Annotated in this window: 89 protein-coding genes; 85 read left to right on the forward strand and 4 right to left on the reverse strand. The window is 36.8% G+C overall.

Translation table 11 applies throughout. From position 1 onward, the window contains the following. The 6 genes from WMO38_RS09985 to hemW all read left to right on the forward strand — a co-directional run. Positions 1-794: hypothetical protein (locus WMO38_RS09985; protein ID WP_349162512.1), on the forward strand; the 794-nt coding region annotated here is incomplete at its 5' end. 196 nt (positions 795-990) lie between these two features. Continuing rightward, positions 991-1,914, forward strand: coding sequence for a sigma-E processing peptidase SpoIIGA (locus tag WMO38_RS09990; protein WP_349162514.1), 924 nt, complete (start codon positions 991-993; stop codon positions 1,912-1,914). Then, on the forward strand, positions 1,886-2,626 hold the full coding sequence (gene sigE / locus WMO38_RS09995; protein WP_021866112.1) for an RNA polymerase sporulation sigma factor SigE: 741 nt from the start codon (positions 1,886-1,888) through the stop codon (positions 2,624-2,626). Before WMO38_RS09990 ends, sigE begins: the two co-directional genes overlap by 29 nt. Before the next feature lie 139 nt (positions 2,627-2,765). Next, positions 2,766-3,581 carry an N-acetylmuramoyl-L-alanine amidase family protein gene (locus tag WMO38_RS10000; RefSeq protein ID WP_349162515.1) on the forward strand — a complete coding sequence of 272 codons (816 nt, stop codon included), beginning with the start codon at positions 2,766-2,768 and terminating at the stop codon, positions 3,579-3,581. 16 nt (positions 3,582-3,597) lie between these two features. After that, entirely contained in the window at positions 3,598-5,409 is a 1,812-nt protein-coding gene (lepA, locus tag WMO38_RS10005) for a translation elongation factor 4 (RefSeq protein WP_186837093.1), read from the forward strand. After that, positions 5,399-6,565: a radical SAM family heme chaperone HemW gene (hemW, locus tag WMO38_RS10010; protein WP_349162517.1), complete on the forward strand. Its 1,167-nt coding sequence runs from the start codon at positions 5,399-5,401 to the stop codon at positions 6,563-6,565. Before lepA ends, hemW begins: the two co-directional genes overlap by 11 nt. Here the strand turns inward: hemW and WMO38_RS10015 are convergent. Then, complete coding sequence (locus WMO38_RS10015) at positions 6,555-7,316, reverse strand: helix-turn-helix domain-containing protein (protein ID WP_349162519.1); 762 nt, start codon at positions 7,314-7,316, stop codon at positions 6,555-6,557. The two genes, hemW and WMO38_RS10015, sit on opposite strands and share 11 nt — an antisense overlap. Before the next feature lie 290 nt (positions 7,317-7,606). Here WMO38_RS10015 and WMO38_RS10020 point away from each other — a divergent pair, with 290 nt between their 5' ends. The 3 genes from WMO38_RS10020 (at position 7,607) to nifJ (ending at position 14,436) form a co-directional block, all read left to right on the forward strand. After that, positions 7,607-9,346 (forward strand): ammonium transporter, encoded by a 1,740-nt coding sequence (locus WMO38_RS10020; protein WP_349162521.1) that lies wholly within the window; start codon positions 7,607-7,609, stop codon positions 9,344-9,346. Between the two features lie 193 nt (positions 9,347-9,539). Beyond that, positions 9,540-10,736 (forward strand): FprA family A-type flavoprotein, encoded by a 1,197-nt coding sequence (locus WMO38_RS10025; protein ID WP_349162522.1) that lies wholly within the window; start codon positions 9,540-9,542, stop codon positions 10,734-10,736. A gap of 175 nt (positions 10,737-10,911) precedes the next feature. Then, the gene (gene nifJ / locus WMO38_RS10030) at positions 10,912-14,436 is read left to right on the forward strand and encodes a pyruvate:ferredoxin (flavodoxin) oxidoreductase (RefSeq protein WP_349162523.1); all 3,525 of its coding nucleotides are present in this window, start codon (positions 10,912-10,914) and stop codon (positions 14,434-14,436) included. A 185-nt stretch (positions 14,437-14,621) separates the two neighbouring features. Here nifJ and WMO38_RS10035 read toward each other — a convergent pair whose 3' ends face one another. From WMO38_RS10035 to WMO38_RS10045, 3 genes are read right to left on the reverse strand one after another with little or no spacing between them, the layout of a single operon-like run. Beyond that, the gene (locus WMO38_RS10035; RefSeq protein WP_349162524.1) at positions 14,622-15,503 is read right to left on the reverse strand and encodes a DUF4097 family beta strand repeat-containing protein; all 882 of its coding nucleotides are present in this window, start codon (positions 15,501-15,503) and stop codon (positions 14,622-14,624) included. Continuing rightward, a complete protein-coding gene (locus WMO38_RS10040) occupies positions 15,500-16,117 on the reverse strand; it encodes a DUF1700 domain-containing protein (RefSeq protein WP_349162525.1) in 618 nt (205 codons plus the stop codon). Before WMO38_RS10040 ends, WMO38_RS10035 begins: the two co-directional genes overlap by 4 nt. Continuing rightward, positions 16,114-16,434, reverse strand: coding sequence for a PadR family transcriptional regulator (locus WMO38_RS10045; protein ID WP_021866102.1), 321 nt, complete (start codon positions 16,432-16,434; stop codon positions 16,114-16,116). The genes WMO38_RS10040 and WMO38_RS10045 overlap by 4 nt, the downstream gene beginning before the upstream one ends. 218 nt (positions 16,435-16,652) lie before the next feature. Here WMO38_RS10045 and WMO38_RS10050 point away from each other — a divergent pair, with 218 nt between their 5' ends. From WMO38_RS10050 to WMO38_RS10425, 76 genes are all read left to right on the forward strand, one after another. Continuing rightward, complete coding sequence (locus WMO38_RS10050; RefSeq protein WP_349162527.1) at positions 16,653-17,414, forward strand: adenosylcobinamide-GDP ribazoletransferase; 762 nt, start codon at positions 16,653-16,655, stop codon at positions 17,412-17,414. A gap of 17 nt (positions 17,415-17,431) precedes the next feature. Beyond that, positions 17,432-17,809: a bifunctional adenosylcobinamide kinase/adenosylcobinamide-phosphate guanylyltransferase gene (locus WMO38_RS10055; protein ID WP_021866100.1), complete on the forward strand. Its 378-nt coding sequence runs from the start codon at positions 17,432-17,434 to the stop codon at positions 17,807-17,809. Beyond that, positions 17,806-18,414: a histidine phosphatase family protein gene (locus WMO38_RS10060; RefSeq protein WP_349162528.1), complete on the forward strand. Its 609-nt coding sequence runs from the start codon at positions 17,806-17,808 to the stop codon at positions 18,412-18,414. The genes WMO38_RS10055 and WMO38_RS10060 overlap by 4 nt, the downstream gene beginning before the upstream one ends. Next, positions 18,371-19,366, forward strand: coding sequence for an adenosylcobinamide-phosphate synthase CbiB (gene cbiB / locus WMO38_RS10065; protein ID WP_349162581.1), 996 nt, complete (start codon positions 18,371-18,373; stop codon positions 19,364-19,366). The genes WMO38_RS10060 and cbiB overlap by 44 nt, the downstream gene beginning before the upstream one ends. Continuing rightward, positions 19,366-20,928 (forward strand): cobyric acid synthase, encoded by a 1,563-nt coding sequence (locus WMO38_RS10070; protein WP_349162529.1) that lies wholly within the window; start codon positions 19,366-19,368, stop codon positions 20,926-20,928. The genes cbiB and WMO38_RS10070 overlap by 1 nt, the downstream gene beginning before the upstream one ends. Positions 20,929-20,948: 20 nt before the next feature. After that, positions 20,949-21,518, forward strand: a complete 570-nt coding sequence (locus WMO38_RS10075) for a cob(I)yrinic acid a,c-diamide adenosyltransferase (RefSeq protein ID WP_349162530.1) — start codon at positions 20,949-20,951, stop codon at positions 21,516-21,518. Positions 21,519-21,651: 133 nt separating this feature from the next. Then, positions 21,652-22,737, forward strand: a complete 1,086-nt coding sequence (gene leuB / locus WMO38_RS10080; RefSeq protein ID WP_021866095.1) for a 3-isopropylmalate dehydrogenase — start codon at positions 21,652-21,654, stop codon at positions 22,735-22,737. Positions 22,738-22,841: 104 nt separating this feature from the next. After that, entirely contained in the window at positions 22,842-24,512 is a 1,671-nt protein-coding gene (gene ilvD, locus WMO38_RS10085) for a dihydroxy-acid dehydratase (protein ID WP_349162531.1), read from the forward strand. Positions 24,513-24,548: 36 nt separating this feature from the next. Then, on the forward strand, positions 24,549-26,240 hold the full coding sequence (gene ilvB, locus WMO38_RS10090) for a biosynthetic-type acetolactate synthase large subunit (RefSeq protein ID WP_349162533.1): 1,692 nt from the start codon (positions 24,549-24,551) through the stop codon (positions 26,238-26,240). 181 nt (positions 26,241-26,421) lie between these two features. Continuing rightward, a complete protein-coding gene (serC, locus tag WMO38_RS10095; RefSeq protein ID WP_349162535.1) occupies positions 26,422-27,507 on the forward strand; it encodes a 3-phosphoserine/phosphohydroxythreonine transaminase in 1,086 nt (361 codons plus the stop codon). Continuing rightward, positions 27,507-28,670: a phosphoglycerate dehydrogenase gene (locus tag WMO38_RS10100; RefSeq protein WP_349162537.1), complete on the forward strand. Its 1,164-nt coding sequence runs from the start codon at positions 27,507-27,509 to the stop codon at positions 28,668-28,670. Before serC ends, WMO38_RS10100 begins: the two co-directional genes overlap by 1 nt. 143 nt (positions 28,671-28,813) lie before the next feature. Beyond that, a complete protein-coding gene (locus tag WMO38_RS10105; RefSeq protein WP_349162539.1) occupies positions 28,814-30,388 on the forward strand; it encodes a methyl-accepting chemotaxis protein in 1,575 nt (524 codons plus the stop codon). 43 nt (positions 30,389-30,431) lie between these two features. After that, positions 30,432-31,664: a DUF1015 domain-containing protein gene (locus tag WMO38_RS10110; protein ID WP_349162540.1), complete on the forward strand. Its 1,233-nt coding sequence runs from the start codon at positions 30,432-30,434 to the stop codon at positions 31,662-31,664. An 18-nt stretch (positions 31,665-31,682) separates the two neighbouring features. Continuing rightward, positions 31,683-32,531 carry an alpha/beta hydrolase gene (locus tag WMO38_RS10115; protein ID WP_349162542.1) on the forward strand — a complete coding sequence of 283 codons (849 nt, stop codon included), beginning with the start codon at positions 31,683-31,685 and terminating at the stop codon, positions 32,529-32,531. 11 nt (positions 32,532-32,542) lie between these two features. Further along, positions 32,543-34,915, forward strand: a complete 2,373-nt coding sequence (locus tag WMO38_RS10120; RefSeq protein ID WP_349162543.1) for a GlgB N-terminal domain-containing protein — start codon at positions 32,543-32,545, stop codon at positions 34,913-34,915. Then, positions 34,916-35,812: a mechanosensitive ion channel family protein gene (locus WMO38_RS10125; protein ID WP_186837015.1), complete on the forward strand. Its 897-nt coding sequence runs from the start codon at positions 34,916-34,918 to the stop codon at positions 35,810-35,812. A gap of 178 nt (positions 35,813-35,990) precedes the next feature. Further along, positions 35,991-36,800, forward strand: a complete 810-nt coding sequence (locus WMO38_RS10130; protein ID WP_349162544.1) for a polyphosphate polymerase domain-containing protein — start codon at positions 35,991-35,993, stop codon at positions 36,798-36,800. Beyond that, positions 36,737-37,426, forward strand: coding sequence for a DUF4956 domain-containing protein (locus WMO38_RS10135; protein ID WP_349162545.1), 690 nt, complete (start codon positions 36,737-36,739; stop codon positions 37,424-37,426). The genes WMO38_RS10130 and WMO38_RS10135 overlap by 64 nt, the downstream gene beginning before the upstream one ends. 162 nt (positions 37,427-37,588) lie before the next feature. Continuing rightward, entirely contained in the window at positions 37,589-37,846 is a 258-nt protein-coding gene (locus WMO38_RS10140) for an IreB family regulatory phosphoprotein (protein WP_021866083.1), read from the forward strand. 1 nt (position 37,847) lies between these two features. Beyond that, positions 37,848-38,288: a Holliday junction resolvase RuvX gene (gene ruvX / locus WMO38_RS10145; RefSeq protein WP_021866082.1), complete on the forward strand. Its 441-nt coding sequence runs from the start codon at positions 37,848-37,850 to the stop codon at positions 38,286-38,288. A 47-nt stretch (positions 38,289-38,335) separates the two neighbouring features. Next, positions 38,336-38,599, forward strand: a complete 264-nt coding sequence (locus tag WMO38_RS10150) for a DUF1292 domain-containing protein (protein WP_021866081.1) — start codon at positions 38,336-38,338, stop codon at positions 38,597-38,599. A gap of 90 nt (positions 38,600-38,689) precedes the next feature. Beyond that, a complete protein-coding gene (locus WMO38_RS10155; RefSeq protein WP_021866080.1) occupies positions 38,690-40,360 on the forward strand; it encodes a ribonuclease J in 1,671 nt (556 codons plus the stop codon). A gap of 26 nt (positions 40,361-40,386) precedes the next feature. After that, on the forward strand, positions 40,387-40,728 hold the full coding sequence (locus tag WMO38_RS10160) for a YlbF/YmcA family competence regulator (RefSeq protein WP_349162547.1): 342 nt from the start codon (positions 40,387-40,389) through the stop codon (positions 40,726-40,728). Between the two features lie 46 nt (positions 40,729-40,774). Further along, positions 40,775-41,152 (forward strand): hypothetical protein, encoded by a 378-nt coding sequence (locus WMO38_RS10165; RefSeq protein WP_021866078.1) that lies wholly within the window; start codon positions 40,775-40,777, stop codon positions 41,150-41,152. A 3-nt stretch (positions 41,153-41,155) separates the two neighbouring features. After that, complete coding sequence (locus WMO38_RS10170) at positions 41,156-41,797, forward strand: O-methyltransferase (protein WP_349162548.1); 642 nt, start codon at positions 41,156-41,158, stop codon at positions 41,795-41,797. An 18-nt stretch (positions 41,798-41,815) separates the two neighbouring features. Beyond that, a complete protein-coding gene (locus WMO38_RS10175; RefSeq protein WP_021866076.1) occupies positions 41,816-43,063 on the forward strand; it encodes a peptidase U32 family protein in 1,248 nt (415 codons plus the stop codon). 63 nt (positions 43,064-43,126) lie between these two features. Continuing rightward, positions 43,127-43,759 carry an RNA polymerase sporulation sigma factor SigK gene (gene sigK / locus WMO38_RS10180; protein WP_243204326.1) on the forward strand — a complete coding sequence of 211 codons (633 nt, stop codon included), beginning with the start codon at positions 43,127-43,129 and terminating at the stop codon, positions 43,757-43,759. Between the two features lie 54 nt (positions 43,760-43,813). Then, the gene (locus tag WMO38_RS10185) at positions 43,814-45,616 is read left to right on the forward strand and encodes an aminopeptidase P family protein (protein WP_349162549.1); all 1,803 of its coding nucleotides are present in this window, start codon (positions 43,814-43,816) and stop codon (positions 45,614-45,616) included. Further along, on the forward strand, positions 45,613-46,767 hold the full coding sequence (locus WMO38_RS10190) for a DUF4843 domain-containing protein (protein ID WP_349162550.1): 1,155 nt from the start codon (positions 45,613-45,615) through the stop codon (positions 46,765-46,767). The genes WMO38_RS10185 and WMO38_RS10190 overlap by 4 nt, the downstream gene beginning before the upstream one ends. Before the next feature lie 80 nt (positions 46,768-46,847). Beyond that, a complete protein-coding gene (locus WMO38_RS10195; protein WP_349162551.1) occupies positions 46,848-48,389 on the forward strand; it encodes a YifB family Mg chelatase-like AAA ATPase in 1,542 nt (513 codons plus the stop codon). Positions 48,390-48,409: 20 nt separating this feature from the next. Next, complete coding sequence (gene dprA, locus WMO38_RS10200) at positions 48,410-49,576, forward strand: DNA-processing protein DprA (RefSeq protein WP_349162553.1); 1,167 nt, start codon at positions 48,410-48,412, stop codon at positions 49,574-49,576. Between the two features lie 25 nt (positions 49,577-49,601). Further along, positions 49,602-51,680 carry a type I DNA topoisomerase gene (gene topA, locus WMO38_RS10205; protein WP_349162555.1) on the forward strand — a complete coding sequence of 693 codons (2,079 nt, stop codon included), beginning with the start codon at positions 49,602-49,604 and terminating at the stop codon, positions 51,678-51,680. 111 nt (positions 51,681-51,791) lie between these two features. Continuing rightward, on the forward strand, positions 51,792-52,562 hold the full coding sequence (gene codY / locus WMO38_RS10210) for a GTP-sensing pleiotropic transcriptional regulator CodY (RefSeq protein WP_021866069.1): 771 nt from the start codon (positions 51,792-51,794) through the stop codon (positions 52,560-52,562). Between the two features lie 235 nt (positions 52,563-52,797). Continuing rightward, entirely contained in the window at positions 52,798-53,190 is a 393-nt protein-coding gene (flgB, locus tag WMO38_RS10215; RefSeq protein ID WP_021866068.1) for a flagellar basal body rod protein FlgB, read from the forward strand. Positions 53,191-53,207: 17 nt separating this feature from the next. After that, positions 53,208-53,690: a flagellar basal body rod protein FlgC gene (gene flgC / locus WMO38_RS10220; protein ID WP_021866067.1), complete on the forward strand. Its 483-nt coding sequence runs from the start codon at positions 53,208-53,210 to the stop codon at positions 53,688-53,690. 47 nt (positions 53,691-53,737) lie between these two features. After that, entirely contained in the window at positions 53,738-54,076 is a 339-nt protein-coding gene (gene fliE, locus WMO38_RS10225; RefSeq protein ID WP_349162557.1) for a flagellar hook-basal body complex protein FliE, read from the forward strand. A gap of 22 nt (positions 54,077-54,098) precedes the next feature. Further along, on the forward strand, positions 54,099-55,715 hold the full coding sequence (locus WMO38_RS10230) for a flagellar M-ring protein FliF C-terminal domain-containing protein (protein ID WP_021866065.1): 1,617 nt from the start codon (positions 54,099-54,101) through the stop codon (positions 55,713-55,715). Positions 55,716-55,755: 40 nt separating this feature from the next. Next, positions 55,756-56,784, forward strand: coding sequence for a flagellar motor switch protein FliG (fliG, locus tag WMO38_RS10235; RefSeq protein ID WP_021866064.1), 1,029 nt, complete (start codon positions 55,756-55,758; stop codon positions 56,782-56,784). Next, complete coding sequence (locus WMO38_RS10240; RefSeq protein WP_021866063.1) at positions 56,777-57,610, forward strand: FliH/SctL family protein; 834 nt, start codon at positions 56,777-56,779, stop codon at positions 57,608-57,610. Before fliG ends, WMO38_RS10240 begins: the two co-directional genes overlap by 8 nt. A gap of 11 nt (positions 57,611-57,621) precedes the next feature. Beyond that, positions 57,622-58,956 (forward strand): flagellar protein export ATPase FliI, encoded by a 1,335-nt coding sequence (gene fliI / locus WMO38_RS10245; RefSeq protein WP_349162558.1) that lies wholly within the window; start codon positions 57,622-57,624, stop codon positions 58,954-58,956. A gap of 2 nt (positions 58,957-58,958) precedes the next feature. Then, entirely contained in the window at positions 58,959-59,411 is a 453-nt protein-coding gene (gene fliJ / locus WMO38_RS10250) for a flagellar export protein FliJ (protein WP_021866061.1), read from the forward strand. 32 nt (positions 59,412-59,443) lie between these two features. Further along, positions 59,444-60,205: a MotE family protein gene (locus WMO38_RS10255; protein ID WP_186837026.1), complete on the forward strand. Its 762-nt coding sequence runs from the start codon at positions 59,444-59,446 to the stop codon at positions 60,203-60,205. A gap of 120 nt (positions 60,206-60,325) precedes the next feature. Further along, on the forward strand, positions 60,326-61,678 hold the full coding sequence (locus WMO38_RS10260) for a flagellar hook-length control protein FliK (protein WP_349162559.1): 1,353 nt from the start codon (positions 60,326-60,328) through the stop codon (positions 61,676-61,678). Between the two features lie 26 nt (positions 61,679-61,704). Further along, positions 61,705-62,241, forward strand: coding sequence for a flagellar hook assembly protein FlgD (locus WMO38_RS10265; RefSeq protein WP_349162560.1), 537 nt, complete (start codon positions 61,705-61,707; stop codon positions 62,239-62,241). Positions 62,242-62,263: 22 nt separating this feature from the next. Beyond that, positions 62,264-62,686 (forward strand): TIGR02530 family flagellar biosynthesis protein, encoded by a 423-nt coding sequence (locus WMO38_RS10270; RefSeq protein WP_186837029.1) that lies wholly within the window; start codon positions 62,264-62,266, stop codon positions 62,684-62,686. Between the two features lie 96 nt (positions 62,687-62,782). Further along, positions 62,783-64,105 carry a flagellar hook protein FlgE gene (locus WMO38_RS10275; protein ID WP_349162561.1) on the forward strand — a complete coding sequence of 441 codons (1,323 nt, stop codon included), beginning with the start codon at positions 62,783-62,785 and terminating at the stop codon, positions 64,103-64,105. A 225-nt stretch (positions 64,106-64,330) separates the two neighbouring features. After that, positions 64,331-64,546 (forward strand): flagellar FlbD family protein, encoded by a 216-nt coding sequence (locus tag WMO38_RS10280; protein ID WP_021866055.1) that lies wholly within the window; start codon positions 64,331-64,333, stop codon positions 64,544-64,546. Between the two features lie 30 nt (positions 64,547-64,576). Then, positions 64,577-65,374 carry a motility protein A gene (locus WMO38_RS10285; RefSeq protein ID WP_186837031.1) on the forward strand — a complete coding sequence of 266 codons (798 nt, stop codon included), beginning with the start codon at positions 64,577-64,579 and terminating at the stop codon, positions 65,372-65,374. Further along, positions 65,374-66,180: an OmpA family protein gene (locus WMO38_RS10290; protein ID WP_349162562.1), complete on the forward strand. Its 807-nt coding sequence runs from the start codon at positions 65,374-65,376 to the stop codon at positions 66,178-66,180. Before WMO38_RS10285 ends, WMO38_RS10290 begins: the two co-directional genes overlap by 1 nt. A gap of 31 nt (positions 66,181-66,211) precedes the next feature. Further along, positions 66,212-66,739, forward strand: a complete 528-nt coding sequence (locus tag WMO38_RS10295; protein WP_021866052.1) for a flagellar basal body-associated FliL family protein — start codon at positions 66,212-66,214, stop codon at positions 66,737-66,739. Between the two features lie 61 nt (positions 66,740-66,800). Then, entirely contained in the window at positions 66,801-67,784 is a 984-nt protein-coding gene (gene fliM / locus WMO38_RS10300) for a flagellar motor switch protein FliM (protein WP_021866051.1), read from the forward strand. A 2-nt stretch (positions 67,785-67,786) separates the two neighbouring features. Beyond that, on the forward strand, positions 67,787-69,109 hold the full coding sequence (gene fliY / locus WMO38_RS10305) for a flagellar motor switch phosphatase FliY (RefSeq protein WP_349162563.1): 1,323 nt from the start codon (positions 67,787-67,789) through the stop codon (positions 69,107-69,109). Between the two features lie 123 nt (positions 69,110-69,232). Beyond that, positions 69,233-69,595 (forward strand): response regulator, encoded by a 363-nt coding sequence (locus WMO38_RS10310; protein ID WP_021866048.1) that lies wholly within the window; start codon positions 69,233-69,235, stop codon positions 69,593-69,595. Beyond that, positions 69,595-69,969 carry a flagellar biosynthetic protein FliO gene (locus WMO38_RS10315; protein WP_021866047.1) on the forward strand — a complete coding sequence of 125 codons (375 nt, stop codon included), beginning with the start codon at positions 69,595-69,597 and terminating at the stop codon, positions 69,967-69,969. The genes WMO38_RS10310 and WMO38_RS10315 overlap by 1 nt, the downstream gene beginning before the upstream one ends. A gap of 15 nt (positions 69,970-69,984) precedes the next feature. Further along, complete coding sequence (fliP, locus tag WMO38_RS10320; RefSeq protein ID WP_021866046.1) at positions 69,985-70,782, forward strand: flagellar type III secretion system pore protein FliP; 798 nt, start codon at positions 69,985-69,987, stop codon at positions 70,780-70,782. Between the two features lie 167 nt (positions 70,783-70,949). Then, on the forward strand, positions 70,950-71,219 hold the full coding sequence (gene fliQ, locus WMO38_RS10325) for a flagellar biosynthesis protein FliQ (RefSeq protein ID WP_349162566.1): 270 nt from the start codon (positions 70,950-70,952) through the stop codon (positions 71,217-71,219). Between the two features lie 43 nt (positions 71,220-71,262). Further along, positions 71,263-72,042: a flagellar biosynthetic protein FliR gene (gene fliR / locus WMO38_RS10330; protein ID WP_349162567.1), complete on the forward strand. Its 780-nt coding sequence runs from the start codon at positions 71,263-71,265 to the stop codon at positions 72,040-72,042. After that, positions 72,039-73,163: a flagellar biosynthesis protein FlhB gene (gene flhB, locus WMO38_RS10335; protein WP_349162568.1), complete on the forward strand. Its 1,125-nt coding sequence runs from the start codon at positions 72,039-72,041 to the stop codon at positions 73,161-73,163. Before fliR ends, flhB begins: the two co-directional genes overlap by 4 nt. Positions 73,164-73,249: 86 nt before the next feature. Beyond that, positions 73,250-75,289 carry a flagellar biosynthesis protein FlhA gene (gene flhA / locus WMO38_RS10340; RefSeq protein WP_186837036.1) on the forward strand — a complete coding sequence of 680 codons (2,040 nt, stop codon included), beginning with the start codon at positions 73,250-73,252 and terminating at the stop codon, positions 75,287-75,289. Position 75,290: 1 nt separating this feature from the next. Continuing rightward, positions 75,291-76,592 (forward strand): flagellar biosynthesis GTPase FlhF, encoded by a 1,302-nt coding sequence (flhF, locus tag WMO38_RS10345; RefSeq protein ID WP_021866041.1) that lies wholly within the window; start codon positions 75,291-75,293, stop codon positions 76,590-76,592. Beyond that, positions 76,592-77,476: a MinD/ParA family protein gene (locus WMO38_RS10350; RefSeq protein WP_021866040.1), complete on the forward strand. Its 885-nt coding sequence runs from the start codon at positions 76,592-76,594 to the stop codon at positions 77,474-77,476. The genes flhF and WMO38_RS10350 overlap by 1 nt, the downstream gene beginning before the upstream one ends. A gap of 1 nt (position 77,477) precedes the next feature. After that, positions 77,478-78,212, forward strand: a complete 735-nt coding sequence (locus WMO38_RS10355; RefSeq protein ID WP_349162570.1) for a flagellar brake protein — start codon at positions 77,478-77,480, stop codon at positions 78,210-78,212. Further along, positions 78,187-79,305 (forward strand): protein-glutamate methylesterase/protein-glutamine glutaminase, encoded by a 1,119-nt coding sequence (locus WMO38_RS10360; RefSeq protein ID WP_349162571.1) that lies wholly within the window; start codon positions 78,187-78,189, stop codon positions 79,303-79,305. Before WMO38_RS10355 ends, WMO38_RS10360 begins: the two co-directional genes overlap by 26 nt. Before the next feature lies 1 nt (position 79,306). Next, positions 79,307-81,418 (forward strand): chemotaxis protein CheW, encoded by a 2,112-nt coding sequence (locus WMO38_RS10365; RefSeq protein ID WP_349162582.1) that lies wholly within the window; start codon positions 79,307-79,309, stop codon positions 81,416-81,418. Positions 81,419-81,448: 30 nt separating this feature from the next. After that, entirely contained in the window at positions 81,449-81,916 is a 468-nt protein-coding gene (locus WMO38_RS10370) for a chemotaxis protein CheW (RefSeq protein WP_021866036.1), read from the forward strand. 22 nt (positions 81,917-81,938) lie between these two features. Beyond that, positions 81,939-82,565, forward strand: coding sequence for a chemotaxis protein CheC (locus WMO38_RS10375; protein WP_021866035.1), 627 nt, complete (start codon positions 81,939-81,941; stop codon positions 82,563-82,565). Positions 82,566-82,604: 39 nt separating this feature from the next. Next, positions 82,605-83,090 (forward strand): chemotaxis protein CheD, encoded by a 486-nt coding sequence (locus tag WMO38_RS10380; protein ID WP_021866034.1) that lies wholly within the window; start codon positions 82,605-82,607, stop codon positions 83,088-83,090. Positions 83,091-83,109: 19 nt separating this feature from the next. Then, a complete protein-coding gene (locus WMO38_RS10385) occupies positions 83,110-83,406 on the forward strand; it encodes a hypothetical protein (RefSeq protein WP_349162572.1) in 297 nt (98 codons plus the stop codon). A 28-nt stretch (positions 83,407-83,434) separates the two neighbouring features. Continuing rightward, positions 83,435-84,196, forward strand: coding sequence for a FliA/WhiG family RNA polymerase sigma factor (locus tag WMO38_RS10390; RefSeq protein WP_021866032.1), 762 nt, complete (start codon positions 83,435-83,437; stop codon positions 84,194-84,196). A gap of 21 nt (positions 84,197-84,217) precedes the next feature. After that, the gene (locus tag WMO38_RS10395; RefSeq protein WP_349162574.1) at positions 84,218-85,825 is read left to right on the forward strand and encodes a flagellar assembly protein A; all 1,608 of its coding nucleotides are present in this window, start codon (positions 84,218-84,220) and stop codon (positions 85,823-85,825) included. Positions 85,826-85,837: 12 nt separating this feature from the next. Then, on the forward strand, positions 85,838-86,155 hold the full coding sequence (locus WMO38_RS10400; protein ID WP_349162575.1) for a hypothetical protein: 318 nt from the start codon (positions 85,838-85,840) through the stop codon (positions 86,153-86,155). Positions 86,156-86,178: 23 nt separating this feature from the next. After that, complete coding sequence (locus WMO38_RS10405) at positions 86,179-86,898, forward strand: DUF6115 domain-containing protein (protein ID WP_186837041.1); 720 nt, start codon at positions 86,179-86,181, stop codon at positions 86,896-86,898. Between the two features lie 23 nt (positions 86,899-86,921). After that, positions 86,922-87,407: a hypothetical protein gene (locus WMO38_RS10410; protein ID WP_349162576.1), complete on the forward strand. Its 486-nt coding sequence runs from the start codon at positions 86,922-86,924 to the stop codon at positions 87,405-87,407. 180 nt (positions 87,408-87,587) lie between these two features. Beyond that, the gene (gene rpsB, locus WMO38_RS10415; RefSeq protein WP_349162578.1) at positions 87,588-88,316 is read left to right on the forward strand and encodes a 30S ribosomal protein S2; all 729 of its coding nucleotides are present in this window, start codon (positions 87,588-87,590) and stop codon (positions 88,314-88,316) included. A gap of 98 nt (positions 88,317-88,414) precedes the next feature. Further along, entirely contained in the window at positions 88,415-89,500 is a 1,086-nt protein-coding gene (tsf, locus tag WMO38_RS10420) for a translation elongation factor Ts (RefSeq protein ID WP_349162579.1), read from the forward strand. A gap of 352 nt (positions 89,501-89,852) precedes the next feature. Beyond that, positions 89,853-91,550, forward strand: coding sequence for a methyl-accepting chemotaxis protein (locus tag WMO38_RS10425; RefSeq protein WP_349162580.1), 1,698 nt, complete (start codon positions 89,853-89,855; stop codon positions 91,548-91,550). Positions 91,551-91,696: the final 146 nt, after the last annotated feature.

The following is a 91,696-nucleotide window of genomic DNA, read 5'->3' on the forward strand; positions in this document are numbered from 1 at the left end:
CACCAGACCCGACACCAGACCCGACACCAGACCCAACACCGACGCCAGACCCTAAGCCGGAAAATCCGGGTTCTACGGTTGTTGATGATGTGATTGAAAAAACAGAAGGTGTTGACAAGGCTGTTGTAAAGGTTTCATCAGATGCAGTTAAAGTTACAGAGGAAGAAAAAGCACTTATTGAATCAGGAAAAGATTTACACATATCTGCTGAGATAAAGAATGCAAAAGACACAGTAACCAAAAAACAAAAAGAACTTATTGATTCTGAAGTAAAGAAATATGCCGAAAACGGTATCACAGGACTTTATCTTGACATTAAGATGACAAAGAAAATCGGTGATGACTACAAGGCAGCAGTGTCTGAATTAAGCACACCTGCAACATTCAGTGTTAAGATTGCAGATGAACTTAAAAATACTGATTCTTCAAAGGAAAGAACATACAGTGTTGTAAGAATTCATGGTGAAAAAGCTGAAGTTATAGACAGTACATTCGACGAGGCTTCATCAACACTTACATTCGCAACAGATAGATTTTCTGTATATGCTGTTGTTTATGAAGATAAGACAAAATCATTAGAAATTACTAAACCTGATAATGAAAATACAGATAACAATGTAGACAAACCTTCATCATCAGAGACAGTTACTCCTGATGACAGCCAGAATACAAATGCAGCACCTGAAACAGGTGATTCATTTGGAAAAGATATTATGGCAGCATCATTTGCTATGATAATCTGTGCTATGGGAGCAGCATATGTTTTAATGACAAGGAAGAGAAGACAGTTTTAATCAGCTATTCCTAATAATTTTAATATATGTTTAAGGCCGGGGCTGCACTTTAACGATTGAAAGTCGTTAAGGTGCAGCCCCCTTGCTTTGCATAATGAGATAAATTGTCGAAACACGTAATTTAAAGTTTAGTAATATACTACCAGATTTGACAAATTATGCATGTATACAGTCCTATAATATTTCCTGTCAGGAGGTGATAAAAAGGAAAGTAATTTATCTTGATGAATTTTTCGTAATCAATTTTATTATGGATTTTATAGTGCTTTGTATAACAAAAAAAATCTGTAAATTTGCTGCTACATATTTACAGATATTATTATCTGCCACTTTTGGGGCATTATGGTCTGTAATTGCGTTGATTGTACCGGAAAATATCAAAGGAGCGGTTAATATATGTACATATATTTTAATCAGTGCATTAATGATTAGAATATGTGCCGGAAAATGTAATTTTAAAGAATTAATAAGAGGTACTGCAATTCTTTTTGGAGTGACATTCTGCATGGCAGGAAGTATATACATGATTTATTACTATACATATGCCGGTTACTGGATTCGCATGAATCTTCTTAGTGACACAGAGCTGCTTATGTTTACAGCGTTATCGGTTGTAATTGTGGGGATGATTATAAAACAGATAATGGTGCGTATTGTATATGGTGAAAGTGAATGTCTTGTTAAAATAATATTTAATGACAAATGTTTTGATTTAAAGGGATATATAGATACGGGAAATGTACTAAAAGACCCATATTTCAAAAAGAGTGTATCAATAGTGGATTTGGAGTCGCTGAATTTTGGTGGTGACAGTATCAGACAGTTAATTCTAGATGATATAGAGCTTAATACAAAAGTGAAATACCATATGATTCCCTACAATTCGCTGGGATGTGAGAGCGGAATGTTAGAGGTTATTACAGTGGACAGCATGTACATATACACGAAGAAAAAAATCTATGCACAAAAAAATGCATTGATTGGGCTTAGCACAGTAAAATTATCATCGGATAATGAATTTAATGTACTTGTAAATATAGGAGCTGTGCAGGCAGAAAATTGTATAAAGGAATTAAAATTTGGAGGTTGTTATGGTTTTAAAAGTTGCGGTAGAAGATAGATTTCAATTTAAGGTTGTGCCAAATTTCAGAAATTTTTGTCTGTTAAAACAGTCGGATGTGCATTATATAGGTGGTACGGATGTCCTGCCGGCACCTCTGGCAGCAGATGAGGAGGCGGACGCAATTTCAAAACTTGGCACTCAGGACGAAAAAGGTGCAAAGTCACAGCTGATTGAGCATAATCTTAGACTTGTTGTATACATAGCAAAAAAATTTGACAATACGGGAGTGGGAGTAGAGGATTTAATTTCGATAGGTACGATTGGTCTTATAAAGGCGATTAATTCATATAATCCGGAAAAAAATATTAAGCTTGCAACATATGCTTCAAGATGTATAGAAAATGAAATATTGATGTATCTTAGAAGAAATAATAAGACAAAGGCAGAAGTTTCAATTGATGAACCTCTCAATGTTGACTGGGATGGGAATGAGCTTTTGCTGTCGGATATTCTTGGAACAGATGAAGATATTATATATAAAGATTTGGAAGATGAGGCTGAGAGAAAAATTCTTAGTAAAGCGATAGAAAAACTTTCAGACAGGGAACGTATGATAGTAGATTTAAGATATGGATTAAGTGCTTCGGATGGAATGGAAAAGACCCAGAAAGAAGTGGCAGATATGCTTGGCATATCTCAGTCATATATTTCGAGGCTTGAAAAAAAGATTATAAAGCGTCTGAAAAAAGAAATGATAAAAAATTCGTAAAAATAAGAAGAAAATGCATGACCGTTATCAGGGTTGTGCATTTTTTCTGTTCATTTTTATTGCAAAAAAGCTTGACAATTTGGCGTTACTTAGAGAAAATAAAAAGTGTATGCGTAAATGACGCAGGAATGGATATAAAATGGGTAAAAAGACGCTTAATAGAAATAAGAAAGAGAATCCACCCAAAAGATGGGACAAGATTATCGGTGCAGTTACATTACTGACAATCGTGATATTTGGATTTATTATATATAATGATTATAACGGAAGTTCATCAAAGACTGCAAGTGTAAATGCTGAAAAAAATACAGTTAAGCAGACAGAGTCTGAAAAGGTAACAAAAGCTGAGACTGATACAAAAAAGAATTCCAACAGGACGCAGGTTCAGGGAAATCCGACAGTCTGTATTGATGCAGCTCATGGCGGAAGCAGTACGGGAGGAGCGTCCGGTAATTATACAGAAAAGGCAATAACATTGTCAGTAGCATTAAAAGTGAAGGAATATCTTGAGGAGAGCGGAGTTAATGTCGTTATGACAAGAACTTCTGATAAAGATGTTACTAATGAACAGCGTGTAAAAACATGTAACGATTCCAAAGCATCTGCGATGGTTTCAATCCACATGAATTCAGCTGATAAGACAGTTACTGCAAAAGGGGCAGAGTGCTGGGTGCATACTAAAAAACCGGCAGATTCGCAAAAACTTGCAGAGGATATATTAAAACAGTTAAAGTCAGAGGCAGGATTTAATGACAGAGGCGTCAAGTACGGAACTATCGCTGACAATAAGGAAAATTATTATATTAATTCACATAGCTCATGTGCAAGCATGGTACTCCAGCTTGGTTTTATAACTGACAGCACAGATGTAAAGCTTGTGACAGATAAGCTTGATACTACGGCAACGGCAATAGCAGACGGTATAGTGGAATATCTTAACGGAAAAGCACACTAGCATGTAAGAATGGAGGATAACTTTGAATCAGGAAAATATCAGAAATTTTTGTATAATAGCACATATTGATCATGGCAAATCAACACTTGCTGACAGAATAATTGAAAAAACAGGTCTCCTTACAAGCAGGGAAATGCAGGAACAGGTGCTTGATAATATGGATCTTGAAAGAGAAAGAGGAATTACAATCAAGGCCCAGACTGTAAGAACTGTATATAAAGCAGAGGATGGACAGGAGTATATTTTTAATCTTATTGATACTCCGGGTCATGTTGATTTTAATTATGAAGTTTCAAGAGCACTGGCAGCGTGTGACGGTGCTATACTCGTTGTAGATGCCGCACAGGGAATAGAAGCACAGACGCTTGCAAATGTATATCTTGCACTTGACCATGACCTTGATGTATTTCCTGTTATTAATAAAATTGACCTTCCGAGTGCAGAACCACAGCGTGTAATTGATGAAATTGAGGATGTTATAGGAATTGAAGCACAGGATGCACCACAGATTTCAGCAAAGAATGGTATCAACATTGAAGCCGTTCTTGAACAGATTGTAAAGAAAATTCCGGCACCAAAAGGTGATGCGAAAGCTCCGCTTGCAGCACTTATATTTGACTCGATTTATGATGCTTACAAAGGCGTTATTGTATTCTGCCGTATAAAAGAGGGTACTGTTAAAAAAGGTACAAAGATAAGAATGATGGCAACAGGTGCTGTAGAGGAAGTCGTTGAAGTTGGATATTTCGGTGCAGGACAGTTTATACCTTGTGATGAACTTTCAGCCGGAATGGTTGGATATATAACAGCAAGCATTAAAAATGTATCTGATACACGCGTTGGTGATACTATAACAGATGATGAAAGACCATGCAGTGAACCACTTCCAGGTTACAAGAAAGTTAATCCTATGGTTTATTGTGGACTTTATCCGGCTGATGGTGCAAAGTATCAGGATTTGAGAGATGCACTTGAAAAATTACAGTTAAATGATGCATCGCTTCAGTTTGAACCTGAGACATCAATAGCTCTTGGATTCGGTTTCAGATGTGGGTTCTTAGGACTTCTTCATCTTGAAATTATTCAGGAGAGACTTGAAAGAGAATACAATCTTGACCTTGTAACAACGGCACCGGGCGTTATTTACAAAGTTCATAAGACTAATGGTGAAGTTATTGACCTTACAAATCCGTCAAACATGCCTGACCCGTCAGAGATTGACTATATGGAAGAACCTATGGTAAGTGCAGAGATTATGGTTACTACTGAATTTGTCGGTTCTATCATGAAGCTTTGTCAGGAAAGACGAGGCGTGTATAACGGAATGGAATATATTGAACAGACAAGAGCGTTGTTAAAATATGACCTTCCGCTTAATGAGATAATTTATGATTTCTTTGATGCTTTAAAATCACGTTCGAGAGGATATGCTTCATTTGATTATGAGATGAAAGGTTATGAAAAATCTAATCTTTGCAAACTTGATATTCTTATTAACAAAGAAGAAGTCGATGCACTTTCATTTATTGTATTTGCGGGAAGTGCCGAGGAACGTGGCCGTAAGATGTGTGAAAAACTCAAAGGAGAGATTCCCAGACAGCAGTTTGAGATTCCTATTCAGGCAGCAATCGGAAGCAGGGTAATTGCCAGAGAGACAGTAAAGGCATTAAGAAAAGATGTTCTTGCAAAATGTTATGGCGGTGATATTTCGCGTAAAAAGAAACTTCTTGAAAAACAGAAGGAAGGAAAGAAGCGTATGCGTCAGATAGGAAATGTTGAGATTCCTCAGAAGGCGTTCATGAGCGTATTAAAATTAGATGAAGAATAGGCAGAGACTGGGGATATATATACATATCCCCTTTTGTGTTAAAAAATGTGCATATTGTGATTTTTTATCATTCCCGGCGACAAAAGAAGTGCAGGAAAAGTATATGTCATCACTTGAATCTGATATAAAATATTGCGTTTCAAAGTATGGTGCAAGGTTTGATGATTATATTGTAGATACAGTATTTTTTGGAGGCGGAACACCGTCTTATGTAAGTCCACAGCTTATTGCGGGGATACTTAAAACATTAAAAAGTGAATTTGCATTTGACGAAAATCCCGAAATTTCAATAGAGTGTAATCCGGGGACTATAGATGACGAAAAAATGCGTGTTTATGCTGAAAGCGGATTTAACAGATGCAGTATCGGACTGCAGTCGGTTCAGGATGACCTCTTAAAACAGATAGGAAGAATTCATACATTTAAAGAATTTGAAGAGGGATTTTCTGCGGCAAGAAATGCAGGCTTTAAAAATATTAACATTGATGTAATGTCGGCACTTCCGGGACAGAGCGTTACGGATTATGTGAACGGCCTTAATAAAATTATTGAATATAAACCTGAACATATATCGGCATACAGCCTTATTGTTGAGGAGGGGACGCCGGTTTATGAGCATCCAGAAAGTTTTCTCCCGCTTCCGTCGGAGGACGATGAACGGGAAATGTACTATGAAACTGACAGAATTCTTAAAAAAGCTGGATTTGACAGATATGAGATATCGAATTATTCAAAAAAAGGATTTGAATGCAGGCACAATGTCGGATACTGGGAAAGAAAAGATTATCTTGGATTCGGGCTTGGTGCATCATCGCTTTTTGAAAATGTCCGCATGAAAAATATTTCAGATATGAATAAATATATCGGAAATGCGGGAAAGTCGGATTTGTATGAGGATATTGAAATTCTTACAGCAAATGACTGCATGGAAGAGTTTATGTTTCTGGGGCTGCGTATGATGAAAGGTGTGAGCAGCCGGAGATTTCTTAAATTGTTCAATAAAAATATTAATGATGTATATGCAGAACCTTTGGAAGAAAATATTAAAAATAATCTTCTTTGCAAGTACAGGGATGACAGCGGTGAATCATGGTATTGCCTTACACCGCATGGAATTGACATAAGTAATACTGTTATGGCTGATTTTATGCTGTAAAACTGTTAATAAACTGCTTCGGTGTAATTCCTGTAAATTGTTTGAATTCACGCTGGAAATGTGCCTGGTCTGAATAAGAACTGTTCTGTATAAATTCAGAATTCTGGCGGAAAGGATTTTTAAAGATTTCATCAAGTGCGTATTGAAAACGTACATATCTGCAATAATCTTTCGGTCCGAATCCGTAATAAGATGTAAATATTCTGTTGATATGGCGGCATGAAAATCCTGTCTGTTCTGCAAGCAGTGAGACTGAAATGTCGCCTTTTGAATGGATTATCATTGAACGCATATTTTCAATTTCAACAGGACAATGTGTAATCTGGAAACTGTTTCTAAGAAAAGAGTTAAAATGTTCAACCCGTTTATCATAATTTCCGGTTGTCAGAAGTTTCTGCACGAAATCGTCAGGCTGTGAATCATTATAAGATGGTATATAAAAAGCATTATCATCCATAACAGATATAAAACATCCGCTGATATCTTCAACTGTATCAGCAGGTATTTCGGTTATGTTCCGGCATCTGTCTATGATTGAAAGATTATAGTTGCCTTTTTTGTTGTATAAAATTATGAAAACAGTATATGATGATGGTATTATTTTTATATATGTATGATTTTCTTGGCTTGTTGAAAAGTTTATGTCATCATAAATTTTCATGTATGAAGGGCAAAGCTGTTCAGGTATTTCACAGCTGCCAAAATTTAACTCAATAAATGGCTGGATAAGCCTGTTTTGCGTGAATGTCATGTGCTTTATAATCCTTTATAATTCCTTGTTAAAAGAGGTATTTACTATGCTTTATTAAATAATAATAAACAAAAAATAAAAAAAGTCAATAAACATGTCCGATTTTTTCAATAAATAAAAAATTACATATGTATAATAAAGTTAAATTAAACGAAGCGATACACAAAGGCGTGTAACCAATCAGATGTGGTTACACGCCTTTTTTCTTTTCGTTTGATAAGCCTCGCGGGAGAACAGGATCCACTCTTTAAAGGCAGAATAAGAATATGAATTTAAGGGAGGAAAAAATTATGGAATTTTCACCGGTTAATACCGCGTGGGTGCTTATAGCGGCTGCGTTAGTATTTTTTATGCAGGCTGGTTTCGCAATATTGGAATCAGGTCTTACAAGAGCAAAAAATGCAGGTAACATTATTATGAAGAACCTTATGGACTTTTGTATAGGAACACCAATCTACTGGTTTATCGGATTTGGTATTATGTTTGGTACAGGTTCACTGGTTGGGGGAATCGATTTATTTACAAGAGGAGATTATTCAGCAGTAACTCCTGACGGCGTTCCTTTTTACGCATTCTTTATTTTCCAGACAGTATTCTGTGCAACAGCAGCAACTATTGTTTCAGGTGCTATGGCTGAGAGAACAGATTTTAGGGCTTACTGCATTTACAGTGCAATAATTTCACTTATTGTTTATCCTGTATCAGGTCACTGGATATGGGGCGGCGGCTGGTTAGCTGATATGGGCTTCCATGATTTTGCCGGTTCATGTGCAGTACATATGGTAGGCGGATGTGCAGCACTTGTCGGTGCGATTGTTCTCGGACCTCGTATCGGTAAATATGATAAGAACGGAAAGCCAAGAGCTATTCCGGGTCATAACCTTACAATGGCAGCACTTGGTGTATTTATTCTCTGGTTCTGCTGGTTTGGTTTTAATGGTGGTTCGACAGTTGCAATGGAAGGAACTACAGTTGCAGCAGGCGGTGTAGGAGAGATTACAATGGGGGCTCTTGCAGGTTCGGTCTTCTCAACAACAAACCTTTGTGCAGCAGTTGCTACAATCGTTGCTATGATGTTTACATGGATTAAATATAAGAAACCTGATGTTTCTATGTCACTTAATGGCACACTTGCAGGACTTGTTATGGTAACAGCAAGTACAGACTGTATCGATATGTATGGTGCAGCAATTGAAGGTATCATTGCTGGTATAGCAGTTGTTGTTGGTATTGAATTTATTGATAAAGTATTAAAAGTTGATGACCCGGTAGGTGCTGTAGGTGTTCATGGTGTTAATGGTTTTTTAGGTACACTTTGTGTAGGACTTTTCTCAACAGGCCAGAATGGTGTAGGAAAAGGTCTTTTCTATGGCGGTGGATTCACACAGCTTGGAATTCAGGCACTTGGTATTATCTGCGTTCTTGCATGGGTTGGTGTAATGATGACTATTACATTTACAATATTAAAGCACACAGTTGGTTTAAGGGTTGCACCTGAAATTGAAATTGCCGGTCTTGACCAGGCTGAGCATGGTCTTGCTAGTGCATATGCAGGTTTTGAAATTTCTACATCTGAGCTTACATCTGACAGCGATTATGATGTAATTGGTTCTGAGAAGATGGAAGATTCAGTTCCGGCAGTAGTTAAATCTCTTGATGTTCCTGACGGAAAGAAGATTACAAAAGTTGAGATACTTATGAAGCAGGAAAGATTCGAGAAGTTAAAGAAAGCAATGAACGAAATCGGTGTAACAGGTATGACAGTTACACAGGTTCTTGGATGTGGTACACAGAAAGGTGCACCTGAATATTATCGTGGTGTTCCTGTTGAAATGCAGCTTCTCCCTAAGATTCAGGTTGAGATGGTTATATCAAAAGTTCCTACGATGGATGTTATTAATGCAGCCAGACAGGCACTTTATACAGGACATATTGGTGATGGCAAGATATTTGTATATGATGTCGAAGATGTTGTCAAGGTACGTACCGGTGAATCAGGATATGATGCATTACAGGGTGCGGACGATTAATTAGCTGCTATATTGCGTTACTCCGGCAATATAGAATATATAACACATAATACACAAAGACCGGCTGCAGTTTATCTGTGGCCGGTCTTTGGTTATGTATGATAGGAAATTATGCCTGTAAATACATTACGTTCTTGAACTATTATAAAAATGTATGATAGAATAAATAAAAAATAAGGAGGTTTAATCTAATATGGCATTAAAACGTATTTCCGACAGTATTTTATATGTTGGAGCAGATGATAGAACAATAGATTTATTTGAAAATCAGTATCCTGTAAGCAATGGTGTTACTTATAACTCATATGTCATTAAAGACAGTAAAATTGCTGTTATGGATACAGTGGATGAAAGAGCAACAGACCAGTGGTTTGATAATCTTGAAGAAGCATTTGAGGGAAAGGCACCGGATTATCTTGTAGTGTCACATCTTGAACCTGACCATTCAGGAAATATTGAGCGTTTCTTAAAAAAATACCCGGATACAATTGTTGTTGCGAATGCAAAAACATTTGCAATGCTTCCGCAGTTTATTGATATTGATGTACCGGAAGATAAAAGATTTGTTGCGGCAGAAGGAACAACACTTGCACTTGGAAAGCATGTTCTTACATTTGTGATGGCTCCAATGGTTCACTGGCCTGAAGTTATGGTGGAATATGAAAGTACAGAAAAAGTGCTTTTTTCTGCAGATGGTTTCGGAACATTTGGTGCATTGGGAGACAGGCTTAAAACATCAGAACTTGAAAATATGCCACAGAGCTGGGCAGATGAAGCAAGAAGATATTTTATTAATATTGTTGGAAAGTATGGTCCTTCAGTCCAGGGTCTTTTAAAGAAAGCATCTGCACTTGATATAAGTGTGATAGCACCTCTTCACGGACCTGTGATTGATAAGGATTTTGATTTTTATATTGATAAATATATGAAATGGTCATCATACCAGCCTGAAGAAAAAGGCACTGTGATAGCTTATTCGACACTTCATGGTAATACACGAAAAGCAGCATTAAAACTTGGAGATGATTTGAAAAAATTATCTGATGAACCGGTTGTTGTATACGATTTATCAAGAGATGATTGTGCAAAAGCAGTTGCAGACAGCTTCAGGTTTGATAAACTTGTACTGGCAGGAGTTACTTATGACGGCGGTCTGATGCCTTGCATGGAAGATTTCATTTATCATCTTAAAATGAAAAATTATCAGAACAGAAAGGCAGCCGTAATCGAAAATGGTTCATGGGGACCGGTTGCAGGCAAACTTATGACTGATGCACTTGCATCATTTAAAAATATGAATGTTTGTGAGATAAAAGTAACAATTAAGACAAGGTTGAATGCAAAAAATGAGTCTGAATTATCAGATTTGGCAAAATGGCTGCTGAATTAATTTTAAATTTTATATAAATTGCTAATATTTTAACAAGGCATTATTACTGAATTATGTATTTTAATTGATAATTTGGAATAATGCCTTTACTTTTTAGTTAATTGATACTAAAATAATAAATATCGGAGTGGTATGCACTCCACCAAATTCTTTATACGAAGTGAGGTATAAATTTATGGCAAGAAAAATGAAAACCATGGATGGTAATACAGCTGCTGCACACGTATCTTATGCGTTTACAGAAGTAGCTACAATCTATCCTATTACACCTTCTTCACCTATGGCTGATTATACAGATCAGTGGGCCACACAGGGAAGAAAAAACATTTTTGGCAACACAGTTAAACTTGTAGAACTTGAATCAGAGGGCGGTGCTTCAGGTGCTTTCCACGGTTCACTTGCTGCAGGTGCACTTACAACAACTTATACAGCATCACAGGGTCTTCTTCTTATGATTCCTAACATGTATAAGGTTGCCGGCGAGTTATTACCTGGTGTTATTGATGTTTCTGCAAGAGCATTAGCATCACACGCATTATCAATTTTCGGTGATCATCAGGATATTTATGCCTGTCGTCAGACTGGTTTTGCTATGTTATGTAGCAACAGTGTACAGGAAGTTATGGACTTAGGAGCAGTTGCTCATCTTGCTGCAATTGAAGGCCGTGTACCATTCCTTCATTTCTTTGATGGCTTCCGTACATCTCATGAAATTCAGAAAGTTGAAGTATGGGATTATGAAGACTTAAAGGAAATGTGCGATATGGATGCAGTTGCTGCATTTAAGAAGAGAGCACTTAATCCAGAGCATCCTGTTCTTCATGGTTCAGCTCAGAACCCAGATATTTTCTTCCAGGTAAGAGAAGCTTGTAATCCATATTACGATGCAATACCTGATTTGGTTGAAAAGTACATGAACATGGTTAATGCTAAGATTGGCACAGATTATAAGCCATTTAACTATGTTGGTGCTCCAGATGCAGAAAAAGTTATCATTGCTATGGGTTCTGTATGCGAAACTATCGATGAGACAATTGATTATATGCTTGCTAAGGGCGAAAAAGTCGGTGCTATTAAAGTACGTCTTTACAGACCATTTTCAGCTAAGCATCTCCTTGCAGTTATGCCTAAGTCAGTTAAGACAATCAGCGTAATTGACAGAACAAAGGAGCCTGGTTCAATCGGTGAGCCACTTTACCTTGATGTGGTTGCTGCATTAAAGGGAACAGAATTCGAGAGCGTTAAAGTCCTTAATGGTCGTTATGGTCTTGGTTCTAAGAATACAACTCCTGCTGATATCTTTGCTATTTTTGCAAATGAGGATAAGGCTGGATTTACTGTTGGTATCGTAGATGATGTTACTAATACATCACTTCCTCGTACAGAGACAGCTAACACAGCTCCTGCCGGAACAACTTCATGTAAGTTCTGGGGTCTTGGTGCTGATGGTACTGTAGGTGCTAACAAGAACTCTATTAAGATTATCGGTGATCATACTCCTATGTATGCTCAGGCATATTTTGATTATGATTCAAAGAAGTCAGGTGGTGTTACAACATCTCACCTTCGTTTTGGTAAGACTCCTATTAAGTCTACATACCTTATTGATAAGGCTGATTTTGTTGCATGTCACTGTCCTGCATACATGAATAAATATGACATGGTTCAGGATGTTAAGGATGGCGGTACATTCCTTCTTAACTGTGAATGGTCTCCGGAAGAAGTCGGAAATCATATTCCTGGACAGGCTAAGAGATATATGGCTGAACATAATGTTAAGTTCTATATCATTGATGGTATTAAGCTTGGTAAGGAAATTGGTCTTGGCGGACGTATCAATACTGTACTTCAGTCAGCATTCTTCAAACTTGCCAATATCATTCCTGAGGATGAAGCTATCCAGTATATGAAAGAGAAAGCTCTTGCTTCATATGCTAAGAAGGGTGATGATATTGTTCAGATGAACTATCAGGCAATTGAAAGAGGTGCCAATGAAGTTGTTGAAGTACCAGTTCCGGCAGAATGGAAAGACTGCAAGGACGAGGTTCTTGGCGAACAGGCAGTTTCAGGTAAACCTGAAGTTCTTGATTTCGTAAATAACATTCAGAAGCCAATCAATGCCTGCCAGGGTGATAAACTTCCGGTTTCTACATTTAAGAATGTTATTGATGGTACATTTCCACAGGGAACAGCAGCTTATGAAAAGCGTGGTGTTGCAGTAGATGTTCCATGTTGGAATTCAGAAGGATGTCTTCAGTGTAACCAGTGTGCATATGTATGTCCTCATGCAGTAATCAGACCAGTTGTAATGAATGAGGAAGAAAAGAACAATGCACCTGCAGGCATGAAGGTTACACCTATGACTGGTATGCCTGGATACTACTTTACAATGACTGTATCTGTACTTGACTGTACAGGTTGTGGTTCATGTACAAATGTTTGTCCTGGTAATAACAGAAATGATGTATTAAAGATGGCTTCACTTGAAACTCAGATGGATGAGCAGAAGTTCTTTGAATATGGACTTACTGTTTCAGACAAGCCAGAAGTTCTTGAGAAGTTCAAGAAGGGTACAGTTAAGGGTTCACAGTTCGTTCAGCCATTACTTGAGTTCTCAGGTGCTTGTGCAGGATGTGGTGAGACACCTTATGCTAAGCTCATTACACAGATTTGTGGTGACAGAATGCTTATTGCCAATGCAACAGGTTGTTCATCAATCTGGGCCGGTTCATCTCCATCAACTCCATATACAGTAAATAAGGCTGGTAAGGGACCTGCTTGGGGCAACTCATTATTTGAAGATAATGCTGAGTTTGGTTTTGGTATGAAACTTGCTCAGGATGCTAACAGAGCAGCATTAAAGAATAAGCTCGATGAAATCCTTGCTTCAACAGATAATGCTGATGTTAAGGCAGCTATCGATGAGTACTATGCTACATATGAAGATGGCGAAGCTAATGCAAAGGCTACAGATAAACTCGTTGCAGCACTTGAAGCTTGTGGATGCGATAAGGCTCAGGAAATTCTTAAAGAAAAAGAATTCCTTTCAAAGAAGTCACAGTGGATATTCGGTGGTGACGGATGGGCTTATGATATCGGTTACGGCGGACTTGATCATGTTCTTGCAGCAAATAAGGATGTCAATGTATTCGTCTTCGATACAGAAGTTTATTCTAACACAGGCGGACAGGCTTCTAAGTCTACTAACCTTGGTGCAATCGCTCAGTTCGCAGCAGCAGGTAAGGATGTTAAGAAGAAAGACCTTGCAGCAATTGCTATGAGCTATGGATACATCTATGTAGCACAGGTTGCTATGGGTGCTGATATGAACCAGTGTGTAAAGGCTATTCAGGAAGCTGAAAGCTACAATGGTCCATCACTTGTAATTGGTTATGCTCCATGTATCAACCATGGTATCCGTAAGGGTATGTCTAAAGCTATGGAAGAAGAGAAACTTGCAGTACAGTCAGGTTACTGGCATCTGTTCAGATTCGATCCTAGAAAAGCACTTGAAGGAAAGAATCCATTTACTCTTGATAGCAAGGCACCTACTAAGGAATATCAGGAATTCATCATGGGTGAGAGCCGTTACATCAACTTGAAGAAGCAGAATCCAGAAAGAGCAGCTAAGCTCTTTGGTGAAGCCGAAGCAAATGCAAAGGCTAAGTATGAAGCACTTGTTAAGAGAGCAGAAGACTAATTTATAAACAATTGAAGAGTTGTTAAATTTTAAGAACCCCATAGGCGTAAGCCAATGGGGTTCTTTTAGAATAGAATAAATTTAATATTCCATTTATAGAATGCAAAGGAACTTATATTTATGCAGGCAACAAAATTGAGTCTGCATCCGCATGATAATCGTATGCCTGCCACGTATAGATAGTTTTATCGTGCAAAGTCAAGGTTTATGGCACCATTGCTTGTCTGGGCATTGATAGTGTTTGAAGTTGATGAATAAGATGAGTAATCGGTTGAATGGCTCTCACCGTTTACTTTGACAGAACCGTTGCTCGTTTTTCCGTATATTGAATACTCTGATTCAGGACGGTTTACATCTATGTCAACAGAACCATTAGAAGTTTTTGCTGTGAATGAGTCCTTTATAAGACCGGCAACTTCAATTTTTCCATTGGATGTTTTTAGATTTGAATCTCCGCTGAAATTTCCATTAAGACTGATAAGACCATTTGAAGTCTTTATCTGAGTCTGCTTTGAAACGGAAAGATTATTAAATTTAATAGCACCGTTACTTGTTTCGATATTTAAAATTTCAGTGTTTAATGCACAGTCTGACTTTATGGCACTGTTATCAGTATTTATTTTAATTGAACTGATAAGTGGGGAACCGGCAGGCACATAAATAGTTATTGAATTATCAAGTGGTTTGAATAACAGATTAATGATGCCGACCATTTCCCAGCCTGAATGAGATGCCTGCGTTACTGAGATTTTACCATTTGATGTATTTATTTCAGGTGCATTTTTATAATAATTATATGTTGCAACAATGCCCCATTTATCGTTTTCTGAAGGCACAAATTTGATAGCTGCGTTTGAAACATTGATATCTATTGCATTGATATCTGTTATATCATATGCTTCATAAGTATAGGTATCTTTTTGCGGCACAATTCTGATTCCGTGAGATGTCCAGTCGATAAATATGCCGCTTTTGGCACCGGCAAGAATCCCGGATATGGCAAGGATGGCACCTATAGCAAACATTATGCCTGCTGTTATACATGCGATTTTTGTGAATTTTTTCATTGGATACCTGCCTTTCCGGAATAAGCTTTACGTGTTTTCCTTTTTTTAATAAATTGTTTGATTTTTTTGATTATAAATGAAATAAGATCCTTTGTTCCGAGTATCATCCATATAAGAAGCAAAGAAAATAAAATTCCCATAGCACACAATACGAGTCCGGCTCCGATAAGCATTGTCCCGGTTGGAGCATGTGTAAAAAGCGTAGGAAAGCCAGCTGCAAAAACAAGCAGACCTGCAAATATAAGGCATATTCCTACAACTCCTGCAGCAAATATAAGGCTCAAAATAACCATGAAAAGCGAAAAAACAAGTGATAATATAACAATCCCGGCTGTGAACCATATCGGGCATGTAAGCACAGCAATAATTGCTATAATGACAGCTTTTGATGTGTTATTTTCATTGACAGGCTGCTGATAATTAATTCCATAGCTGCTGCATATCTTGGCTGCCAGCTGTTCGGGTGTTCCCAGCTCTGCCATAACAGATGCAAAGTTTTCTTCTCCTGCATCATCAAAATATTCCCTGTAATATTGCATTGTATTCTGTGCTTCGACAGGTGGAAGCTGCGATATGCAATATTGCAGTCTGGTAAGATATTCTTCCTTGTTCATCCCAAATCCTCCTTGTTTATAAGAATTCCATCGAGTCTTTCTTTATAGGAAATCCATTCGTTACGCAAAAAAATAAGCTGCGATTTTCCGTAATCAGTCAGCACATAATACCGTCGGTTGCGTCCGTTGAATGGCTGGTCGTAGGTTGAAAGAAGCCCGTCTTTAGTTAGTCTTCTAAGAACCGGGTACAGTGTGGATTCTGAGATATCGACAACAGATTTTACTTTCTGCGTGAGTGCATATCCGTACAGTGGTTCTTCTTCCAAAGCTGATAAAACACAGGCATCAAGTAGTGCAGAACCAATCTGAAATACCATAAATATCAAAACTCCTTTCATATAAAAATTTCAACAATATTATATATTATATAGTATTGTTGAGATTATATTATAATATATGGTTTAATATGTCAATATTATTTTTACAACACAGTTGAAGAAATCGTATTTGTACTGTAAAATTAATTTATTGTGATAATATTTTTGGAATCATTAAATATAAAGTAAAAATTTGTGATCAAAGAACAGGAGACTATATGTCAGTAATAAAGTCGTTAATATTAGCATTTTCAATGTATTCAAGAATTCCGGTGCCACATGTGCGGCTTGAAGAAAAGGATATGAAATATACGTTTGGGTTTTTCCCGCTTGTCGGAGTGGTTATTGGTGCACTTTTTTCAGGCTGGCTTATTTTTGCAAGAAAGTTTTGCATTGGAACGATTACATCGATGTGTGTTTCTGGTGTTTTTTTGCTGCTTATAACTGGTGGAATTCATATTGATGGATATATGGATACGATGGATGCTGTCCATTCATATGGAAACCGTGAGAAAAAATTAGAGATTCTTAAAGATTCCCATATTGGAGCATTTGCTGTTATTATGCTTGCTACATATGTACTTGCAGCAGCGGGTGCATTTTCATATATTTTTGAAAATAAAAATACGGATATATATATTATTATGGGGTGTGTTTTTTATCTTTCAAGAATATCAAGTGCATTTGCAGCAGTTAATTTTAAAAGTGCAAGAAATGGCGGAATGCTTAACAGTGTTGTACGGTCTGTGTCCGGAAATGTTGTGAATATAATGATACTTTTAAATTATATTATATGTATTGCAATTATGACTTATGTTAATGCTTTTGCAGCTGCATTGTGCCTTATTGTGCAGGCTGCAGTGCTTGTTTATTACAGGATATGGTCATATAAAATATTTGGCGGTGTGACAGGAGACCTTGCGGGCTGGTTTTTGTGCATGAGTGAATTGTGCTGCATGATAGTGCTTGTATTTGTTTAGAAGGGAGATTTTTGCTTATGAAATTATATGTAGGCGGGGCATGGCAAGGAAAATGTGACTATGTTTCGGGTAAATTTCAAAATAAACCGACAATTGTGCAGGGAGACAGATGTACAAAGGAAGATATGAAAAATGCAGACATAATTAATCATTTTCATGAGTATGTTTACAGATGCGTTCAGAATGGCGATGGCATGGACGATTTTGCGGAATGGATATATGAAGTTAATCCATCAGTCTGCATTATATGTGATGAAGTTGGGAGTGGAATTGTCCCGATTGATAAAAATATGCGTGATTACAGGGAACTTGTAGGAAGAGTATTATGCAGGCTTGCACAAAAATCTGATGAAATGGAGAGGATTACCTGCGGTGTAGGGATGAGAATAAAATGAAAATAGTATTAATCAGACATGGAATGACCGAGGGAAATGTCAGCAGAAGATATATTGGAATCACAGATGAAAATCTTTGTCCCAAAGGGCAGCAAATATTAAATGAAAATATAAAAAGTAGAAAGTATCCAATGGCAGACATTGTGTTTTCAAGTACGATGAAAAGATGTGTCCAGACGGCAAAAATCATTTATCCGGAAAAGGATATTTTAAAAGAAGAACTTCTAAAAGAATGTGATTTTGGAATTTTTGAGGGAAAAAATTATATGGAGCTGTCGGACGAGCCTTTATATCAGCAATGGATTGACAGTGGAGGAAGCAATACATTTCCGGGTGGTGAGAATCCTTATGATTTCAGGAAGCGGAGTGTTGAAGGTTTTTATAAGTGTATGGATTTTGTATACAGGATGAATTGTGAAGATAAGAAAATTGAAACTGTTGCGTTTGTTGTGCATGGGGGGACAATAATGTCAGTTATGAGCAATGCCTTTGGCGGAGATTATTATGATTATTCCTGCATAAATGGCAGTGGATATATATTGGAGTGTAAGTTTGATGAAAATAATTTATTACATTATTCCGGTTATTGCGGGCTGGATTCTTGACCTGATTATAGGAGATCCGCACTGTATTTATCATCCGGTAAGGCTGATAGGATGGCTTATCGGAAAACTTGATAAAATGCTTTATAAGGACACAGACAGCAACCGGAAAAAATATTATAAAGGTATGCTTCTCTGGGTACTTGTGATGCTGGCAACAGGTGGAGTGACAGCGGCTGGTCTTTATATTTTTTATCGTATAAATGTGACAGCAGGGCTTATTGCTGAGTCGGTTATGTGTTATCAGCTTATTGCAGCAAAATCATTAAAAGATGAAAGCATGAAAGTGTATTACAGACTAAAAGAAAATAATATTGAAAAAGCCAGATATGCAGTATCGATGATTGTAGGAAGAGATACAGAAAAACTTGATGAGACAGGAATAACAAAGGCTGCGGTTGAGACAGTTGCGGAAAATACATCTGACGGAATTGCAGCACCATTGTTTTACATTGTATTTTTCGGAGCAGCAGGTGGATTTATGTACAAAGCGGTTAATACAATGGATTCAATGATTGGATATAAAAATGACAAATATATGTATTTTGGAAGATTTGCGGCAAAAGCAGATGATGTTGTCAATTTTATTCCGGCACGGCTTGCATCATGGATTATGATTGCAGCTACGGGGGTTGTGCAGATATTTTCAAAAGATAAAAAATACAACATGAAAGATGCATTAAGAATTTACAGGCGTGACAAACATAATCATTCAAGCCCGAATTCGGCACATACGGAATCAGTCTGTGCCGGTGCATTGGGGGTAAGGCTTGCCGGTGATAATTATTATTTTGGGAAACTTGTGAAAAAGCCGTATATCGGTGATGACAGCCGTCCGGTAGAGATTGAAGATATAAAAAGAGTAAATATTCTTTTGTATGTCACAACATTTTTATGTATTATCATGGCTGCAGCTGTAAGAATTATTATATTTTTGGGAAGGATGTGTGTCTGATGGCAAAAAATCTTATGATACAGGGGACAATGTCCAATGCGGGGAAAAGCATTGTGACAGCCGGGATTTTAAGAGTTCTTAAACAGGATGGCTACAGAGTGGCTCCGTTTAAATCACAGAATATGGCACTCAATTCATATATAACAAAAGATGGGTTTGAGATGGGACGTGCACAGGTTATGCAGGCAGAAGCAGCCGGAACAGAGCCAGCTGTCAGCATGAATCCGATTCTTTTAAAACCTACAAGCGATGTAGGCTCGCAGGTGATTGTAAATGGAATTCCGTTAAAAAATATGCCGGCTTCAGAGTATTTTAAGTATAAGACAAAACTTATTCCTGATATTATGAATGCATATGAGAAACTTGATAAAGCTTATGATGTAGTTGTAATCGAAGGTGCGGGCAGTCCTGCCGAGATAAATCTGAAAAAAAACGACATTGTTAATATGGGCATGGCAAAACTTGTTGATGCACCGGTGCTGCTTGTTGGTGATATAGACCGTGGCGGTGTGTTTGCACAGCTTGTCGGAACGATCATGCTTCTTGAAGAAGAAGAGAAAAGGCGTATTAAAGGTCTTGTTATTAATAAGTTCAGAGGTGACAAAAAGATATTGGAACCGGGACTTGTACAGCTTACAGATATATGCAGAATTCCAGTTGCGGGAGTAATTCCATATATGTATCTTGATATAGATGATGAGGACAGTCTTTCAGAGAGGCTTGATAATGGTGAAAGCTATGATAGCACAGAGGAAGTGCTTGTTGATATTGCGGTTATAAAACTTCCGCATATATCTAATTTTACAGATTTTAACGCACTTGAATCATCGAATGGTGTGCATGTCAGGTATGTAAATGACGTGTTACGTTTTGGAAACCCGGATTTCGTTATTATTCCCGGGACTAAAAATACAATAGGTGATATTAAGTGGTTAAGACAGAGCGGGCTGGAAAACTGCATTTTAAAAGCGGCATCGACAGATATACCGGTTATGGGTGTATGCGGCGGTTTTCAGATGCTTGGAATGTATATAAGTGATGAAGATGGTACTGAGGCAGGCGGGAATATAAGAGGAATCGGACTTCTTCCCGTTGTTACAGAATTTTCATCAAAGAAACACCAGACCAGAACACAGGCGGTTATATGTGCGTCAGAACACGGGATGATGTGGGATGCTGCAGGTATATGGGAAAATCTAAATGGAATTAAAGTATCAGGATATGAAATTCATATGGGTGAGAGCACAATTCTTGATTCGTCAGAGGATGACGGATTTTATGGAATTGTGAGTACCGGCAGGCCGTTTTCTGTTTTATCAGACGAAAAAGAGGATGGCTGTGTGAATGGAAATGTATGTGGTACATATATTCATGGGATTTTTGATAATGAGGAGTTCCTTTTAAAGCTGCTTAAATTACTTTGTGAAAGAAAAGGAATTACATATGAAGCAGATAATGTCATAAGTGTCAAAAAAAGAAAAGAAAAAGAGTATGATAAGCTTGCAGATATGATTCGCACAAATATGGATATTGAAATGGTTTATAAAATAATCGGATTGTAAATGGAGGGAGGAATATAAGCATGATTAAAGATAATGATATGACAGATAAAATCCAGATGAAAAAAGAAACAGGGCTTGTACATATTTATACAGGGGACGGCAAAGGAAAGACTACAGCAGCAGCCGGTCTTGCACTCAGAGCCGCAGGATGCGGGCTAAAGGTCATATTTGCACAGTTTATGAAAGGGAGAGCAAGCGGGGAGGTCGATGCATTTGCACAGGTACCGGACGTAATGGTTTTAAGGGCTTCAAAAGACTATGGATTTTACAGCAGAATGAGTGAATCTGATAGAAATATGCAGAAAAAAGAACATGACAGTATATTGGATACTATTTTTGAACATGTATACAAAAAACATGATGTGAGCGTTGTTGTCCTTGATGAACTTGCATCTGCTTATGAATATAATCAGGTTGACAGGGCAAAAACAGGTTATCTTCTGGAAAACCATGAAGGTGTTGAGATTGTGATTACTGGAAGAAATCCGGATGAATCACTAATAAGGCATGCGGATTATATTACGGAAATGAAAAAGATAAAGCATCCATTTGATTTGGGAATTTCAGCGAGGGAAGGCATAGAATATTAAAATGTTAATGAAAAATACTTCATTAACTTATGCGAAAGCATACATTAAAATAACTTGTAAAAATATAATAAATACGTTATTATAATATGAAAGTTAAAAACTAAGAATATATAGAAAGCTGGGTATAAATGATATGGGTTATAAGATAACATTGATTCCTGGAGATGGAATTGGTCCGGAGATAGTAAGAGAGGCAAGAAAGGTACTTGATGCTGTAGGTAAAAAATATGGTCATGAATTTGATTATACTGAAATCCTTATGGGTGGATGTTCTATAGATGCTTATGGTGTGCCTCTCACAGAAGAAGCAGTTAATACAGCAAAAGCATCAGATGCTGTTTTGCTTGGTGCTGTCGGCGGCAATGTCGGTAATTCAAAGTGGTATGATGTTGCACCTAATTTAAGACCGGAGGCAGGTCTTTTGAAGATAAGAAAAGATCTTGAACTTTTTGCAAACATACGTCCGGCTTATTTATATAGTGAATTAAAGGATGCATGTCCTTTAAAGGATGAGATAATCGGTGACGGATTTGATATGGTTATAATGAGAGAACTTACAGGAGGTCTCTATTTCGGAGAGCGTCACACAGAATCAGTAAACGGTGTGATGACAGCAGTTGATACTCTTACATATAATGAAGAAGAAATCAGAAGAATTGCAATTAAAGGTTTTGAGATTGCAATGAAAAGAAGAAAGAAACTTGTCAGTGTTGATAAAGCAAATGTACTTGATTCTTCAAGATTATGGAGAAAAGTTGTTGCTGAAGTGTCAAAGGATTATCCGGAAGTTGAAGTTACTAATATGCTTGTTGATAACTGTGCAATGCAGCTTGTAATGAATCCTGGCCAGTTTGATGTAATTCTTACTGAAAATATGTTTGGCGATATCTTATCAGACGAAGCAAGCATGATAACAGGTTCTATCGGAATGCTTTCAAGTGCCAGCCTTGGAAAGACAAAACTTGGCCTTTATGAGCCTAGCCATGGCTCAGCACCTGATATTGCAGGAAAGAATATTGCTAATCCTATTGCCACAATTCTTTCAGCTGCAATGATGTTAAGATACTCACTTGATCTTGACAAGGAAGCAGATGCTATTGAGGCAGCTGTTGCACAGGTTTTAAAAGAAAATTACAGAACAGTTGATATTATGTCGGAAGGAATGACACAGTGTACAACTACACAGATGGGCGACCTTATTGCTAATCATCTTGCGTAAATAAGTTTTTTGATATTTCATAGTTTAATGAAAAAAATGATAATCCTGCCGGAGTTTAAACCGGAATTAAATAAAAACAGAATGAGATAAGGAGATTAATTTTTATGAAAAGTGATAACGTAAAAAAAGGCATGCAGCAGGCACCACACCGTTCGCTGTTTAATGCACTTGGCTTTACAAAAGAAGAGATGGATAAGCCATTAGTTGGTATTGTAAGTTCATATAATGAGATTGTTCCGGGACATATGAATCTTGATAAGATTGTTAATGCTGTTAAGCTTGGCGTTGCTGAAGCCGGCGGTGTTCCTGTTGTATTTCCAGCAATCGCAGTATGTGACGGTATTGCAATGGGACATGTAGGAATGAAATATTCTCTTGTTACAAGAGACCTTATTGCAGATTCTACAGAATGTATGGCTACAGCACATCAGTTTGATGCACTTGTTATGGTACCTAACTGCGACAAGAATGTACCTGGACTTCTTATGGCAGCAGCAAGAATTAATGTTCCTACTGTATTTGTCAGTGGCGGTCCAATGCTTGCCGGACATGTAGGTGGCAGAAAGAGAAGTCTTTCGTCAATGTTTGAGGCAGTAGGCTCTTATGCTGCAGGTACAATGACAGAAGAACAGGTAAGAGAATACGAAGAAAAAGTATGTCCTACATGTGGCTCATGTTCAGGCATGTATACAGCAAATTCTATGAACTGCCTTACAGAGGCTCTCGGTATGGGACTTCGCGGCAATGGTACAATACCGGCTGTATATTCTGACAGAATCAGACTTGCAAAACATGCAGGTATGGCAGTTATGGATATGCTTAAAAAAGATATCCGTCCAAGAGATATTATGACAAAAGATGCAATTCTTAATGCTCTTACAGTTGATATGGCACTTGGATGCTCTACAAACAGTATGCTTCATCTTCCAGCTATTGCACATGAAGTGGGCTTTGATTTTGACATTAAGTTCGCAAATGAAATAAGTGAAAAGACACCTAACCTCTGTCACCTTGCACCAGCTGGTCCTACATATATGGAAGACTTAAATGAAGCAGGTGGCGTATATGCAGTTATGAAAGAACTTGCAGATATTGGACTGTTACATACAGACTGCATGACTGTAACAGGTAAGACTGTCGGTGAGAATATTGCAAATGCAGTAAATCTTAATCCGGAAGTTATCCGTACAGTTGATAATCCATACAGTAAGACAGGCGGTCTTGCTGTTCTTTCTGGAAATCTTGCTCCTGACGGAAGTGTTGTTAAGCGTTCCGCAGTAGTAGAAGAGATGATGGTACATGAAGGCCCTGCAAGAGTATTTGACAGCGAAGAAGATGCAATTGCAGCTATTAAGGGTGGAAAGATTGTAGCAGGTGATGTTGTTGTAATCAGATATGAAGGCCCTAAGGGTGGTCCTGGTATGAGAGAAATGCTTAATCCTACATCAGCGATTGCCGGTATGGGGCTTGGTTCAAGCGTTGCTCTTATCACAGACGGAAGATTTTCAGGTGCAAGCCGCGGAGCTTCTATCGGACATGTATCTCCGGAAGCAGCAGTCGGTGGTCCTATTGCACTTGTTGAAGAGGGCGATGTAATAAGCATTAATATTCCGGAAATGAAGCTTGAACTCAAGGTCTCAGATGAGGAGCTTGCAGCAAGAAAAGCTAAATGGCAGCCAAGAGAACCTAAAGTCACAACAGGTTATCTCAGAAGATATGCTTCTATGGTTACATCAGGTAACAGAGGTGCAATTTTACAGACTCCTGATAAATAAAGCGGGTAATATTTTATTGAAAGGATGAACGGCCAAATGAAGTTAAATGGTTCAGAAATAATTGTTGAATGTTTAAAAGAACAGGGTGTAGATACAGTATTCGGTTATCCGGGAGGTGCTATTTTAAATGTATATGATGCACTTTATAAACACTCTGATGAGATTACACATATACTTACATCACATGAGCAGGGTGCTGCACATGCAGCAGACGGATATGCAAGAGCTACAGGCAAAGTAGGTGTATGCTTTGCAACATCAGGTCCCGGTGCAACCAACCTTGTAACAGGTATAGCGACATCTTATATGGATTCAACTCCTGTTGTTGCAATTACATGTAATGTAACGGTTCCTCTTCTTGGAAAAGACAGTTTTCAGGAGGTAGATATCCAGGGTGTTACAATGCCTATTACAAAACATAATTTTATTGTAAAAGATGTAAGCACACTTGCAGATACAATCCGCAAGGCATTCAGAATAGCACAGGAGGGAAGACCGGGTCCCGTACTTATTGATGTAACAAAAGATGCAACTGCAGCGGAGTGTGATTATGTAAAGGAGACACCAAAGCCAATTGAAAGAAAGACAGAGTCAATTCGTGAAGAGGATATTGACACAGTCACAGAGATGATTGCACAGGCAAAGAAACCATTTGTATTTGTCGGAGGAGGTGTTGTACTTTCAGGTGCTTCGGAAGAACTTGCACGCTTTGTACATAAAATAGATGCTCCTGTAGCTGATTCACTTATGGGAAAAGGTGCATTTGATAATTCGGATCCACTCTATACAGGTATGCTTGGCATGCATGGTACAAAGACATCTAACTATGGTGTTTCAGAATGTGACCTCCTTATTGCAATTGGTGCAAGATTTTCGGACAGAGTCACAGGTAATGCATCTAAGTTTGCAAGCAATGCAAAAATTATTCATTTCGATGTTGATGCAGCTGAGATTAATAAAAATATTAAAACAGATGCATGTGTAATAGGAGATGCACTTGAAGTCTTAAAACGTGTTAATTCGAAGATCGGACAGCTTGAGCATCATGAATGGATTGAGCATATCAAAGAACTTAAAGAAAAGTATCCTATGCGTTACAGAAAAGATTGTCTTAATGGACCTTATATTATGGAGACAATCAATGAGATTACAGATAGTAATGCTATTATTGCAACAGATGTAGGACAGCACCAGATGTGGGCTGCACAGCATTATACATACAAACATCCAAGAACACTTATAACATCAGGTGGTCTTGGAACTATGGGATTCGGTCTTGGTGCTGCTATAGGTGCAAAAGTTGGCCGTAAGGATAAAGTTGTAATTAATATTGCAGGTGATGGCTGCTTCAGAATGAATATGAATGAAATAGCAACAGCGACACGTTACAATATTCCTGTTATTGAGATTATATTTAATAATCATGTACTTGGAATGGTTCGTCAGTGGCAGGATTTATTCTATGGAAAGCGTTATTCTTCGACGGTTCTTGATGATACGGTTGATTTTGTGAAAGTTTCTGAAGGCCTTGGTGCGAAAGGTTACAGAGTTTCATCAATTGAAGAATTTAAAGCGGCACTCAAAGAAGCTATAGAATTAAATATACCGTGTGTAATTGACTGTCTTATTGACAGGGAAGACAAGGTATTTCCAATGGTTTCACCTGGAGCTGCAATCTCTGAAGCTTTTGATAGACAGGATTTGGAAAATAAAAACAAAAATAACTAAAGAATATTACGTATATAGAAGAGATTACTAAATAAAAGAACAAAAGAATATTAATAGAGAATGAATTGTTGACATACAATAAAGATTGTCATAAAATGTCTATTAATTATTAAATTAAAAGCTTAGTTGAGACATATTTTATAATAGTGATTTCAACAGGCTGAATAATAGGAGGAAGAAATTGGCAAGAGTTTATAATTTTAGCGCAGGTCCGGCAGTATTACCGGAAGAGGTATTGAAGGAAGCAGCAGCAGAGATGCTTGATTACAAGGGAAGCGGCCAGTCAGTTATGGAGATGAGCCATCGTTCCAAAGTATACGACAATATCATTAAAGAAGCTGAAGCTGATTTAAGAGATTTGTTGAATATTCCGGATAATTACAAGGTATTATTCCTTCAGGGCGGTGCGTCGCAGTTCTTTGCAGAGGTTCCTATGAATCTTATGAAGAATAAGAAAGCAGCATATATTATAACAGGACAGTGGGCTAAGAAAGCATACCAGGAAGCTAAGATTTATGGTGATGCAATTGCCGTTGCTTCTTCAGAAGACAAAACATATTCATATATCCCGGATTGTTCAGATCTTGACATTCCAGAAGATGCAGATTATGTATATATTTGCGAAAATAATACAATTTATGGTACTAAATATAAGAAACTTCCTAATACAAAGGGACATATTCTTGTATCTGATGTTTCATCTTGTTTCTTATCAGAACCTATGGATGTTACAAAGTATGGCGTTGTATATGGCGGCGTTCAGAAAAATATCGGACCAGCAGGTGTTGTTATCGCAATTATAAGAGAGGATTTAATTACAGATGATGTTCTTCCTGGAACTCCTACAATGCTTAAATGGAAGACACAGGCAGATGCTGATTCACTTTATAATACACCTCCATGCTATAATATTTATATCTGTGGCAAGGTATTTAAGTGGATTAAGAAGATGGGTGGACTTTCAGCTATGAAAGAACACAATGAGAAGAAAGCAAAGATTCTTTATGATTTCCTTGATGAGAGCAAGCTTTTCAATGGAACAGTTGTAAAAGAAGATCGTTCACTTATGAATGTTCCTTTTGTAACAGGAGATAAAGAACTTGATGCTAAGTTTGTTGAAGAAGCAACAAAGGCAGGTTTTGTAAATCTTAAAGGACACAGAACTGTTGGCGGTATGAGAGCTTCTATCTACAATGCTATGCCAATTGAAGGTGTAGAGAAACTTGTTGAGTTCATGAAGAAGTTTGAAAAGGAGAATACAAAATAATGGTAAACGTTAATTGCTTAAATAATATTGCGTCAGTTGGTCTTGATTTGTTTTCAGATGATTATAATACAGAAAGCAGTTTTGAAGATGCACAGGCAGTACTTGTAAGAAGTGCTAAAATGCATGATATGGAACTTGGTGATAATCTTCTTGCAATTGCAAGAGCCGGTGCAGGTGTTAATAATATCCCTCTTGATAAATGTGCTGAGTCGGGTATTGTTGTATTTAATACACCGGGTGCTAATGCCAATGCTGTTAAAGAGCAGGTACTTGCAGCAATGCTTCTTGCATCAAGAGATTTAATCGGCGGTAACGAATGGGTTAAAGCAAATAAGGATGATGCTGATATTGCAAAGGCTACAGAGAAAGCCAAGAAGGCATTTGCAGGTCAGGAAATCAAAGGTAAAAAGCTTGGTGTAATCGGACTTGGTGCTATTGGACAGCTTGTTGCCAATGCAGCAATTGCACTTGGTATGGAAGTATACGGATATGATCCATATCTTTCAGTAAATGCAGCATGGAATCTTTCAAGTGAAGTTAAACATATTGTCAATGTTGAAGATATATATAAAGAATGTAATTACATTACAGTTCATGTTCCGGCACTTGACAGTACAAAGGGAATGATTAATAAAGAAGCATTCGATATGATGCAGGACGGAACTATTATTATCAACTGTGCAAGAGATGTACTTGTTGATGAGAAAGCAATCGGTGAAGCATTAAAGTCTGGCAGAGTTAAGAAGTATGTAACAGATTTTCCTAACCCTGTTACAGCTGGAATGGAAGGTGCAATTGTTCTTCCTCATCTTGGTGCTTCAACAGCAGAAGCAGAAGATAATTGTGCAATTATGGCTGTAAAAGAGCTTCGTAACTACATTGAGAATGGTAATATAGTTAATTCTGTAAACTATCCTGCATGTGACATGGGTGTATGCACATCAGCCGGCAGAGTAGCTGTATGCCATAAGAATGTACCTGCTATAATCAGCAAGATTACATCTGTTATGGGTGATGAAAGTATTAACATTGAAGAGATGGCTAATAAGTCAAGAGGTGACTATGCATATTCAATGCTTGATATAAGTGAGTCTGCATCTGAGACAGTAGTTGACAAACTTGCATCTATTGAAGGTGTTATTAAGGTAAGAGTTATAAAGTAATATTTTGCAATTGTTTATTGTAATTAAAAAACGGATGTTTGAAAATTAAAATATTTCTTTCATCCGTTTTTCTTTATTTATAGCGTATTTTGTTGTAAAATATATTTATGTATTTTCTTATGAATAACAAGGAGGAGTTATATATGGGAGCAATAGAGCAAAAAATACAGGATAAATCTCAAAAGCTTAATGCGAAGCATGAACAGATACAGGAAACTGCAAAGAAAGGTTTAGATAAGATTGTAGATAAGATTAAGTCACAGTCTGAGATGGCGAGATGTAACAAAGTCGGAATAGTATGCCATACTATAGTTTCAGCTGCTATAGGTGTTGCATATTTAGCTGAATTTGCAAAAGGAAGCAGGACATTATTATATGTATTGTTTACTATTGTAATAGGAATTGCTTCACCTGTAGCGGAGTGGATTGTATATAAAAAAGATAAGAATTCAACGCATATAAAGCATCTTATAGGATATGGCTTTGCAATATTTTATATTTTCATAATGTTTACCACAAATAATAAACTTGCATTTACATATGTAATTCCAATGCTTATAGCAATCACAGTATATAATGATTATAAATATTCAATTCCTATTAATACAGGTGTTATAATTATTAACATTGCACAGGTTGTAGTATTTCTTGCAAACGGAACATATACAATGAGCGATACTGCATCAATTGAGATACAGGTGCTTGTTATTATATTGATTTCACTTTACTGTATGTATACATCAAAAACACTTGAAATTAATAGCTTAGTAAAATTAAAACAGATTGAGAAACAGAGCCGCGAAACAGAAAGAATACTTAATAATACAATGGAAGTTTCAGGTAAAATGGCTGCTGATATTGAAAATGTAAACAGCAAGATTTTATCACTTGGTGAAGCTATTAATGCGACAAGGGAAGCTATGGCAGAAGTAAATACAGGTTCAACAGATACAGCGGATGCTGTACAGAAACAGCTTGAAATGACTGAAAATATCCAGAATAAAGTTGAAGATGTAAAGAATGGTTCACAAGAAATCACAAATAGCATAAATGATACCAAAAAAGCAGTAGATGCAGGCAATAAGAATGTGGCAATGCTTGTTAATAAAGTTAATGAGTCAGTTGAATCGGGCAATGCTGTAACCAAGCAGCTTTCGCTTCTTAATGACGATATGGCAAAGATGAATTCAATTGTTGATATTATTACTGAGATTACATCACAGACAAGCCTTCTGGCACTTAATGCAAGTATCGAGGCAGCTCGTGCCGGGGAAGCAGGAAGAGGCTTTGCAGTTGTTGCTTCCGAAATTTCAAAAATGGCAGATGAGACACAGAATGCAACTGTAAAAATTACAGACATGATTACAAATATTTCAGATGTAATTAAGAATGTTGTAGATGTTACGGGTCAGATGGTTGAGATGATAAAGGAAGAGGATGCTGCTACAAAAGAAACAGCAGCAAGCTTTTCAATAATTGAAAATAATACAGGAAAAATTCTTATTAATGCCGAATCACTTACAAATATTGTAAATGGACTCAGTGAAGCTAATAAGAAGATTGTTGACAGCGTTTCAACTGTTTCGGCTATCACAGAAGAAGTTGCGGCCCATGCAAGTGATACATTTGCAGTAAGCGAGCAAAACAATGCAACAATAAATGAAATCATATCTATATCTAATGAATTGAAGGTATTGACTGATAAACTTAATGCCTGATTTTTAAAGAAAAATAATTATAAGCAGGAAAAGGAGAAAAGTAATGGCATTAATTAAACCGTTTGAATGTGTAAGACCTAATGAAAAAGATGCAGAAAGAGTAGCAGCACTTCCTTATGATGTATACAACAGACAGGAAGCTGTTTGTGAGGTTAAAAGAGAGCCGTTGTCTTTCCTTAAAATCGACAGAGCAGAGACACAGTTTGATGATTCTACAGATACATATGCTCCTGAAGTTTATGCAAAAGCAAAAGAATTATTTGAAGAAGCTCTGGCTGATAAAACATTTATAACAGATACAGATAAGACATATTATATATATGCACTTACAATGGACAAAAGAACACAGACCGGTATAGTTGCATGTGCATCTATTGATGATTATCTTAATAATGTAATAAAGAAACATGAAAATACAAGAGCTGATAAAGAAGTTGACAGAATAACACATGTTGATACATTAAGTGCCCAGACAGGACCTATTTTCCTGGCGTACAGAGCTGACAGTGTAATAAATGATGCTGTAAAAAAGACTAAGGAGAATAAAGCATTATATGATTTTATATCTCCTGACGGAATACGCCATCAGGTCTGGAAAATGACAGATATAACACTTGTTGAAAATGTTAGAAAGGCATTTGAAGGAATTGATTCTGTTTACATTGCTGACGGACATCACAGAGCAGCTTCTGCAGTAAAAGTAGGATTGAAGAGAAGACAGGAAAATCCGGGATATACAGGTAATGAAGAATTTAATTATTTTCTGTCCGTGCTTTTTCCTGATGAAGAATTGATGATTCTTCCATATAACAGGGTTGTTAAAGATCTGAATGGATATACACAGGAAGAATTTTTAAATAAGATTAAAGAAAAATTTGATATAGCTGAGAGTGATAAGCAGGTATCACCTGATAAAAAAGGAACATTTGGTATGTATCTTGGTGAAAAATGGTACAAGCTTACAGCACATAAAGATATTATGTCAGACGATCCGGTTGATGGACTTGATGTTGCGGTTTTGCAGGACAATCTGCTTGCACCTGTACTTGGAATAGGTGATCCAAAGACAGATAAGAGAATTGATTTTGTCGGTGGAATAAGAGGACTTTCAGAACTTGAGAAAAGATGCAGGGAGGATTGTGTAGTTGCATTTTCTATGTATGCAACATCTATAGCAGAACTTTTTGCCGTTGCTGATGCAGGAAAGTTAATGCCGCCAAAGTCAACATGGTTTGAACCAAAATTAAGAAGTGGATTGTTTATTCACAGGATATAATGAAAGGTGTGCTGTTTTATGATACACGAAAATATTAAAATAGATATTGATTATGAAAAACTTGGTATAAAGCACAAAGGTGCGGACGCTGTTTTTACAACCTATATAAAAGAAATGTATCCGGAGTATCAGAATGTATTTGAAAGGCCGCTTGTTATAATATGTCCGGGCGGTGGATATGAGCATCATTCACCGCGTGAGGGTGAAGCTGTCGCATTAAAAATGCTTGATTTTGGCTATAACGCAGTGGTTTTAAGATACAGCCTTATGCCGGATGAATTCCCATGTGCATTATATGAAGCAGCATATACAATTAATTATGTGAGAAATCATGCAAAAGAATGGGATATAAATCCGGATAAAATTATTATTGCAGGTTTTTCGGCAGGCGGACATGTTGCAGCAAGTCTTGCGACAATGTATGATCAGCCGGAACTTGCAGATTTTATTCAGAATGTACTTCATGTAAGTCCAAAAGAAGTAAGACCGGACGGACTGTTGTTAGGATATCCTGTTATAACATCAGGACCTAAGGCACACAGAAAGTCTTTTGAGAGACTTCTGGGAGACAGATATGATGAACTTGTGAAGTCTGTTTCGCTGGAGGAACGTGTCAGCAGTAATACGCCAAAGACGTTTCTGTGGCATACTTTTTCAGATGGAAACGTACCTGTGGACAATTCACTTCTTTTTGCAGAATCTTTAAAAAAAGCAGAAGTTCCGTTTGAACTTCATATATTCCCTAATGGAAATCATGGACTTGGACTTGGAACGAAAGAGACTGATACAAAGGACGGAAAACATTTTGAGCCGGAAGTATATGTCTGGACAGAACTTTTTAAAACATGGGTTGAAAAAAATATCTGATGGGGTTAAATATGGGGAATAGATTATATGATTTAATGGATTGGCCTTCAATTGAAGGCGTTGTATATTCTGAATGCGATGAGCCGATGGAACTGCTTGGTGGACGTATATGTAAAGATGGATTTCTTATACAGACATTTGCACCTGATGCAGTGGAGATGAATGTAAGAGTTGATGGAAGAAAGAAGCTTTATCCAATGGAAAAAATGGATGAGGCAGGTTTTTTTGCCGTATTGCTTCCAGGTAGAAAAAAAGTTTCATATACATTTGTCAAAGAAGATGTATATGGTAAAAAAACAGAATATAAAGATATATATTCATATGGCAGGCATGAATGTATGCAGGCGTTGCTTAAAATTTCCCAAAATGGCAAGAGTGAATATAATATTAATAAATTTATGACAGGCAATGCACAGGATGCATACAAATACATGGGAAGTCATGAAGCAGTTGTCGATGGAATCAGTGGAATGATTTTTGGAATATGGGCACCTGATGCCAGAAGAGTCAGTGTTATCGGGGCTTTCAACAAGTGGGACGGACGAGTGTTCCAGATGGAAAAGGATTATGATACAGGGGTATTTTTCCTGTTTATACCAGATATGAAGCCCAAAACACCATACTGTTATGAAATAAAGTTAAAAGACGGACAGGTTGTAAAAAAGGCAGACCCATATGCACAGTCCGCTTCTAATGACGTTATTTATGCATCACTGGCAGGAGTTAATCCTGAAGAGAAAAATTTCAAGTGGACTGATGCAGGCTGGAAACAGGAAGATACGAAACATAAACCGCTTAGTATATGTGAGATTGACATTCTTGATTTAAAAGATGATACAATTGAAGACAGAATTGAAGCACTGGGATTTAACTGTGTTGAGATAATGAATGTCTGTGCTGTAAGAAATGGATCATCGGCTGAGACAATAAATTTTTATGCTGTAAATTGTGAGGTTGGAGGCCTTAGGTTAAAGGCATTTATTGATAAGATGCATAAGAAAAATATCAGTGTTATCATAGACTGGAATGGTGCATTTATGAGTCAGGGTGAATATAGTCTTGTATATTTTGACGGAACGCACCTTTATGATACAGGAAAAGCCAATCTTGACAATCATCCGGAATTAAATGTTGCTTCATTTGACTATTCAAAACCACAGGTGAGAAGTTTTCTGATGTCTAATATAAGATACTGGATTGAAGAGTATCATGTTGATGGATTGAAGTTTTCTGAGACTGCGTCTATGCTTTATCTTGATTATGGCAGAAAACCGGGAGAATGGATTCCGAATATTTATGGTGGAAAAGAAAATATTAATGCGGTTGAATTTATTCAGAATGTAAGAAAAATGGTTGATTCACTGCAAAAAAATACAATTCTTGCAGCCGAGGAATCAAGCGGATGGCAATTTGTTACAGGTGATATTGCAGACGGAGGTCTGGGCTTTGATTATAAGTGGAATGATGGCTGGAAAAAAGAGCTTGTGCCATTTATAGAGATGGATCCACTATTTAGAAAAGGAATATATGGCAGACTTACATACAGTATGTTATATCAGTACAGTGATGATTTTATTATAGGATTTTCAAGAAACGGATATGGCTGGGAAAAAGGAATTTTAAAAGATATAGTTCCGGATAATGGTGAAGATGTGCTTAATCATGTAAAAACAGCACTTGGTTACATGTATTTCCATCCGGGGAAAAAGCTTATTAATATAAAAGAATGCAGCGGAGTCGAGAAATTTGTGGCACAGATGAATAATTTATACCGCAATACAAAAGCTCTTTATGAATGTGATGATAATCCGTCAGGTTTTGAATGGGCTGATGATATATCCGCAGAAGAGACGGTTATTGCTGTGTTAAGGCGTGATGAATCGGGACAATCTGTTATCGGAGCTGTTAATTTTACGCCTGTTGAAAGGAAAGAATTCTGCATAGGCGTTGATGAAGCTGGAAAATATACAGATGTTTTGAATGATTCAGTTGTTTATGAGTCGTCTGAACACAATTGGAATTCAAAAGATGAGTCAGTATTTGTTGATTTAAAACCTCTTGGTATTTCACTTTATACTTATGAGCCATATACAGAAATAGAAAAAGAGCGTATTAAGATAGAAAAAGAAACAAAAGAAGCACTTATGCTTGCAAAAAAAGAAGCCGATGAAGCGAAGGCTGTAAAAGATGCTGCGATAGAGCGTGCAAAGCAGGCAAAAGAGGCTGAAATAATTGCACTTGCAGCGGCGAAAGAAGCCGAAAAAGCAGAAAAAGAAGCTGCAAAAAAAGCAGAAGAAGCAAGGATAGCATGCATTAAAATAGATGAAAATGCTAAAAAGAAGCTTGCAGAACTAAAAAAAATGGAAGAAAAACAGGGTGAATAAATGATTAATTTTAATTGTTTTGCATTAAGTGCTGTTGATGATTCGGTAGCAGAGACTACTCAAAAAGCACAGGCATTCTTTTCAAGAGACAATCTTACTGAGCTGTTTAACGAAGCTGTGAAATGGACTGCCGATAAGATTTTCCAGATAATTCTTTCGTTGATTTTGTGGAAAGTCGGCAAACATGTAATGAAATGGCTGCTTAAAATATGTTCAAAGGCACTTGAGAGAGCAGGATTTGAGAATGGTGTGATAAAATTTATCAATTCTGTTTTAAGATTCGTCTGCTATGCTGTTATGGTTATGATGGTACTTGATATTCTGGGCTTCCAGACAGCTTCACTTATAGCTGTGTTCGGTTCGGCGGCACTTGCACTGAGTATGTCTCTTCAGGGAAGTCTTGCAAACTTTGCCGGAGGAATTCTTATTATGATATTTCATCCGTTCAGGGTTGGAGATTACATAGTTTCAGGTGGCTGCGAGGGTACAGTGGTATCAATAGATATGCTGTATACAAAATTAAAGACAATTGATAACAGAGTTGTGATGATGCCAAATGGTGCATTATCAAATTCCAACATAGTAAATGTCGGTGTAGAAGGAATCAGGCGGCTTGATATGCAGATTGGCATAGGATATGGAAGTGATGTTACAAAAGCAAAGAAACTTCTTAGAGAGATTCTTGAAAATTATCCTTCGATAGACAAAGAAAAAGAGATTAATGTAATAGTTAAATCGCTTGATGCAAGCTGTGTTACAATAGAGACACGTGCATGGGTCAGCCAGGACGCTTATTGGGACACAAGGTTTATATTGTTTGAAAGATTCAAACAGGTATTTGATGAAAACGGAATAGAAATTCCATTTAATCAGCTGGATGTTACTCTTAAACAGTAATATCTTGGATAGTAATATAACTAAATAAAAGACAGATCACATGACCGGTATCAGTATAAAAATTGCTGATGCCGGTTCATTTTTTTCATATTCTTTACTTACTTTTTACATAATTTGGACACAAAACCTTTTTACAATTTAATACATAAAAGAAATCCAAACGAAAGGAGAGGAGAATATGGCGATTGAAGTCTTTAACAGATACGAAAAAAAATATATGCTTGATAAAGAACAATATGAGGCGGTAATAAATAAAATGAGCAGCCATATGGAGGTGGATGCTTATAACAAAGATAATAAATTTTATATGATAAGCAATATTTATTATGATACTCCGGATGACAGGCTTATACGTGCTTCGATTGAAAAACCGGCATATAAAGAAAAAATGCGTGTGAGAAGCTATGGGGTTCCTGGAATTGATGACAATGTTTTTGTTGAAATAAAGAAAAAATACAATGGAATTGTCAATAAAAGAAGAACAGGGATTAAGCTTGGTGATGCATATGATTATCTTGATGGGAAAATTACTGCCGGAATGCTTGAGAAAAAGAATGAGAGAATCAACAGACAGGTTTTAGGAGAGATTGATTACTTTAAACATTTTTATAATTTGCAGCCTAAACTGTATCTTTCATATGAAAGAATGGCATATTTTGAAAAAAATGACGGTAGTTTCAGGGTTACATTTGATACTGATATTACAACAAGAAGGCATGATGTAAGGCTGGAACTTGGAAGCTATGGTAAAAAGATTATTCCTGAAAATATGTTCCTGATGGAAATAAAAATTAACAAAGCAGTTCCGATATGGTTCACAAAGATATTGTCGGAATATGATATTTATCCTGTTTCATTTTCAAAATATGGAACGGAATACAAGCAGTATATTATGGAAAATTTAAAAAGAAAGGATGAATTTGTATGTTTGAATCAATTTTTACAGCAACAACAGACAATACAATCAGTATTGGCACATCAATGTTAGGAATAGGAACAGCAGTATTGCTGGGACTGATAATTGGTATTGCATATATGTTTATGTGCAGGAAAGAAAGATATAACAGGGATTTTATAATAGGACTTGTTATTCTTCCGGCAATAGTGGCAGCAGTTATCCTTCTGATAGGAAGCAATGTTGCAAGAGCATTTTCAATGGCAGGAGCATTTGCTCTTGTAAGATTCAGGAGTGTGCCGGGAAGTGCGAAAGATATAGCAATAGTTTTCTTTGCTATGGCATCCGGGCTTGCGTGTGGGCTTGGATATGTTACATTTGCATGTGTATTTGTTGTGATAATGGTAGTTATTCTAATTCTGCTTACAGTATTTAATTTTGCCCAGCCGCATACAGATATAAAGCAGCTGAGGATTACAATTCCTGAATCGCTTAATTACAGCGATGTATTTGATGATGTTATGAATAAATTTACTGAAAAAGCGGAACTTAGGAAAGTCAAGACAACAAATATGGGAACTATGTTTGAACTTTCATATAATGTTGTGGTTAAAGATAGGGTTAATGAAAAAGAATTTATTGATAATCTGAGAATGAGAAATGGAAATCTGAATATAAGTCTTTCTGTAGCAGAAAATGACAATAATAATCTTAATTAAATTCTGTGGCGTGGTGTGTGAGAAATACAGCACGCTTTTTAATATGGAAGGGAAAAGTCCCAGCACAAACATGAGGTTTATAAAAAATTTATCTATAAAATACTTGTCTTATATCAAAAATTAGTATATTATAGATACATATACGAAAGGGACGTGAGGAATATGATAGATAATAATACACAATTTTTTAAAGCACAACCAGAAAAAACAATATCAGTAGAAGGAATCCTGGAGCAGGTTTATCTTGCTTTAAAGGAAAAAGGATATAATCCTGTTAATCAGATTGTGGGATATATTATGTCAGGCGATCCAACATATATTACAAGCCATAATAATGCGAGAAGCCTTATTATGAAAGTTGAGAGAGACGAGCTTGTTGAAGAAGTAATAAGGTATTTTATTGCCGGAAAAGGTCTGTAGAATGAGAATTATCGGATTAGATTATGGAACAAAGACTGTTGGAGTTGCAGTGAGTGATGCACTCGGACTTACAGCACAGGGCGTTGAGACTATTACACGTAAGGAAGAGAATAAGTTAAGACAGACACTGGCAAGAATTGAAGCAATTATAGAAGAGTATGAAGTTACAAAGATAGTCGTCGGTCTTCCGAAGAATATGAATAATACACTTGGAGAAAGAGCAGAGGCCTGTAAGGATTTTGCAGATAAACTTGAAAGAAGAACAGGTATTCCTGTAGTTATGTGGGATGAGAGATTAAGTACCGTTTCGGCAGAACATGTTCTTATTGAAAGTGGTGTCAGAAGAGAGAACAGAAAAGCTGTAATAGATAAAATAGCTGCATGTGTTATTTTGCAGAGCTATCTTGATTATATTGCCAATAATAATGCAGGGGAACAGTAATAGCAGATTCAGACAGGGATTGTTAATAATAAGAAGAGGGATTTTAAATGGAAAAGATTAATTTTGTGACAGATGATAATGAAGAAGTGGAATTCTATATCATTGAAGAGACAAGAGTCAATGGATATAATTATATTTTAGTTACAGATTCACAGGATGAGGATGACGAGGAAGCAGAGGCATACATTTTAAAAGATGTTTCTGACAGTGCTGATCCTGAGGCAGCATATGAATTTGTGGAAGATGATGAAGAACTTGAGGGAGTGAGCAAAATATTTGCTGAGCTTCTTGAAGATATAGATATTGAATAAAACAGCGTGTTAACAGCATGCTGTTAATTAATATGTGAAGAAATTTAGTTTTAGCTGCATATCCGAAATATGCAGTATGGAGGTTATGGAATGAAAAAAGTTAATATTGGTTCTGTCAAGATTATTCCGCTTGGTGGTCTTGAACAGATTGGAATGAATATTACTGCCATCCAGTATGATGACAGTATTATTGTTGTGGACTGCGGTCTGTCATTTCCGGAAGAAGAGATGTTAGGTATTGACCTTGTTATACCTGATGTGACATTTCTAAAGCAGAATCTTGACAAAGTTAAAGGTTTTGTTATTACTCACGGACATGAAGACCATATTGGTGCTATACCATATGTCCTCAAAGATGTTAATGTGCCTATTTATGCAACAAAGCTTACTATGGGACTTATTGAGTCAAAACTCAAAGAACACAGTATGTTAAGAAGCGTTAAAAGAAAAGTTGTCAAGTATGGACAGTCAATAACACTTGGTGATTTCAGGGTTGAATTTATCCGTACAAACCACAGTATTGCAGATGCTGCTGCACTTGCTATATTTTCACCGGCAGGAACAATTATTCATACAGGCGACTTTAAAGTTGATTATACTCCTGTTTACGGAGATCCTATTGATTTACAAAGGCTTGGTGAACTCGGAAAGAAGGGTGTGCTTGCACTTATGTGTGACAGTACCAATGCTCTACGTCCGGGATTTACAATGTCTGAACGCACTGTAGGAGCAACATTTGATAAGATTTTTAATGATAATAAAAACAGCCGTCTTATAATTGCAACATTTGCGTCAAATGTAGACAGAGTGCAGCAGATTATCAATTCAGCTGTTGCATATGGAAGAAAAGTATGTGTTGAAGGCCGAAGCATGGTTAATATAATTGAGGTTGCTGAAAATCTTGATTATTTAAAGATTCCGGAAGGAACACTTATTGATACTGAGGAAATGAAAAATTATCCGCCTGAGCAGATTGTGCTTATTACAACAGGAAGTCAGGGAGAATCTATGGCGGCTCTTTCAAGAATGGCGGCTTCACTTCACAGGAAAGTATCTATCCAGCCGGGTGACTGTGTTGTATTTTCTTCAACACCGATTCCGGGAAATGAAAAATCAGTTGCAAAAGTAATTAATGAACTTGGAATGAAAGGGGCTAAGGTTATTTTCCAGGATACACATGTTTCTGGTCATGCCTGTCAGGAAGAAATCAAGCTTATTTATTCACTTGTAAAACCCAAATATGCAATTCCTGTTCATGGCGAGTACAGACATCTTTGTGCACAAAGAGATGTAGTTATGGCTCTTGGTTATGATAAAGACCATGTATTTATTGCAAAATCAGGTGATGTTATTGAATTGAGTGACGACCACGGTGAAATTGTGGGACAGGTTCCAACAGGAGCAATTCTTGTCGATGGACTTGGAGTTGGTGATGTAGGTAATATTGTTTTAAGAGACAGACAGAATCTTGCAGAAAATGGTATTATTATAGTTGTGCTTACACTTGAAAAATATACAGGAAATCTCGTTGCAGGTCCTGATATTGTAACTCGTGGATTTGTATATGTCAGGGAGGCAGAAGAACTTCTTGATGAGGCAAAAGCTGTTGTTGAAGATTCAGTTCAGGGATGCCTTGATAAACATATATCTGACTGGAGTAAGATTAAAAATATAATTAAGGATGACCTTAGTGAGTACCTTTGGAAGAAGATGAAGAGAAATCCAGTTATTCTTCCAATTATAATGGAAGCACAGATGTAATTGTTTGTTGATTATAGGAGAGGTTTATGAGCAGGGTAGAGGAACTTACAAAGGAGCTGACAGAGGCAATAACAGACTCATGTGAGTATAAAAGGTTCAAAGAATTTGAATCTGAAGTTATGAAAAGACCTGATTTAAAAAGGGCATTGGATGATTTCAGAAGAGAAAATTTCAGAATGCAATATTCTGAAGATACAGGTGATGTCCTGTCAGCAACACAGGAATTAGAGGGACATTTTGCAGATATAAGAAAACAGCCGGAGGTTGAAGGGTATCTTGCTGCTGAGATGGAATTGTGCAGAATGGTTCAGGAAATCTGTATGTCAGTTGTTGAAGCAGTTGACTTTAATATGGATTTCCTGCAATAATAAGGCAGAATAAAAATGTATAGACCATGCAGGATTGGAGAATCAGATGAAAAATAAAAGTGTCAGGGTAATACTCAGTATGTTATTGAACATATGTATTGTGACAGTCGGTGTTTTTATAATTTATGCCGCCGGAAGCAGAGCATATACATTCGGACATAATATTTTTGATGAAGAAGCAATTGATACTACAGAAAATGCGAGACAAGTAGAGATTACTATTTCAGATAATATATCGGCGAAGCAGCTTTCATCTATGTTATACCAAAAAGGACTTTGCAAGGATAAAACAATAATGTATTTTCAGATAATGCTGTCTGATTATAATAAGAAATTTGTAGGCGGAACATATACATTGAATTCAGGAATGAAGCCATCTGATATGTTTAAAGTAATGTGCACGGACAAAGGAGAGGACAATTGAGTTATGATAGTTGAACCACGTGTTGTAGCTTATATTAATTCATTGGATTCCGGTAATTCCAATATTTGTAATCTGATTGAAAAAGAAGCATTAAATGATAATGTTCCTATTATAAGAAAAGAGATGGGTAATCTGTTAAAAGTGCTGATTGCATTAAAACAGCCGGAACGAATTCTGGAGGTTGGCACTGCTGTAGGTTACTCATCTATTCTTATGAGTGAAAATATGCCGGAAAACTGCCATATTACAACAATTGAAAATTATGACAAAAGAATACCGGTAGCGAAAAATAACTTTATCCGTGCGGGTGTTATTGACAAAATAACACTTATTGAGGGTGATGCAGCGGATGTTTTAAAAACACTTGATGGACCATATGATTTTATATTTATGGATGCAGCTAAAGGACAGTATATTAATTATTTTCCTGATATTATGAGAATATTAAAAAAGGGCGGACTTCTTATATCGGATAATGTCCTTCAGGAAGGCGAGATAGTACAGTCAAAGTATGGTGTTACAAGAAGAAACAGGACGATACATGAGAGGATGAGAGAGTATGTATATATGCTTACTCATTCAGATGAGGTTGTAACATCAGTAGTACCTATCGGAGATGGAATTACGCTCAGTGTAAAAAAATAAAAAGAAATGGAGATTAATATGGGCGAACATATTTATAAAGGAAGAAAACTTGAACTTCTTATACCTGCAAGCAGTCTTGAAGTATTAAAGATTGCTGTAATATATGGTGCTGATGCCGTATATATCGGTGGAGAGGCATTTGGACTTCGTGCAAAAGCAAAAAATTTCACTCTTGAAGAGATGAAAGAGGGAATTGAATTTGCACATGCACATGATTGTAAGGTATATGTTACAGCAAATATTCTTGCACATAATTATGATTTGGATGGAGCAAGACAGTATTTTAAAGAATTAAAACAGATAGGACCTGATGCACTTATTATTTCTGACCCGGGAATGTTTACAATTGCAAAAGAAGAACTGCCTGACATAGATATACATATAAGCACACAGGCTAATAATACTAATTATATGACGTATCAGTTCTGGTGGAAGCAGGGGGCAAAGAGAGTTGTTTCAGCTAGAGAATTGTCTCTTAATGAGATAAAACAGATTCGTGAACATATTCCTGATGAGATGGAAATAGAGACATTTATGCATGGTGCGATGTGTATTTCATATTCGGGAAGATGTCTGCTGAGCAGCTTTATGGCAGGAAGAGATGCCAACAGAGGTGCATGTACACATCCGTGCCGTTGGAAATATTCTATTGTTGAAGAATCAAGACCGGGTGAATATATGCCTGTATATGAAAATGAGCGTGGAACATATATATTTAATTCAAAAGATTTATGCATGATTGAACATATTCCTGAGATGCTTAATGCAGGAATAGACAGTTTTAAAATCGAAGGCAGAATGAAAACAGCATTATATGTTGCTACAGTCGCTAGAACATACAGACTTGCAATTGATGAGTTTATACAGGATGAGAATCTTTATAAAAAGAGAATTCCATTTTATAAGTCAGAGATTTCAAAATGCACATACAGACAGTATACAACCGGATTTTTCTTCGGTAAACCGGATGAAAATACACAGATATATGATACAAATACATATATTAAGGAATATACATATCTTGGCATTGTCGGCGAACAGAATGCACAAGGACTTTATCATATAGAACAGCGTAATAAATTCAGTGTAGGCGAGACAATTGAAGTTATGAGACCAAATGGCGATAATATTTTGGTTACAGTAAAACGAATTACTGATGAGCGTGGTGTGGATATGGAAAGTGCACCTCATCCTAAGCAGCAGCTTTATATCGATTTGGGCGTAAAACTTGAACAGTATGATGTTTTGAGAAGAAAAGAAGATTAGGAAAAGCAATAAAAGGCACTCCGGCACATAAAATATATAAATGTGTGTCTGGGGTGCCTTTCTTTGAAAAGTTTTGAAAAGCCATTATCAGCAGAAGAAGAAAAGGAAATTCTTGAGCGTTTGTATAACGGAGATAATAAGGCAAGAGATATTCTTGTTGAAAAGAATATGCGTCTGGTTGCCCATATGACTAAAAAATACAGCACGCCGGACAGAGATGTAAGAGATCTGATATCTGTCGGCACAGTTGGACTTATTAAGGCAATTAATTCATTTAAACCTGATAAGGGAATCAGATTTGCAACATATGCTGCAAAGTGCATAGATAATGAACTGCTTATGATGCTCAGGTCTGAGAAGAAAAAATCACGAGAAGTTTCTATATATGAGCCAATCGGAACAGATAAAGAAGGAAATGAAATAAGCATTATAGAAATTGTCAGCGATGAAGAAAAAGACATAGTTGAAGACTGTATATTTGATGAGAGAATTGCATGTCTTTATAAGAAAATGGGGAGAGTGCTTAATAAGCGGGAGATGACTGTTATTTCAGAAAGATATGGATTGTTTGGAAATGATGAAAAAACACAGTGTGAGCTTGCGAAAGAATTGGGGATAAGCCGGAGTTATGTAAGCAGAATAGAGAAAAAAGCACTTGAAAAATTAAAAAAACTTCTTGAGGATAATCATTTATGAGTTTATATTAAAGTATAGCTTAAAGGACGCTATGAAATCAGGAGGTGCGTTAATATGCCGCGGATTACGGATAATACAATTATAAGAAAAAGAATTGATGAAGTACGAAATATAATGAAAAAAAACAGTACGGATTTGTATATAGTATTTACAGGTGATTATCATCTGTCAGAATATGCGGGTGATTACTTTGGAGAAAGAGAATTCCTGTCAGGGTTTACAGGCTCTGCAGGAACTCTTGTCATAGGAATGGATAAGGCTGCTTTATTTACAGATGGACGATATTTTGTGCAGGCAGAACTTCAGCTTAAAGGTACAGGCATAGAACTTATGAGAATAGGTGTGAAAGATGTTCCGGAACTGACAGAATATTGTATACAGAATACACCTGCAAACGGAAGTATTGCGGTTGACGGAAGAACAATAAATGCTTCTTTTGGCGAAAAATTGGAACATAAAGCTACAAAAAAGAATATTAAACTTGATGTAACGGTTGATTATGCAAAAAGTATATGGAATAACAGACCGGATTTTCCGTATAGCAAAGCGTTTGTATCTGATAACGGGGAGACAGTCAGGGAAAAGCTCATAAGACTGCGTGAAAAAATAAATGAAAAAGAGGCAGAAGGACATATTATAACATCACTTGATGATATATGCTGGTTATTTAATATAAGAGGAAATGATGTTGTATACAATCCCGTGATAATGTCATATGCGTATGTTACAGATAAGTGTGCATATCTATTTGCAGATAAAGACAGATTTTCTGATGAAATTATAGAAAAGCTTCAAAAAGATGGCGTTACATTAAAACCATACGAAGAATTTTATGATTTTCTTGATACGATAGAAGAGAAAGTAATTCTTGTTGATATGAAAAGAATTAATTATTGTGCATATAAGAAAATCTGCAATTGTGGAGTGGAAACAGTAAAAACATTAAGTCCTGTTACGTCAATGAAAGCCGTAAAAAATCCTGTTGAAATCAAAAATCTTTCAGATGTCCATATTGAGGACGGACTTGCACTTACAAGATTCATGTTCTGGGTTAAAGAAAATGCCGGAAAGGGAATTACAGAGAAAGATGCAGCTGATTATCTTGATAATGAGCGTGCAAAAATCAGTGATTTCATAGAACTTAGTTTTGAGACAATCAGTGCATATGGTGCTAATGCAGCAATGATGCATTACAGTGCTACAAAGGATAATTGTGCCATGCTGAAACCAGAAGGTATGCTTTTAGTTGATTCTGGTGGACAGTATATGCGTGGAACTACAGATGTGACAAGAACAATTGTACTTGGACCTGTAAGCGATGAGATAAAAAAAGCATATACGCTTACATTAAAGGGGATGCTTGCACTTGCTGATGCAAGATTTCTTTATGGGTGTACAGGATTTAATCTTGATATTCTTGCGAGAGGTCCGCTCTGGGAAGCCGGTCTTGATTACAGATGTGGAACAGGACATGGTGTCGGATATCTTTTGAATGTGCATGAATCACCAAACGGATTCAGGTGGAAACATATATTGGGACAAAACGATTTGTGTGTCATGGAGCCGGGAATGGTAACATCAGATGAACCGGGCGTTTATGTTGACGGAAAATACGGAATACGTATAGAAAATGAGATAGTATGCGTCAGGGATTATGAAAATGAATATGGAACATTTCTCAAATTTAAAATGCTTACATGTGCACCGATAGACCTTGAAGCTGTTGATGTATCGTACCTAAATGAAAAAGATATAGAAAGAATTAATGATTATCACAGCTGGGTGTATGAACAGCTGAGTCCATATATGTGTGGAGAAGAATTAGAAAAATTGAAGAGGGCAACAGTCAGAATATGAAAGAAATAATAGACAGAACTAAGAATACAGCAGAAAAAATGGTAAAAGACCGTTCATCATATATTGTGGTCGCTGCTGTTATGGTATGCTTTGTTATAGTGCTTGCAGCGTGGATTATGGGAAAAAAGCACATAGATCCGCAGGATTATATAACGGTTACTTATAATGGGATTAATGGATATGCATCAGCAGAATGTAGTGTTGATTCAGAAAAGCTATATAAAACGCTTGCCGGAAAAGAAGTTAATATGGAGAAACTTACAGCTTACAGGAAGTTTGCTGATTCACTTGAGGCACATATTGAAAAAAGTGATATTTCAAACGGAGACAAGCTTACAGTATATGTTGAATATGATACACAGGCTGCGGCTGATTCAGGCGTCATGGTTGCAGGCAGCAGTTATAATATAAGAGCAAAAGGGATAGGAAATGGAACTAAAATAGATTTATTTTCTAATGTTGAAGTTGTATTTGCGGGCATAAGTCCTGAAGCATATGTTGTAATAAATAATAAATGGGATGATGAATATCTGTCAGCACTTGAATTTGTGCCGGACAAGCATACAGGAATAAGCAAAGATGATGTAATCTGTGTTAAATGCAGTGCGGATGAAGCTGAGCTTGGACGCCACGGATATGCTGTTTCATCTATATCAATGTCTTATACGGCTGACAGGCTTGGCTCATATGCTGATGATGTAAATGAACTTGATAAAGATGTGGTAAGACAGATTGATGAGGAATGTAAAAAAACTATTACGAGCCAGACCCAGGATAAAACATTCAGAATGATGTATCGTGCTACATCTGATACATCATATCTTTACAAGGCGAATGATGAAAGAGCTGAAAATATTAATCTTATGGAAATAAAATTCCTTAAAAGAAAGAACAGTCTTGAGGGTGGTAATGAAAATTATATTTATTATTTTTACAGTGCTGATGTTGTAAATGGTGACAGTACGGATACAGTATATTTTGCATTTGTATTTTCACAGGTATATATATCATATGATGGAAAATTTCAGGTTGCTGTTGATGACTATAAGACATCATATACATGCAGTACCGATTATAATAAATTGTATGAGGAATGTATAGGCAGCAGGCAGCAGATGTATGATATATTAAATGTAGAAAAAATAAAATAAAACAATAAAATATATTGACAATATATAAAAAGTATTCTATAGTTATACTATAGAATACTTTTTATATAGGTGGTGTTGATATGTATAGTGAAGTGTATAGCGTTACGCTTGCCGGGCTTGATGCGTGTATTGTAAAGGTAGAGACAGATGCCGGCGACGGACTTCCGTCATTTGAGATGAGTGGCTGTCTTGCAGCACAGGTTACAGAGGCAAGGGAACGAGTGAGAGTTGCAGTTAAGAATTCAGGGATAATACTGCGTCCGCAAAAGATTATGGTTAATATTTCCCCGGCTGATATAAGAAAAGCAGGGAATGGATTTGATCTGCCTGTTGCGGCTGGAATTCTTGCCGCAGATGGCATTATTAAAACAGATATGCTTGAGTCGTCTGTGATTATCGGTGAATTAAGCCTTGATGGAAGTGTTAACGCAGTAAGAGGAATTATTAACTGTGTTGCAAAGGCAGCACAGATGGGATTTAAGAGGTGCATAGTTCCGTCATGTAATATTTGTGAAGGAGAACACATAGAAGGAATAGAAGTTCTTGGCGTTGACAGTTTAAAGCAGCTTATCGGATATTTTAACGGTGAATCAGAACTTATTGATGCAATTGATGCAAAGAAAAGCAGAGAACATGATGTGATTCATATGAAAAATGAAACCTGTCCGGATTTTGCGGATATAACCGGGCAGATTACTGCAAAAAGAGCGTCGCTTATTGCAGCGGCAGGGCATCACAATATCTGCTATATGGGGATTCCGGGGACAGGAAAGACTATGATGGCGAAAAGAATCAGTACAATAATGCTGCCGCTTAATGAGAGTGAGAAGATGGAACTGACGCGTATCTACAGTGCGGCAGGAAAGCTTGAGGGAAGAAGTATTATAGAAGAAAGACCGGTAAGATGCCCCAATTATAATACAACGAAAGCTGTGATGCTGGGAGGCGGTGTTGTTCTGTCTCCCGGTGAGATAACACTTGCAGATAAGGGGATTTTATTTCTGGATGAATTTAATGAATTTGCATCTGCTGTGATAGATTCGTTAAGAACGCCGCTTGAGGAACATATTATAAGAATTGTAAGAGGTTCTAAAGAGTATATTTATCCGGCTGATTTTATGCTTGTTGCAGCAATGAATCCATGCAGATGCGGGTATTATCCTGACCGTAACAGGTGCAGTTGTACAGAACATGATATAAAAAGGTACATGAGCCGTGTAAGCAAGCCTATATGGGACAGGATTGATATATGCACGCATATGGGGATGATAGATGCAAGAAATATTTTGTATGAATCAGATGCGGATAAGAGCAGTGATTTTTATACTACGGCTAATATGAAAAAATGTGTTAAAACGGCGTATGATATTCAAAAAGAAAGATTTAGTAATGAAAATATAGAATTTAATTCGCAGATGAATGAAAAGCATGTGAAAAAATACTGCAGGCTGGGACAGGCAGAAAAGCGGATTATGGAAACTGCATTTGAAAGACTTAATCTTACGGTACGAGGGTATCATAAGGTGTTAAAAACGGCAAGGACAATAGCAGATATAGAAGGGGAAGAATGTATTAATGCCGGGCATTTAAGTGAAGCATTTTCCTATAGAAATCCTTTATAAGATTATATTTGGAACGGAGTGTGAAAAAAATATATAACGAAGACTATTATATGTACCGGCTGTGTAATATTAAAGGTATAGGCAGAGCGTCGGTAAGAAAGCTTGTTGATTTTTTTGGAAGTGCATATAATGTATCAAAAGCAGATATTAATATATTGAAAAAGACAGGAATATTAAATGGCAGGCAGATAGATGAATTTGCTTTTTCGATGAAAAATAAAGATAGCATATATAAGTATGAAGATATGATTAAAAATGGGTGTAACTGGATTAGCATAAACAATAATAATTATCCTGAAAGGCTTCATAATATTGATGACGCACCGCTTGGACTTTACTGTCGTGGAAATCTTCCGCCGGATGACAGACTGAGTGTTGCAATTATTGGTTCAAGAAACTGTTCTTCATATGGAAGGCGGATGGCATATAATCTCGCAGAAAGTTTTGCAGCCGATAATATTCAGGTAATAAGCGGCCTTGCAGCGGGAATAGATGCAGCGGCACACAGAGGATGCCTTGCATCGGGGGGATATACATATGCTGTTCTTGGATGTGGAACGGATGTGTGTTATCCATATGAGAATTTAGATATATATAAAAATATAATAAAAACGGGAGGCGTGATTTCTGAATACCCACCGAATACTCGGCCTGATGCATGGCGTTTTCCTGAAAGAAACAGGATAATAAGCGGGCTTGCAGACATCGTAATTGTTGTTGAGGCAGCTCAAAGAAGCGGAGCGATGATAACTGTTGACCAGGCACTTGAACAGAACAGGGAAGTTATGGCGGTTCCGGGAAGAGCTGATGATATTTGCAGTCAGGGGTGTAACGAACTTATAAAAACAGGTGCGATGGTTATAACAAAACCGGAGGATATTTGGCAGTGCAGTGCAGCTGCTTTATGGAAAAATAAAAATAATAAAATAAATAAACATACAAATACAGATATAAAGGCGTTAAATGGTGGAAATGGGAACAAAAAACCAGTATGTCCGACCGTAAATCTGCTTGCAACTGAAAAAAAATTAGTGTATAGTGTTCTCTGTTTACATCCGAAAGACACGGATGAGATTATTAATGAAACAGGATTGAATGTATCCACGGTTATGCAGACGCTTCTTTTATTACAGCTGGAGGGGTGTGTTGAGGAAGTGGCGAAAAACTGTTATATCAGAATAAAGTGACAGATTTAAGGGGAGGATATTACAAATGGCAAAGTATCTTGTTATAGTAGAGTCGCCTGCTAAGGTAAAGACAATTAAGAAGTTTCTGGGCTCTAATTATGAAGTAATGGCATCACAGGGGCATATAAGAGATCTTCCAAAAAGCCAGCTTGGCGTGGATGTTGATAATGATTATGAACCTAAGTATATAACAATAAGGGGAAAAGGCGATATTCTTGCTGCTTTAAGAAAAGAGGCAAAGAAAGCAGACAAAGTATATCTTGCAACCGACCCGGATAGAGAGGGAGAAGCGATTTCATGGCATCTTGCCAAAGCTTTGAAACTTGAAGACAAAGATATATACAGAATTACATTTAACGAGATTACTAAAAATGCTGTAAAGGCATCTATAAAAAATGCCAGAAAAATAGATATGAATCTTGTTGATGCACAGCAGTCAAGACGTGTGCTTGACAGAATGGTAGGCTACAGGATAAGTCCGCTTTTATGGGCTAAGATTAAAAGAGGTCTCAGTGCCGGAAGAGTGCAGTCTGTTGCATTAAGAATCATATGCGACAGAGAAGATGAGATTAATTCATTTATACCTGATGAATATTGGACGATAGATGCAGATGTCAATATAAAAGGTGAAAAGAATACAGTTAAAGCAAAATTTTACGGCGATGAGAATGGTAAAATTGATGTTAAAAACGGCGAACAGGCTGAAAAAATTATAGAAGAAGTTAAAAAGAGTGATTTTAGTGTTGAAAGCGTAAAGCATGGAGAGAAGATTAAAAAAGTACCTCTTGCTTTTACAACAAGTACACTTCAGCAGGAAGCTGCAAAACAGCTGAATTTTGCTACACAGAAAACTATGAGGCTGGCACAACAGCTTTATGAAGGCGTCGATATTGCGGGCAGAGGAACTATAGGTATAATCACATATTTAAGAACTGATTCCACAAGAATTGCTGATGAGGCGGTTGCTGCAGCAACACAGTATATTGGTGAACAGTATGGCGAAGAATATGTTGGAACAGTGCATGATACAAAAGAAAAGAAGAAAATTCAGGATGCACATGAAGCGATAAGACCTACAGATATAAGTCTAAGCCCAGCTATAATAAAGGATTCGCTTTCAAGAGATCAGTTCAGACTTTATCAGCTTATATGGAAAAGATTTACTGCCAGCCAGATGAGTCCTGCTATATACGAAACAGCATCTGTTAAAATTGCGGCAGGAAAATACAGATTCAGTGTTTCTGCTTCTAAGATAAAGTTTGACGGTTTTCTTTCAGTTTATAAAGATGATGACGAAAAATCAGAAAATAAAGCACTTATTCATGGAATAAGTGAAGAATCGCAGGTGAGCCTCGCCGATGTCAAAGGAGAGCAGCATTTTACACAGCCTCCGGCACATTTTACAGAGGCTTCGCTTGTAAAACAGCTTGAAGAACTTGGAATAGGAAGACCAAGTACATACGCTCCGACAATAACAACTATTATTGCCAGACATTATGTTGCAAAAGAAAATAAGAATTTATATGTTACAGAACTTGGTGAAGCTGTCAATAATATAATGAAGAAAGCTTTTCCAACGATAGTAGATGTTAATTTTACAGCTAATATGGAGACTCTTTTAGACAGTGTTGGCGAAGGAAAAGTTAAATGGAAAGAAGTAATAAGAAATTTCTATCCGGACCTTGATGAAGCGGTAAAATTGGCAGAAAAAGAACTTGAAAATGTGAAGATAGAGGATGAAGTTACAGATGTAATATGTGACAAATGCGGAAGAAATATGGTTATAAAATATGGCCCGCATGGCAAATTTCTGGGTTGTCCGGGATTTCCTGAATGTCATAATACAAAACCATATCTTGAAAAAATAGGTGTTACATGTCCAAAATGCGGAAAAGATATTGTGCTTAAAAAGACAAAAAAGGGAAGACGCTATTTTGGATGTGAAAATAATCCGGAATGTGATTTTATGAGCTGGCAGAAACCAGTTTCAAAAAAATGCCCGAAATGCGGCGGCTACATGGTTGAAAAAGGTAATAAGATTGCATGTGCAGATGAAACATGTGGATATATTGAAGCTAAAACAGAAAAAAAGGAAGATAAGTGATATTAAATTGTGCGAAAAATATTGTATTTTTTAGGCAAGTGTGCTAATATTCAATCAGTAATTATAAAATAGGAATGCAAATAATGCGTTTAGAATTATAGGAGGTACAATATGAGCGTTCAACTTCTGGATAAGACTAGGAAAATTAATAAACTGTTGCACAATAACCATTCTCTAAGAGTGGAATTTAGTGATATTTGCGACGTGCTTAGCGGAATACTTGAGTCTAATATTCTTGTTATAAGTAAAAAAGGAAAAGTTCTCGGAACAGGTTTTTATACCGGAGTTGATGTCATTGATGAACTTATATATGATAAAGTTGGTGGATTTGTAGACAACATGTTTAATGAGAGACTGTTAAGTGTGTTATCAACAAAGGAGAATGTTAATCTTGCGACACTTGGCTTTGCTGTTGATAATGTGAAAAAGTTTCAGGCATTGATAGTACCTATAGAGATTGGCGGAGAGAGACTTGGAACATTATTCATGTATAAGAATGATAAGGCCTATGAGATTGATGATATTATATTATGTGAATATGGAACTACTGTAGTAGGGCTTGAGATGATGCGTTCTGTAAATGAAGAAAATGCAGAAGAAGTAAGAAAGAAACAGATAGTAAAATCAGCAATGAGTACGTTGTCAGCATCTGAAGTTGAGGCTATAAAACATGTATTTAAAGAACTTGACGGAACAGAAGGAATTCTTGTTGCAAGCAAGATTGCAGACAGTGTGGGTATTACACGCTCAGTAATTGTCAATGCACTTAGAAAGTTTGAAAGTGCAGGTGTAATTGAGTCTCGTTCATCAGGAATGAAAGGAACATATATCAAAGTTACTAATGAAGTGGTATATGATGAACTTAAAAAACTTGATGATTGATAATTTATAGTACTTTAGGGAAACTTTAAAATAGGAATAAATAGAAAAATAACGGATTTATAAGAAAAATGGATGGAACCTGCATATATATCTTAAAAAAAGATGGTTGCGGTTTCGTCTTTTTTCATTTTTTACTTTATTTTTTCCAAATATTATCATATAATATATTTTAGGCTTATTAGGTTAAGAAGAATTAATTGAAAAACAGCTGCTACGGCAGTGGAATGGAGGGTATATGTCTTCAGGTATATTTGGATATGTTAATGTGCTTAAATCGGCAGCAGATGCAAGCTGGTTAAGAGAAGAGGTCTTATCAAACAATATTGCTAATGTTGATACGCCTAATTACAAAAGACAGGATGTTGAATTTAAGACATATCTTAATTCAGCGATAGAGCAGTCAGGAAAACCAAAGGCTACTTTGACACAGAAGATTAATAATGTTGATTTATCAAATATAAAGACAAGAACTTATACAGATAACTCAGCACTTTCATATAGAATAGACGGCAATAATGTAGATTTGTCTACTGAAAATGTGGAACTTGCAGCAGAACAGATTAATTATAATGCTTTAATTGACAGCATGAATAATGAGTTTTCGAGATTTAAAGCTGTACTTAAATAACAGGGAGGATATATCACATGTCAATGTTTACATCATTTAACATAAGTGCGAGCGGTATGACTGCACAGCAGCTAAGGTCGGACATTATATCTCAGAATATAGCAAATTCAAATACAACAAGAACTTCAGATGGCACTCCTTATGTGAGAAAAGCAGTTGTTTTTACAGAAAAAACATTAACAGGTGCAACAGCAATAAAAGGTGCTAACAGCAATGGCTCTTCTTTTGCAAGTGCTTTAAGAAATGCCAGCGGCGGCAGACTTGGTGATGGCGTAAAAGTTACATCGGTTTATGAAGATACATCAACAGATATGAACATGGTATATGATCCGTCACATCCTGATGCTGATGAGAACGGATATGTAACATATCCTAATGTAAATGTTGTCCAGGAGATGACTGATATGATTGATGCTTCACGTTCTTATGAGGCAAATATATCAGCATTTAATGCAAGCAAATCAATGGCAACAAAAGGTCTTTCAATAGGACAGGCTTAGAAGATTTAATATATAAAGATTTATAAATGACTGGAAAGAGGTAAATCATGGACGTAACATCAGCAATCAATAGTTTAGGAAATGATTATGTGGCTAAAGTCACTGATGCGATGAAACAGTCAGCGTCAGTTAATAATACTAATGGCAGTGCGGCTAATCAGACATTCGATTCCATTTTTAATGCTGTATCAGGACTTGTTAACAGTACAAATGATTATGTACAGCAGGCACAGCAGGCTGAGATAGATTTTGCACTTGGCAAGATGACAAATACACATGAACTTGGAGTTTACCAGCAGCAGGCAAATATTGCATTGCAGTTTACTGTTGCAGTGAGAGATAAAGCATTAGAGGCATATAAAGAGATAATGAATATGCAAATTTAATTAATGGGAGTAATAAAGTACGATGGCTGAACGATTTAGACAAATTGTTGATCGAATAGTAGAAAAATGGAAAAGCTGGTCTGCTAAACAGAAAACAATTATAATCAGCACGGCAGCAGTAATTCTGGTTGCGGTTGCGATTATTGCATTTGCTGTGACAAGACCAAATTACGAAGTGCTTACAACGTGTCAGGATTATACAGAACTTGGAAGCGTTACATCAATTCTTAATGAGAATGGATATAAGTATCAGGTACAGGATAATACATTAGTTGTAAAAGTGGAAAAGAAGAATCTTACAAATGCCAAGATGGCAATTGCATCTGCTGATATCAAGTCTGATGGATATACATTTGATGATGCGATGAAGAGCAGTTTTACAACAACTGAATCTGATAAGACAAAACAGTTTGCACATTATCTTGAAGCAAAATTTGTATCGGACCTTGAATCTATGGATGGAATCAAATCTGCATCTGTATCAGTTGATATACCTGATACAAGCAGTTCATTTTATGCAACAACCGCAGAAAAATCTGTCAGTGTTGTTGTTGATACGAATAAGACAATAAGTGATGATACAGCTGAGAGTATCGCAAATTTCCTTGCAACAGCTGCAGGCAATTCGACAACTAATAATATTACAATTATTGATAATAAAGGAACAACTCTTTTTTCGGGTCTCAGCAATGCGGGAACGGTATCGGGTGTAAGCAATGCCGGAAAACAGAAATATAAAGCACAGATTGAAGCTACTACAATTAATTCATTAAGAAAAGGGCTTCTTTCAACGGGACTTTATGATGATGTCAATCTTACACTTAATTATGTACTTGACTGGGATGCTGTAAATACTATAGCAACTGAGTATTCAACACAGGGCGATGAACAGGCAATATTTGGAGAGTCTTATGAAGAGATATCTACAGGTTCAACAGGTGCGAGCGGAACACCTGGAACAACTTCTAACAGTTCAGACAGTACTACATACAATGTAACTAACGGTACGGGTGATACTTCAACATATCAGCTTAACAAGTATTCGTATATGCCGAATTCATTGGTAACAACAACAAACAAAGAACCTGGTTCTATTGTATATGGTGATTCATCTTTGGCTGTAACATTTATAAAAAATGTTGTATACAATGAGGATGAATGTAAAAAGCTTGGCTATCTTGATAATATGACATGGGAACAGTTCAAGAGCCAGAATACACAGCCTGTTGCACAGACGGTTGACCAGACATGGATTGATTTGATTTCTGCCGGTACAGGTATTGATTCTGCTAATATTTCTGTGCTTGCATACCAGAGACCATGGTTTGAAGATTCTACATCAGGAAGTGTATTTACAAGAGTTACTTTCTGGTTACAGATTGCACTCGCAGCAATTATTCTTGGAATTCTTGTGTTTGTAATTATAAGAAGTGCCAGACCTCTTACAGTTGAAGAGACTGAACCGGAACTTTCAGTGGAACAGATGCTTGCAGCAACAAAGGAGAACCAGCCTGCTGTTGATGATATTGATATGCAGGATAAGTCAGAAACGAGAAAAGCAATTGAGAAGTTTGTGGATGAAAATCCGGAAGCTGTTGCATTACTGCTTCGTAACTGGCTTAATGATGACTGGAGTTAATATAGTTAATAAGTTTATTTAGTATATATGGAGGCAAATGATGGCAAGAACTACATCACCGGGTGGTGAAAGAGAGATGGATGGCGTTGAAAAAGCAGCAACTCTGCTTATCACACTTGGACCTGAAAAATCAGCTAAAATATTTAAACATCTCAAAGAAGAAGAGATTGAACAGCTCACTCTTGAAATTGCAAATACAAGCAGTGTTTCTCCGCAGACAAAGGAAAAAGTTTTGAGCGAGTTCTATGAGATATGTCTTGCACAGCAGTATATTGCTGAAGGCGGTATCGGATATGCAAAAGAGCTGCTTGAAAAAGCACTTGGCGAAGAAAAAGCGAAGGATGTTATCGGAAAGCTTACAGCAAGCCTTCAGGTTCGTCCTTTTGAATTTATCAGAAAGACAGACCCAAGCCAGCTGCTTAACTTTATCCAGGATGAGCATCCTCAGACTATTGCACTTATACTTTCGTATCTTCCTGCCTCACAGGCATCAATGGTTGTGTCATCGCTTCCACCTGAAAAACAGGCAGATGTTGCAAGAAGAATTGCACAGATGGACAGAACATCGCCTGATGTTATCAAGCAGGTTGAAAAAGTACTTGAGCGTAAACTTTCATCACTTGTTAATCAGGATTATACAATTGTCGGTGGTGTGGATGCTATCGTAAGTATCCTCAATTCTGTTGACAGAGGAACAGAAAAACATATCATGGAAACATTGGAGGTTGAAGAGCCGGAACTTGCAGACGAAATCCGCAAGAAGATGTTTGTATTCGAGGATATTCTTTCCCTGGACGACAGAGCTATACAGCGTGTATTGCGTGATGTTGATAATTCAGATCTCGCACTTGCATTGAAGGGTGCAACAGAAGAAGTTCAGAATGTAATACTAAACAACCTTTCAAAACGTCTTGCTGTTATGATAAAGGAAGATATGGAATATATGGGACCTGTTCGTATGAAAGATGTTGAAGAGGCTCAGCAGAAGATTGTTAATATTATCAGAAAACTTGAAGACTCTGCTGAAATTGTTATTGCCCGTGGCGGAGGTGACGAGATAATTGTCTAATTTATTAAAAAAAGGCTCAACAATAACAAAAAGCGAGCGGGTAATAGATTATAATGAAAAAATAAAAGAAAAGCTTCAGGCAGTGATAGATGCAGAATCAGCAGCAGGAGACCAGAGCAGCGATGGATTTGTCAATGGCCTTACAGCAGATGTTGTAGAGAGGCTTACACAGGATGATGATGCAAATGAAGAAACATCGGCAACACAGGAAGAACTTGAGAATCATATAAATGAACTCAGGGAAGAAGCCGAAAGCATTATTGCAGATGCAAATGAGCAGGCACAAAAAATAATTGATGATGCTGATGAACAGGTAAAACGAGCTGCAAAAGAAGCAAAAGATAATGGATATGAGGAAGGACTTGCACAGGCAGATGCTGAATATTCATTGAGAAAAGACGAACTCGAAAAAGAATATGAATCAAGAAAAAAACAGCTTGAGCAGGAATATACAGAAAAAAGAAATAAGATAGAACCTGAACTTATCAATGTTCTTACTGATGTATATAATAAAGTTATTCTTTCAATTGCAGATGAAGACAAAGAAGTTCTTGTACATCTTATTAACGGTGTCTTATCTGATGCGGAAAAAAGTGATGAGTTTGTTATAAAATGCTCACCACAGGATTATTCATATATTTCTGAAAATCAGGGTAAGATTTTCTGCAATATGTCAAAAGATATTACATTAGATATCACAACAGATGAGACACTGGGAAAGAATGACTGCATTATTGAAACTGATGGAGCTGTGTTTGATTGCAGTCTTGACAAAGAACTTGCTAATCTCACAAAGAAAATAAAAATGCTTAGTTGTCTTGACTAGGAGGACGGCAGATGTCATTGATTAATATAGAAAAATATGAACATTTGATGCATGAGCCTTTTTATCAGAAACTTGGCAAGGTGTCAAAAATAGTAGGTCTTACGATTGAGTCAATAGGACCTGATGCAAAACTTAATGATTTATGCAAAATATATTCGCCTGATAAAAGCCAGACGATGTTTGCAGAAGTTGTTGGATTCAAAGATTCGAGAGTCCTTCTTATGCCATTTGAAAATGTTGACGGAATAGGACCGGGATGTATAGTTGAAAATACAGAAAAGCCTCTTGAAGTTAAAGTTGGCAACGGAATACTTGGACATACGCTTGATGGACTTGGCAATCCAATGGAAGGCGATATTGTAGATTTAACAGATACATATCCGGTAGAAGCCGCTCCTCCGGATCCGATGAAGAGAGTGATTATTAATCAGGTGCTTCCGCTTGGCGTCAAAGCGGTTGATGGACTTCTGACAGTCGGAAAAGGTCAGCGTATTGGTATATTTGCAGGAAGTGGTGTGGGTAAAAGTACATTGCTTGGTATGTTTGCAAGAAATACAAAAGCGGACATCAATGTAATTGCTCTTATAGGTGAGCGAGGAAGAGAAGTAAGAGAGTTTATAGAACGAGACTTAGGACCTGAAGGTATGAAGAGAAGCGTACTTGTTGTTGCAACATCTGATAAACCGGCACTTATAAGAAATAAGGCTGCGAAGACAGCGACAGCTATTGCGGAATATTTCAGGGATCAGGGAAAAGATGTTCTGCTTATGATGGACTCTCTGACACGTTTCTCGATGGCACAAAGAGAAATAGGACTTGCGTCAGGAGAACCTCCTGTTACAAGAGGATATCCACCGAGTGTATACAGTGAAATGCCAAAACTTCTTGAAAGAGCCGGAATGGCCGAAAAAGGTTCCATTACAGGATTGTATACAGTGCTTGTTGATGGTGATGATTTTAATGAGCCTATTACTGATACAGCACGAAGTATTCTTGATGGACATATAATACTTTCAAGAAAGTTAGGACATAAAAATCATTATCCAGCTATTGATATCCTGCAAAGCATATCAAGATGCATGAGCCAGATTTCAACTAAAGAACACAAAAAGATGGCTGGACGTCTTAAAAATGTTCTTGCAACATATAATGAGGCGGAAGATTTGATTAATATTGGTGCATATAAAAAAGGAAGCAATAAAAATATTGATTATGCCATTTCAAAGATAGATGCAGTAAATGCTTTTCTTATGCAGCAGACTGACGAGAAATATTCTTTTGAAGAAGAACTAAAAATGCTTTTTGATATTTTCAGCGATTATAATACATTTGAGAAAGCAGAGTAATTATGGCAAAATTTGTATATAAGATGCAAAATATCCTTAATATTAAAATGAGACTTGAGACGCAGGCAAAGACAGAATTCTCGCAGGCAAGTGCAAGACTTGATGAAGAAGAAGATAAACTTCGGAGTCTTATTTTAAGACGAAGAACTTACGAGGATGAGTTGAAAAATGCATCAAATGACAAACTGGATATTAATAAGTTAAAACAGTATAATAACTATATAGCTGTTATAAAAGAACTTATGGAAAAACAGGCATTGCAGGTCAGGGTTGCCCAGAAAAATCTTGATAAAGCCAGAGAAAAACTTAATAAATCAATGCAGGAAAGAAAAATCCATGAAAAACTTAGAGAAAAGGCGTTTGATGAATTTAAGGAAGAACTCAAGGCTGAAGAAAAGAAGGAGATTGACCAATTAGTAAGCTTTACGTATAATGATAGAGGAAAGAAAGCATAACAGATAAATTTTGAGGAAGGAACTTAGATGCCATGGCAAGGAAAAAGAAAAAGTCAGAAGATAATCTTGATACAGATAATGGATTAGAAGAAGAAAAAGGCGGCGGGATAGCCGGAGCTCTTCTTGCTGTAGCAATAATTGTTATATGGCTTGTTATATTTGCACTTCTTATAAAGATGGATGTTGGCGGAGTGGGAAGCATGCTCAGGCCATTCCTTAAAAATGTACCGGTAATTAACAGGATTCTGCCGGATAAGTCTGATGAGGAAGTAATGGAAGAGACTGGATACAAGTATAAAAATCTTGCAGAAGCTGTAGACAGAATAAAAGAACTGGAAGACCAGCTGGCACAGTATCAGAATAATGGTGCTGCTGATTCAGACCAGATAGCACAGCTTAAGGCGGAAGTTGAACGTCTCAAGGTTTATGAAGATAATCAGGAGAATTTTCTGAAACAGAAAGAGGAATTTGACAGGGAAGTCGTATTTACAGATAACGCACCTGACATAGAAGAATATAAAAAATGGTATGAGCAGATAAGCCCGGATAATGCAGCACAGATATATAAAGAAGTGTGTGAAAAGATACAATACTCACAGAAGATTCAGGACTGGGCTACTACATATGCTGCTATGGATGCCGCTGATGCGGCTGCTATTATGCAGGAGATGACAGGCGATACAGATATTGTATCAAAGATTCTTCTTTGCATGAAAGCCAAACAGAGAGCTGCCATATTGGCAGAGATGGACCCTGTATATGCAGGAAAACTCACAAAGATAATGTTTCCTTAACAGTCAGGGATAATTAATGGGTGAATTTATCATTTGGGCAGTCAGCAGTGCGTCTGGCTGCCTGATAGATAATTTTACTATATAGTCTGTATGACAAATAATAAGAAAGGAGGATACAAAGTGGGTACAGTTATTTCAGGAGCGCAGAGTGTTGACAATAATGTTGTTCCGGTTGTTTCATCAGGCAAAAACCAGAGTGTAAACGGTCAGAAGTTTGGTGATATAATGGCAAAATCTGTTGGCAGTAATGCAGGAAAGAAGAATTCTTCTACAGATACATTATCGCAGAATTCAATCAGGACAAATACTTCATCATCTGATAAAAATGATGTGGCAGAGAAAGTATCATCAGCTGATAAAGCTAAGGCAAGTGATACTAATAAGACGCAGAATACAAAAACAGATAATAAAGTGGCTGAAAAAGTTGATAAAGCTGCCAACGAAGTATATGACAAGATAAAGAAAACATTGGGAGTTTCTGATGAAGAAATTCAACATTCAATGGAAAATCTTGGGCTTACAATGGCCGATTTATTAATGCCTGAGAATATTATGCAGCTTGTTATGGATATTACAGGTACACAGGATTCAATGCAGCTTGTTACAGATGATATGTTATCAAATGCAATGAAAGATATAATGGATTTTGTTTCACATACATCGCAGCAGCTTGCAGCAGATTTATCTGTGACACCGGATGATTTAAAAGAAATATTACAAAGTGTTTCTTTTGATGAGAAAGCTGATAAAAATATTCAGACACATGAAGAGAATAGCGATGTAAAAGAAGATGCTGCGGACAGCAATATAAAAGATGCATCGCCGCTCGAACAGGTTATTGCAAAGAAGATTACAACAGGTTCTGATTCATCAAAAAATGATGCAATGTCTGAGAAAGAAAATGGACATGAGCAAAAACAATCAGTGTCTTCAAATGAGAATGTTAATCAGCTGGCATCGGGAACAACAACTACAGTACAAAGTATTGCAGAAGAATTTTCTTCAGTCCTTGAGAACAGAGGTGTTAATGAAACGGATATTCTTGATCAGATTATCAATCAGATAAAATTCACATCTGATGATGCTGTTAAGAGTATGGAAATTCAGCTTACACCGGAAACTCTTGGCAAAGTTAATGTTCTTGTATCGGTGAGAGAAGGCGTTGTTACAGCACAGCTTAATGTTCAGAATGAACAGGTTAAAAAAGCGTTGGAAAATCAGATGATTACATTAAAAGAAAATTTTGAAAATCAGGGCGTTAAAGTTGAATCTGTAGAAATTACAGTTCAGACAAACGCATTTGAAAATAATCAGAATTTTAATAATCAGAATGAGCAGAAAAACAATACATCAAAAAATCGTGCAAAGCTCAATCTTAACGGCTTGAATTTTGATGACGACAATGATGATGAATTGGATGATGAACAGAATTCAATGCTTAATGAAAACAGCAGTGTTGAATACATGGCATAAAAAGTGATTTAAGAAAGGAGTATATAATGGTAACATCAAATGTTATTAACGGTTTGATTGATAATTCAAAAAATGATGGAAATATCAGTTCAACAACAAAAAACGATAAGAGTAATTCAAGTCTTGATGTGAATGACTTTTTACAGCTTCTTGTTGCACAGATGCAGTATCAGGATCCGCTTGAGCCGACAGATAATACACAGTATATTGCACAGATGGCTACATTTACACAGGTTGAAGCTACTACAGAGATGGGCAACAAAGTTGAACAGCAGATGGCATCATCACTTGTAGGTAAATCTGTTATTATGAAGACAAATGAAAGCTCTTCAGGAATGATTGCCGGCAAAGTTAATTATTGGGAAAATATCGATGGTAAGATTTATCTTGGAATCAACGGCAAGCTTTATGATATAGCTGACGTTGATACTGTTCTTGACAATGATTACTATGACAAGCTTGTAAATGGAGATACATCTAAAAAAGATGATACAGCATCTGGAAGCGGCAAGGCTGATGATACATCTAAAAAAGATGATACAGCTGACAGTAAGACAGAATAAGACATAAGACAGGAGGCTGCTTATGAACAGTATTATAACTGGTGGATATTCATCCATAGAGCAGGCTGCGGGCAAATTATCAAATAAAAAGGATACATCGCAGGCGGCAGGCAGTTCCGGTATCTCTTTTCAGGATATTTTAAAACAAAAGAAAAATATTGCAGAAGCTGCAAACGAAGTATCAGGCGGTGAAGGCGTAAAATTTTCAAAGCATGCAGATATGAGACTGAAGCAGAGAGACATAACGCTTACCGATGAACAGCTATCAAGACTGAATGAGGGAACGCAGAAAGCCGGACTTAAAGGAATAAGAGAATCTCTGGTTATCATGGATGATTTAGCGTTTATAGTCAATACAAAGAGTAAAACAGTAGTGACAGCGATGGATCAAAACAATAGTGAAGACAATATATTTACAAATATTGACGGGGCAGTAATTATTTAGCCGGACCTGAATGGAGGCTTTGATTTCCCTGAATGACAGATGGGAAATTGTGCCGGTCATATTAGTCTTCATGGATATTATGGAGGAAATTTTATTATGATGAGATCATTGTTCTCTGCTGTGTCAGGTTTAAAGGCACATCAGACAAAAATGGACGTTATTGGTAATAATATTGCCAACGTCAACACAGTTGCATATAAATCACAGTCAGTAACATTCGGCGATGTTTACTATCAGACAACACAGGTTGCCACAGGACCAAATGAAGCTTCTGGAAAAGGTGGTACTAATGCAAAACAGATAGGTCTTGGTTCTACAGTAGGTGCTATTTCAGTAGATCCTACAGCACAGGGTGCATCTGAGAGAACTGATAATACATGGGATTTAATGATTAGCGGAGATAAATTCTTCGTAGTAAGTAATGCAGGAAATACATATTTTACAAGAGCCGGAGATTTTACAACAGATCTTGATGGTGCTATTGTAACACAGAGCGGTGCTAATGTTATGGGTTGGAAAGCAGATGCTGATGGCAATATTATAAAAGACCGTGTTCAGGCTTTGTATGCAACAAGTCCTGAATATACATATACAGCACCAGCAGCAACAACAGGCGTTACAATTACAGGTAATGTAGATTCAAGAGAGACAGGAGATATTGCTTATACAGTGAATTTCTATGATTCACTTGGCAATGAATATCAGGCAACTCTTAATCTTACATATGACAGTAAAGATGCAGCAGCTGGAACAACAAGTTACAATGTTGTTGGCGGTTCGGTTACAATGAATGGACAGCCTACAGAACTTTCAGTTTCATGTGACAGCCAGGTTGTATTTAATACAAATACAGGTGCTTCGATGGTTGGAAATGCCGGACTTGCACTCACGTTTACTGATAACAGTGCAGATGGTTCAGGAAATATTGCTAATATCGGTACTAATAATGGAAATACATCAACAATTAATCTTGATGCTTCAGGACTTACAATGTATGCAGCAGCTTCAAATATTAATGCTACAATGGGAATAAATGGCACAGGAGCAGGTAAAGCAGTAGGTAAAATGACATCAGTAGGTGTTAATGAGTCTGGTCAGATTGTTGCAAGCTACAGCAATGGTGATACAAAGAAGATTGGTCAGATTGCAGTTGCATCATTTACTAACCCATCAGGTCTTGAAAAAGTTGGTGATAATCTTTATGCAGCAACACTTAACTCTGGTTCATTTGATGGAATTGGTGAAGATATATCAGAGTCAAGCGGCAAGATTACATCTGGATATCTTGAAATGTCAAATGTAGATCTTGCAGATCAGTTTACAAACATGATTACAACACAGAGAGGTTATCAGGCAAATTCAAGAATTATTACTGTATCAGATACAATGCTTGAAGAGCTTATTAATCTTAAAAGATAATTGATTTTTATTGGCTGTGGGCAACTATCATGTGTCCGCAGCCATATTTATGGTATCAGACATTTTTAATGGGAAAAATTGTTTAAATTTAGCATGATTTGTTGCAATAAATGCAAAAAAGTGTTTTAATATACATAGTGCATATATCAGGTACCTGTCGGTTTTTGGTACTAAAATATGACTTCACGAAACAATGAGAAATGTATATTATTTATGGGAGGGTCTATGATAAGTGTGACAAGATTTAATGATTCCACGCTGATTATTAATGCTGATTTGATACAGACAGTGGAAGAGACACCGGATACGGTGATAACGCTTACGACCGGCACAAAGTTTATTGTAAAGGAAAAGAGCAAAGAGATTGTAGATAAAGTAGTAGAATATAAAAGAAGAATTTTTGTTAATTCTCCTGTTAATTATAGAGAACAAACATATTGATAAATTTTTAAGAACGGATGGTGTTACATAGTGGATTTAGCTACACTCGTTGGTATTGTTTTAGGTCTTGTAATGGTAGTGTTCGGTATTATATCAAGTGCGGATATCAGTGCTATTACTAAGAGCTTTTTGGATTTGCCTTCATTTATTATTACATTTGGTGGTTCGATTGCTGGTATGATTGGTTCATACACATTTAAGGAACTTATCACATGTCTTAAAGGTATTACGATTGCATTTAAGGATCCTAAGCTTGATTATGGCGGGCTTATTGGAAAGATTATTGAACTTTCCAATGTTGCCAGAAAAGAAGGATTGCTTGCATTGGAAGAAGTTGCAGGTAATCTTGATGATGAGTTTATGAAAAAAGGTATTCTTCTTATTGTAGATGGTACAGAACCTGAACTTGTAAGAGGTATTCTTGAAACAGAACTTGATAATATGGATGCAAGACATAAAAAGATTGCAGGCTTTTATGATAACTGGGCTGCATTAGGTCCTGCATGGGGTATGATTGGTACTCTGGTTGGTCTTATTAACATGCTTGCAGACTTAAATGATATGGCATCTGTAGGACCTAACATGGCGGTGGCTCTTGTCACAACGCTGTATGGTTCGTTGATTGCTAACTGGCTTTGTGTTCCTATTGCAAATAAACTGAAACTTATTAATAATAATGAGTATCAGATGAAAGAGATTATTATAGAAGGTCTTCTTTCAATTCAGGCAGGTGAAAACCCACGAGTTATTGAAGAAAAGCTCAAATCATTCCTTTCACCTGACGCAAGAGGCAATGTGTCAGATTCGGAGGCTGGAGGTGAAGCATAATGAAGAAAAGAGCAGATCCTGAAAAGCCTGCACAGCTCTGGCTTAACACATTTTCGGATTTGATGAATCTGCTGTTGTGCTTCTTCGTACTCCTGTTTGCAATGTCTAATGTTGACCAGGAAAAGTTTCAGGAATTGTCGGCCTCTCTTTCGGCTGCATTTAATGTGCTTCCTAGTGGCGGTTCAGCTATCAATAATGATGGTATACTTGTCGGAAGTGGTGCAAGCCAGCTTAATGCGATAGCAGAACAGTATAATAATATGGGGCTTAATTCTGATGGTGATTATTCACAGGAGCAGGAAGAATCAAAGGATGCATTTGAAGAAGTTGAAAAAGCAGGACTTGAGGAGTCTGAAAAGATGGCAGATGCCATAGAAGATGCATTGAAAGAAGCCAATGTTCTGGATGAAGTCGAGATTACAGCAACAAGCAAGTATGTAGAACTTAATCTTGGAAGTGGTATTTTGTTTGATTCAGGAAGAGCTGAATTAAAATCAGAAGCTGTTAATCTGATTGAAAAAGTTGCAGATGCAATTTATCAGTATAATGATAATCTGATTATAATTGAAGGACATACGGATAATGTTCCAATCAATACGGCAGAGTTCCCGGATAACATGATGTTGTCACAGAAAAGAGCATATTCCGTTTTCAAATATCTTGTTAATAATAAAGGATTTGACCCGGCAACGATGATGTCATCGGGACGAGGTGAATCAGTCCCTATTGCTTCTAATTCTACTGCTGATGGCAGGGCACAGAACAGAAGAGTAGAGATAAAAATATATAATACATATAACAGTTAGAAAACTGTAAAATTTGCGGAGGAACGTTTTTATGAAAAAAAGTATGCTGAATGTCATTACTCTTGCACTTGTTCTTATTAATCTTGTGCTGACTGTTCTTTTGACATTTTCATTGGTCTCAACTAACAACAGGACAAATAATCTGATTAAAAAAGTTGGTGAGATTATTGATCTAGATGCGGCAGGGAATGCAGCCAATGGCTCACAGACAGGAAGTGCTGTTAATATTGACGATATTGAATATGTTGAAGTTAAAAGCGGTGACAGCACCAATATAACAGTGTCTTATACAGACAGTGGTAAGACACATTATGTTGTATTTAAAGTTACACTTGGACTTAATAAGAAAGCAAAAGATTATTCTACAAAGTCAACAAGCATTAATAATGGCATGAAGCTTATTGTAAGCCAGATAACAAATGAGGCTTTAAAGTATTCATATAATACAGTAACTACTAATAAGACAACAATTGAGAAAAATCTGTTGTCTACATTACAGGATCAGTTTGAGACAGAAGCAATCTGTTCAGTAACACTTTCTGAAATTCTTGTACAGTAATTACATAATTAAAAAATCAGATGAATTTTAAGCTTATGAATTGTACAAGGAGGTGAGGAAGTTGGGTGAGGTTCTTTCACAAAGTGAGATTGATAACCTCTTGAAGGCTTTAAACAGTGGCGAGCTTGATATTGACGAAGCAAAAAACACGGAAGAAAAACAGGTGAAAAATTATGATTTTGCAAGACCTGCTAAGTTTTCTAAAGAACATTTAAGAACACTGGAAATTATATACGAACATTTTGCCAGACTTATGTCAACCAATCTTCCGGCATATCTGCGAAAGTCTGTAACGGTAGATGTTGTGAATTCGGAAGTGGTTATTTATTCGGAATTTTCTAATGCATTGTCTAATCCGGTACTGCTCGGTGTTATAAGCATGAGTCCTTTGTCAGGAAATGTAATCATGGAGATGGCATCAAATCTTGGATTTGCTATTGTAGACAGGCTCCTTGGAGGAGTCGGTCAGGCACTTGATAAAGAGAGAGATTTTTCGGAAATAGAGTTGTCAATATTGGAAAGAATATTTTCAATATGTGTTAATCTTTTCCATGAACCATGGGAGAATGTAGTAAGTATATCTCCACGTCTGGAAAGAATTGAGACAAACTCCCAGTTTGCCCAGATTATTTCTCCAAGTGAGACAATTGCGATTGTGACACTTAATATTAAAATTGGAGATGTGGAAGGACTTATGAATATATGTCTTCCATTTGATACACTTGAACCGGTTATTGATAAACTTAATACTAAATACTGGTTCTCAACGATGAAAGAAAAAGATGAACATTCATACGAGGATACAATTGAAACTGCCATCAGCAGAGCAATGATTCCTATAAAAGCTGTGCTTGGAAATAGCACAATTAATGTGTCAGATTTTGCAAACCTTCAGGTTGGAGATATAATAAAAATCAATCGTAAGGTTGATGAAGAGCTTGAGGTGTTTGTTGGTAATATCCGTAAATTTAAGGCATTGCCGGGATATTCTGATGATAAATATGCAGTTAGGGTAACAGAGGTTATCAGAGAGGAGAGTGAATAAGGATGGATGGAATGCTGTCACAGGAAGAGATAAATGCATTACTTGCAGGAGCATCAGGCAGCGGTGATTCTTCAACAACCGATAGCAGTGCAGATAATAATGCACAGAATGCGGCTGGTCAGGAGGATAATAACAATACACCGTCAGCACAGAATGAACAGCAGTTTGTTCTCTCTGATTCCGAAAAGGATGCGGTTGGTGAAATATCCAATATCAGTATGGGAACAGCGGCAACGACACTTAGTTCTTTACTTAATCAGAAAGTGAATATCACAACACCTACAGTTGAGGTATCTACATGGGATGAACTGTCTGTTAAATATGACAGACCATGTGTTATGTTGCAGATTTCATATAAAGAAGGAATAGATGGTAATAATGTTCTTATTTTAAAAGAACGTGATGTTAAAATTATTACAGATTTGATGATGGGTGGCACAGGTCAGGTTGATGATGATGAACCATTATCAGAATTGCATCTTAGTGCTATTGGTGAAGCAATGAATCAGATGATGGGTTCAGCAGCAACATCAATGTCATCAATGTTTAACAGAAAAATAGATATTAGCCCACCAATTGCAAATATGGTGGAAACTTATAGTGATTCAATAGATGACCTTCCTCCGTTTTTAAAAGGTCAGTTTGTTATGGTTGCATTCAAGATGCAGATTGGCGACCTGATTGATAGTGAGATTATGCAGCTCTATCCGATAGAGTTTGCAAAAGAGCTTCTCAATCTTTTTTCACCGGAATTAAATGGCAGTTCATCAGCTAATGTTGAATCACAGCCTGCACAGCCAGAACCGGTACCACAGCCAACACCAGCCCCACAGCCAACACCGGCCCCACAGCCAGCACCAGCACCTGCTGCACCACAGCCTGATATGTCAGCACAGGCACCACAGGGAATGCCTTATGGTTATCCGCAGATGGGAATGCCTTATGGTTATCCACCTATGCAGGGACAGCCTATGGCCTATGGTTATCCACCTATGCAGGGACAGTCTGCAGTGCCACAGCAGGATGTCAATGTTGCTCCGGCAGCATTCCAGCCGTTTGCCGGTGATGTTAATGCTCTTTCACAAAAAGAAAATATCGATTTAATTATGGATGTTCCTCTTGATGTAACTGTTGAACTTGGCAGAACAAAGAAATCAATAAAAGATATTCTTGAATTTGCACCAGGTACAATTGTTGAACTTAATAAAATTGCAGGTGAGGCAATTGATGTACTTGTAAATGGCAAATATGTTGCTAAAGGCGAAGTTGTTGTTATTGAAGAAAGCTTTGGTGTAAGAATAACAGAAATTATTAAAGAACAGTAATGATTAAGTGAATTTAAAAATATAAATAAAAAGTTAAGAAAAAAACAGTATGAAAACACACTGGGATGTTGTATAATGTAATCGAATTATCTTAGTGAATGTAAAAGATAGGAGAAATAAAATATGGCAAAGAATATTTTAATATGTGATGATGCAGCATTTATGAGAATGATGATTAAGGATATTCTCACAAAGAATGGATATAACATTGCAGGAGAGGCTGAGAATGGTGCAAAAGCAGTTGAAAAGTATGCCGAACTCAAGCCAGACCTTGTACTTATGGATATTACAATGCCTGAAATGGATGGTATTCAGGCACTCAAGAAGATAAGAGAAAGCGATCCTAATGCTGCTATTATTATGTGTTCAGCTATGGGTCAGCAGGCTATGGTTATTGAATCAATTCAGTCTGGAGCAAAAGATTTCATTGTTAAGCCTTTCCAGGCAGACAGAGTTATTGAAGCTGTAAGGAAGGTTGTCGGATAATGACAATGCTTGCAATAGGAAGCAGCAGACTTGAAGCATTTGCACAATTAATTACACTTGTTCTTATTTTTGCATTTGTACTTGCACTTACATATTTTGCCACAAAGTGGGTGGGCAATTATCAAAAAGAGAAAATGTCCGGAAGCAATATTACAGTGCTTGAGACCATGAAAATATCTGGAACTAAATATTTACAGATAATTAAGATAGGAACTAAGTGTTTTGCAATTGCAGTCTGTAAAGATACTATTACATATTTATGTGAGGTAAATGAAGAGGATTTAATATACAGGGAAAACAATTCTTCTAAATTAAAATCCGAAAATTTTAATGCGATATTAGAAAAGTTTAAGAAAGACAAGCCGCAGGACTAGGCAGGAATCAGCAATATGTTACATTTTTTAAAGAAGTATAAGAAGAAAATTCTTAGAGTTTCATTAGGATTGTCAGCTTTTTTTGCAATATGTATGTTTATGGTAAGCCATACATTTGCAGCTGATGGAGATGGTAATAACAATTTGATAAGTATTGGTATTTCATCAGGTGAAGGTTCAGATATGGCGAGCGTGCTTCAGATGCTGCTTGTACTTACAGTTCTGTCGCTTGCACCATCAATATTAATGATGCTCACTTCATTTACGAGAATTGTTATTGTATTGCATTTTACAAGAGCTGCTATTGGTACACAGACAGTGCCGCCTAATCAGGTAATAGTAGGTTTGTCTTTATTTTTGACATTTTTTATTATGGCACCTACGTTTAATGAAGTATATACAAGTGCAGTTGTGCCGCTTACTAATAATGAGATTACAGCACAGGAAGCATTTGATATAGGTGTTGTGCCTGTAAGAAAGTTTATGCTTAAACAGGTTTCAACAAAAGATTTGGATACATTCCTTAAAATAGCTGATTTTGAGGAGGGTTCAGTTAAATCTGAAGATGATATTCCACTTCAGGTTCTTATACCGAGTTTTATTGTTAGTGAATTAAGAATTGCATTTATAATTGGATTTCTTATATATCTGCCATTTATTGTTATTGATATGGTTGTTTCGTCTACGCTTATGTCAATGGGTATGATGATGCTGCCGCCAACGACAATTTCTACACCATTTAAAATTCTTTTGTTTGTAATGGCAGATGGCTGGAATCTTATAATAGGAAATCTTATGTCAACATTTAATTAATGATTATTATATGTGCCTGTGCGTTACAGCACAGGCATATTCTTTAATTTACGCGTGTAACGAGCCAAAGTCCGTGCTTGCACGAGACCTTGGCGACTGCCGCGATAACTTGAGAAACTCGCGGAGCGTGTTTCTCATAGTTTGCCGGAACAGCAGGGAGAAAGTTTATGAGTAGTTCAGATATTATCACAATTGCAAGACAAACGGTCTGGGTAATAGTTAAAACCTCTGTGCCGCTGTTATTAGTTTCGATGGTTGTAGGTCTTATAATAAGCCTTTTTCAGACACTTACGTCAATTCAGGAACAGACACTTACATTTGTTCCAAAACTTATCGCAATTCTTATAGGAATTATGGTGATGGGAACATGGATACTCAACGAGATAGTTGCTTTTATGAATACCTTATGGGGCAGCTTCAGTCAGTATATATCGTGAAAGTATTGTTTTTTAAATTTGAAAATGGAAAGGTAGTAAAACAATGATTCAATATGAAGTTGCATTGGAACAATTGGAAATTTTTGTTTTGATACTTATGCGTATTGCATCTTTCATATATGTTGCACCTTTTTTTAATACAGCTAATGTTCCAAGAAGAACAAAGATTGGACTGGCTTTTTTTGTAACAGTTCTTGTATATAGTGTTAAGGCGGATATGACAGTGGAATATTCCGGCATTATAGGTTATGCAGTTGTTGTCCTGCAGGAAGTTGCAGTTGGTCTTATTCTTGGTGCAATGGCATCGTTTTGCGTCCAGATTATTATGTTTGCCGGAAAAATGATAGATATGGATACAGGTCTTGCAATGGCTCAGATTATGGATCCGACGACTAATGTGCAGGTTGGTATTTTTGGTAATTTTTATTACTATATACTTCTTCTGCTTCTGATGGTATCAGGCCTGTACAGATATCTGATTTCTGCTATTGTTGAGACATATAATGTCATTCCGATAGGACAGGTAAAGTTTTCTGCATCTATTTATAATGATATAATTGGATTTATGTCAGATTATTTTGTCATAGGCTTCAGAATTGCACTTCCTGTATTTTCTGCAATACTGCTTCTGAATGTTATTCTTGCAATTCTTGCAAGGATTGCACCACAGATGAATATGTTTGTTGTTGGAATGCAGCTTAAAATATTTGTCGGCATATTTGCTGTCTTTTTTACAATAGTGATGATGCCGGCAGTATCGACATTTATTGAAGATGAGATAAAAACGCTTATGGCTTCACTCGTAAGGGGGATGAGCCCATGACAGAGAACAGAATTCTTATTTCTTATAATCTGCAGTTCTTTGCCAAGGACGGACCAGGCGGCGAAAAAACAGAGCCGGCTACAAGTAAAAAGCTTAATGATGTCCGTAAGGAAGGCCAGGTTGCAAAGAGCAAAGATATTATAATGGCAGTATCACTTATGTCGCTTTTTATAATAATTAAAATATATGTTGGAACAATGGGAGAGCGTTTCATAAGTTCATTCAAGGAATTTTATAACAGTTTTGAACTTATTGTTCATTCAAGCTCGGATGGACTTACGGTAGCACTTGGTGCTTCAGCAGTAAAAAATGTTTTTATGGATGTGCTTAATATTACGCTTCCGATATTTTTGATAGCTGTTGTAATTGCAATACTTGGCAATGTTTTACAGCAGAAATGGATGATTACATCAAAGCCGCTTACACCGAAGTTCAGTAAGCTGAGTATTATCAGTGGATTTAAAAGATTGTTTTCATTCAGGCAGCTTTTTGAACTGTTAAAGTCAATTGCAATGATGATAGTTATAGGCGTTGTTGTGTTTGTGACTATAAGAAAAAAAGTTGGACTTCTTCTTACATTTTATGATATTACACTTTATCAGGCCCTCGCCGCAGTTGGCGATATTATTGTAGATCTGGGTATAAAGATAAGTGCGATTTTCCTTGTTATAGGTTTTGTTGATCTTGTTTATCAGAGAATAAAGTTTAAAAATGATACAATGATGACAAAGCAGGAAATTAAAGATGAGTTCAAAGATTCTGAAGGTGATCCTCAGGTAAAAGGTCAGATTAGAAGAAAAATGCAGGAGATTTCAAGGAGACGTATGATGCAGCAGCTTCCGGAGGCGGATGTTGTAATTACAAACCCGACGCATTTTGCAGTTGCATTAAAATATGAGCCTGACAGCGGAATGGCTCCTGTTGTAATTGCCAAAGGTGCTGATTACCTGGCATTTCAGATAAGAGAAAAAGCGAAAGAATGTAATATTGAAATTGTTGAAAATAAACCACTTGCACGAATTCTTTATCATAATGTTGATATCGGTATGGAAATACCACCTGAGTTATACCAGGCGGTTGCTGAGATTCTTGCAAGAGTGTTACAGCCTGATTTGACTTAAATTAAGTTGAATAAATAAATTATTCATGGTAAAATATTATGATGTCAGTTTATGACGAAAAAAGATGATGAAAGGGAGAAAGAAATATGAAGATTAAGAAAAATGACCTGTTTATTGGAATTTATCTGCTCTCTGCGGTTATTTTCTTTATTATTTCAATCCCATCATGGCTGCTTGATATTCTTCTGGCACTCAATATAGCAGTTGCACTTATTATATTATTTAATGCGTTATATGCAAAAGAAGTGCTTGATATGGCATCATTTCCTACAATGTTGTTATTTACAACTATTTTTAGAATTTCCCTCAATGTATCTTCAACAAAGCTTATCCTTACTAAAGGTGATGCCGGTAAAGTCGTTGATACATTTGGAAAGTTTGTAGGCGGCGGCAATCTTGTTATCGGTGCCATAATATTTATAGTTCTCGTTATTATTCAGTTTATAGTTATCAATAAAGGTACAGAGCGAGTAGCTGAAGTTACAGCACGATTCACGCTCGATGCCATGGCAGGCAAGCAGATGGCAATTGACTCTGACCTTAATACAGGTGCAATCACAGATAAAGAAGCAGCTGAAAGAAGAAAGAAGCTACAGCTTGAAAACAGTTTCTTTGGTTCAATGGATGGTGCTACAAAGTATGTAAAAGGTGATGCCACTGCAGGTCTTATTATTACCGGTATTAACATTGTCGGTGGTATTGTAATGGGCATGATGTATAACGGACTCAGTATCAATGAAGCCTTATCAAAGTATACAATACTTACAATCGGTGATGGACTCTGTAGCCAGATACCATCTTTGCTTATATCTCTTGCAACTGGTGTTCTTGTAACAAAAGCATCAAGTGATGGTGAACTTGGCGATGAGATTGTTGGACAGCTGTTCTCAATGGACAGGGTTCTTATGATGGTTGGTGGTGCTCTTACAGTATTAGGTGTATTTACGCCACTTCCTATATATGTATTTGTTCCTTTTGGTGTAGCACTTATTCTTGCAGGAAGAAAGCTTGGAGATAAGAAGGGTGAAGAACAGATAGAGGAAGAAGTGGAACGTGAGGAGACAGAAGCACAGGAAATCAGGAAGCCGGAGAACGTTGTCAGTCTTCTTAATGTAGACCCTATTGAATTGGAATTTGGTTATGGTATTATTCCTCTTGCCGATGTCAATCAGGGGGGCGACCTTCTTGACAGAGTTGTAATGATACGACGCCAGGTTGCCCTGGAACTTGGTGCTGTAGTGCCTATTATCCGTTTAAGGGATAATATCCAGCTCAATCCTAACCAGTATGTAATTAAGATAAAAGGTATACAGGTGAGTGAAGGTGAGATATTGTTTGACCATTATATGGCTATGAATCCGGGATATGTTGAGGAAGAGATTACAGGTATTCCTACATTTGAACCGTCATTCCATCTTCCGGCAATATGGATAACAGAAAGTCAGAGAGAACGTGCTGAATCACTTGGATATACAGTAGTTGACCCGCCATCAATAATTGCAACACATCTGACAGAAGTTATCAGACAGCATATTGCTGAACTTCTTACACGTCAGGATGTACAGAATCTTATTAATAATATTAAAGAAAACAATTCAACGCTTATTGAAGAGCTTGTGCCTAAACTTCTTGGTGTTGGTGAAATCCAGAAAGTTCTTCAGAATCTTCTTGAAGAAGGCATATCAATAAGGGATCTTGTAACCATATTTGAAACACTTGCAGATCATGCACCGGTTACAAGAGATACAGATATTCTTACGGAATATGTGAGACAGAGCCTGAAGCGTGCAATATCCGGAAAATATTTTCCACCGAACGAAGTTACTAATGTTGTTACTCTCGATCCGGCGGTTGAACAGGATATTATGGGTTCGGTAAAGAATACAGAACAGGGATCATATCTTACACTTGACCCTGAAAAAACAAAAAAAATTGTTGCCAGTCTTAAAGATGCAATTAAGAAACTTGAAGATATGGGCAAGAATCCGATAGTAATTACATCTCCGATAGTAAGACTTTATTTTAAAAAACTTGTTTCGGATTACATAAAAGATATAATTGTGATTTCATATAATGAAGTTGAATCAAATGTGGAATTACAGTCAGTAGGGATGGTGACAGAATAAGATGATAGTTAAGAAATTTCAGGGCGAAACAGAAAAAGATGCTATTTTAAAGGCTCAGGAAGAATTGGGAAATAATGCCGTAGTTTTAAATGTGAAAACTATTAAGCAGAGAGGAATTTTAAAATTATTTAAAAAGGATGTTGTTGAAGTAACAGCGGCACTTGAAGAAGAAGAATTATCGAAAAAAGCAAACACAGGTGCAAAAGAGTTTGGAAAAGCTTTTGAAGCATCATCATATGCGGGAAATATGCATAAGCAGCCTGATATATCTTCAAGACCTGCAGGCGGTCTTAATCTTTTAGCAGATGAGAAAATATCAGTTTCAAGTGAGTCGGCTGTTATAGAACAGAAACTCGATTCGCTTCACAGCCTTTTACAGAGCCAGATTAATGCAGGTGCATCCAGAAAGAACAGCATGCAGGTTGATGATGAAAAAGAGCGTGATGACATTGCAGCTGAACGCATTGCCGGGAAAAAAGCTGTAGAAGAACGTGAAAATGCCAATATGAAATTTATACGACTGATATACAAAAAACTTGTTGACAATGAAGTGAATGAAAAATTCGCTGATGAAATAATGGCAGATATAGAGAATTCATTAAAAAGAGAGTCTAATATTGATAGTATCCTGTCGGCTGTATATCAGAAAATTATCTTAAAACTTGGTGAGCCAAAACCGATTGAACTTGGTGATAAACCTAAAGTTGTATTTTTTATCGGACCTACGGGAGTAGGAAAGACAACTACAATTGCAAAAATTGCTTCAAGATTCAAACTTGAAGAATATGCCAGAGTGGCATTTGTAACGGCAGATACATACAGAATAGCGGCAGTTGAACAGCTCAATACATACGCTTCAATTATTGACAGCCCCGTAGATGTTATATATAGTGCCGATGAGCTTGAAGAATCACTTGATAAATATAAGAATTATGATTTGATTCTTGTCGATACGGCAGGCCGTTCACATAAATGTGAAGAACAGATGGATGAGCTTAGCGATATGCTCAAAAAAGCCGAAAAGTTAAAAGACAATTTTGACGTTGAGATATATCTTGTTCTTAGTATAACAACAAAATACAAAGACCTGGTAAATATAGCACAGAGATATGAAGATATTAACAACTGGTCTATTATATTTACAAAACTTGATGAGACGTGTTCTCTCGGAAATATACTTAATGTAAGACTGCTTACAGGTGCACAGCTTTCGTATACAACATATGGACAGAATGTGCCTAATGATATTGAACTTATTGACGAACAGGCTTTAGCAAGGAAATTGCTGGGAGGAAGTGAATAATGGATCAGGCAGAAACACTTAGAAATATAATAAAGCTTCAGAATCAGAGAACTGTTACTAATGCCAGAGTAATAACAGTTACGAGTGGCAAAGGTGGTGTCGGTAAGTCAAATACATCAATTAATCTTGCTCTTCAGTTCCAGAAAATGGGAAAGAAAGTAATAATACTTGATGCGGATTTTGGACTTGCCAATGTCGAAGTCATGTTTGGCGTAATTCCGAAATATAACATGGGTGACCTTATATTTAACGGCATGGATATAAAAGATATTATAACAGAAGGACCTGAAGGTGTAGGATTTATATCAGGTGGTTCTGGAATAGCAAAACTTGTCAATCTTGATAAAGATCAGGTAAAAAATCTTGTCGGAAAGCTGTCACAGCTAGAAGAGTTTGCAGATGTTATAATCATAGATACAGGAGCCGGTATATCACCCGCTGTAATGGAATTTATACTTGCATCACCTGAAACAGTGCTTGTGACAACTCCGGAGCCGACTTCTATAACAGACTCATATGCACTTCTTAAAGCACTCAGCATGACAGATTCATATGATTCATCTGTAAATAAAGTAAAGATGCTTGCAAACCGCGTCTCTAATGAGAAAGAGGGCAGAAATCTGTATGAAAAGCTCAACTCAGTTGTGACTAAATTCCTTAATATTAAGATGGAATATTTAGGTCATGTGGTTTATGATGATAATATGACAAAAGCTGTAATGAGCCAGAAACCTGTAACAATTATGTATCCACATTCACCAGCTTCAAGATGTTATGAAAATATAGTGAGTACACTTGAAACAGGTCATGCAGTATCGCAGAATGCAGGTGTAAGAAGTTTCTTCAGAAATGTATTTTCAAGAAAAATGAAAAATGGAGATTGATATGGATAGAATTTTGAGCGTGGGAAACAAAATCGAATTAAGTAAAATTAAAAAGAATAAAGATGACGACGCAGTCACATATGTGAGCCAGATTCTTGATATGAAAGATGAAAAAATTGTTGCGGCAATGCCTATAAGTGAAGGCCACATAGTACCAATTGAGCCTGGAAGCAGGATGCATGCATATTTTTATACAGTAAAAGGTATTTTCAGCTGTGAGATTCTTGTTACTGAAAGAGGTAAAGAAGGTAATATATATATAATGGAAGTTGAATGTACAACGGAACTTAAAAAGTTCCAGAGAAGACAGTTTTATCGTCTTCCATGTACTATTGAAGGATACTTCAGAAAGCTTACAGATACGGAACTTTTAAGATTTCAGCATGATAATATTGTGCCTGAGGATACACAGGATGTTGACAAGGGCATTATTGTCGATATAAGTGGCGGCGGATTAAGAATTATGACTGATAAGCCGCTTGAAAAGAATAATTATATTTATATCCGCTTTCCTGTGGAGATGAATATAGGTAATAGAGATATTGAAGTTGTCGGAAGAGTAATTCTGTCATTGGAATCTCCAAACAGAAAAGACTGTTATGATAACAGGATACAGTTTAAAGGTATTTCCCGTGAATTAAGGGAGACTGTTGTCAAATATATATTTGAACAGCAGCGTATAATTCAAAGAAAGGAAAGGGGAGAGCATTTTGGCAAAGAAAATACTGGTAATTGATGATTCTGCACTCATGAGAAGAGTTATATCTGATATAATTAACTCAGGCGGTGATTATGAAGTTGCGGCAATTGCTAGAGATGGCGTAGAAGGATTTGATTTAATAGTATCTAATCCTCATCTTTACAGTGCCGTTATCCTTGATATTAACATGCCTAAGATGAATGGACTGGAACTGCTTGAAAAGCTGCAAAAGAACAGAATAGAGCAGACAGTTATTGTAGTCAGCACTGTTGCAAAAGAAGGTGCAAAAGAAACAATAAAAGCACTTGAACTTGGAGCGTTTGATTTCGTAACAAAGCCGGAAAATTATCTTGAGACAAAGGGTGAAACATTTAAGAACAATATTCACAAGATGCTTGATCTTGCAACCGGAAGCCACAGAAGCAAAGTTGATTTAAGAACAACCTCTTTTGCAAAGCCGGGAAGCGTAGTAAGACCGGCAAAACCGAAGCCGGTGGTTATGCCAAGAAAGCTGGAGCCGGGGAATTTTACTGGCGTTAAGACAGGCAGGAAAAAGATTGTGGCACTTGCATGTTCTACAGGAGGTCCTAAGTCATTACAGCAGGTTATTCCTTATCTTCCTAAGAACCTGGATGCACCGGTTGTGCTTGTACAGCATATGCCGGCTGGATTTACATTTTCTCTTTCTCAGCGTCTTAATGAGATAAGTGAAGTAGAAGTAAAAGAAGCTCAGGAAGGTGATATATTAAAAAATGGTGCGGTATATATTGCACCGGGCGGAAAGCACATGAGGGTCGTGAAAAAAGGCACGTATTATTGTATTAAGTTAAGTGACGAGCCAGCCATAGACGGATTAAGACCGTGTGCCAACGTAATGTATGAGTCGCTCGAAAACTGCCAGTATGATGAGATAACATGTGTTGTACTTACAGGTATGGGAGCGGACGGAACAAAAGGAATACAGGGTCTGGCAGCCCATCATAAAAAACTGCATGTAATTGCACAGGATGCTGATACATGTGTTGTTTATGGAATGCCGAAAGCAATAGCACAGACAGGCCTCGTTGATGAAGTTGTACCTTTGGGCAGCGTGGCAGAAACAATTACGAAGAACGTGGGGGTATCTTAACATGGATGTAAGCCAGTATTTAGAGATATTTATTGATGAATCAAATGAACATTTACAGAGCCTTAGTGATCAGTTAATGATTCTTGAAAAAGAACCTGAAAACAGCGATACAATTAATGAAATTTTCCGTGCCGCACACTCTCTTAAAGGTATGGCAGGAACTATGGGCTATAAGAGAATGCAGAATCTCACACATGATATGGAAAATGTATTCTCAGAAGTAAGAAATGGTAATATGAAGGTCACATCAGACCTTGTTGATGTATTATTTCAGTGCCTTGATGCTCTTGAAGAATATGTTAATAATATTCAGGAGACACAGGATGAAGGAACTAATGATAATGAGCCTATAATTAAGGCACTCAATGCATTTATTGCATCAGAAAATAAAGATGCTGCACCGGCTGAAGAAAAACAGGAACAACAGGCAGAATCTGCACCGGCAGAGAAACTTCAGGCAGATGAACATGGTATCAGCATGGAACTTGCTGATTTTGAAAAGAATGCGGTAAATGAAGCACTTAAAAAAGGAATGCATGTTTACGAGATTAAAGTAACAGTTGACGAAAATTGTATACTTAAAGCTGCAAGAGCTTTTCTTGTATTTAAGAATCTTGAAGGACATGGAGACATTATAAAATCAGATCCTTCAGTACAGGATATCGAAGATGAAAAGTTCGATTTTGATTTTCAGATTGTTATTTTAACAGAGGAAAGTTTTGATGATATCATCAAGATAATTAAGAATGTATCTGAAATCAAAGATGCTGATGGTGAAGAAATAACGAAGGCTTTTCCGGAAGAAAAGACCGAAGAGGAGCCAAAAGAAGAAAAGACAGAAGAAAAAGCTAAGCAGGCTTCAAAAGCACAGCCATCAAATGATAAGAAAGATGCTAATGGTTCAAAGAAGCCGGCAGGTGCAAAACAGCAGACTGCCAATAGTAAAGCAAAACCTGTCGGACATACTGTACGAGTTGATATTGAAAAACTTGATGTGCTTATGAATCTTGTCAGCGAGCTTATTATTGCGAAGAATGGTCTTGTTTCAGCAAGCAGTGAAGAAGGCTCAGAGAGCATTAACCAGAGCTTTAATGAACAGATTGAATATCTTGAGAGAGTAACAACAAACTTACATGAATCAGTAATGAAGGTACGTATGATGCCTATCGAGAGCGTAGTAAGTAAGTTCCCTCGAATGATAAGAGATTTGAGCAAGAAGCTTGATAAAAAGATGGAATTATACATGTCAGGTGAAGATACAGAACTTGACAGAACAGTTATTGATGAAATCGGTGATCCTCTTATGCACCTGTTAAGGAATTCAGCTGACCATGGACTAGAAAGTGCCGAAGTCAGAAAAGAAAGAGGAAAGAGCGAAGTTGGTTCTATTTTCCTTGATGCATATCAGGATGGTAACAATGTTGTTATTGAAGTCCGTGATGATGGTAATGGTATTGATATTGAAAAAGTAAAGAGTAAAGCTATAGAAAAAGGAAATATTACAGAAGAACAGGCTGCAATAATGTCTGATAAAGAAATAATAGATCTGCTTTTCAGACCAAGTTTCTCAACTTCCGATAAGGTTACTGATGTATCAGGCCGAGGCGTAGGACTTGATGTTGTTAAATCAAAGATTGAAGCACTTGGCGGTGATGTTGAAGTTAAGTCTGTATATGGTGAAGGAAGTACATTTATTATAAGACTTCCATTGACACTTGCAATTATTCAGGCACTTATGGTTAAGCTCGGAGATGAAAAATATGCTATTTCTCTTGGCTCAATTCAGACAATTGAAGATATTCCTGTAAGTGAGATAAAATATGTACATGCAAAAGAAGTAATACATCTTCGTGGAAATGTTATTCCGCTTATTCGTCTCAGAGAGCTTCTTGATGTACCGGGAGAACAGGAAGAACAGGAAAATATTACTGTTGTCATCGTCAGCAAGGGAGATAAGCAGGCTGGGCTTGTTGTAGATAGTCTCATTGGACAGATGGAAATTGTAATTAAATCTTTAGGCAAGTATATCAACATTAATAAGATGATAAGCGGTGCAACTATCTTAGGTGATGGTTCTGTTGCTTTGATTATTGATGCAAATACTCTTGTCTGATAAAAATCCGGAAAGGTTAGGTGGCTATCTATGGAAGAAGTAAAAACAATGGAAAAAGCATCAGATGAAGCAATGGATGCTGTTCAGTATATAGTTGTAAAGATTGGCAATGAACAATATGGCATTAATATCCAGTATATTGATAATATTGTAAGAAATCAGAGAATCACAAGAGTGCCAAAGGCACAGTCATACTATAAAGGAGTAATTAACCTTCGTGGTGAGATTATTCCTGTTATGAGTATCCGTCTCAAACTTGGTCTTGAAGATGATAATTATACAGATAAGACGAGAATTATCATTATCAAGGTTGATGGTGCAACAATAGGTGTAATTGTTGACCAGGTAAAAGAAGTTGTAACACTTGAAAGCACAGATATCGAAACTGTTGCACGTTCAGGTTCTCTTGTAGGTTCAGGATATATCAGTGCGATAGGCAAGAGCAATGACGAGCTTATTTCTCTTCTTGATATTGTTGCATTAATAGAAGAAAGCTGATGATTTAAGAAGGGAGTGCCTGATGTCAAAGATTGATCTTGAAAAACTGGAAGATTCACAGTTTGATGTTTTAAAGGAAATTGGAAATATTGGAGCCGGAAATGCAACAACGGCACTTGCTACAATGCTTAATATTAAGGTTGATATGTCAGTACCTAATGTTGCATTACTCCCATTTGACAATATTTCGTCATTTATTGGTTCTGAGGAACAGACAGTTGTAGGTATTCTCCTTGAAATACAGGGGGATATCGATGGAATGATGATGTTTTTATTTGATATGAAGTCGGCTCATCATCTTGTAAACTCACTTATGATGCGGGATGTTCATCAAGATGAAAATGGGATGGCAGATTTTTCTGAAATGGAAATGTCTGCCTTAAATGAAATTGGAAATATAGTTTCCGGTTCATATTTATCAGCATTGTCAGGACTTACCGGAATGAAGATGGTATCATCTGTTCCGGCACTCTCTATTGACATGCTTGGTGCACTGCTTAGCGTTCCAGCCATTGAATTTGGTAAATATGGTGATAAGCTGCTGATGATTCAGTCAGAGTTTGGCGAAGATGATTTTGTTACAGGTTATTTTCTACTTATACCGGAATTGGAATCATATGATAAAATTCTGACTTCGCTTGGAATGTAATATGGTTGATAAGTTGTTTAAATGATTGGAAAGAGTAAAATGGGAAATATGATTAAAGTCGGAATGGCCGACTTGAAAGTTTGCAAATGCCCCGATGCATTGACAACGCTTGGATTAGGTTCATGCGTTGGAGTGGCTTTATATGATCCTGTAACTAAAATCAGCGGATTATTGCATTGCATGCTGCCGGACAGTACACAGATAAGAAATAATTCTAATCTTGCTAAATTTGCAGATACAGGAATTGATGAACTTATACGTCAAATGGCTGCACTTGGGGCAAATAAAAACAGACTTGTAGCAAAGATTGCCGGAGGTGCCCAGATGTTTGCCATGACGACTACAAATGATTCGTTGCGAGTCGGTGAACGTAATGCAGAAGCAGCAAAAAAGAAATTAAAAGAATATAACATAAGATTGCTGGCAGAAGACTGTGGACTTAATTATGGCCGTACAGTTGAATTTTATTCGGAAACAGGAGATTATGTTATAAAATCTGTAGGAAAGCCAGTCAAGACAATTTAAGGCTCAGGGGTATCTGCTTATGAAAAAATTTCGTAATGTTCCGGCAATAATAACTCTGCTTGCCGGATTTGTGACGAGTGTAGTGATGATAGTTAATAAGTATTCTCTTAAATCATTTTTATGGATACTTGTTTTAGTGATGGCAGGGTTTTATATTTTGGGAATTATTATAAGAGTAATACTTAACAAAGCATTTAGTGACGATAAGGAAAAAGATAAAGAATCTCAGGATACAGAGTCTTCACAGGATGATTCACCAAGTGAAGACAGTAATGAAAAAGCTGATAACCAGTCAGAAAAAAATGAGCAAAAATAAAGAATGATGAATTGCGGGGGCGGCATTAATGGATGAAGCAGGCAGAGACAAGCTTTGGCAACAGTATTCAAAGACGCATGATACAGAATTAAGAGATGAACTGATTTTAGAGTATGCACAGCTTGTTAAGCTTGTTGCAGGGCGACTCAGTATGTATCTTGGATATAATGTTGAATACGATGATCTGGTTGGATATGGTATATTTGGACTTATTGATGCTATTGATAAATATGATTATGGCAAAAATGTAAAGTTTGAAACATATGCCAGTCTCAGAATCAGAGGTGCGATATTAGACCAGATAAGAAAAATGGATTGGATTCCACGTTCGCTGCGTCAGAAACAGAAAAAAATTAATGCTGCGATGGCTGCTATAGAAGCGAAAACAGGGAGAACTTCAACAGATGAAGAACTTGCAGCAGAACTTGGGATTTCAATAGAAGAACTTAATAACTGGCAGGGACAGACTAAAATGTCAAATCTTATTTCCCTTGATGAGTATACGGAAGAGGGCAGTGAGTCCGGCATACAGGCAGTTAACAATACAAGATTTGAGACACCTGAAGATGTAGTCGAAAAAGAAGAATTGAAAAAGATGCTTGTTGAGGCACTTGACCTGCTGACAGAAAAAGAAAAAAATGTAGTTACGCTTTATTATTATGAAGATCTGACTTTAAAAGAAATCAGTCTTGTCCTTAATGTATCTGAATCAAGGGTTTCTCAGTTACATACAAAGGCACTTAATAAAATGCGTAAAAAACTAGGGGATTATATGGAAATTTTAGCTTGAGGCTAATGGGGAGACAAATTTATGGAGAAATGTACAAAGGGGTATTTTGAATTTGATACAAGACAGGATGGCCTGTATCTTACAGTTTATCCTCCGCAACAGGGAGAACCTGCATTGGATGCCGGAGAAGTTTTATATTACATAGAAAAGAAAAATATATACGGATGTGATATTACACTGATTGGTGATACAGTAAAAAAAGGTGCAACGCAGGAAGTTACAGTAAAAGTGTCTGATGAGACACCATATCCGGTATCTGAGTTTGGCGATTACAGAATAAGCCATGATACAATGACACTTGAGGCAGTTTTCTATCCGCCGTTTAAAGGTGCGGTAGAACTTACTTATGAAGAAATACAAAAAGATTTAAAAAATATCGGAGTAATAAGTGGGATTTCAGAAGAAGCGATAAGACTTTTTCTTCTTGAAAAGAGATATTTTGAGACATATGTTCTTGCAAAAGGAACTAAAGCAAGAGAAGGAAGCGATGGTTATATTGAGTATACATTTAATACAAGCTTAAAACCAACGCCAAAGATGAATGAAGATGGAACAGTAGATTTTCATACACTTGAAAATGTTAATCATATAAAAAGCGGTGATGTTGTAGCAATACTCCATCCGGAAGACAGAGGTGACAACGGAACTGATATTCTTGGAAGACCCGTTTATCCAAGAAAAGTAAAAAGAGCAGTATTCAGATATGGCAAAAATATGGAGGTATCTGAAGATAAGCTTAAATTAATTTCAAAAGTTGACGGTCATGTAACACTTGAGAATGATAAGGTTTTTGTATCTAATGTTCTTGAACTTGTAGATGTTGATGCATCTACAGGAGATATTAATTATAACGGAAGTGTTATGATAAAGGGAAATGTACTTGCAGGATTTTCAGTAAAAGCTGCTGGTGATATTTCAGTAAGTGGTATTGTAGAAGGTGCTACAATTATTGCTGATGGTGATATTACATTTAACCGTGGTGTTCAGGGAATGAATAAAGCGGTCATTAAAGCCGGTGGAAATATAGTTTCTAAGTTTATTGAGAGTGCGAGCAGCGTAGAAGCCGGTGGAAATATCGAAGCAGATTCCATTTTGCATAGTAAAGTACGTGCGAAAGGAACAATAAAAGCATCTGGAAGAAATGGTCTTATTGTAGGCGGCGAAGTCCGTTCGATATGCCTGGTTGAAGCAAAAAATATAGGAAATGAGATGGGAACAGCAACCGTTGTAGGTGTAGGCGTTGACCCGGCTGCAAAGAAGAGAGTTGATGAGCTAAAGACAAGCCTGCAGAAACTCGGTGATTCAAAGATACAGCTTAACCAGATTATGACTGCATTGAGAAAAAAACAGGAAATCGAAGGAAAACTTACACCTGATAAGGTAGAACTTCAGCAAAAGACAATGCGTAATCTTGTCATGATAGAAAAAGATCTGACTGAGCAGAAAAATGAACTTGAGCAGTTAAGACAACAGCTTGGTGAAGATGTAAATGCAAGAGTCAGAGTCAATGGAAATATATATATTGGTGTAAAACTTATATTTGGCGAACAGAATTATTTTATCAAAGAAAAACGTACATTTTGTCAGTTCGTAAAAGATAAAGCAGATATTAAATGGCAGTCATTGTAGATTGGAGTGCTTATGAGTGTAAGACCTATTGATATTATGATGGTGCCTCAGATGAATGAAGTTTCACATATAAAGCAGAGTGAAAATATGAGACCAGCGACAGAACAGATGAATATTGTGTCCAATGTTGACAAGAAGGTCGAAAACAAATCTGAGCAGGTAACTAAAAAAGATGATGTTGAAAATAAAGGTCATAAGTTTGATGCTAAAGAAAAGAGCAGCAATGAATATGAGCGAAGTGGAAGCGGCCCATATTCAAAGCGTTCTTTTAAGGAAGGCAATGTTACTGTAAAACAGGATGAAGATGTATTTTTTGATATAAAAGTTTAGAATTTGTAAAGGCAGAAAGTATTATGACGACAGTAGAAATTATATTGCTTGTGGCAGGCATTTTATGTCTTATTGCCAGCTTTATGATACCTGATGAAAAAAAGAAAGAATCAAAAGAAGAAAGTTCTGTAAACAGACAGCCCGTACAGGAACTTACACAGGCAGAGCAGGATAAAGTAAGAGAACGTATAAATGATATTATCAATGAACAGCTTGGTGATATTTCGGAAAAAACGGAAGCCCAGCTTGATAAAATTTCAAATACTAAAATTCTTGAACTTAATGAGTATGCTGATACCGTTATGAATGAGATTAATAAAAATCATAATGAGACAGTTTTTTTATATGATATGCTGAATGAAAAGGCGAAAGAAGTAAAAAATACTGTTAAAGATGTAAATAATGTCAAAAAAGAGGTCGATAAAGCGGTTTCAGAAAGTGCGGCAGCCATAGAAAACAATACTGCGGAATATGCTTATACCGAAGAAGTGAAAAAAGAAGAAAAGCAGTCACCGGAAGTTAAGATATTAAGCCAGAATGATGAATTGAAAAAACAGGCAGAAACAAAAAATAAATCTGCTGATAAAGCGGATCTTGATATTGAAAATGCAAACAGCAAGAACCAGAAAATATTAAAATTTTACAAAGAAGGTCTTGATAACAGGACAATAGCGAAACAGCTTGGGCTTGGTGTTGGAGAAGTGAAGCTTGTTGTGGATTTATATAAAAATTCACTGGGATAAAATTAACAGTTACGGAGAATTACATGAAACTTAAATATCATTTAAGAGGCCTTGGAATTGGTTTTATATTAACGACAATTATTCTAATGATTTCCAATTTGTTTGTGAATAATAATAACGGTAATAATCATGTTTCAGATAATAAAGAAACATCTGGCTCGGTGATTGCATATACAACCCAGGCAGATGAGAACAATTCTGACAAAAAAGATGAAAAGAAGACGGAGAGTGCCAAAGACAGTACAAAAGAGAGTGCGTCACAAGGTACAACACAGACTGAAACATTGTATTCAAAAGAGGGTAATACAGTTACTGTAAAATTTGAAAATGTTATATATGGTACAGCAGCAGCTGAACTTTTATATAAAGCGGGAGTTATTGATGATGAGAACTCCTTTGCATTTTATCTGCAAAACAGTGGGTATGATGCAATAATACGTGATGGTTTATATCAGATAAATATCGGCGACAGCTACGAAAATATAGCAAAAATTATAACAAAGAGCTGATACGATAAAAAAATATAAAAAATCAAAAAATATTGCTTGATTTATTATAAAAGTATTGATATAATCATCTTCGTGTGAAAAAACATGCAGGTGGATTTTGCAGCTGGTGCCGGATAACGCTTACGGTGGCTGCAAGAGTTGAAGTCTGCAAAAGATTATTTAACCAATGGAGGTATTAAAATGAGCGTAATTTCTATGAAACAGTTACTTGAAGCAGGTGTTCATTTCGGACATCAGACAAGAAGATGGAACCCTAAGATGGCTGAGTACATCTACACAGAGAGAAATGGTATCCATATTATTGACTTACAGAAGTCAGTTGGTAAAGTTGATGAAGCTTACAAGGCAGTTGCTGATATCGCAGCTAACGGTGGTACAATTCTTTTCGTAGGTACAAAGAAGCAGGCTCAGGATGCTATCGCATCAGAAGCAGAGCGTTGTGGAATGTTCTATGTAAATGAGAGATGGCTTGGTGGTATGCTTACAAACTTCAAGACAATCCAGAGCAGAATCAACAGACTTAAAGAAATCGAAGCTATGGAAGAAGATGGAACATTTGATGTTCTTCCTAAGAAAGAAGTTATCAACTTAAAGAAAGAACTTGAAAAACTTCAGAAGAACCTTGGCGGTATCAAGGAAATGAAGAGACTTCCAGATGCTATCTTCATCGTAGATCCTAAGAAGGAAAGAATCTGTGTTCAGGAAGCACACGCACTTGGTATCGAATTAATCGGTATTGCAGATACAAACTGTGACCCAGACGAGCTTGATTATGTAATTCCTGGTAATGATGATGCTATCAGAGCCGTTAAGCTTATCGTTTCTAAGATGGCTGATGCAGTTATCGAAGCAAATCAGGGTGAAGAAGCAGCTCCAGCGCAAGAGGAAGAAGTAGCTGAAGAAGCTTAATATTTAAGTATCGACTTAAGTTTATGTATGCTTCAGCCTGACATATCAGGTTGAAGCATTTTTTAAAATTAATAATAATTAATTGGAGGAAAATTATAATGGCAGCAATTACAGCAGCAATGGTTAAAGAACTTAGAGAGTCTACTGGTGCAGGCATGATGGAATGTAAGAAAGCTCTTACAGAGACAGATGGCGATATGGAAGCAGCTGTTGATGTTCTTAGAAAGAGCGGAGCAGCTAAGGTTGAAAAGAAAGCAGGAAGAATCGCAGCAGAAGGTATTACAAGAGTTGCATCTGAAGGTAATACAGCAGTTGTTGTAGAAGTTAATTCAGAGACAGATTTCGTAGCTAAGAATGCTACTTTCCAGGAATTTGTTCAGGCAGTTGCAGACAAGGCACTCAAGTCATCAGTTGAAAAAGCTGGAGATGGTGAAGATGTATGCAGTATTCTCGATATGAAGTCAGAACTTGAAGAGAAGACTCTTACAATCGGTGAGAAACTTTCTATCAGAAGATTTGAAAAGCTTACAGGTGACTGCGTAGCTTCTTATATTCACGGCGGCGGAAGAATCGGTGTTCTTGTTGCAGCAGAAGGTGCTTCAGGTGATGCTGTTAAAGAAGCTCTTACAAATATCGCAATGCAGATTGCAGCTATGAATCCGGAATATATCAGCAGAAATGATATGTCAGCAGATGAACTCGCTAAGTTAAGAGAGATTATTGTTGATAGTGCATTAAATGATCCTGCAACTCTTCCAAAGCCAATCTTAAACAAGTTAATTGAAAAAGCTATTTCAGAAAAAATCTGGAGTGATGCTGATATCGCAACTTATGAAGAACATAAGAGCAACATGCAGTATTTATTCAATTTCCTTACAAAGGAAGCTGCAGCTCAGTTAGCAGAACTTGCTTTAGCTGATAAGGCTAATATCGTAGCTGATAAGATTTTCAACGGATTAGTAGAAGGTCGTGTTTCTAAGCAGCTTAAAGAAATTTGTCTTATGGATCAGGTTTATGTTAAAGCTGAAGACGGTAAGCAGTCAGTTGCTAAGTATATCGCAGAAGTTGGCAAAGAAGCTGGTTCATCTTTCACAATCAAGAAATTTGTTCGTTTTGAAGTTGGTGAAGGACTTAAAAAGAAGAATGAAGACTTCGCAGCAGAAGTTGCAGCACAGCTTGCTTAATTAATATATTTGAATGGTATTATAGATTATTTATTAATCCCGGTGGTTTCAGAATTGGCTCCGCCGGGATATTTATGTGCTATGAAATATCTGGTAAATTCATAAAGCATGATTTTACATGCATGATAATTTTAAACTATAGATATTTTTATTGAATTATAGATATTATAAATGATAATATACTTGCAATGAAAATAATGCACTGTTATAATAATGTTGAATGAATTCGTGTGTATAGATTTTAATGTAAGTTACGGCATTGCACGACACTTATGTGTAAATTTAATATTAGAATAAGGAGAGATACCGCATTTTTCGTAACATAATATAAAATGCTGGTAAAAGGAAGACTATGAATGTAAAAGATCCTATTAGAAAGAGACTTAACAAAGGTTTTCTTGTTATTTCGATTGTATGTTGCATTGGTCTTGTTATAAGCGATATTGCATTATTTGCCATGAGCACAAGTTATAATCATGCAATGGCTAATTATGGCTTTTCACAGGGCGAGATTGGAAAAGCAATGACAGTATTTTCAGAAGCAAGAAGTTCACTCAGGGCTGTTATAGGCTATAATGAAACTTCACAGATTGCAGAAGAAAAGAAAGATTACGAAGCAAGAAAAGAATCATTCCAGGCATATTATGCTAATATTGAGCAGTATATGGTAACAAAAGCAGGCAAAGAATCATATGCTGCTATAGGTAAAGCCCTTGAAGGTTATTGGACAAAGTCAGACAGTATCATGTCAGCAGGTTCGACAACTGATGTAGGAGCATCAGCAAAGGCACAGAAAGCAGAATATGATGAACTTTCACCTATGTATGATGAAGTTTATGCAGCATTCAAGAATCTTATGGATATCAATGTATCTAAAGGTACACAGCTTATAAACATACTTGATGTTTTAAGAATTGTTCTTACAATATTTATTATTGGTATTTTTGCAGCCAGTGTTATTGCTTCTGCTAAGATTGGAAAGAGAATTGCTGAAAGTATTGAGAAACCTATTGCAGCACTTGCTGACAGAATTAAAACATTTGCTGATGGCGATCTTGACAGTGAATTTCCTGAACATCAGGCAGAAGATGAGATTGCTTTTATGAATGACGAAGCAAGGCAGATGGCTGAAAATCTCAGCCTTATAATCAATGATATTAACAAAATTATGGCATCTATGGCTAATGGTGATTTTACAGTTAATACAGAGATTGAAGACAAGTACGTTGGTAAGTTTGGTGAACTTCTTCAGTCAGTCCGTAATATGAACAGAAAGATGAATGCTACATTGAAGGGCGTTGAAGAATCAGCAGGACAGGTTACAGCAGGTTCTGAAAATCTTGCACAGTCAGCTCAGGATCTTGCAGAAGGTGCTACAGAGCAGGCAGGTGCAATCGAAGAACTGCAGGCTACAATCACTACAATTACAGAACAGGTTGGCGAGACAGTAAACAACCTTATGGAAACAAGTAAGAAAGCTGAAGTATATGCTTCAGATGCTGATTCAAGCAGAGAAGATATGAAGGCTCTTATGGAAGCTATGGAGCGTATCAGTGATACATCTAAGAAGATTGAGAATATCATTTCTGATATTGAGAGCATTGCAAGCCAGACAAATCTCCTTTCTCTTAATGCTGCTATTGAAGCCGCAAGAGCAGGTGAGGCAGGTAAGGGCTTTGCAGTTGTTGCCGAGCAGATTAGAACTCTTGCAGACCAGAGTGCACAGTCAGCAGTTGATACAAGAAGTCTTATTGAAGGTGCTTTAAGAGAAGTAAGCGATGGTAACGATGTGGCATTAAAGGCTACAGAATCAATGGAAAATGTTGTTAAGGGAATTAATGAGATTGCAACTGTTTCTAAAGAATTAAGCGAGAACTCAAATGCACAGATTGAAGTTATGAGAGAAGCTGAAAAGGGTGTTGACCAGATTTCAGAGGTTGTACAGTCTAACTCAGCAGCATCTCAGGAATGTTCAGCTACAAGTGAAGAGTTATCCGCACAGGCTGAAGCTATGAATGAGATTGTAAACCAGTTCGTTCTCAGAGATTAATACATATCGTGTATATGAATAAGTAATTAATAAATCATCATCTGCATAATTAATTTATGTGGATGATGGTTTTTATTTACGCGTGTAACGAGCCAAAGTCCGTGCTTGCACGAGACCTTGGCGACTGCCGCGATAACTTGAGAAAC

Origin of the sequence: Lachnospira hominis (ex Hitch et al. 2025) (assembly GCF_040096395.1) — a bacterium.
GTDB lineage: Bacteria > Bacillota > Clostridia > Lachnospirales > Lachnospiraceae > Lachnospira > Lachnospira hominis.

Excerpts from the sequence above, each read along its gene's own strand:
- fliR (WP_349162567.1), top strand. The coding sequence starts at position 71,263 with ATGATTCAATATGAAGTTGCATTGGAACAATTGGAAATTTTTGTTTTG.
- WMO38_RS10015 (WP_349162519.1), bottom strand. The coding sequence starts at position 7,316 with ATGACATTCACGCAAAACAGGCTTATCCAGCCATTTATTGAGTTAAAT.
- WMO38_RS10355 (WP_349162570.1), top strand. The coding sequence starts at position 77,478 with ATGGATAGAATTTTGAGCGTGGGAAACAAAATCGAATTAAGTAAAATT.
- topA (WP_349162555.1), top strand. The coding sequence starts at position 49,602 with ATGGCAAAGTATCTTGTTATAGTAGAGTCGCCTGCTAAGGTAAAGACA.
- ruvX (WP_021866082.1), top strand. The coding sequence starts at position 37,848 with ATGAGAATTATCGGATTAGATTATGGAACAAAGACTGTTGGAGTTGCA.
- WMO38_RS10230 (WP_021866065.1), top strand. The coding sequence starts at position 54,099 with ATGGCTGAACGATTTAGACAAATTGTTGATCGAATAGTAGAAAAATGG.
- WMO38_RS10405 (WP_186837041.1), top strand. The coding sequence starts at position 86,179 with ATGACGACAGTAGAAATTATATTGCTTGTGGCAGGCATTTTATGTCTT.
- WMO38_RS10295 (WP_021866052.1), top strand. The coding sequence starts at position 66,212 with ATGAAAAAAAGTATGCTGAATGTCATTACTCTTGCACTTGTTCTTATT.
- WMO38_RS10150 (WP_021866081.1), top strand. The coding sequence starts at position 38,336 with ATGGAAAAGATTAATTTTGTGACAGATGATAATGAAGAAGTGGAATTC.
- ilvD (WP_349162531.1), top strand. The coding sequence starts at position 22,842 with ATGAAAAGTGATAACGTAAAAAAAGGCATGCAGCAGGCACCACACCGT.
- WMO38_RS10040 (WP_349162525.1), bottom strand. The coding sequence starts at position 16,117 with ATGAACAAGGAAGAATATCTTACCAGACTGCAATATTGCATATCGCAG.
- WMO38_RS10165 (WP_021866078.1), top strand. The coding sequence starts at position 40,775 with ATGAAAAATAAAAGTGTCAGGGTAATACTCAGTATGTTATTGAACATA.
- WMO38_RS10195 (WP_349162551.1), top strand. The coding sequence starts at position 46,848 with ATGTATAGTGAAGTGTATAGCGTTACGCTTGCCGGGCTTGATGCGTGT.
- WMO38_RS10125 (WP_186837015.1), top strand. The coding sequence starts at position 34,916 with ATGATTAATTTTAATTGTTTTGCATTAAGTGCTGTTGATGATTCGGTA.
- WMO38_RS10110 (WP_349162540.1), top strand. The coding sequence starts at position 30,432 with ATGGCATTAATTAAACCGTTTGAATGTGTAAGACCTAATGAAAAAGAT.
- nifJ (WP_349162523.1), top strand. The coding sequence starts at position 10,912 with ATGGCAAGAAAAATGAAAACCATGGATGGTAATACAGCTGCTGCACAC.
- fliP (WP_021866046.1), top strand. The coding sequence starts at position 69,985 with ATGTTACATTTTTTAAAGAAGTATAAGAAGAAAATTCTTAGAGTTTCA.
- WMO38_RS10370 (WP_021866036.1), top strand. The coding sequence starts at position 81,449 with ATGGAAGAAGTAAAAACAATGGAAAAAGCATCAGATGAAGCAATGGAT.
- WMO38_RS10315 (WP_021866047.1), top strand. The coding sequence starts at position 69,595 with ATGACAATGCTTGCAATAGGAAGCAGCAGACTTGAAGCATTTGCACAA.
- WMO38_RS10385 (WP_349162572.1), top strand. The coding sequence starts at position 83,110 with ATGAAAAAATTTCGTAATGTTCCGGCAATAATAACTCTGCTTGCCGGA.
- WMO38_RS10060 (WP_349162528.1), top strand. The coding sequence starts at position 17,806 with ATGAAAATAGTATTAATCAGACATGGAATGACCGAGGGAAATGTCAGC.
- fliJ (WP_021866061.1), top strand. The coding sequence starts at position 58,959 with ATGGCAAAATTTGTATATAAGATGCAAAATATCCTTAATATTAAAATG.
- tsf (WP_349162579.1), top strand. The coding sequence starts at position 88,415 with ATGGCAGCAATTACAGCAGCAATGGTTAAAGAACTTAGAGAGTCTACT.
- WMO38_RS10310 (WP_021866048.1), top strand. The coding sequence starts at position 69,233 with ATGGCAAAGAATATTTTAATATGTGATGATGCAGCATTTATGAGAATG.
- fliQ (WP_349162566.1), top strand. The coding sequence starts at position 70,950 with ATGAGTAGTTCAGATATTATCACAATTGCAAGACAAACGGTCTGGGTA.
- fliY (WP_349162563.1), top strand. The coding sequence starts at position 67,787 with ATGGATGGAATGCTGTCACAGGAAGAGATAAATGCATTACTTGCAGGA.
- WMO38_RS10130 (WP_349162544.1), top strand. The coding sequence starts at position 35,991 with ATGGCGATTGAAGTCTTTAACAGATACGAAAAAAAATATATGCTTGAT.
- WMO38_RS10120 (WP_349162543.1), top strand. The coding sequence starts at position 32,543 with ATGGGGAATAGATTATATGATTTAATGGATTGGCCTTCAATTGAAGGC.
- WMO38_RS10190 (WP_349162550.1), top strand. The coding sequence starts at position 45,613 with ATGAAAGAAATAATAGACAGAACTAAGAATACAGCAGAAAAAATGGTA.
- WMO38_RS10070 (WP_349162529.1), top strand. The coding sequence starts at position 19,366 with ATGGCAAAAAATCTTATGATACAGGGGACAATGTCCAATGCGGGGAAA.
- WMO38_RS10255 (WP_186837026.1), top strand. The coding sequence starts at position 59,444 with ATGGCAAGGAAAAAGAAAAAGTCAGAAGATAATCTTGATACAGATAAT.
- WMO38_RS10100 (WP_349162537.1), top strand. The coding sequence starts at position 27,507 with ATGGTAAACGTTAATTGCTTAAATAATATTGCGTCAGTTGGTCTTGAT.
- WMO38_RS10045 (WP_021866102.1), bottom strand. The coding sequence starts at position 16,434 with ATGGTATTTCAGATTGGTTCTGCACTACTTGATGCCTGTGTTTTATCA.
- flgC (WP_021866067.1), top strand. The coding sequence starts at position 53,208 with ATGTCAATGTTTACATCATTTAACATAAGTGCGAGCGGTATGACTGCA.
- fliG (WP_021866064.1), top strand. The coding sequence starts at position 55,756 with ATGGCAAGAACTACATCACCGGGTGGTGAAAGAGAGATGGATGGCGTT.
- flhF (WP_021866041.1), top strand. The coding sequence starts at position 75,291 with ATGATAGTTAAGAAATTTCAGGGCGAAACAGAAAAAGATGCTATTTTA.
- WMO38_RS10390 (WP_021866032.1), top strand. The coding sequence starts at position 83,435 with ATGGATGAAGCAGGCAGAGACAAGCTTTGGCAACAGTATTCAAAGACG.
- WMO38_RS10275 (WP_349162561.1), top strand. The coding sequence starts at position 62,783 with ATGATGAGATCATTGTTCTCTGCTGTGTCAGGTTTAAAGGCACATCAG.
- WMO38_RS10140 (WP_021866083.1), top strand. The coding sequence starts at position 37,589 with ATGATAGATAATAATACACAATTTTTTAAAGCACAACCAGAAAAAACA.
- ilvB (WP_349162533.1), top strand. The coding sequence starts at position 24,549 with ATGAAGTTAAATGGTTCAGAAATAATTGTTGAATGTTTAAAAGAACAG.
- WMO38_RS10020 (WP_349162521.1), top strand. The coding sequence starts at position 7,607 with ATGGAATTTTCACCGGTTAATACCGCGTGGGTGCTTATAGCGGCTGCG.
- rpsB (WP_349162578.1), top strand. The coding sequence starts at position 87,588 with ATGAGCGTAATTTCTATGAAACAGTTACTTGAAGCAGGTGTTCATTTC.
- WMO38_RS10380 (WP_021866034.1), top strand. The coding sequence starts at position 82,605 with ATGGGAAATATGATTAAAGTCGGAATGGCCGACTTGAAAGTTTGCAAA.
- WMO38_RS10350 (WP_021866040.1), top strand. The coding sequence starts at position 76,592 with ATGGATCAGGCAGAAACACTTAGAAATATAATAAAGCTTCAGAATCAG.
- WMO38_RS10115 (WP_349162542.1), top strand. The coding sequence starts at position 31,683 with ATGATACACGAAAATATTAAAATAGATATTGATTATGAAAAACTTGGT.
- WMO38_RS10035 (WP_349162524.1), bottom strand. The coding sequence starts at position 15,503 with ATGAAAAAATTCACAAAAATCGCATGTATAACAGCAGGCATAATGTTT.
- WMO38_RS10135 (WP_349162545.1), top strand. The coding sequence starts at position 36,737 with ATGTTTGAATCAATTTTTACAGCAACAACAGACAATACAATCAGTATT.
- WMO38_RS10400 (WP_349162575.1), top strand. The coding sequence starts at position 85,838 with ATGAGTGTAAGACCTATTGATATTATGATGGTGCCTCAGATGAATGAA.
- WMO38_RS10170 (WP_349162548.1), top strand. The coding sequence starts at position 41,156 with ATGATAGTTGAACCACGTGTTGTAGCTTATATTAATTCATTGGATTCC.
- WMO38_RS10175 (WP_021866076.1), top strand. The coding sequence starts at position 41,816 with ATGGGCGAACATATTTATAAAGGAAGAAAACTTGAACTTCTTATACCT.
- WMO38_RS10265 (WP_349162560.1), top strand. The coding sequence starts at position 61,705 with ATGGTAACATCAAATGTTATTAACGGTTTGATTGATAATTCAAAAAAT.
- WMO38_RS10185 (WP_349162549.1), top strand. The coding sequence starts at position 43,814 with ATGCCGCGGATTACGGATAATACAATTATAAGAAAAAGAATTGATGAA.
- WMO38_RS10105 (WP_349162539.1), top strand. The coding sequence starts at position 28,814 with ATGGGAGCAATAGAGCAAAAAATACAGGATAAATCTCAAAAGCTTAAT.
- WMO38_RS10375 (WP_021866035.1), top strand. The coding sequence starts at position 81,939 with ATGTCAAAGATTGATCTTGAAAAACTGGAAGATTCACAGTTTGATGTT.
- fliI (WP_349162558.1), top strand. The coding sequence starts at position 57,622 with ATGTCATTGATTAATATAGAAAAATATGAACATTTGATGCATGAGCCT.
- WMO38_RS10155 (WP_021866080.1), top strand. The coding sequence starts at position 38,690 with ATGAAAAAAGTTAATATTGGTTCTGTCAAGATTATTCCGCTTGGTGGT.
- WMO38_RS10410 (WP_349162576.1), top strand. The coding sequence starts at position 86,922 with ATGAAACTTAAATATCATTTAAGAGGCCTTGGAATTGGTTTTATATTA.
- WMO38_RS10395 (WP_349162574.1), top strand. The coding sequence starts at position 84,218 with ATGGAGAAATGTACAAAGGGGTATTTTGAATTTGATACAAGACAGGAT.
- leuB (WP_021866095.1), top strand. The coding sequence starts at position 21,652 with ATGGGTTATAAGATAACATTGATTCCTGGAGATGGAATTGGTCCGGAG.
- codY (WP_021866069.1), top strand. The coding sequence starts at position 51,792 with ATGAGCGTTCAACTTCTGGATAAGACTAGGAAAATTAATAAACTGTTG.
- flhA (WP_186837036.1), top strand. The coding sequence starts at position 73,250 with ATGAAGATTAAGAAAAATGACCTGTTTATTGGAATTTATCTGCTCTCT.
- sigE (WP_021866112.1), top strand. The coding sequence starts at position 1,886 with ATGGTTTTAAAAGTTGCGGTAGAAGATAGATTTCAATTTAAGGTTGTG.
- flhB (WP_349162568.1), top strand. The coding sequence starts at position 72,039 with ATGACAGAGAACAGAATTCTTATTTCTTATAATCTGCAGTTCTTTGCC.
- WMO38_RS10280 (WP_021866055.1), top strand. The coding sequence starts at position 64,331 with ATGATAAGTGTGACAAGATTTAATGATTCCACGCTGATTATTAATGCT.
- WMO38_RS10025 (WP_349162522.1), top strand. The coding sequence starts at position 9,540 with ATGGCATTAAAACGTATTTCCGACAGTATTTTATATGTTGGAGCAGAT.
- WMO38_RS10425 (WP_349162580.1), top strand. The coding sequence starts at position 89,853 with ATGAATGTAAAAGATCCTATTAGAAAGAGACTTAACAAAGGTTTTCTT.
- WMO38_RS10000 (WP_349162515.1), top strand. The coding sequence starts at position 2,766 with ATGGGTAAAAAGACGCTTAATAGAAATAAGAAAGAGAATCCACCCAAA.
- WMO38_RS10075 (WP_349162530.1), top strand. The coding sequence starts at position 20,949 with ATGATTAAAGATAATGATATGACAGATAAAATCCAGATGAAAAAAGAA.
- WMO38_RS10365 (WP_349162582.1), top strand. The coding sequence starts at position 79,307 with ATGGATGTAAGCCAGTATTTAGAGATATTTATTGATGAATCAAATGAA.
- WMO38_RS10290 (WP_349162562.1), top strand. The coding sequence starts at position 65,374 with ATGAAGAAAAGAGCAGATCCTGAAAAGCCTGCACAGCTCTGGCTTAAC.
- hemW (WP_349162517.1), top strand. The coding sequence starts at position 5,399 with ATGAAGAATAGGCAGAGACTGGGGATATATATACATATCCCCTTTTGT.
- flgB (WP_021866068.1), top strand. The coding sequence starts at position 52,798 with ATGTCTTCAGGTATATTTGGATATGTTAATGTGCTTAAATCGGCAGCA.
- WMO38_RS10160 (WP_349162547.1), top strand. The coding sequence starts at position 40,387 with ATGAGCAGGGTAGAGGAACTTACAAAGGAGCTGACAGAGGCAATAACA.
- WMO38_RS10055 (WP_021866100.1), top strand. The coding sequence starts at position 17,432 with ATGAAATTATATGTAGGCGGGGCATGGCAAGGAAAATGTGACTATGTT.
- fliE (WP_349162557.1), top strand. The coding sequence starts at position 53,738 with ATGGACGTAACATCAGCAATCAATAGTTTAGGAAATGATTATGTGGCT.
- WMO38_RS10270 (WP_186837029.1), top strand. The coding sequence starts at position 62,264 with ATGAACAGTATTATAACTGGTGGATATTCATCCATAGAGCAGGCTGCG.
- WMO38_RS10050 (WP_349162527.1), top strand. The coding sequence starts at position 16,653 with ATGTCAGTAATAAAGTCGTTAATATTAGCATTTTCAATGTATTCAAGA.